The organism is Pedobacter nutrimenti, assembly GCF_032678445.1.
Classification (GTDB): domain Bacteria; phylum Bacteroidota; class Bacteroidia; order Sphingobacteriales; family Sphingobacteriaceae; genus Pedobacter; species Pedobacter nutrimenti_A.
Window position 1 is genome coordinate 461371 of the sequence record NZ_JAVTSQ010000001.1, and the last position, 115343, is coordinate 576713.

The following is a 115343-nucleotide window of genomic DNA, read 5'->3' on the forward strand; positions in this document are numbered from 1 at the left end:
CCTCCTCCTTTGCAGGCTTAAAAGAACGTAGAGTTGATTTAAGCGGAGAAGGATATTTCGAGGTATCGCATAATGCAAAACAACCCTTTATTGTAAAGAGCCGACAGCAAGAGGTCCTTGTTCTGGGTACTCATTTTAATATTACCAGTTACACCGGCGAAACAACAATTACCACTTTGCTTAAAGGGGCTGTAATGGTTCGTCGTTCAGGAAAAATTGCAAATCCCCTGGAGGGGGAGGACTTCGCAGTTTTAAAACCGGGGGAACAATCTGAGCTGAAAGAAAGGATAACCATAAGTCCTGCTGATCTGGAAATGGCTACTGCATGGAAAGATGGATTGTTTATTTTCAATAAAACAAAACTCCAGAATATTTTAATGCAGTTGTCGAGATGGTATAATGTACATGTTGATTATAGTGATGTTCCTAAAGATAGAGCACTTTCCGGGGCTATAAAACGGGAGTCAAATTTGTCCAGTGTATTAAAAATGCTTTATGAAACGAGTCGTATTAACTTTATAATTGAAGACAACACTATAAAAATTAAGAAGTAAACATATGAAGAAGACCATTTTAAGTTTGGCTGTAATGCTAATGGCATTCATGGCATCTGCACAGATCAGTAATCCTGTAACCTGGAGTTATGGAGTGAAAAAAATTAATCCGAAGGAAGTTGTCGTGATGTTTAAGGCTGTTATGGATAAGGACTGGCATATTTATTCAACAAACCAGCAAGCAGGTGGACCTCAGAAAACAACTTTTGCTTTTGCGGCTTCTAAAAATTATCAGCTTTTGGGTAAGATTGCTGAGCCTAAACCTATTGTAGAATATAGTGATGTTTATAAGTTTGATCTGCTTTATTTTAAGAATGCTGTAGTTTTTCAGCAAAAGATTAAGCTGGTTAAAAAGACGGTTCTTAAGGCAACGGTTACTTATATGGTGTGCACCGATAAAGAGTGCAAACAAGCAACTGAAGTAAGTTTTAATGTTCCGGTTGGGTAAAAACCGTAAAGATATTTGCAAACATAAATTTAAGCCTATGTAACATGTATACAAAGCCGAAAAAAAATAAACCAGGTGCGCTGGAACGCAACTGGTTTTATTAAGGCACATCAGTAATTAAACGAATCAATCAACCGACCACAACCTTAACTTAACAAATGTATGAATTTCAAGATTCTATACAAGGAATGTCATTGCTTTAAAAAACGCAATATTCGTTCCTCCGATTTAAAATCTAAACTGATTTTAATTATGAAATTAACCACAATTATGATGATCATCTGCTGCATCCATGTTTCTGCGGCAGGTTTTTCTCAACAGATCACCTTGTCCGAAAAAAACGCATCTTTGGAAAAGGTCTTGATCAAAATCAAGAAGCAAAGTGGGTATCAATTGCTTTATGATGCACAATTGATAGAAAAATCGAATCCGGTTACTCTAAACCTAACCAGTGTACCTATTGGTACCGCACTGGAACAGATTTTCGATCATCAGCCTTTTACATATAGCATTTTTGACAAGACCATCCTGGTGAAAATAAAGGAATTTAAACCAGCATCCAGCGTGTCTAAAAATGTGATCAGAGTTATTGATGGGATTGTTCGGGATGTAAACGGAAATCCTCTTAACCTGATCAGTGTGAAGATAAAAGGAAGTAATAAAGTAACTGCAACAAATGCAGAGGGGCGCTTTTCTATCAATGCTCCTGATGAAGATGCAGTTCTTGTTTTCTCCTGTGTTGGTTTTATAACCAAAGAATTGCCTGCTAAACAAGGGATGACTGTTGTTATGGAGCCTGAACTGAATAAACTCAACGAGATGGTGGTTGTAGGATACGGCAGTACCAGAAGAAAAGATCTGACCGGTTCTGTGTCTTCAGTGAACGTAAGTGAAATTAAAGATGTTCCCTTTATGAGTGTAGATAATGCACTTGCCGGAAAAGCACCTGGTGTACAAGTGACTAAGGCCGATGGTTCTCCGGGTGGAGCGATTCGTATCCGGATCAGAGGCGGAGCGTCTTTGTTGGGAACAAATGATCCTTTATATGTTATTGATGGGATTCCAACAGTAGTTAGCAATAGTTTTATGAATGCACAGTCTGATATTGTGAATCCTATTGAGGCGGCGAATTATGGGGAAGATTTCAATAATAGTGTGTCTGGTTCATTTTCTCGTGGATTGAATAACCTGGCCGGTTTAAATATTGGAGATATTGAAAGCATTGATATTTTGAAAGATGCTTCTGCAACGGCGATCTATGGCTCTAAGGCTGCAAATGGCGTCGTAATTATCACGACTAAAAAGGGGAAATTAAATACTAAACCTCAGTTAAATGCCAACTATTATGTTGGTTTTAATAACCCTGTTAAAGAAAAGGTATTGAACGCGGATCAGTATAAGGCTGGATTAAAAGAGGCTGCAACAAATTATATTAATGAGCGCAAACGGTTAAATTTAAGTTTAACAACCAGTGCGGCAAAACAGGCTTTAAGTATTATAAACGATCCGTCTTTCTTTGGGAATGCGAATACAGATTGGCTGGGCCTGGTCTTAAAAACGGGAGCAACCCAGAATGCTGATGTGTCTGTTAGTGGAGGTGGTTTAGGTTCCCGTTACTATACGTCTTTAAACTATACCAAGCAAGATGGAACTTTAATAGGGACTGATTTTTCGCGGATATCGGGTAAGACGAATCTGGACAACGAAATTAGTAAACGTTTTAGGGTAATCACCAATCTGAACTATGGTTTTACCAAAACGAATATTACCGAGGGGGTATATGGACAGGCTTTAACCGCTCCTCCTACTTTTTCGCCTTATAATGCTGATGGATCTTATACTACTTTGGGGGTGCTTAATGATGACTACAGGGGTTTTCAAAATCCTCTGGCAGTAGCTTCCGGTACCAACAGGGCAAAAGATTATACTTTGATGGGGTCTTTATCTGCAGAATATGATATTTTAAAAGACTTGAAATTTAAAAGTACAGTGTCTGCTAATTATAGTTCTTATAACCAGTTGAACTATGTGCCGAGTTACGTAGAAATCGGAGGTTTTTACGGAAGAGAAAACTCTCAGGGAGGATTGGGTTCTCAGTCTCATTCCAGTTCACTCAGTACGTTTATTGAGAATACGCTAACCTGGAACAAGGAATTTAATGAAGAGAACCGGTTAAATGTCCTTGCGGGAACATCGTGGGAAAACAATACCAGCGACTTCTTTTCTGCAACAGGAAGAGGCTATCCTGATGATAATTATTTGAATAATCTGAGTTCGGCTGCTTATGCCGTTTCGGTAAAAGGAGCTAGTCCTGCAAGCCAAAGCTCATTGCTTTCGTTTTATCTTCGTGCAAATTATGTTTTCAAGGACAAATACCTTTTAACTTTTACAGGAAGGTCTGATGCTTCATCCAAATTTTCGCCTTCTAACCAGATAGGATATTTTCCTTCCGGGGCTATTGGATGGCGGATTTCTCAGGAGAATTTCCTTAAAGAGGTTAAGTGGATTGACGAGATTAAAATCAGGGTGAGTGCCGGTAAAACAGGAACTCAAAGTATTGGAGATCATCTCTGGCGTACGCTTTATTCTCCGGACTCTTATGCCGATAAAAATGCTCTGGTCCCAAATCAACTTGGTAATTCGAATATTAAATGGGAGTCTACCACCCAGCAGGATCTTGGATTGGACTTTGCTTTTTTTAAAGGCCGTTTAGGAGGTACTTTTGGCTATTACAATAAAGTAACTGATGGTGCATTGTTAAATCTTACACCTGCACCAAGCTCATCTTACAGCAGCGTAATTTACAACATTGCCAAGATCAGGAACCGCGGACTTGAACTGGATATCCATGGTGATATTATCCGGAGTAAGAATTTTAACTGGACTGGTGCTTTTAACATCTCAAAAAACACTTCGAGAGTACTCAATATAGATGGCGGGCCTTTTTCTAATCCGAATGATCGGAACTCCCTTAATTTAGGGACCAGTATTGTGAAAGAAGGTGAGCCATTAGGTTTATTGTATGGAAGAGTTGCTACCGGTGTTATAAAAACACAGGAACAACTAGATGCTTATAAAAAGGCTTTTCCTTACTGGAGCATTTTTAGCCAGTACCTCAATATTGGTGATATGTCTTATGAAATAGAAGATGGCTTTTGGAAACAAGACATTATTGGTCATGCAGCACCGAAGTTTTTTGGTGGTTACACGAATACCTTTTCTTATAAGAACTGGAGCTTGATCTCTTTATTTACTTTCTCTCATGGTGGTCAGCTGATTTATCAAAAGGATGTGAGTGATATGGGATTTAGTGGCTTGCCTAATGAGGGTATCAGGAGTCTGGATCACTACAGTTCATCCAACACCGGGTCAGACAGACCCCGGTATTTATTGAATGACACACAGTTCCTGACCAATTTGAATGTATATGATGCTTCTTATATTAAATTAAAATCGATAACCCTGTCTTATAGCTTGCCGGCAAGCTTACTGCAAAAACTGAGGATCAATACCCTTACAGTATATGCTACAGGCACAAACATCTTTACGATTACCCATTATCCTGGACCGGATCCAGAGGTCAGTGATGATCCGCGGAGTGTCATTGGTGGTGGCAGGGATGTGAGTACTTATCCAACTGTGAAATCATATACTTTGGGCGTTCGTCTGGGATTTTAATTACTTCATAACCTTAAAAAAAAAATATATTCTGATGAAACCATCATAAGCATACCGCTTACAAACAGCAATGAATATGCTTATGATAGCTTCATAACAATTAAAAATCAAATTATATACTAATGAAACCATCATGAGCAAACGCTCACAAACAGCAATGAATATGCTCATGATAGCTTCATAACCTTTAAAAAAAAAATATATTCTGATGAAAAAGCTAATTATATATAGTATGTTTTTTGCGGCATCGGTTTTTCTGATCGCTTGTAAAAAGGAATTGAATGCTTTGCCTACACAATCTAAAGTAGAAGGAAATGCAATTATTGATCAGAAAAGCGCGGAGATCGCTTTGAACGGAGTTTATCTTCGTTTTGCCCAAGGTGGTGATGATCGGGGAACACCCAGTATTATCTGGTCTAGCGATCATGAGATCTTACCCACTACGCTTGCAGGCTATGCTACTTACCCATATGGGGGGTCGTCATTTGATGAAAATGCACTGATTAATTCTACAGATTACTCAGTGGCCAATCTATGGTCTGCACCCTATGGTCTTATTAACGCAGCTAATGGTATAATAGAGCAGGTCTCAGCCCTTGCCGATAATAAATTCACGGGAACCAGAAAGGCAGAGATTATTGGAGAGGCTCGTTTAATGAGGGCGTATGGGCATCAGTACCTGCTCAGGTATTTTGCACAATTCTATGACCTCAACAGCAATTATGGTGTGATGTTAAGGAAAGAGTTTATAACCACAAACAATATTGCTCAGAAACGTAGTACGGTAAAGGACAGCTATGATTTTATTCTTTCTGATCTGGATGCGGCCATTGCCAATGCACCTTTGACTAGTGCAAATTATTATGGCAATAAGTGGGTAGCTAAAGGTTTAAAAGCTAGAATATTGATGCTACGAGGACAGGCGGCAGATTATGCACAGGTAATTTCTATCACAAAAGACATTATTCAAAATGGCCCTTATCAATTGGAACCCAATTTGCATGATCTCTTTAGTACCAAAGGTTTAGATAGTAAAGAAGTTATGATTGGACTCTATCCTAAACCCAATCAAGTCAACAAGTCGGATGTTTATTTTTATCGGGATGAGCCGGGCTATCTGGCTACAGCATCTCTCAAATCTCTTTTTCAAAATGATCCCAGACAATCCTGGATGATCGGTGATGTGGGTACAACCCCGGACGGTATCCTGAAGTACCAGGGATCAAAGGTTGAAGTATGCTACCCAATGCGTCTTACGGAGATGTATTTGTTGGAGGCAGAAGCCATTGTGCGTGCAGGTGGTTCATTGAATGACGCTAAAGCTTTATTGAAAACCGTATTGCAACATGCAGGAATAAATGATTTTTCCAGCCTGGACAATGTAACTGGCCCGGATGCAATGTTGATCCAGATCTACAATGAAACAGCGAAAAACTTATCTTTTGAAGATGGACAAGAATGGTCGGCTTTGTTAAGAATGCCTTTGAGTTTTGTATTGCAGGTTAAGCCGGCTGTAAAAGATAAAGACCATTATATTTTACCTATTCCAAAAGATGAATTTGATAGAAATCCTGCAATAGGAGACCAGAATCCAAGCTATAGTAAAAATTAAATATCCACCTAACATTAAGAAAAAATGAGAACTAAGAATTTTTTAGGGCTGTTGTTATTGCTCTTTCCATATTGCCATTCTTTTGCCCAGACCGGGCAAATTAAAAAACAGTTTGTACTTAACTGTACAATTAAAAGTGCCGATTCTGTTTTGTTATATTACACGGACGCATCGGGAAAATACATCCATCTTGCAAAACCAATTTTGAACCACCGGGTTTCGCTGAAAGGATTTATAAATGAGCCTGTGAATGCAAGGGTCTTGTTTAAAAATAAAGGAGAGGTTATTCCGGAACGTAAGTTTTGGGAAAGGATGACGGAAATTTATCTCGAGCCGGGACAGATGACGCTGTCAGGTTCGGCTTCTGATCTGAAATCTTTAAAAATCACAGGTTCTAAAAGTCAGAAGGAACTTGAAGATTTGAATGCGCGTATTGCGCCTGTGAGGAAAGAAATGCAACCGGTTTTAGAGGCATTGGATAAAGAGAAGGATCATGAAAAAGCTGCTGAAATCCGCGATCAGCTGGAGCCTTATAACGACCGTATCAAAAAAATAACTTATGATTTTTTTATCGGGCATCCAAACTCCTATGTAACGATGGACATGATGAGGTTTTACATCAGCAGGATGAAACTGGACTCTGCCAAAAGAGTCTATAATAGTTTTAATGCCCAAATGAAAAATAAGCCTGCAGCCAGAGAACTCTCTAAAGAAATCAATAAAATTGAGTTGGGGATGCCAGGCAATATGGCTGCTGGTTTTAGTAAAACTGACATTAATGATAAGCCATTGTCGCTTGGAGATTTTAAAGGTAAATATGTGATCGTTGACTTTTGGGCCAGTTGGTGTGTGCCTTGCCGTAAGGGAAACCCTCATTTGATTGGTCTTTATAATACTTACAACAGTAAAGGGCTGGAGATTATTGGCGTATCTGATGATGACAGTAATCATGGCGCCTGGAAAAAGGCAGTAGAGCAGGATAAAATAGGGATATGGCATCATGTGTTAAGGGGACTGAATATGGACCTCAGAATGAAAAATCTGCCCAATCCAGAAGATATTTCAGAGAAATACGGAATCAGCTCCTTGCCGACTAAGATACTTATTGATCCAGCCGGAAAAATTATTGGCCGCTATGGCGACAATAATGGTGGATCAGATCAGGATCTGGACAAAAAATTAGAAGAACTACTTAAATAACCTCTAAAAACTTGATCATGTTAAAAAAGCTAAAATTAATTCTGCCGGTTTTGATCGGTTGCAGCGTTGGGTCCTTATATGGACAGACCGCTAAGGTTTCAGGAAATCTCACTGGATTGAAAGATGCCCAAATTGTTATTTATTACTATAAAGGAGATAAATCTGTTTCAGATACAGTAAAAGTAAATGGGGGTAAATTTAAATGGGTGGCGCAAATTTCAGAGCCGCAAAAAGTTGGAACGATGTTGTTTGGAAGGTATTACCAATTTTTTGTAGAACCTGGAAATATAGAAATTAAGGGAACTGACAAGTCAGAAGAAATAAAAATTACAGGCTCAAAATCCCAGGATGAATATGAAGCTTATGATAAGACTTTAAAAGATCTGGAGGATCAGGAATCTCCGCTTTATCAAAAATGGGGAAAGGTAAGTAAAGAAGAACAGGTTAAATTAGAGGAAAAAGTAGAGGATTTAAGAAAACAAAGAAGAGCGCGAAACAATCAATACATTGCTGCACATCCTAAAAGCCCATTGAGTATCAGCATGGTTTCGGATAAAGCAATGATGGGAAGTTATGACGAGGTAAAAGAAGCTTTTGAAAAACTTGATGCCGCCGCTCAGCAAAGTACGGAAGGAAAGCGGATCACCGACCGACTGGTTATTTTAAAAAGAAGCGCAGTAGGAGAGCCGATGCTTAATTTTACCCAGAACGATATGGAAGGTAAGCCCGTTCAGTTTTCGAATTTTAAGGGTAAATATGTATTGGTTGATTTCTGGGCAAGCTGGTGTGGACCTTGCAGGGCCGAAAATCCAAATGTATTAAAAGCTTATCAGCAATATAAGGACAAAAACTTCACCGTTGTAGGTGTCTCGCTTGATGATAAAGGAGAGAATTGGAAAAAGGCTATCAAAGATGATCAGATGCCCTGGACACAGGTTTCAGATTTAAAGGGCTGGAAAAATGAGGTTTCTACTTATTATGGCATTATGGGGATTCCGAGTACTTTGCTGATTGATCCACAGGGAAATATCATAGCGAAAGATTTGAGAGGAGAAACTCTTAATAAGAAACTTGCAGAATTGTTCAATTGATTCACCTGATCGACTTAAGGAAATGAAAAATAAACTAAATAATCGCTATTTGATTTTGGGTATCTCGGTTTTATTAATGAACGCAAGTTGTACACCATCTGGTCAAAAGAGTTTCAGTATTAAGGGGACTATAAAAGGTATAGATAGCGGAACGGTATTGTTGCGTAAATTCAATGAGGCTGATAGGACAACGAAAACACTGGATAGCGTTGTGGTTCATCAGGGACATTTTGAACTTACAGGGAAACTGGAGTCTCCGGAGATGCTTACGTTAATTGCCAGACCTGGAAATTGGGGGACAAATATTTTTGTTGAGAATAGTGAAATAGTTCTGGATGCAGATACTTCTGGTGCTGAACATTATGATTATACACCGTATGGTGGTGATAAAGGAGCAAATCTGAAAAAAGTGAAAATTTCCGGCTCAGGGAACCAGGATATCTATGACCGTTTTGAGAATGATCCTGAGCAGCTTCGTTTTAAGAAAGTATTTGCGGAAATGAACAAGCAATATGAAGTAGAGAAGAATCCGGAGTTAAAGGAGAAAATGAGATCTAAGTTTGATTCTGTAGGGAAGTTGAGCAGTGCGTGGCAAATCAAATGGATTAATGCATTTCTGCAGAAGGATTCCGGATCAAGTGCTGGCGTTTATATTTTTAACAATTATTACCGATCTAATACAAGTATGCCCCTGACTGACATGGATGCTTTACTTCGTAAATTTACTGGTGATGCAAAGAAATCTGTCTATTATGCCAGTTTAATAAAAGAGGCCAATTTAAGGAGGGCACTTTTGCCAGGAAAACCAGCTCCTGATTTTACATTGCTGAAAAGGGATAGTACGTCTTTTACGCTTTCTTCAACACGAGGGAAATACATTATGCTGGATTTCTGGGCGAGCTGGTGTAAACCTTGCAGAGAAGCAATTCCACATTGGAAAGAAGTATATGCGAAATATAGGGATAAAGGTTTCGAAATCATAAGTGTTTCTGATGACAACAGGAAGGCAGATTGGATTAAAGCTATGGATCAGGAAAAAATGCCATGGACGCAGGTCGTAGATGAGTTCCCGGTAAAGAATATGCCTGCAAGGGTGGGAACCTTATATCAAACTCATTTTATTCCTTTTTATGTATTACTGGATAAAGAAGGAAAGATTTTGGTTTATTCCGGAAATGAAAAAGATATTGATGCAAAACTTAAAGACCTTTTGATGTAAATCCGCTCACCGTGTTATAAATCGAGGTATTTGTAACACGGTTTTTTAGATATTGTGTATTTAATTGTAACCATAGACTGAAAAAAAGTCTATTTTTAGGCCCCGGTCTAGATAACGGCATAATACATGAAACAAACGAATTTCCTCTTCCTCTTTTTTCTTGCTTTCCTTTTTATTCCCGAGCTGTTTGCACAGCAAAAATATACTTTAAGTGGTACTGTCCGAGATGCTTCTACTGGAGAAACCCTGATTGGGGCTACGGTAAAACTACAAAATGCAGACCACAGTTTTGGCAAGGCGGCCAATGACTATGGTTTTTATTCTTTAAGCGGCGAAGGAGGTGAGTATACCATGACAGTTAGTTATGCGGGCTACCTGACGTATCGCAAACAGATCAGTTTAATTGGAGATTTAAAAATAAATGTAGGGCTTGATCCTGCAAATTCCCTACAGGAGGTGGTCATCAGTGCTAAAGACCGCAGAAATGACAATGTGAAGAGTGCACAGATGGGCTTGGAAAAACTGAATATGAGAGACCTGGATAATGTGCCAGTTTTGTTTGGGGAAAAGGACGTGTTGAAGACTATACAACTTATGCCAGGGGTAAAGTCGGGCGGGGAAGGAAATACAGGTTTTTTTGTTCGTGGAGGAGCTGCTGATCAGAACCTGATCCTTTTGGATGAGGCAACAGTTTACAATTCTTCTCACCTGCTGGGTTTCTTTTCTACGTTCAATTCGGATGCTATAAAGGATGTGAGTTTGTATAAAGGGGGAATGCCCGCTCAATTTGGAGGAAGACTGTCTTCTGTACTGGATGTAAAAATGCAGGATGGGAACAGTAAGGAATTTGGTGTAGAGGGAGGAATTGGGCTTATTGCATCGAGGATCAAGGTAGAGGGGCCTATTATAAAAGACAAAGCATCTTTCATGGTGAGTGCAAGAAGGACATATATTGATCTGCTTTTAAAGGCTTCATCCGATTCTTCTATAAACAGCAACACCTTAAATTTTTATGACATTAACGCCAAAGTAAATTATAGGTTTGACGATAAAAATACACTGTTTCTTTCGGGATATTTTGGGCAGGATAATATCGGCATTAAAGACCTTTTTGCAAATGACTGGGGGAATACAACAGCAACTGTACGTTTAAATCATGTTTTCAGCAGTAAGCTGTTCTCCAATACTTCGTTTATTTTTAACAAATATCATTACGCTATTGAGTTACTGGACAAGGATAACAATGCAAGGGTTACTTCCCTTATCCGTGATTTTAACTTGAAAGAGGACCTTCAGTATTTTACCAATCAGCATATTTTTAGGTTTGGTGCGCAGGCAACACATCATCGCATTGCGCCTTCAGATATTACAACAACAGGTAATTCCAGTATCAACCCGCTTTCAGTTGAAAACCGTTATGGTCTGGAATTGGCCGGTTATGTGTCTGATGAGTGGAAATTGAATGATAAACTGGAGTTACTATATGGTTTAAGGATCAGTAGCTTCTCTTTGCTGGGCCCGGGTACGATACGTACTTATGATGCGGCCGGTGATATTGTGGACAGTTACGATGCAAAAAGGGGGAGTTTTGTGAAAACTTATGTATATGCGGAACCTCGTTTTTCGGTAAGCTATAGTTTGAGTGAGCAAAATTCGATCAAAGCTTCCTACAATAGAAATACACAGAATATACATATTCTGACCAATGCCAATACCAGTTCGCCAACTGATCAGTATGTAATGAGCAGCAACAATATAAAACCAGAGATTTCTGATCAGGTGGCCATGGGCTATTTCAGAAATGCGAAAGACAATACGTATGAATTTTCTGCTGAGGTCTATTACAAATGGCTTCAAAACCAAATTGACTATAAAAATGGAGCCGAGCTTATTGCTAATGCAGAGGTGGAATCTGAGTTGCTGTATGGAAAGGGAAGGGCTTATGGTTTGGAACTCTATGCGAAAAAAACGAAAGGAAAGTTAACAGGATGGATCAGTTATACGCTGGCGAAAACGGAAAGGCAGTTTGATGCTTTAAATGGTGGTAATTACTTCCCTGCAAGACAAGACCGCACCCACGACCTTTCACTGGTTGGTATATATAATTTCAGTTCGAGGTGGACTTTTTCGGCTAATTACGTGTATAGTACTGGTAATGCCGTAACCTATCCGGCAGGTAAATATAGTACCGGTGGTTTAACCACTTATTATTATACGGAAAGAAATGCAAACAGAATGCCTTACACTTCAAGACTGGATCTCAGTGCGACACTTAAAGCCAAAGAAACGAAGAAATACCAGTCCAGTTGGAGTTTCGGTCTGTATAATGCACTGAACCGTAAAAATCCATATGCCATTACCTTTAGAGATAACAAACAAGACCCTACACGTACAGAGGCTGTTCAAACAAGTTTGTTTGGTGTTATTCCTTCGGTAACCTATAATTTTAAATTTTAATGATGATGAAGAGATTTATATCTATAAGTGTATTATTGGTGGGTGCCCTGGTATGGTCTTCCTGCGAGAAAGTAATTGATGTGAAGCTGGATAATGCGCCGAATCAGATGGTTATAGAAGGGAATATTACCGACCAGAACGAGGCTCAGCTGATCAAGATCAGTCAATCTGTTCCTTATACTAACCAGAATGTGTTTCCGGCAGTTAAAGGGGCAAAGGTTACCGTAACAGATGATATTGGCCATCTTTGGACCTTTGAGGAGCGTGAGCCCGGAAGTTATAGCTCTGCACCTTTCAAAGGGATTTCAGGAAGAACGTATTCACTTAAGGTGAATGTGAGCAGTACGGAATATATAGCCAGTTCAACTATGCCGGAGCGGGTACATATGGATTCATTGAGTTTAAAAGTTTTTACTTTTGGAGGTAACGATGTTAAACAGTTGCAGGTCCACTATAATGATCCGGCAGCAGAAGTAAATCAGTACCGTTGGATAATGAAGATCGATAATGTACAAACCAAACGGGTATTTGTTGGTAATGATCGTTTTACCAATGGGAATAATGTTGCTGAATTGCTTTATTACAGTAAAGATGATGATAATAAAGAGCTTTTAGGTGGCGATGAAGTGCAGGTGGAAATGCAGTGTATTGACAAAGCCGTCTATAATTACTGGTTTACATTGAGTGAACAGACAAAGAATGGTCCAGGTGGTGGGGTAACACCCGGTAATCCACCTTCTAATATCAATCATAATGCATTGGGCTATTTTAGTGCCCATACGACCGAAAAGGTCTCTTATAAAGTGAAATAGAAAGATTTTTTGTTGTGATTGGGCGGATTGTTAAGGGGAATTTGTAGTTAATCTAAACATGCGCTGAGCCAGACCATCTGACGCTGGAAGGGAATTATAAGGATCACGAGGATGTGGATAAGAAATATCCCTATTTAACAGCTTCTTTCAGATATAATGTTAATCTTTAAAATTATATAAATTCTATTTGATTAGCTTATGGTGTATTGAACAGGCACCTGGATTAAAATGTATGAAAAGATTAGTTTGTGTGTTATTATTGGGAACAATAACTTTTTTTGTCAGGGCTCAAAATGTGGGTGATCAATTGGTTGTTGATAAATTTTCGCGTTATTACAATTCAAGTCATGCCGATAGTCTTTATACGCTATTTGATCCGCAAATGCAGACGATCTTAAATGTAGAGAAAACAAAGGCCATGATCAGTCAGATCAAAGGCAAGCTTGGCCAAATTGTAAAAAGTCATTATGAAGGTAGTCCGGCATCGGAGATCTATGAATACCGCATGAGTTTTGAAAAGCGATTGGTTGATTTAGCGCTGATACTTAAAGGAGGTATGATTGCGGGCATTCAACAGAAAAAAATTGAAATGGCAGCAGACAGTGCAATCCGTTTGAAAAGCCCGGATAATTTTGTGATTAAAGTACCACTTGCAAGACTTGCTGGTACACTGACAATGCCTAAAGCATCTGGTAAGGTACCGGTGGTTCTTTTGATCTCTGGATCCGGGCCCACCGACAGGAATATGAACCAGGAGGGTGGCCTAACAAGCAATTCGTTTTTAATGTTGGCAAAGGGGCTCGCAGATCATGGAATTGCTTCTGTACGTTATGATAAAAGAGGTGTGGGCAAAAGTGTTTTTTCAGGAAATCCGGAAGACCTGGTCTTTGATGATTTCATTGGCGATGCTGTGATTTTAGTAGATTCTTTAAAAAAGGACTCCAGATTTTCTAAAGTGATTATTGCTGGTCATAGTGAAGGTGTTGCCATTGGTCTGGTTGCTGCATTAAACAGGAAACCTGCCGCATTTATATCTCTTTCGGGTTATGCTACAGATCTGGTCTCATTACTTGGAAAGCAGTTAAAAACCGATTTAAGCCCAGCTGATTATAAAGTTGCAGCAGAGGCAATGGATAGTTTGAAAGCAGGTAAGCCCTTTAATAAATCCCTTCCTGGTATGTTGTCTACCTTGTTTTCACCCGCTATTCAACCTTTTCTGATTTCGAATGTGAAATACAATGCACAGCTAGAGATCGCAAAACTGAAGGTTCCAATCTTAATCATTGCTGGAACCCATGATCTTCAAATTGGCGTAGAAGATGCACAGAAATTGCACACTGCTGCACCGGGATCGAAATTGAAGCTGATTCCCGAGATGAATCATGTATTGAAAAATGCGCCGGCAGAAAAAGTTGCTAATTTTGCTACATATAATAAGCCTGATCTCCCGCTTCATCCCGATTTAATACCAATATTAACGCAATTTATTCTTCAGCTTCGTTAGAAGAATTCTTTTTTTGTCTTTTAGTTTTTCGGGTAGGGGCTTGTTATCCAGTTTGATAGCGTGATGGGTGTGCTTTTGATGCATTTAAGGCGATTAAAATTCGAATAAATGTTTTGTAGAAATGAAAAATCTTTATAGTTTTGCGGCCGTTGAAAGGAAATACTTTTAACTAAGATTGTCCGATAGTATAAGGGTAGTACAACGGTTTTTGGTACCGTTTGTCTTGGTTCGAATCCAGGTCGGACAACAAAAAGGGTAAAACAGATTTGTTTTACCCTTTTTTATTTGGTGCCGGTTTTATACTATGGTGAAGCTATAGGTTGCTTATTGTCTCATAGGATATATCCATATAATCATTGATGTATAAGCTGCAAGGAGGTAACTCTACGGCTGTATGCGAAGTCAGTACGCCAACCACTTTCATTCCTGCGTTCAAGGCAGCAGTTACACCTGAATAAGAGTCTTCAAATACGATACAACGTTCAGGTGGCACCCCTAGATTATGGGCAGATTTAAGGTATACTTCGGGATTTGGTTTGTGTTTTTTTACATCTTCACTGGCCAGTATAGAGCTCATCTTATCTCTCAGTGGAAGTTTTTTTAGAATTAAATCCAGATTTTCGAAGGGAGCGGAAGTGGCTACGCCCAGTTTTACATGATGCTCTTTAAGCTCATTTATAAAATCAATAAGACCAGCTATGGGTTCTATATACGGTTCATATATCTTGCGAAAAAGAGCCTCCTTTTCATTCTCAAGTACAGTAAGTTCTTCACCGCTTACAGGTCTGTTGAAGAAATGGCTTAAGATATAACTGTTGCTTTTGCCAAACATATGTTCGGCAAATTCCTCTTCGGTGGGCGAAAGATTCCATTTAGCAAAAAACTCCCGGAAGGCAAGAGAGTGGTAGGGGTTGGTATGGCATATCACACCATCCATATCAAAGATAACGGCAGTTTCCTTATTCATGCGATAAAATTAGTGAATTAATGTCCAGATTGTTTTAAAGACTTTCGGTAGGTTTTTGCCATTTGACCTATAATAAACTTTTTAGGCAGCAATTTCATAAGTCTACTTCCCGCACGATTCATAAATCCAGGAATATAATTGTATTTCCTGGTAGTTAAGGCATGTATGCCTTCTTTTGCAGCTTGTTCTACGGGCATTAACCAGCCTTTTAGGTCGTTGAATTTCTCTCCTTGCGTCATCTCCGTTGCTATCCCACCGGGCGCATATACCGTTAAAGAAAATTTTGTGTTTTTTAATTCAAACGATAACGCATTAAAAAAATTCATGATAAAAGCCTTTGTGCCAGAATATATTGCCTGATAAGGAACAGGGAATAGAGCAGCCATACTGGATACAACCATTAAGCCTCCTTCTTTTTCAGTCGCTTCAAAATGGTTTACAAGCTGGCTTGTAATACGTACTATACTGGTGACGTTGGTTTGCAAAAGTTTTTGAAATTCAGAAGACTGCATTTCGCTGTGAGATCCAAAATAGGTTATTCCTGCATTTAGTATAGCAGCATAAAGTGGCTGTTTTTCTATACTGTCTTTAATCAAAAGTTCAACATCTTCAGGAACAGAAAGGTCGGCTACTATAATTTTTACCTGTATACCAGTTTGTTCCAGTTCTGTCTTCAATTGTTCTAGTTTGTCCTTCCTCCGGGCAGAAATAATCAAATTGGCTTTATGCCGATGAGCGAGTTGAAGGGCCATTTCATGCCCTAAACCAGACGAAGCTCCGGTTATTAAAACCCATTTGTTCTTAAAATCAAGTCTTTTCACAGGATCAAATCTAGATAATTTACCGGAGATTCCTCTCTTAAACTAGGTTCATCTTCTATTGTTAATAGATCCTTATCTGTTTGTTTTTGATGGATATTTTCTTTTATATTATTGTTTATTTCTTGTTTTGTCATTATGATTTCTTAAATGTGTTTTTTTATTGAATTTATTGATGTATTTTAAAATAAATATTTCTACATTAGTATTAATGTTTATTTTATAATTAATGTATTTATTTTTTAACCTCTTGCTGAATGTTATGGAATGAGATATAGACTTATCATTTGTCCACCGGATTGATTCCATTCTTTGAATTCGATCAAAATTTCTTAACCAAATAAAATAATCATGTATAAAAAAACGGTATTTTCTATCGTAATGGCTTTGCTTTGCCTAAGCTTTACGAGTTATAGTCAAAAGTGGACGGCAGACTTGCGGCCGGTTGAATTGGGCGAAGTAGTTTCAGATAGCTTGTTAGACAAGCCATTGAAAGTCATAAATGATCCCAACGGAAGAAAAACAACTACGCTGAGAAGCCATAAGGGTAAATTAATTATTCTGGACTTTTGGGCTACCTGGTGCGGGGCTTGTGTTTCAGCCTTTCCAAAACTGGATTCTTTGCAAAAGCTGTTTCCCGAAAGTTTAAGGATCCTCCTGGTTAACAGTAAGAATACAGGGGATAGTCCTGAAAAAGTAAAGACATTGCTGGAGCGGAGTGGAAATTCAGGATATGAATTATCTTCTTTCGTTAATGACACCGTGTTGACTAGACTGTTCAGGCATCAAATGATTCCGCATTATGTCTGGCTCAGAAATGACACAGTCCTCGCTACGACGTCTTCTTCAGAGCTTTCTGCTGAGCATATTAGGAGTGTTCTGAATTTTGGGGTTTTTAAACCAAATATTAAAAAGGATGTTTTGGATTTTGATCTTGATAAGCCATTGTTTTTTGGAGGCAATGGGGGTATGGGAGATCAGATCCTGTACCGGTCTCAAATATCGGGCGCTATTTCGGGAATTGCGTCTCAAACACTGGCAACCAAAAATAAATCTGGAATGATACAGCGTTATTGTTGTTTGAATGCCTCCAGGATTGATCTGTTTCGACTGGCCTATAATGCAATGTCTATTCCCAGGAACCGTATTTATGTTATGTCCGACTCCCTGAATATATTGCAGCGAAAAACGGAGGATCCCCGTAACTTCTGTTTCGAACTGATATGTCCGCCTTCAAGTATAGATATAGTGAAAGCCAGGATGCGAACGCAACTGGAACAATACTTCGGCTGGAGTGTGGCGCAGGAAGAAAAAAGGGTTGTCTGTCTTGTGCTTAAAGATGCCGGATATAGAAAATCCGATTCCGGATTGCCTGTCGGATATCTTTTTAATAGCCTGGAATCACCAAATTATATTCGTGGGCAGCAACTATCACTATTGATTAATTATCTAAATCAAAAATTGTCACTGCCCTTGCTGGATGAAAGCGGCAGTTCCACTCCAGTCAACCTGGATTTACCACAGGACCTCACTAATTTGCCGGCACTTAAAGCTTGTTTAGAAAAGCAAGGCTTGAGTCTTACAGAGCAATTCAGAACGCTCACTGTCCTGGTATTTAGGCCTCTAAATAAATTACAAGTGTCATTTTAAACTAAATCGTATGAAATATTATAATTTGTTATGGTGTATTCTGATCCCGTTCTTTTTAATGGCCCAAAACAATGGCGGGCAGAAAATAGTGAAGGGAAGAATTGTTGATGCAGCAACGGGCAAGTTGATGGTTGGAGCAAGCCTGCAAATGAAATTATCCGGCAGGCATAGTTACTCGGGATATGACGGTCTGTTTTCGGTTTCTGCCAGTTATCTGCCAGATTCGCTTATAGTTACTTTTGTAGGCTATCAGAAACTTACAATACCCATCTCGGAGACTACGGTTTTCCTTGAGTTACAAATGCGGGCTGAGGCCGGTATGCTTCAGGAAGTTAATGTATATACAGGTTATCAGGTTATTCCGAAAGAACGGGCTACCGGTTCCTTTAGTACGGTCGATCTTAAAACTTTCAACGAGCAGGTCAGCAGAAATGTTCTTGATCGTCTGGAGGCGGTTACTAACGGATTTTCTATTGACAAATATACCGGCGTAAGTTCAGGAACACAGAATATGATGGTGCGTGGTCAAACCACTATCCTTGGTGTTAAAGGGCCACTTATTGTTGTGGATAATTTTCCTTATAACGGTGACCTTAAAAATATTAATCCAAATGATGTAGAGAATATAACCATTCTCAGAGATGCCGCTGCTGCATCTATTTGGGGTACAAAAGCTGGAAATGGAGTCATCGTAATTACGACAAAAAAAGGACGCTTTAATCAGCCGGTGCGTGTAGACTTTAATTCCAGTATTTCTTTCACTGCAAAGCCTGATCTTTTTAGTTTGCCGCAAATGTCCTCGGGTGACTATATTGATCTGGAACAAAATTTATTCGATAAGAAGTATAAAGTGGGAGATGTTTCCAATATCAATCAGCCTCCTTTTTCACCTGTGTATGAAATTTTATTCAATAAGCTGAACGGTGTAATTAGTAAAGAAACTGCTCAGATGCAAATTGATAGCTACCGTGGAAATGACTATCGGAATGATTTGAATAAGTATTTTTATCAAACAGCAATTGGTCAGCAATATGCATTGAGTGCCAGAGGTGGTTCTGCTGCTTATTCCTGGTTATTTTCTGCGGGCTACGACCAAAATATCAGTGCGTTGGCAGCAAAAGATAACCGGCTAACTTTACAGTTAGACAACACCTGGAAGGCATCAGATCGCTTGCAGATCAATGCATCTTTATACTTAACCAAGAGCACAGCTGGTAATGGAAAACCTGGGTATTTTGATCTTAAAACTGCAAATGGAAATTTGCCTCCTTATACCAGGCTGGCAGATGGGGTCGGGCAAAAACTAGCTGTCATCAAAGATTACAGGCAATCCTTCCTGGATGGAATTTCAAGCAATAAACTTTTGGATTGGAATTATTATCCATTGGATGATTACACACACAATGTCGTAGAAAATAAATTGTTTGATGTTACAGGTAACCTTGGTTTAACCTATAAGGTCAGCTCCTTTTTAGGTGTTGATTTAAAGTACCAATATGAAAGACAGCAAAATGATGGGAAAACTGTTTATGATATAGATAGTTATTTTACAAGGAATCTGGTGAACAGGTTTACTTATGCGGATCCGTTAACCAATGATGTAAATTATAGAGTGCCAAGGGGAGCGATCGCTGACTTCTCTAATAATTTATTGCAATCTCAACAATTGCGTGCACAGATCAATTACAATCAAAGCATAGGTAAACATGGAATAACGGCTATTTTGGGAAGTGAGATCCGACAAATCGAACGTCCTGAAGCTAATTTCAGAGCCTATGGCTATAATCCACTTACTTTAAGTTCAGGCAATGTAGATTATGTGAGTTTTTATCCAACAATATTGCCCCAAGGTCAGGTAGATCAAATTCCGAATCCGATGTACTTTAATAAAAGTATGAACAGGTTCATTTCCTTTTATGGAAACGCCGCCTATACCTACGATGAAAAGTATACTTTTTCCTTAAGTGGGAGGAGAGATGCTTCTAACCTTTTTGGAGTGAATACAAATGAAAAATGGACGCCATTATGGTCGGCAGGTCTAGCCTATCACCTTTCAAAGGCGGCCTTTTATTCCATTGAGGCAGTTCCTTATTTGAAACTGAGAGGTTCTTACGGTTTTAGCGGAAACGCCGACCCATCCCGGGTTGCTTTAACCACAATTACCTATTCTCCCTGGACAAACGAAAATACCCAAACACAATATGCCTATGTCAGCAGATACGGCAATCCGGAATTGAAGTGGGAAAAGATCCGTACGATTAATTTTGGACTTGACTTTGAAACCAGGAACAGCACATTAAGAGGAAGTGTAGAATATTACCAAAAAAAGGGAACAGATCTTTTTGGGGCAGCAAGGATTGATTATACTACAGGAATTACCAGTGGTCTGACAAAGAATGTGGCCAGTATGAGCGGTAGTGGTATTGACATAAATTTGAATTCTCAAAACCTGAAAGGGAGTATTCGATGGAATACTGTGCTAAACTTTAGTACAAATACCGGGAAGGTGACTTCTTATGACCAAAAGGTACAGAAGGGAAGTGATTATATTTCAAGTTCACCTTTGATCTCTGCGCTTGTGGGTAAGCCGGTATATGCTATGTTTTCTTTCAAATGGAAGGGGCTTGATCCAGCAACTGGAGATCCGCTTGGGTATATAAACGGTCATGTAAGTAAGAATTATGCAGCTATATATGGTGATTCTACTAAGCTGACTGATCTGGTTTATCATGGCTCAGTGATGCCAACGCTGTTTGGATCTATAGGAAATGATTTTTCCTGGAGGGGTATCTCCTTGTCGGTAAGGCTAATGTATAAATTTGGTTATTATTTTAGGAGGCCTTCCTTGAACTATAGCAGGTTGTTTGAACTGAGACAGGGAGATCCTGAGTTTGCAAGCCGCTGGCAGAAGCCAGGGGATGAGCGCTTTACGAATGTGCCTTCATTAATTTATCCGGCTGACAACAACAGAGACTTGTTTTATAATGGTGCGGAGATTAATGTTGAAAAGGGAGACCATATCCGACTGCAGTATATTACTGCGGGATACGAGTTTGAAGAGCATATACTTAAGAAGCTGGCTTTTAAAAGTCTTCAATTGTATGCTAGTTTAAGCAATATAGGAGTGCTTTGGCGGGCAAATAAAAAAGGACTCGATCCGGATTATGAGTCTGGTCAGAATTTAGTCCCATCTAAAACGATTTCATTTGGCTTGCGTGTTGGTTTGTAGATCTTTAAAATTCAAAAACATGAAAAAATATATAATGTGTATTTTATTGGTACTGGGTGTCTTTTCGGGATGTAAAAAGTTCCTTGACCCAAAACCACTACAGTCGCTGACTGTGCCCTCCAATCTTGAAGATCTTCAGGCTTTACTGGATGATGAAGGAGTTATTAATTCATTGGATATTTCGGCAGGAGAGATCAGTTCTGATGACTATTATCTTACCCGTTCGGATTTGGAATCCCTTCCGTATGAAGAGTATAGAAGAATGTATACCTGGCAAAATGATCGTATTTTTAGACCTGCAACCAATGATTGGAGCTCCACTTACAGAATTGTTTTCAGTACGAACGTCGTATTGGATAATTTAAGTAAAATAGAAAGAACCTCATCTAATCAAACGCAATGGGAAAATATAAAAGGCCAGGCTTTATTTATCCGGGCTAAGCAGTTCTTTTGCGCAACGCTAACCTGGGCCCCAGCTTACGATCCGGCTACTGCAGACCGGGATCCTGGAGTCCCTTTGAGGTCGACCCAGGATTTTAATGTTCCTTCCCTTCGTGCTACTGTTTCGGATTGTTACAAGCGAATTACTGAAGATCTGATTTTAGCTGGATCCCTGCTCTCTGATGAGCCATTAGCGAAAACAAGAGCCTCTAAAGCAGCGGCCTGGGGCCTTTTAGCACGAGTTTATCTTTCTATGGGAGATTATGAGAATTGCCTTAAGTATGCGGATTTGTATTTGCAGGAACGCAATGGATTAATGGATTATAACAAGGATATTAATGTAGATTTAAGAACACCTTTTCCACGATTTAATAAAGAAGTTTGCTTTGATAGTTTTCAGAATCATATGATGTTGTCTCAAAGCAGGGCAAAAGTTGATTATAATTTATATAGTTCATATGATGACAATGACCTTCGTAAATCAGCATTTTTTAGAAAAATAGCAGAAAATACATTTTGCTTTAAAGGAAATTATAGCCTGGGTATCTTTGGAGGAATTGCGACGGATGAAGTCTATTTGATGCGCGCAGAGTGTCGGGTCAGAAAGGGGGATGCAAAGGGAGCTTTATCCGATTTGAATGCTTTGTTATTTAAGAGATGGAAAACTGGTACGCTGAAGCTTATTGCCAACGAAAACCCTAAGGAACTCTTAGGAATTATTTTAATTGAACGCAGAAAGGAATTAATCATGCGGGGGCTGAGGTGGATGGATGTGAAACGCTTAAATAAACAGGGGGCCGGGATTGTCCTTAAACGCAGTGTTGACGGGAAGAATTATGAGTTACCTGCTAATGATCATCGTTATGCTTTGAGTATACCAGAAGATGTTCTGGTGTATTCTGGCATGGCCCAGAACGAAAGGTAATAGATCATTAAGGCCATACAGAACACATTCTGTATGGCCTTAACTTTAAGTATGGTTTGATATGTAATTGCAGCTTGGTCCAAATAAAGAAAGCCGAAAAGTAAAACCGAGGAATAATGGCGTTCATTATGAAGATGTTGTGTAAAATAGTTGTTGATAAATAGTTTTGAATATGTAATTTTACGTTCAGTTGGCCTGACTTGCGATTTAGTAAGATAAGTAGCCTATTGTTAAAATTAGATTTAATGCTCTATGTTGAATACAACCATAACTATTAACGAACAAATTGTAAAAAAACACATTGCTGAAATTGAACCGACAGACCGGATTGTAAATTTGGGTGAAGTTCTGGAAATAGAAAGTGACGACTATGGATTCTCCTGTGTTATTTTTCGTTTAAACCAAAAACAGGTCGTTCGCTTTTTAAGCGATGAGGTATTGTGGTGTTATAAGTCTTAAGATTCTGTCGTTGATTATCAATAGTCTTCTTTGTAATAAGTTGCGATAATCGTCTTTTTTGTTTGTTTTCTGTGATTGTGCTCTTTGAATGGCATAATCATATGTTTGAATTTCATAAACTACTATGGTGATTAAAATCGTAGTTTTGCGGTGTTTATGAAAGAAAAAAATAGAGGTGTAGCAACCGTTTTGGCCTTTGCACTACTTCCGTTATCAGGTTTTGCAACAGATATCTATATTCCCTCTCTTCCAACTATGGCTGCTAAAATGCAGGTAAGTAGCATTGAGGTCCAACTTACTTTAAGTTTGTTTTTAATAAGTTATGGAATTTCTCAATTGTTTATTGGCAGTGTACTGGATAGTTTCGGGAGGTACCGGGTAAGCCTGGTTTCACTGGTTATTTTTGCTTTAGCAAGTATTGTTGTCGCAACAACACATCATATTTATTTAATTTATTTGATGAGAATTATTCATGGGCTAACAGTAGGGGCTATTGTTGTGGCTAAGCGGGCGTACTTTGTGGATTTGTTTACCGGCGATCAACTCAAGCATTATTTAAGCCTTTTCTCTATTATCTGGTCAACAGGTCCAATTGTAGCTCCTTTTATAGGAGGCTATTTACAGAATCTGTTTGGCTGGGAATCCAATTTCTATTTCCTTGCGGGACTCGCAGCTATATTTGCTGTGTTGGAATTGCTCTATAGCGGAGAAACACTGGTGCATTTTACGGAGTTTAACTTCAAAAAAATTGTAAATATTTATAGTACAATGATCACAACAGCCAGTTTTACTCTTGGCATTGTTATGCTGGGCCTTGCGTATTGTATGGTGATGATTTACAATATGACAGGTCCATTTATTATAGAACATCATCTCCATCTTTCACCGGTTATAGCAGGATATAGCTCTCTTGTGCTTGGTTTTGCCTGGATGGTTGGGGGTTTTATCGGCAAAGCCACCATCAACCGCCCATTTTTCAAACGACTTGTAGTAAATCTGGTGTTGCAGGTTATTTTTGTTTGTGCAATGATATTTAGCCTACAGTTTGTTACAAATTTGTTTTCACTGATATTTTTTGCTTTTATTATTCATATTGGAGCAGGATATACCTTTAATAATTACTTTACTTTTTGTCTTGGAAAGTTTCCAAAAAATGCAGGGATAGCAGGCGGCCTGACTGGTGGTATTACTTATGTTATTGTTTCTTTCTTAAGCTACGGAATTGTAAATATTGTTCCTGCTAAAGATGAAAGAAACCTAAGTTTAAGTTACCTGATCCTGATCCTGCTTTCTGTATTCATTATGCTGATAATTTTCAGGTTGAGGTCTAAATCTCTTCCTGAGACAGAACTCTCGTAGCAACTTTTCCTCTCAGTATAATTCCATGAAGTAACGGCTATTAAGTAAAAAAATAATCGATTATTGGCAAAATACTAAAACTGGAAGATATTGTTATCTTGCCTTTTTATTTAAGGAGAATGATTATAACCATACAATGCAAAGATCAGCTTGGTCTTGTTGCTGATATTTCCATGATTTTATCTCAAAATCAGCTGAATATTATTTCTATGCGCGAACATGTGGACAAGGTAGAATGCCGTTTTTTTATGCGATTGGAGGTGGATGGATATTCTGATGAAGTCTTACTGAAAAAGCAGCTGCTGGAGATTTTGCCTCCTGAGTCGGGCATACAGGTTAATCCTGCGCCAGACAAAAAGATTGTTGTTCTGGTTACCAAAGAGTATCATTGCCTGGCGGATATACTCATAAGAAACAGTTTTGGAACATTAGGTGCTTCAGTTCTATGTGTAATTGGGAATCATGACCTGTTGAAAGGGATCTGTGAACGTTTTGATATTCCTTTTTTCCTGGTTCCTTATACCAATGGCAAAGAGTGGGCCGAAGCAGAGACCATCCATAAAATTGCTTCATATCAACCAGATTATATTGTTTTAGCAAAATTCATGCGGGTCCTTTCACCCGGGTTCATCGCCCGTTTCAGGGATAAAATCATCAATATTCATCATTCTTTTTTACCCGCCTTTGCAGGTGCTAACCCATACAAGCAAGCTTTCGAAAGAGGGGTTAAACTTATTGGTGCAACAGCTCATTTTGTAACCAATGAATTGGATGAGGGCCCAATTATTGCTCAACAGATAGTTCCTGTAAATCACTCATTTACGGCACTCGATATGGTGAGGTCGGGGAAGGAAATTGAGACGGCAGTACTGGCGAAGGCTATGCGGCTTGTTTTTGATGATCGCGTCTTTGTTGTTCATAACAAAACGGTTGTCTTTGAACATTAGTGAGTAGCTCTGATTTTCATTGAATTGTAACTCTTTTATTCTTTTATTGCTATTTAAACAGATTAGACGCATATTTAATAAAGAATTAGCCATTATACTATGTTAGGAGAATTAATAGAAAAGGAATCAATAGAGGTAAGTGAGATTATACCAGCAGAACAAAATCACACAGAAGAATTAAGAGATAAACTAAACGGAGCACAACGACTTGGAAATGAGTTTAAGTCAAAAGCAGAAATTACATTTAACACTAAAGATGGTCCAAAGACCGTGAATACAACAGTTTGGTCAGTAACAGAGAAATATATTCAGCTCAAAAACGGAATTCATATTCCTTTAACGAGTTTGATTGATATAGATTTTTAAAATATTTGTAAAATTAAAGGGCATCGGTTAGATTGCCCTTTAATTTTATACATCTATTGTGCATTTTTCATTTCTTCCAATGCGTCTAATATACCGTCAGCTCCTGGATTAATGCCGTCAGGAGACAAATAGCTCCATTGAATGATTGCATGTTCGTCTATTACAAATAAAGCCCTGTGGCTTTCTCCTTCTTTTGCATCGTAAATCCCATATTTTTTGGACACTTCGCCTTTGGGTTCGAAATCTGCAAGTAAGGGAAAGTGAATTTTTCTTTCCTGAGCAAAAGCCATATGACACCATTTGCTATCCACCGAAATACCAAGGATTTCTGCATTATATTCATGAAATATTTTTAATGTGGCGCTATATAAGCTCATCTGATCGCTGCAAACAGGACTCCAGTCTGCAGGGTAAAAGGCTAAGATAAGGCGTTTCCCCCGAAAGTCAGCGAGGCTTAATTTTTGGTCGGGTGTTGCATAAAGGTCAAAATCCGGAGCAGAATCTCCTTTTTTCAGAATCATAATAATAGATTTCAAAGGTTAAAAGATAGGAAATGAAATATACATAAATTTTGAACAAGAAAATAATGACCAGGAATCTCATTAGAAATTATAGTTGTTCTCGCCAATATGATGATTGAACAAGTGAGGAATAGAAGCATTGTCGCCAAAACCTAGAAAGGGTAAATAACCAATCCATTCTTATAGCCGGCTATTTATTCGACCTTAAATTGTTTAAAAGGAGCGATGTACCACTACCTAAAATTGCACCTGAAGCCACATCAGTGGGATAATGAACACCGAGATACATTCTGGAATAGCCTACCGATCCAGCCCACAAAAAAGCTGGTGCAATGACATACCACTTAGGATAAGCCATGGATAATGCAGTGGCTGAAGCAAAAGTTGTAGAGGTATGACCAGAAGGAAAAGAAGAACTGGCAGGCCGGTAAACTGGTACTATATTGATGTTTTGGACAAAAGGACGTGGTCTTTTAACCAGTTGTTTTATAAGTAGTGTTAGTCCATAGGAAATTGCGGTGCTGCTGGCAACATATAAAGAGTTCTGTCTCATCTCTTTATTGTTTCCTATAACTCCACCAATCAATAAACCTGCAGGAATTCCAATTTCCCCATATTTGAAAGTATTGGAAAGAAACATCATGGTCTCTGTCTCTTCCGGACTGCGGTGATCTGCCAGATGGATCATGATTCGATCATCGATTTGCGGCGTTTTTATTTGTGCATTAGATATAAAAGAAATAAGGCTGAAACTGATTAAGCAAAAGGTTAGGTACTTGTTCTTTAATTTTAGCCGCATCATGATTGTTTTATGAATTACTGTTAAATATAACTACTCTTTTTTATTAAAAACGTAATAAAGAGTAGTCGACAGCCGTTTTTAGAGTGTGTCAGAATATCATTGAAATGTTAAATTTCTGTTAAATTTAATAGTGTAACTTGTACACTATGTAAAAGAGTTATATATTTGTGTCATTAATTCGTTGATCAGTCTTCTGATCAGATTTGAAATAGAGATAAAAATTCTGCCTCATTTAGAATGATTGTTATTAAATCATTTCATAAAAGGAGAATTCAAGAAAAACCCGTTCATACAGGTTTATATTTGGTTAGAATAGGGGAGTGTCTGGATGGAACAACCCTTTCTTTTTTTATAGCCAATTTTCTCTTTGTATTCTTCCTGCAATTTTCTGGGTATTTTTCTGAATTGATTGTCTTTATGCTGTTTAGCTTTGTTTTCTTTAGCTGGATTTCTGTTTTATGTTAGTCTTTATTTAGTATTTTCTGGTTTTATTTTGTTTTTTTTCTTCTTTTTTATGTTTTAGTTGGTTTTGCCTTGATTTTGAAAGGTTTTTAATGCTTTTGTTTTGTTTTTTATCCTGTTTTTTGGTAAAATTTATTGTTTTTATTGTGTTTTTTTAATTCCTGTTGCTATATTTGTGTTGTTGATCTGATGATCACGTCTAAAAAAAAGAAGAATTATGTTATCTGAGCTTTAAATATCTCAAAATTACTGAGATTTAAGTTTTAGAAAACTCTAAGAAAAACCCGTTCATACAGGTTTATATTTGGTTAGAATAGGGGAGTGTCTGGATGGAACAACCCTTTCTTTTTTTATAGCCAGCTTCAGTTAAATACCTAAGTTATCCTATGTTTTTCTAACTCTCCAGAGTTGACCTGATAAAATGATATGTAATTACATAATCGAGTGCTTGAATGCCTAAGGCTTTAACTCAGGGGCCTGATTTGTAATTGTACTCCTGCCTCTGACAGCACTTTTTTCGTGTCAATCATGGCTGTAGAGCGCATAGAACCAGCTACGCCCAGGTCTGCAACCCAGAATAAAATCCTGATGCTGATGGCATATTCTCCAAAGTCCTGAACAATAATTACCGGAGCAGGTGTCTGCAGAATATTTTCATTCAGTTTAAGCTTTTCTGCGATGAGATTTTTAGCCCAGTCCAGGTCGGTATCGTAAGGAACCCCAATCATAAATTCCACCCTTTTGCTGCGGTCCTGCATGGTCCAGTTGATGAGGTGTTGAGAAAGGAGATCTCCATTGGGAACAATGATATCTGCACCTTCTGCATTGTGAATTTTACTGGACCGTACCCCGATTTCTTTAACCATACCTGATTTATTGCCGATTTCAATCTGGTCACCAATCTGTATAGGCCGTTCAAAGGCAAGTATAACCCCCGAAACCAGGTTGTTTACAATGTTCTGCAAACCAAAACCAATACCTACCCCCAGTGCACCAAGCATAATGGATAACCTGTCGATAGGAATACCTGCGGCGGCTACAGCAATCAAAAAGCCAATTGTCCAGATAGCAAGCCGAACGAGCAGCATCATAGAATTCAGACTGTTCCGTTTGCCCCCGGCTGTGGCCTTTTCATGTCCAAAAAAGAAACTGATGAAACTTGAAATTAAGGAAGACACCCATATAATGCAGAAGAATATAGCAATACTGGCAAAGGTGAACTGATAACTGCCAATACTTCTTTGTGTATAAAAGAAAGACGATGATACTTTAACCAGGACATCATAAAGGGTTAGATTCCGGATAAATCCAATGGTCCATATAATGGAAGCAATAATCCATAAATTCCGTTGAAAACGATGCTGAAGTTCTTTGTAATTGATAAAATCAGAAAATCTACTGTCGTGATAAGCTTCTGTTTGCAGGTAAATGGCCTCCAATACCATGGTACAGAAAACCTTAAGTGAAATTCCAAGCATCAGACATTGAATGGCACTTACCCCAAATATTTTAGCCAGCGTCAATCGCCCTGTAAGGTTAAACAGAACGGATAAGGTCACCTGTGCCAATGTGAAAATAAGAAGTGCTTTGGTTGCCGGAGACTCTTCGATCTTTATAAAAAAAGCATTGTTGGAACGGATCATTTTGATGCAAATGACTATGAGCAGCACGCCTGCGAGGAATAAGCCCCAGCGTTCGCCAAATGCCGCATCCAGCAAAATATCGTCAATGGCATAGAAAACCCATAAGCAAACAAGACCAATCCATAAAGCTCCTGAACCTTTATTTAAAAAGGGCCAGATCAACACGCATATACATGCCAAACGAATGGCTTCAAGCGCATGTAATAAAGACATGGTTGGATTTCCAAAAAGAAGAGGTGCATAAGTGAAAAGTGCCATTAAAGACCCAATTAAAAAACTTCTTCTTAGAAAATTAATCTGCTCAAATACGCTTTTGGCATCTTCTTGTTTTTTTATCCTTCTCCTGTTGGACAGTAACCAGGAGGTAGTTAGAATAAATATTAACAAGGAAAGTGTCACAATATGCATTTTTCCCGCAAGATAAATGCTGATTATTTTCACTGAACGCTGAAATCCATTGGCGATAACCTCCACAAAACTCTGCTGGTACTGGCTGGTCCGTGCACTAAACAGGGGAGACTCCTCACGGGAAAACATATTGATCTTTTTAGAAATCGACAGATAGTTCATATCTGAAGAAAGATCGTTCAACTGGAGAAGATTAACCGATAAACGATTTCTCAACAGGTTTACCTTAGACAGCATCCTTCTCTGTAAAGTATCCAGTGATCTGCCTTCTGAAAGAAGATCACCCAGCTGCTCGTTTAATACTGAATCGGGTATAACGACATTTAGATCGGGATCAACCAATATTTTTTTTACTTCGATATTGCTCTTGGTGAGTTGTTCATTATACTCGGTGAGTAATGCTTTATAAGCACTAAGGTTATCTGCCTGTTCTTTTAAAAGAATAACTGCACTGTTCAAGCTCCGAAGATTCATTTTTCCGCCCTGTACGTCAAACTTAGTCTTGAATGCTTTTATCTTTTTTTCTATATCCGGCAGCGTGTTTTCTATTGCACTGAAATCAAAGCCCTTTTTGAGTTGAAAATTGTTTTTATCGACTGTAAATGTATAGTTCTCTACCTTGTTGACCAGCAATGGGATTTCCGTCTCCGTAACCACATGTTTTCGCTTCTTTTGAGCAAAAGAAGCATGGAAAGTGACCAGTAAACAAAGGGACAGCAAAGCTGTCCTGAGGTATATCTTACAATGAGTCTTTAAAGACATGATATGAAATAAATTAAATAGAATAACAGAAGCCGATAAGCAGTATTTGTGCCAAATTTTAAATGCGGTCATTTAAAGGAATATTTTAGCTAAAATATGCATACATATCGAGCTTTGCTGTTCTATTTTTTATTAAAAGAAAACCTTCTGGAAATACTAAATCCCCATCGGTATTGTCCTTTTAGCCAGGAGCTTGTCGTTTGTGGGATAAACTGCATTTCTTCAATGGCGGCAGCATTGGTGAAATTGAGGTGAAAAATATGGCCACCCGTTTCCATTTCCAGGCCAACACCCAGCGGGTTATAGAATTTAGTTTCATTAACACCCTCCAGATAGGCTTTATCCGCGCTGTTTCTAAAGGGAATAAAATAATCAACCACCACAGCCATTCTTTTGCTGATCTTTGCACGCGCACCTGCACCAAGTGCAAAAAGATCATTTTGATCCCTGAAAGCGGTTAGATTTCGGTGTATGTAACTAGGGGTCAGGGTAAAAGAAATCCCTTCCGTAAATTTCCTGGCAATGATCAGCTGACTGACGTAATTCATCCTGTCTTTAAAACTATGGTAAGCAGCTGCAGAAGCTGGGTCTTCACTTGCACTCACTGCTGCTATGGTATTGCTGCCAAATAAGGTAAGCGCAACCGGAATATAATCATCTGTAGTTTGTTCCAGCAGCCGGTATTTTATACTTCCTTCGTATAGCTGCTGTACATTGGTCGCACCCTTTGCCCGGGCAAGGCCAATACTCAGTCGATCGCTGATTCCATATTCAAAGCCGATGCGGATATCGGTCGAATTGTCCAGCCCAAAGAATTGCTTAATACCACCCTGACTTCCGGCAATATCTCCAAAACGATGATCAACTTTAAAATCCAGTTCATTTTTATAGATGGTTTCATTCGTATGTCCATTGATCAGTTTGGTCGATTTAAAGGTTGCACTGACTTTCTGGTGTCCGGGAGATGGGACGGTAGATAAAGCTTTTTCCAGATCATCCTGACCGAAGCTTGATAATGTAACTGTTGCAAACAAAGGGAGCAACAGGATTTTTAGATATAAAGGAGTTAATCTCATATGGTTTTAGGTTGATAAACAGCTGATACACGTACGTCTACCGATTCAGCTATGTTTTTAAATACGATGGAAGGAACTTTGATTTTGTAGTCTGCAATCTTTATCCGGAATACAGATTTAGCAGAAATGATCCCCTTGTCTATAACCAGGTTTACCTTACTTTGACAGGGTTTTATTACACCGTGGATATTTAAAGTTCCTTCTACAGATAGGCTGTAATTGCCATCTTTGCTAAAATCAACAGGATCGATGATCTTTCCTTTGAATTCTGAAAAAGGATAGGTGGTACTCTCCATGTAGTTTTCATTAAAGTGTTCCTGCATAAGTTTCTTTTTAAACTGAAAAGAGGTATTCATTACTTTAAAGATGATGTTGCCCGTTTTAAGATCGAGTGCGGAATTGGCTGTACTGCTTTTTCCTTCTATGTCTTCAACCACAGTGCTGGAAAAAAAAGAAACAGCGGCATTTTTGCTCACTACAATACTTTGTGCCTGTACCGACAGACCGGCAAAGGAGATCAGCAGGATAAAATAAATGGTTTTCATCGGTCAGATTATTTTAGATTGTTATTAAAGATTATTCTGGCATTCCCTGGTTAAACCAGCTCGTTAAAGACTGCAGTTCTGTGGCCGATAGACTTCCGCCCAATGGCATGGTTTTGCTGACCAATGCAGCTTGTTTAATGCGGTCTGAGTTTGCCACAACAGAAGCGTAACCCGTAAAACTAAAAATGGCTGCTGCCGAGCGGCCGGGTGCATGGCAGCCAGAACATTTATTTTGGAATAGTGCTTGTGCAAAGTTGCTGTAGGTAAGCCCTGCACCGGGATTTTCCGGTGCAGAAGGTAGATCTGGCTTAATCTCTGCCGCTTGTTTTTTAGAACAGCTCAATACAATCATATAGATGATTACAAGAACAAAAGTGATTACAGAATATTTAGACATGATGCTGATGAATTTAATTGGCTAATGCTGTTGTGTTTATGGTCATGATCGGCCATACGCCAGGAACAGGTACACTTACGCCTTTGGTATCACCACGCTTTGCATCAGAACCAAAATAATACAAGGGATGCCCTTTATAAGTCAACTGTTTCTTACCAACGGAGGTGATTTGAACGGTCATATCTTTAGCCAGTACCGAAGGGACATTTAAAACATCCGATTCATAAATTGGCCAGATTCCATTGTTGCTGAGGTCTGCTTTGGTATAGGTGTTCTTATTAAAGGTATCGGGTGTATAAGCGTATAGCGTTCTGCCGGCAGCATCTGTAAAATATTGAGTTGTACCCGTTCCTTCTTTAGCGCCGTCAAGGTAGTTTTTACCATCCAGACCAACCAGTTGATAGCTGGCCAGCATAATAGAATAATCAGGCTTGGCTACAAACCAGGTACCACCGGAACCATCGCCACCCACGTCACCTAGTTTGCTGTCTGCAGCATAATAATATAAAGGCCATCCTTTATAGGTTGTTTGCTTTTTTCCATCGGCGCGGGTAATGGTTTTTATATCCGTGGCTACAATTCCAGTTGGTGCAGTTTCGTTTCCGGCATAGTAAACAGGCCAGGCGACCTCACATCCTCCGCTGCAACCTGATGTTCCATTGGCATCAATAGAAAAGAAATACAGCGTCCTGCCTTTGGAGTCGGTCAGTATATTTCCAAATTTCGTATTGGAAGTCAGCTGAAGATCGGAATTTGCAGCCGGTGGATTTGTGGCCGGAGGATTACCATAAGGATCAGTTCCGTTAGGAGACATCCCGTCGCCTCCTTTAGAACATGACGATAAGAAAATCACCGAGGACAGGCCCAAAAGGACAAATGTTTTTGTTAAGTTCGTTTTCATAAATTCTATCAGTTAAATAATTGTTTTAGTACTACATAGATTACGGACTGGGTTTTATAAAGGTTGCCGGGTTTGTTTAAAATATTAATGTATTGTTTATCAGTATTTTATAAAAAATTGTTAAATTTATTCTAAAGGTTGGCAACCTTTAGTACGCAGGCCTCGTATTGGGTTAAATGGCTCGGGTTAAAAACTTAAAGTATATCATATAGGTGCAGAGAATTATCAACGGTTGTATCCGAAGGGAAAGATCCAGTCAGTATGTGCTCTATAAAGAATTTTACAGTTATTGCATGGCAATATGCAGGCGGTATATCATGAACGATTATGATGCTGCCGACGTGTTGAATGATGGCTTTATGAAGGTATTTACACATATTGATAAATACGATGCATCTAAACCCTTCAAGTCCTGGATAGGGAAAATTATTACGAACACGGCTATAGATCATTACCGCGCTAACCTGAAATTTGCAGATCACGAGGATGTGAATGAATATGAGGGAGTTGGTTATGAGGCTGTGGTCTATGATCAGCTTGCTTACAAGGATTTGCTGGTGTTGATCCAGGGATTGTCCCCAGCTTATCGGACTGTATTTAATTTATACGCGATAGATGGTTATTCTCATGAGGAAATAGCCGAAATTCTAAAAATATCAATAGGGACTTCAAAATCCAATTTATTTAAAGCGAGGCAAAAACTACAGGAAAAGCTTGCTGTCCTCAATCAAAATCATGAAATGCTAATCAAAAAAACAGATACTGATGGAAGACAATAATCATATAGATCAGTTCTTTAAACGTGGACTTAGTGATCCCGATATTCCATTTAATGAAATGGATTGGGAGAAAATGGAGCGTAAACTTGATCTGCAGGAAAAGAGGAGAGGAATTCCATTATGGCTCTTTACTGCTTCAGGCATTGCAGCAACAGTACTGATTTTTATATTCTGGTTTTTCTCAGGACCACAACATACAGATAAAAAAAGTAAGGAGAATACTGCAGCAGTAGAGCAGACACCGAAACCTTCGGTACAAAAAAACATCAATCAGGATACAATACAATCCGTAGTTGCAGTTAACGAAGCAAAAAAAGAAAAACAGCTTCCTTCAAAAAAAGCAATTCTACCAATTTATGTTTCCGATACAATTGCGCCAGGAAATGAAAAGCATCAAGCTCCGATTCAGACCGTAACTTCTATTGCTGAAAGCTCCAAAGAAAAAAAAGATAGCATTGGCCCAAAACAAAAGGCAATTGCCTCCATAAAAAACAAAAAAGTGGCAAACGATGGAGAATGGGAAGAGGTTCAGAGAAGTGTGAGAAAGAAAATGGAAGCCGGGCTTGGACAAAACAACGGACTTGTTTTAAGTCTGATGGCAGCACCCGACGTTTCCACCGCAAAACAAAATATGTCTTCTAAACTGAGTTCTAATGTCGGTCTGTTGGCAACCTATAGCCTGACAAAAAAAATCAGCTTTACCTCAGGTGCAATATATTCCAGAAAACTATATAATTCTGGCGGTACTGCACCCTCTGGAAATGGATATGCCACTCCAGGAACGGCATGGCAGGTAGATGCAGATTGTAATGTACTGGATATTCCGATCAATGCAAATTACAAGGTGTATAACAAGAAGAAACTTTCTGTTAGTGTCAATGCCGGACTTTCAAGCTATTTTATGCTAAAAGAGAAATATCAGTTTATCACCGGAAATGCAGGACCAAATCAGAAGATATCTAATTTAGAAATTAACAATCAGAACCAGCATTTATTTGGCATTGCCAATGTATCGGTGAGCTTTGACCGGGAAGTTAGCCGGGGGGTTAGTATTGGCGTAGCGCCTTTTATGAAGTTACCGCTTACGGGAATTGGCTATGGCGATGCAAGTCTTAAATCCATGGGTGTATCCTTTTCTTTGAATATTGGTTTGTTTGGAGGAAAAAAAGAGGAAAAAGCAACCTATTCCTATCAACAAAATAATAAATGATAGTTAAGCTGTCGTAAAACGTCAATATACTCTTCGGAGACTAACGCTTTTTCGCGCCGCTACGCGTCTTGCTTCAAAGCTGAGGTTTAAAATAATAGTTAAGCTGTCGAAAAACGTCAATATACTCTTCGGAGACTAACGCTTTTTCGCGTCGCTGCGCGTCTTGCTTCAAAGCTGAGGTCTCCTCTGAGTAATATTGACGTTTTCATGGCGCTTAAGTTGGGAGGAGAGTCCGGGTATGGCGTAGAGGAGTTTATGGATGATGTCTTTGTGAATTTTGTTCATCATAAGTGTTTTCGCTTAAACTGGAAAAAAGATTCTGATGGAGAGGGGGAAACCTGTTATACGAAAAGCTATTATACACCATGCATGGCTCACCTCCTTCCTCTGCAATTTGCTAAGAAAAATTCTCGTACTCTGCGGAAAGGCCTCAGAGATCTGCGGGCCTCTTCGGCCCGCCTGATATCGTTAGCCTTGAAGCAGATGTACAGAATTTTTCTACCAATTCAGCGCCCTAAAGGTTTTAGCGATGGACACCACGATGAACTGGAAAGAGATAGACTGTATATTTTCATTACCCTGATCGTACTGTGTGTGATTCTCTTTAGCATATTCGGAGGGATCAAAGGCTAAAAATTTTAAGATTTGGACAGACTGAGGGTTTGCGGTTGAATGATCACGAATTCAACCAATTGATATTCTCGTTTAATCGCCGCCCTTATCCTGTCAATAGAATCCGTAATATCTTCCGTATCAAGATCCTCTTTAAAATAAATGATCAGCATCAACATGATTTCCTCCGGAGACTGATAGGTAGACAGCACATTGGCCACTTTAATCACGGCTTTATCACTCTCCGCAATGGCAATGATCTTTTTCTGAGTCTCTGGTGAAATGCCTTCACCCATTAGAAGACTTCTGCTTTCCCTGGCCAAAATTAAAGAAACAAAGACCAGCAGTAAACCGACAAGAACAGAAGCGACCCCATCCAGAACAGGCAAATTATAGGCATGATTGAGTTGCATCATCACAAATACAATAGCCAGACCAGTTACTGCAGCGCCATCTTCAAACAAGACCAGAAAGCTGGTTGGATCTTTGCTTTTGACCACGGCTTTCCAAAAAGAAAGCTCACCACGGGTGCGGTTAAAAGCTTTAATGGCAATAATTAAAGAAGTTCCCTCGAAGATTGCAGAAAAAATCAATACAGCGTAATTCCATCCCGGATCGCCGGGTGGTTCAGGATTCAGGATGTGTAATATACCCTGATAAATGGATAGCCCACCCCCCAAACCAAAAATAAGTATAGATACAATAAAAGACCAGAAATACAATTCCTTGCCATATCCAAATGGCCTGAGTTTATCCGGAGGTTTCTGACTCCTTTTTAATCCGTATAAAAGCAATATTTCATTGATCGTATCTACAACAGAGTGAATACCTTCAGAGATCATGGACGAACTATTTGTTCTTGCACCGGCTATAAACTTAACTATGGCAATGAGTAGGTTTGCCAATAGGGCACTGTAAATAGAAACTCGGTTTTTTGTCATGGATGCATAGGCTGCTTAGCCATTTAAGAACAGTTAATGGAATACATTGTTTTCAAAACAAACAGGAAGAAAAAAAGAAAGTCCAATAAGACTAGTCAATAATATCTTCTTTTTCCGGTGGTACTGGTCCCAGTTGCTGCCCATTTATTTCCAGCAGGGTGTTCTCTATCATTTTAGACATGGCGTTTAAAGCCAGGTCATTCGATTCCAGACCAAATGGTTCCTCGATCTCATCTGCAATGGCTTCCAGCGCTACAAAAGTATAAGCAATGAAGACCACGATCAACGGCGTAAACCAGCCTAAACTCGCCACAAAACCAAAAGGCAGGAGGAAACAATAAATATAAACTGTCCGGTGCAAAAGAATGCTGTATGTAAATGGAATCGGTGTTCCGGCAATTCTTTCGCATCCGCCAACAATATCAGAAAGCTTATTGAAATTCTCTTCAAAGGCCAGCTGAAGGATGGGGTCAAGTTTCTGTTGTTCACGGCTGGCCTGAACCCAGGCAGCCATTTCTTTAAGCAACAGAATAGGTTTGTAACGCACGGTAGCGAGTTCCGTTGAAAGTTTGGCAGGCAGGAGCCTATCCATGTCGACTCTTGCATCTGTATGCCGGAGCTGATGTTTTAATGCATAAGTAAAAGCAATGAGATAGTTAATGAACAGACCAGGCGCAGCAGCCCCCTTTTCATAACTGCATAAGGTCAGCGCTTGTCTGGCCAGGGAACGTGTATCATTAAGCAAAGCACCCCAAAGTTTTCTGGCTTCCCAGAAGCGGTCATAGCTGGCATTGTTTCTGAAACCTAAAAATAAGGCAAGTGCAATTCCGAAAAGGGTAAAAGGAGCAGGGTTCAGCTCGGCCTTAAACTCCGATAAATAGGGGCGGCATAACACCACCGCAATAGAGAACAACAGGAGTAATACCAGTCTTGGAAGCAAAGCCGGCAATACCGAACGCCTCCATATAAAAAGCATTAAAAACCAATGTTCCTTTTTCTTAATAATCATATCAATTTAAAACCCAATAGCCTAAAACCAACCACAATAAACCTTTCACAAGAAAAAAAAGAAATCCCCAAATCCCGATTTTCTTTAACCAGCTCCATAGTTTATCTTTCCTATTCGATGGTGGGGCTTCTTGTTGCATCAGATTAAGATTTATAAGAGATGGAGAAAATCTCTCAATTCTTTTGGATTTAAAGGTTTCATGAACATTTTGGCCACATAGGTATTGGCTTCCGCTTTTTTGATGTCACCAAAATCCAGAGTTGAGGATAAAATAGTGATGGTACAATTGTCAATGAAAGACTTTGGCAACCTTTTATAGTAATCCAGAAATTCAAATCCATTCATATCCGGCATTTGTATGTCCAGTAAAATAAGATCAGGTAATTCTTCAGGATGATGAATGTTTTTCTTTAAATAGGTTAAACCTGATTCTCCGGATTTAAAATAATTAATATGTTCAAATAGGTTAGAAATTGATAATACTTTGGCGTTTATTTTTAAGTCAACTTCATTATCATCAATTAGCATCACTCTATTTAGTCTCTTTGTCGAATTTTGCATTTGGTATGGTGATTTTAAATGTTGTGCCATCAATTACGTTCGAACTGACTTCTATTTTTCCGTGGATCTTTGTGAGTGCTTCTTTCACAATAAATAATCCAAGCCCACTGCCGTGTTGATTTTTGCCTTTAAAGAACTGGGTAAAGATTTTCTCCAGATGTTCATTCAGTATGCCTACACCATTGTCATTTATGGAAAGATCAGCTCCATAACTGGTTACGGAAATATTAATACTGACCCGTTTGTTTTCCTCATTAACATTTTGGTATTTGATGGCGTTGGAGATCAGGTTTCCAAGAATGACTTCTATTCTGAATGCATCGCCAATAAATTCTTCATTTTGCTCTATGTTGATGATGAAATTTGTAGACTTGTCTGTATAGGTATAGAGTTCAATCAGTTCTGTAATCAATTTTTTAAAATTGATAGAGGATAGATCTGTGGCTGTCTTATTGTTCTTATAATACTGAAGGGTTTTTTGTATATAATAATCCAGCTTGTTGGAACAAGTTTCAATGAGGCTCCAGTATTCGCCGCTTGAATCATACAGGTCTTCCATTTTAACCAGATTTACGATACCCAGAACAGAAACCAGCGGAGCCCTGAGCTCGTGAGATATACTGTAAATGAACCGGTTTAATTCATCGTTTGTTTTCTCCAGTTCCGCTATTTTATTTCGAAGATCGATCTTTGCTTTATAGGCATCGTAAGCATTTTTAATGGAATTATGCAACTCAAGATCGTTCCAGGGTTTGGTAATATATCTGTAGATATCACCGTGATTAATCGCATCAGCAAGCGCTTCAATATCTGTATAACCAGTCAGCAGAATTCGTATAGGATCAGGGTAGGTATTGATGATGCTCTTAAAGAATTCTACGCCTGTCATTCCAGGCATTTTTTGATCTGCAATAATCACATTTACAGGAACATTCTCCAGAATTTTCAAGCCTTCAGCGGCCGAAATAGCCGTATAAATCTCGTATTGTCTTCGAAAGCTTGCTTTAAATGCGTGCAAATTGTTCTCTTCATCATCAATATACAGAACTCTGACTGTTGTTGTATTCATAATAAAGTGGTTATTTTGAGTTTATCGGCAATGTAATAATAAATTCTGTACCTTGATTCAGATTAGTGATAACATCTATAGCGCCATGATGGTTTTCAATGATCCTGAATACAATAGATAAGCCAAGGCCTGTTCCTTCGCCCACATCTTTTGTGGTGAAGAAAGGTTCAAATATTTTTTGTTTCACTTCTTCCGGCATACCTGTTCCGGAATCCTTTATACTGATCTTCACCTGTTCTCCTTCCTGCCAGGTATGAATCCTGACGAATTCTTCTTCATTAGGCTGAGCTTTGGATTTAATGGCTTGTACAGCATTGGTAATCAGGTTCATGAATACCTGGTTTATTTTTCCTGGCAAACACTCTACCAGAGGAAGGGCTCCATAATCTTTTTCGATCTTCAGGTAAGAAGGGAAATTGTTTTTAATAAGAATCAAAGTAGAATCCAGACCTTCATTCAAGTCCACAGGTTTGGTGTCATTTTCATCAAGACGACTGAAGTTTTTCAGGCTTCTGATGATTTCAGCAGTCCTTCTGGCGCCCTCACCAATTCCGGAGAGGAGTGAAGTAATTTCTTCTCTCACATAATTGATGTCAATTTGTTTCTTAAAGGCTTCTATTTTAGCGATTTGTGGCGCCAGATCTTCCTCAATATTGAGCTTTTCATATTGGTTGATCACTGAATTCAAATCATTGATGTCAAGTTCCAGCGGCTTGATATTAGACGTAACGAAATTGATCGGATTATTAATTTCATGTGCGATACCAGCAGTCAACTGACCTAAAGAGGCCATTTTTTCCGAATCGACCAATTGAGACTGCGCTTCTTTCAGATCGTTTAAGGTTACCTCAAGGGTATGATTAGATTCCTGTAATGCGAGTGTCCTTTCGTTGACCTTTTGTTCCAATTCAATATTTTGTTCCCGGATCAATCTTTCATTTTCCTGCGAGATACGAAGTGCTTCAGCCTGAGAGTATTCTTTTTCCTTTCTGTAGGTATTGATCTTGTCTGCAAGTGCAAAAGACAGCAGGGTAACCTCTAATGCCGAACCAAAAGGCATGGTGTAATACGTCAGGTCATTATAAGGCAAGACGCCAAAGTCCTTCAAAGTATAAATAATGATGCCGATCAGAAAAACAGACCAGGATAATAAAAAGAAAGTAGCTGGTCTGTAACCCTTTGAACTTATTTTTATAGCCATGTAAAACATGTACATGGATACCGTAGAGGCTGTAAATTCAATGAGCTTAAATGCAAGGGCGTATTGTGAAAAAAGCGATAGTACGATGGAACTGATGTACAACACAATAAATACCGAAGCATAACGGTCCGTTTTGGGTAACCATTCTTTCGTTTTCAGGAAATAACGCTCAAACTGGAGAGCCGTTATTCCAACCAGGGGAGGGAAAATAAAAGAACTATAGATCGCAAGCCAGCTTACCCCAGGCCATAAATATTTAAAGGTGAATCCCTGTATACTGGCCTGGGTTAAGATCACCATGATCAGGTAAACAACATAATAAAGATAACTCTTGTCCCTTACTGTAAAATAGATAAAGAGATTATACAATAGCATGGAGAGCATAATGCCCAGATACAATCCGGAAATCAGATATTTGCTTTTTGTAGATTCTATAATATTTCTTTCTTTCCCAATGAAAATGGGAAGCTGGATATTATCGCTGCTTTCTATTCTCATATAGTATACCTTTTCCTGCGCTTTTGGAACATTCAGCTGGAAAATAAAAGAAGGGTCGTTGTAGATTCTATGATTAAATGGGTAGGCTTCACCCAATTTCTTTACGGTAATTTTGTTGTCCTGTTCTGAATATAATTCAATGTTGTCCAATACCGGGTGATCGATTTGCAAGGTCAGATTGGACTCGTCACTTTGATTTAATACAGAAAATCTGATCCATATGGTGTAATCTTCCACGCCAAAATTAGGAACAGACTTATTACTCCGAATAAAATCCGTCCTTTTCAGGATATCCTGAATATCAAGTTTCCGGGACTTGTCTACATAAACGAAAATGTCCTTTCCAATACTCTTTCTGGTATCACTGTTTTTGATCACTATATCAGCACCTGCTGCGTTAAAAATATAGGCGAAGGAAAGAAAGATAATTAAGAGCCAGTTCTTCATACCGAAGGATTAACGTTAGGTGGAATGATCAGGTTATAATGAACATCGAGATCGCCAACTTTTGACTGCTCAACAAATTCCTGCACCGGATTGTATCTCAAACTTAACATGCGCTCTCTGTCGTAATCTTCTGCAGTTTCCAGTTCTTTTGCATTTAAGATACCCAGTACCCAGGCTATATAATTTTCGTTCGGATAGACAAATTCTCCGCCATTTCCAAGTGTGTTGTCAATAACAAAGCCTACTTTTTTAAACATTTTGAGTGTATATCCAGCACAAATTCCCATCAATGTTTTGCACTTGACCTGGTTTGTGATCGATATCCCGGCACGGGTAAGTAAGATGCTAATCCCAAGCCCGGCCACAGATTTCGCATTCCATAGCGCGCAGAGTTCACCTACACCTTCCGGGATATACTCCCGAACTAACTCATATAGAGTAGGATCCATATATCCAACTGCTTTTTCAACAGGTAAGGGGTAAACGCCATCGGCAAGCTGTATACGGATACCGCCAACCATTTCGCCATCTTCCGTTTCTGCAACTACACCATACACACAATCCATATGCATCCACTGGTTGTTATTGGTGGTAATGTTGGTAATTCCGTAATCTTCCAATACACTCACATGTCCTTTCAGGAAACGCTGACAGGTATCGGGATCCTCGGTTGCTTTAAAGGCTCTGAATTTAATCAAGGTCATAATCTAATTAAACTGAAGTACGTTCGACAAAGGCTTTCTGAATGACCTTACGGACGCTTCGTCTGCATAGGACAACCTAAACATAAATATACCTTGCTCTTTTTGCAAGATAGGAAATACTTCAAACAGAGACTCCTGTAAGATCGTAAGCTCTTCAATCATTTTGGAAGGCATTTCTGTTCCATTGCCCTGACGAAGACGTGCGAACAGGAATAATGGCGCTGAAATAGGATGGAAGGAGAGTCCCTTCAGATTGGCATCCAGCCAAACCCGTTGAACAGCCTCACCACCAAGAATAAAGTTTTCTGCACTGTATTCCGGCATGCTGATCAAACCAATTCCCGAAGAACTGATGATGGCATTTTTTGACAGTTTTTCGAAGGCAGCACCGCCACCCCATTTGTTCAAAAGTTTAATAACTTCCGGATTCTTAGCCACGTTCAAACCTGCCTTGTCACTTTCTGAAAGCTCAAGACTCCTGATGTCCAGGCCTGTTCTGGTTTCCAGAACTTCTTTCTCTGTCCACCTCATTTCCTGGGTATAGAAATCATGGTGACCCTGAGGGTACAGGAAGCGAATTCTTTCTACCTTTGAAACCACCTCAGAGATCTGTTTGATCTGATCTTTATCCTCCGTAATATGGAGTGTTGCAGGCGTTCCATGGCTGGCTGAGGCTTTCAGGGAGGACAGCGTCTCAAGGCTGATCTTTTGTCCGTTACCTGTTTTACGGTTGGTTAACCTCATCTGGATTCCAGGTTCAAGTTCCTGGCCATATGGCTTTTCTTTGTCTTCTGAAAAGGTAAAAGCAGCCACCAGTCTCTTATTCTGTGCATTAGGAAAGAGGTCATAACTAACTTTTAATCCCAGTTTTCCAGCTGCAATTTTTAAATTTTCTATAGCCGCACCAAAAGAGATATTGGAGGTAATGTTGTCAAAATCCCCCCAGGAAACGGAATGCTTTTCATCATGAAAAAGAAAGAGCCTTCCCTGTTTGGAAAACCATTTCCAGGGTTGATTATTTCCGGCAGAAGGGGCCTGGATGGCTGTTGTAACCAATTGCTCCAGTTGCGATTGCTCCAGTGTTTGACCGCTCAAAGCAAGCCCTTGAACAGCGGTATCCATTTCTTCTGCTGAAAGCGCATCGGCTGTATAATTTTTGACCACATAATCTGTATCCGAAGCCGGTTCTTTATCGCCAATAAGTTCTTCCAGATCAATAAAGTACCTTCCAGATTCATGATATTGGTCTAGAATGATTCTTCGCGAAACATCTGCACAAAGAGCACCTCCAAGGGTAACTCCCGAAGCCAGTTGCGGCCAGGTTGTAATGGATTGCCCCACTTCGCACATGGAAGCCTGGAGTCTGTTTGACAGGGTTTCCACACCAATCATGGCCAGCAGGAACGGGATTTTTTCTTCGTTGGTTTTTAAGTGTTTAATTCTGGAAGGATCAAGATGATCGATCATTCCGTGAAGTATTGGCCGGTCTGGTTCAAGATCAAATCTCTCCACATCCAGTGTTCCCCTGTCGCTCATGTCCATTACTACCGGAATACGTAAGGCTTTGGCTTTATGACGGAGCCAAATCTTAATATCCAGACCATCGCATTCATCGACAACAAGATCTAAATTACCTCCTTCACTAAAGAAGCGGTCCATGTTTTCTTCGGTAAGACCATCGGCAAAACAAGTTACCTTTAAAAAAGGATCAATTTCTTTAATCTCTCTGGCTACAATAATAACTTTAGGCAATCCAAGGTTCTGAACACCTGTTCTGATCCGGTTGATATTAGTGAGTTCCAGGACATCAAAGTCTGCCAGCCGGATCTCGCCAAAACTTCTTTCCATGGCCATGGTCACGGAAACAGATTGTCCAACAGAAAGTCCTACAACACCAATTTTTTGTTTGCCGAGCAGATCACGTTCCGCTCTGGTTATTTTATAAATATTTCTATTGGTCCTGACCTCAATAAATTCTTCCTCATCCAGCAAATGGACCAGTCTGTCAGACCAGGGGTAATAGACCCATACACCATATTCCTGTTTGCTCCGGGCGCCTATATGTTCCAGTTTAAGTACCTCAAGAACATCAGGTTCCGGCTTCTTTTTAGGGTGCTTGGACTTAATCAGATCATCCAGCTGCGTTTCGATTTCATCATGTATTTTTAAGTGCGGTTTGGCCTTTAATAAAGCTTCCAGTTCACTCTTTTCTGAAGTATTATAAATTCTAAAGAATTTTGGTTCGAAAGAAAGATCGTTTGCCTGTAATTGATTGCTGAATAATAACATGTAAAATATCTAAAATTTGCCTTAGTTTATGTGTATTCACTTTATACAAAAATAGCTATATTTAACAGATTATTAGCATTTGCACCTGCAATTAATCTGTTTTGCTTAATTTTGACTTACAATGGGGGAAGAAGTAATTAATATTTTATACGTAGATGACGAGGTCCATAATCTGAATGCATTTAAAGCTTCTTTTAGAAGGAACTTTAATGTGTTTACTGCGGAGTCGGCTAAGGATGCTATTGCTATATTAAGCCAGCAGGAAATTAATATTATCATTACGGATCAGCGGATGCCGGTGATGACCGGTATTGAATTTTTGGAGTCCATCATTCCAAATTATCCAGACCCGATGAGGATCCTTCTTACCGGATATGCAGATATCAATGCGGTCATTGATGCCATCAACAAAGGGCAGGTCTATTTGTATATTACCAAACCCTGGCTTGATGAAGAATTGAAAATTAACATTGAAAGGGCTTTTGAAGTTTATTCTTTACGAAGAAAGAACAAAGCACTTAATGAACAGCTTTTGCTTGTTAACGGGCAACTTGAGTTTATGTTAAGACAAAAATTATTGTCTTAAAACCTTCTCTGATCATTGGTCTGACTTAAATCATTTTATTGATTTCTATAATAAAATAAGTTATAAAATATATAAAAACAGGTATATTTAAAAAAATTTTCATTAAACACAATGAGCCCCGATACATCTATAAATGTTTTATATATAGACGATGAAATACATAATCTGAATTCTTTTAAAGCAGGATTCAGGAGGTTATTCAATGTCTTTACAGCAGAATCTGCTGCAGAGGGGCTGAAAGTACTGCAAAGCGAGGATATTCACGTAATTATTACCGATCAGCGGATGCCGGTGATGACAGGCATTGAGTTTCTGGAGTCCATCATTCCGGACTATCCGGATCCGATCAGGATTTTATTGACCGGCTACGCAGATATTAATGCAGTGATTGATGCCATCAACAAAGGACAAGTATACCGATATATTCAGAAGCCCTGGATGGAAGACGATCTGAGGATACATATAATCAAAGCCTTCGAAATCTACGCCCTAAGGAAAGAAAATATTGAGTTAACAGATCAGCTCCTGGTGGCCAACCAGAAGCTTGAAGAGTTACTTAGTCAGAATTTAAAGCCTGAATAGCCTTTCTGAATTTTTTATTTAAAGTTCTTTTCTCAGTCTTGCCACAGGTATGTTCATTTGCTCTCTGTATTTAGCAACTGTTCTGCGGGCAATATTATAACCTTGTTCCTTAAGGATCTCTGTTAGTTTTTCATCTGCAAGCGGACGTCTTTTGTCTTCATTGCTGATGCAGTCTTCAAGAATCTTTTTGACTTCTTTATTGGAAACTTCCTCTCCGCTTTCGGTTTGTATCGCTTCTGAGAAGAAGGATTTTAAAAGAAATGTACCGAACTCTGTTTGAACATATTTGGAATTGGCAACCCTGGAAACGGTAGAGATGTCCATGTCAATTTTATCTGCAATATCTTTTAAGATCATGGGACGCATTTTACGTTCATCACCAGTAAGCAGATATTCGTACTGGTATTGCATGATGGCATTCATCGTTTTTAACAAGGTTTGCTGCCTTTGTTTAATGGCGTCAATAAACCACTTTGCCGAGTCCAGTTTTTGCTTTACAAATTGGACCGCTTCTTTTAACTTTTTATCCTTTTGAGATGCTTTATCATAGTGCTCAAACATGTCAATGTAAGAACGGCTCACCCGGAGTTCCGGAGCATTTTTTGAATTTAAAGTTAAGATCAGTACGCCATCGTTATTGGAGATATGAAAATCAGGAATGATCTGAAGCTGTTTAGTGGTCACCTGATTAGAGTCGCCAGGTTTAGGGTTGAGCCTCAGGATCTCATTGATGATCTCTTTTAACTCTTCGCTTTGCAGGTTAAGCGATTTTTCCAGCTTATCGTAATGTTTTCTGGTAAACTCATCTAAATGGTGTTCAACAACCTGAATCGCTTTTACGATAATTGGGTTAGAAAGATCTTTTCTTTTAAGCTGCAAAGTCAGACATTCCTGTAGGTCTCTTGCCGCAATTCCCGGAGGATCGAAACTCTGGATCACCTTAAGCATCTCCAGTACGTCTTCCTCTTCCACCATCACATTCTGAGAAAATGCCAGATCGTCGATCATTGAAGTGATAGGTCTTCTCAGATAGCCGTCGTCATCGAGACTGCCTATAATCTGTTTTCCAATAATAAAATCCTGATCAGATAAAGGAACCAGATCCAGTTGCTCCTGAAGACTTTCAAAGAAAGTACTTTCTATGGCAATTGGAGTTTCTTTCTTATCCTCGTCATCGTCACTGTTGTTATAGGAGGTGCTGTAATCATTTACATCGTCATCCTGTAAATAATCATCAACATTAAATTCGTCTGTATTTTCTTCTTTTGAAGAAGGGTCAAAATCGTCAGGACTGTCGTTTAAATCGTCATATTCTCCCTTTGGCTCTTCCGCAATCATCAGGCTGGGATCTTCCAAAGCTGGGTTTTCTTCCAGCTCTTCTTTTATTCGGGTATCTAATGAAACAGTCGGAACTTGCAGCAGTTTAATAAATTGTATTTGCTGAGGCGATAATTTTTGAAGAAGTTTTTGTTGTAGATGTTGTTTTAGCATGTTCTTAGGAATGTCAATTTACCCGTTCAAAAATAAGCATTTCGTTTAGATAAAATGTAATCGCGAAAATTATATTGCTTTAAATGCAGTATTAAAGCTGGAAATCAGGTCGGAAAACAAGTTTTGGCTATCCTTCTGTCGAAAAATCCATGGAATGCCAGTTTTTTGTGCTCTGCTGGTCCACTGTACCTTCGGCAATAAAAGGCCCCAATATAGCAACAGGGTTGAAGCTTTTTGTGTTGGCCAAAACCTGTCCAATAAAAGTGTTCCTGCAATATTGCATGGAAATTACTGTAATGCAAAGACAACCGGGTTCTATGTCAAAGCTTAGGGTTTGTTCTGGAATTACGTCTGGTGAATAATTGTATTTGATCTCTATGTTTTGAATAGGGTTTAATTTCATACGGCCATGAACGAGGTCAAATAAACCGACGGCAAAACTGAGCTTGCATAAAGATTCATCTTTCGGAAATTTCATCTCCTGGGGAAGGTGAAGTTCAGGAATCTTGATGTTCAGTGTGGTTTCTGTAACGGTAAGCTGAGGTTGTGCAAAGAAATTATCTCTTACCGGCGAATTGATGTTGAATTCAAAACCATTTAGCCGGTTAAAACTATCGGGTTTAAAATGGTATATTCCAGTTTGAGCATCCAGTGCCTGATTAAGGATATATATGACTTCCGAATTCATTCGGTTGACCATTTTTCCATCAAAAAAATCCGTCACAATCGAACCCAGGTTGCGGCGGATGTTCATGGACAATTTACTGGCTACCCCAAATTCTGCAGCGGCTCTTTTTGTTTCTTTAGTCTGGCTGCCCGGAGTAAATTCAGGGCGGCTTTGAACAACCTGAAGATCCCGGTATCTTTTGTAAACAACGGAACCTGCAGTTCCTTTAATGAATTTTCCATCGATTCTTGCCATATGATCTGATTTTAGGAATAGATAAGCCCTTACTATAGACTAGTTAACTATGAATACGCAAAAAATATGCCAATAAAAGACATCTACTCCGCATATTAATTGAAAAATGCGGATTAGATGCGGACTATATGCGGAGTATATGCGGATTCATATACTCTTAGCCCTCTTTAAGATATTAGCTTAGGTGAACGGTTGGGGAGGAGGTGGTGTGGCGGGATTAAATGTGCTAAATGAAATTAATCCTTTGATTTTGGAATAATCTTTGATAAATTTAAGTACATCATTAACGAACTATATATGGGATTTGTAAAAGAATTTAAAGAATTTGCCGTAAAAGGTAATGTCATGGATCTTGCTGTCGGTGTGATCATCGGTGGAGCATTTGGTAAGATTATCGACAGTGTGGTTAAGGATTTAATCATGCCCTTGATTTCTGCAGTGATCGGCTCAGTGGATTTCAGTAATATGTACGTCGTTCTCAAGGGCGAGGTAGCAGGAAATCTGGCCCTGGAAGAAGCCAGGAAAGTACCGCACGCAGTGGTTTTTGCTTATGGTAATTTTATTACCGTAGCCATCAATTTCCTTTTGCTGGCTTTTGCTGTATTTCTGTTGGTTAAAGGCATTAATGCAATGAAACGTAAGGAAGAGGCTGCTCCGGTAGTAGCACCAGAACCTACTAAAGAAGAAATTCTGCTGGCAGAGATCAGAGACTTACTGAAATCAAAATAGAGATCAAAAGGTTCTTTTTGGGCCTGGGTCGGTTAGAATGATGTAATCGCCCAGGTCTTTGTATTTTGTCCAGTTCGGGTTGCTAAAATCTTCAGCGGAGAAGCAGGAAATGTTTCCTGTTGTTAATTTAGGGCTCATTATTTTGAGCTGAGCCACTGCGCCCAGTTTTTCGTCACTGTGAAAACGCCCGTTTAGCTGAAGCACTTTATATCCTTTGTTTTGTTTAAGGAACCTGGCAATTGACCAGGCCATCGTGGCATCCCAAAAATTTTGTGTCTGATAAATTTTCATATCTCCCATATGATGTCCGCCAAGGGTTTCTGTAAATTTTTCGTAGTAGCGGCCTGTGGCCGTATCTATGGGTAAAGGTGGAAGGAAAGTGATGGAGCCTGCAGGTAAGGATTTTAAGGCCTCAAGCCCGCCCCGGGTAACCATATTACTGTACCTGGCTGCTGCATTTCCTCCAATTACGTTCAGCTTATTTGCTTTGGCGTATTCTATAAGTGGTTTATAATCATCGTAATTGTTCCAGGCACGGGCTTCTTTAATGAAGTTCTTTTCAGAAATGCAGCCGGCCAGATATTCGTTTATAACAGGTTGTACGTCTGTATGGAACATTTCCATAGCTAAGGCTGTTTTGGGATAGGACTCCTGCATTTTCCTGAATATCATCATTTCTAAAATGTGCCCCGTTGAATCATTATGTTCTTCTCCGAAGAATAAAACATCCACATTTTTCAATTCATTAACGATCTCTTCAATGGAGATGGTCTTCTGTTTTTTAGTGTCGTATAGCTTATAATGTTGCTCCATGTTTTGGGCAATTAACAAGGCCGGAAGACAGGTGGTCAAAATCAGTACGAACAATGCTTTCATTCTCAAAGGTAAAAGATTAACGGGGTAATTTTTAGCAGGAGATTTACAAAAATAGAATAGCTGTTTTTATAGGCAAAAGCAGCTGTCGGGATTTTTTTTTATTTTTTTTTCTAGAAATTAGGGGGAAAGATAGAGTTGGTTGTCTTACCGATGAAAACTGGTCATTCACCGACTTTTTTCGCAGATATAGAGTAAGGTACTTTTGCAGCTGAACGAATAGATATACATTTGGTTAGAATTTAGAAACAAATGGAGAACTACAAAATAAAAAACAGAAGCCATTCCAATAGTGCCTGGAGCGGATTGATCCTATTAATCATAGGGGTGGTATTCTTTTTAAGAAGTTTCGGGATTTATATTCCGGGATGGATACTCAGCTGGCCTATGCTTTTAGTGGCTATAGGTCTTTTTATTGGTTTCAAAAGAAACTTCAGAGGCGGCGGCTGGTTGGTTATGGTGCTAATCGGAGGGTATTTTACATTAGGGAATATCGTAGATTTTGACATCAGGAAATATTATTTTTCACTGGCTTTTATCGGCCTTGGCCTATATCTGATCTTTAAGCCTAAACGAAATCAGGACCGTTGGAAAAAGAAATTCGATGCGTCGCAGTTCTCGGAGCTTCATAAAGAAAAAGATGCCCAATTTGAGTACGGTTCGTCTTTTTCAGATCCTAAGGATGCTGCAACTGAAGGAAACGTAAGTGATTTTATTGATTCTGTAAATGCATTTGGTGGTACACACCATAAAGTATATTCAAAAAACTTTAAGGGAGGGGATGTAATTGCAATTTTTGGGGGTTGTGAAATCAATCTGGCCCAGGCAGATTTTGAGGGAACGGTAAGGATCGATGTGGTGGCTTTGTTTGGGGGTGTGAAAATTATAGTTCCTCCAACCTGGCTGGTAAAATCTGAAGCAACAGCCATTTTTGGGGGAATTGATGACAAGAGGGCAGTGGTGCCTTTTGAAGGTGAGGGTGCAAGGAAGATTTTAATTATTGAAGGCGTAGCCATATTTGGAGGCGTTGACATCAGAAACTTTTAATTTTAAATTATGAAATGGTTTGCAGTAAAGTATGTGTATCAAATTGTAAGCGGTGAAGGGAACCATTCACCGCAATTTGATGAACAGATCAGGTTGCTATTGTCAAGGAGTATCAGCGAAGCCCTGTTAAAGGCGCAGGGACTGGCCAGGCAATTCCAGGATTCCTTTAAGAACATCAGGGGGGAAGATGTATCCTGGAAATTTATCGGGATTTCTGGCCTGCATGAAATTGAGGCTCCGGAGGATGGGACAGAAGTGACCTCTTTTATTCATGAACCTACCGATGCAGAGGCTTTTAAGGACCATGTGGGGCGCTGCAGGGAGTATTTATTAGATGTATTAGAGACCGTTCCTGTAAACTAAGTTAAATTGACAACCAAACCTTTATCTCTGCCAAGAATACAGAAGATGGCCACAGGTATTTTTATAGCCTGTGTAGCTGTTCATGCGGCTTTGTTTTACTATGTGCTGGATTATAATTTACTGATTTCGGGACTGGACAGTCTGGTCACTAATATCCTGCTGGCCTTGTCCTGTATTATATTTAGTACTTTGCTGGGGTATTATCAGCCAAAGAACGAGCCGGTCATTTTTGTTTTTGTGCTCACCTTTATCCTGGCCCTGTTCATTACTTTCAGCAGTAAATTTATTCTTGGACTGGCTGTACCAGATGCAAATTATGAAACTTTTCTTCAGTCGAAACTTCCCTTTAGGCTGGTCATTAATTTTGTTTTCCTGGCCTGGTGTGCCCTTGCAAATATTCTTTGGTACAGGCTCGAAGAGCAGTCGGAAATGCAGGAAAGATTGTTTACCGCGCAGAACCTGGCAAAAGAGGCAGAACTGAATAAGCTGAGACACCAGCTACAGCCGCATTTTTTATTTAATAGTTTAAACTCTGTATATGCTTTAACCATTGTAAAACCAAAAGAAGCAGGTCCAATGATCACCAAACTGGCTTCCTTTTTAAGGGGGACTTTAAAAAGAGATGATGATATTTGGGTCAGTGTTGCTGAAGAAATGGAGTATATTCAGCTATATTTGGATATTGAAAAGGTCAGGTTTAGCCACAGACTGAGTATCGACATTCAAGTTGAAGAGGATACGATGGAATTGAAACTGCCTGGTACTTTATTGCAGCCGATCGTTGAGAATGCGATTAAATTTGGACTTTACAATACTTCAGCTGCCATTACGATTACCATTGAGGTAAAGGTAGAGCATAATGTACTGCAGATTACTGTTAAAAATCCATTTGATCCGGAAATGAAAGCAACCGGTGGAACGGGTTTTGGTCTGACAGCGATCAGACGGAGATTATATTTATTATTTGCGGATCATAATTTACTTAAAACCTCTGCAACAGATACAAATTTATTTATAACACAGCTTAAAATACCACAACATAATGATAAGAACACTACTCATTGACGATGAACCGCTGGCCAGGGATATTGTGAAATTCTATTTGGAGGATTATTCCGACATAGAGGTTGTTGCAGAATGTAGTGATGGTTTTGAAGGATTAAAGGCCATTTCGCAAATCAAGCCGGATTTTATTTTTCTGGATATCCAGATGCCTAAGATCAGTGGTTTTGAGATGCTGGAACTGGTAGAGCAGCCGCCTGCAGTTATATTTACCACAGCCTTTGATGAATATGCGATTAAAGCCTTTGAAGTGAATGCCGTTGATTATTTACTGAAACCTATAGAAAAGGACCGCTTTGACCTGGCTATGCAAAAACTGCCGGCAAAACTGAATGGAGGAGGTGCATTAACCAAAGAGTTGCTGGACACAGCTTCTTTAAACCCTGCGCACAACAACAGGGTTGTGGTTAAAAAGAATGGGGTCATCAAGATTCTGAATGTGATGGATATTCATTATTTTGAAGCAGATGATGACCAGGTGAAATTAAGTACAACAGAAGGAGTATACTATAAAAATAAAACCATGAGCTTTTTTGAGCAAAGCCTGGAACCCTCACAGTTTATCCGGATCCATCGTTCTTATATCATCAATTTGTCGCAGGTGACCAGGATAGAACTGAAAGAAAAGGAAAGTTATATTGTGCTGTTGAAGTCTGATATATGGCTTCCTGTGAGTAAAACGGGATATTTGAAGCTTAAAGCAGCCCTTGGTTTATAGTGATTTACCTAAAAAATGCTATACATCTCAAATGTATTTGCATTTGAATAAAAATCAAGCTATATTTGCACCTCTTATTTAAAAAATATATAGTTAAGATATAATACAGTTATGAAAAGAACATTCCAACCTTCGCAAAGAAAGAGAAGAAACAAACACGGCTTCCGCGAAAGAATGGCTACAGCAAACGGTAGAAGAGTATTAGCTTCCCGCCGTGCAAAAGGAAGAAAAAAATTATCAGTTTCTGACGAGCGTCGTCACAAAGCATAATTTTGATTGCAGCACACTAAGTGTTAGCAGATCAGCTTATCTGCAAAATTGCAATCAAAAACATGAAAACATTTTCTAAAGAAGAACGGTTATGTAGCAAGAAGTCATTAGACTTATTGTTTAAGAACGGTTCTTCTTTTTTATTGTACCCCTTCAGGATCACCTATATGCTGATACCTGAGGCTTCTCCTTATCCTGCCCAGGTGGTGATCAACGTTGCTAAAAAGAGATTTAAACGGGCGGTAGACCGAAATCTTTTGAAAAGACGTACCAGAGAGGTTTATCGTCATTACAAGCAAAGTCATTTGTACGCGTACCTGAAAGATCAGGACCAGTTATTGCTGCTTTCTATCCAGTATATTGGTAAGGAAAAGTATGAGTATGCTTTTATGGAAAAGAAAATGATTGCTGCTTTAAACAAGCTGGCGCCTAATCTGAAAACCCATGAGATTTCTTAAGCAAATTGTTGGCTGGCTGTTTTTAGGCTTGATTAAGCTGTACCAATGGTTGCTGTCGCCTTTGCTCGGGGCAAGTTGTCGGTTTACACCTACTTGTTCTCAGTATGGAATTGAAGCAATCAAGAAATACGGTCCCTTTAAAGGTGGCTGGCTTACGCTGAAAAGAATAGGAAGGTGCCATCCCTGGGGCGCACATGGACATGATCCTGTACCTTAAATTAAAAATCTGCTATATTTGTACCAATGGCCAAGATACTCCAAATTGAAACTGCGACGCAGACCTGCTCTGTTGCCCTGTCTGTTGATGGTAAAACAATTGCTTTAAAAGAAGAGACTGCTCAGAATATACATGCTGGTCATTTGACGCTGTTTATTGAGGAGGTGATGAAACAGGCTTCTATGGAATATCATGAACTGGACGCGGTTGCGGTGAGTAAAGGGCCTGGTTCTTATACCGGGCTCAGGATCGGTGTTTCTACGGCTAAGGGCCTTTGTTTCGCATTGGATAAACCACTGATCGCATTGGATACCCTGAAGATGATGGCAAATGGCTTTATAGAGGCTCAGCCGGAGGATAAGGGACTGGTATGTGCGATGATTGATGCCAGGAGGATGGAAGTGTATACCGCAATTTTTGATCATTCGCTGAATACCATCAGCGAAACTGAGGCGAAGATCATAGATGAAAGTTCTTTTGAACAGGAACTTCTTCAGCATCAGATGACCTTTATTGGTGACGGTGCGTTTAAATGTAAGGATGTTCTGAAAAATGATCATGCATTGTTCTTAGATCTGAACTTCAATTCTGCGGCACATCTCAGTAAACTGGCAGAACAAGCTTATCAGGCTGGAGATTTTGAAGATGTGGCTTATTTTGAACCACATTACTTAAAAGATTTCGTACTTACCCAGCCTAAAAAGAAAGTATAAATTAGTTTTTTTCTTCAAAAAGGTGGAATAGTTTTTTAAAGAAACTTTTTTCTTCTGGTTCATCTCCTACACCAGGCATATGGCTGCTGTTTAATGGGTGTTCTACTGTTCCCCCGAATTTAATGCCGATTCCCATGTAAAAGGATGCGCCATAATAGCCTGAACCTGAATTGCTTTTGAGGTAGATGGTTTTGATCAGGTTATCTGTGCCCAGGAAAGCCTCGAAATTAGGTGTTTTGTACATTCCCTGCAGTCCGGTCATAAAGAAGCCGTTAAAGTTGTAATCAGGAGTCAGGCTCGCCGAGAATTCGTTGTATTTAAAGGTATTGACAAAGGCAGCGTCGCCACCTTTGAAGAACAGGTTTTTAGATAAGATCAGCATTGGGGTGTAAGCACCGAAGGATTTGGAGGCAGTGATATCTGCTTTTGCATTGGTTAGGCTATAAAAGCCGCTTTTCGCATCCCGAAGTGTTACAATATCTGTGATTTTCTTTTTGAAATCGTGGGAGGACAGGGCATCTGGGTCCTCGATCACAGCATGGCCATTAAATGGAATGTTGTGGCTGTCATTGTTCCATTTGATGAAACCAAGGTCTTTAATATTGGCCATTAGGAAATAACCGGATTTAGACGTGTAGGTTGTGCCGAAGCCAATAGAAGCGCCGGGGTTTCTAAAGCTTGGCATAAATGTATTGGCGCTCAATTCATCGGAATTTAGAAAAGTTGCTCTGTAGGTACCGCGGAGTCCAAGATCAAATACATCCTGGTTTGCAGCGTTTTTATACGCAGAAAACGATGAGCCATTGATGTCTAATTTATTATAGCTGATGCCGCTGAGCAGACTCAGCTTTACACCAAAGGCCAGTTTCTTCGTGTAGTTCTCCCGATAGGTGATGCTGAACTGATGGTAAGATTGTCCATACCCGTTATTGTTGAACAAATTGTTGTCTGCAGGGATATTGCTGAAGCGTTGGTAATCATTGAGGATGGCCAGGGTTTCATTGGTGTAAGTTGCGATTCCATCTGTTCTAACCTGCCAGGAGAAGCCTAATTCTTTCTGGTATTTGTAAGATTGGAAAATTCTGAAGGTGAGCAGATAAATATTGGAGTTCTGGTAAACATGATTGAGTGCATTATTGCCAATTGGCAAATCAGAAGTTTTAAAAATATTATCCGAAAGGGCTCTTCTGAAAACCTTATTGGCATCACCGGTATTGGTGGCATTCAAACTCAGATAGGGCAGGAGAAAGTTAGAGGCGAATTTTCTGGAGGAGTCTAAAACAAATGCTTTTTGCGCCGGATTTTCAAAAGCATCGAATAATGTTCTTGTGTTGAACAAACCATACTGCTGAGCTTCAGTTTTCAAAACCAGGGATAACAGCACACAAATAATTAGGAACCTTCTCATAAAAATTAAAGATATTTTAAATCTAAAGATTTTTCGCTAAGGATTTTATCTGTGTCACGATTTTATGGTGTGTTATTGTTAAAAAGAAGCGTATTGGTTTGAAAGTTCTTATGGTCGGCACTGAGTTGATAGATAAAGGTGCCAAACCGCTCCGTGTTTTCCTGTTTTTTCTTGCCCAGGTAAAAAAGAATAGTAGAGGTATTTGGAAGCTGGTCGAGGGCATTGATATAGGTTTTGTTGTTGATCAGCAAATGGTTACCTGAATAGTTGCTTAAAAAGTCCTGTAGGGTGCTGGCGTTGTTTGCGAAAATCATCGCATTATCTATAATGATATAATAAGGCTTTTTAAAGCCTTTAAACGGATCTCCAAAATAGTAATACAGCAAATCTTGTTCTTTGAAGGATTTGATTTCTGTTTGGTAATCGCTACTGATGTCCAACAGCAACTGGCTGAGTTTGTCTCCGTTTTTAAGGTTAATTACACCGAGTTTTTCTCCGCTCGAAAGTTGGAATGTAACCAGTTGATCCTTAAAGTATTCCGGGATGGTACGTTGAAGTTCCAGGTGGTATTTGGTGTCGATGCGGCCAAGTGCGGTTTGAATTTCCTTTTCCTTATTCAATTCGGTAAATCTCTTATGGAGTTGCTGGCTCCATTCTGTGTAATTGCTAATGGTGTAGATGGTGTAATTTGCTGTGTTTTCAGGTAAAAGGGCATCGATGGTTATTTTTCCTGCCTTACTTTCGGTAAAAAGTTTCAAATAGTTTTGGTCACTTTTTACAAATGTGTTTCCGGTGAAAAGGATCTTTTCTTTACTGTAATTGTAGCTCAGGCAGGCAAAGGCATCCTGTTGCTGAAAGAGCATCAGTGATTCATCCAGTGCTGAAGGGCTGATTTGCTGGAGTAAATTTTGCTGGAAATTAAAGTTGAGGTATACACTGGCCACACTGTTGCTGGTCAGTTTGAGATTGGTTTTGATATAGTCTAAAAATTCCTGATCGGTTTTGCCGGCCTCTGCTTTTAAATTGTTGCTGATGGTTTTAAAAGAGGTGGAAAGCAGCAGCAGGTTGTCTTTTTGTTTAAGGTAAAAAGTCAGACTGTCTTTTGTGGTTAACCTGGAAACATCTGCTGTATCCGTTAAGGAAATTACTTTTGATTTTAACAGTGGTTTTAAGGTTGCCGGATCATTCTGTTCATTGATCTGAGTGCTGATCAACAGGTCTGTGTTTTTATTTTTGGCAGCAATAAAGCTGATATAAAGGTTTTGTCCATTCAGGTATTTGTTCAGATCGGGGTCGTTCAGGAATTGGCTTTGCAAAGACAACAGTGTTTTTTGTTTGTCCTTACTGAGTAAACGTTGAAGAAGATCCTGGCTGGACAGGAGATCTGTGACACTTTTATTGTTCTGAACGCAGAAAACAAGACCGGATTGTGCCGTAGCGGCAGACAAACTCAGGTCGGTAATATGGGTGTCTTTATTAAGTTTAGAGAAATAGAGATAAGTGAGCGCGCTAAGCACTGCGAGCAAAATAATGACGATAAAGTAAATTCTTTTCATTTGATCTACAGGCAAATTTAATTTATATTTTGGATTACTAATAAAATGCACTCATTTTGTTATTTTTAGCGCTTATAAAAATGCCAATCTGAAATGAACAAGAGAATAATTCTAACAGCTTCTTTTTTTGGTGCCCTGGCTGTAGTGCTGGGTGCATTTGGAGCACATGGTTTGAAGAGTGTTGTAGGTGCTGAATCATTAAGCATTTGGGCGAAAGGCGTAGAATATCAGTTTTATCACGTTTTTGCGTTGTTATTTTTATCTACCTTCGGTAGGTTCAGGAATAAACTGGTAGATCTGGCTTATTTCTGTTTTACGGCCGGGATCATTTTGTTTTCCGGGTCTTTATATTTATTAGCTACCAGAGAGTTGCTTCATCTTTCTTTCGTACAGTTTATCGGTCCGGTAACGCCCCTTGGAGGCTTGTTCTTTATTGCAGGCTGGATACTCTTGTTTTTTGCTGCACTAAGGCATAAATAATGGGGGGAATCAGCGAGTTTAAGTTTGAAGAGCGGGAAACACTCTTCGTGGAGGTCGTTTTACCTTTATCTCTTGCTAAAAATTACATTTACCGGATTCCGTTTGACCTGAATGATCAGATTGAAGTGGGTAAAAGGGTGATTGTTCAGTTTGGAAAGAACAAAATCTATACCGCTTTAATTAAAAGCATCAGTACAACTGCGCCTGAAATTTACGAGGCGAAGTATATCATTGATGTGGTAGACAGGCACCCTGTAGTGAACCCTCTGCAATTGAAGTTCTGGGACTGGATGATGGATTATTACGTTTGTAATGAGGGGGATGTAATGTCGGCAGCGCTTCCAACCGGGTTAAAGCTGACCAGTGAAACCATTATTGTGTTTAGGGAAGATGCGGAACTGGATATAGAGCTGCTGAGTGAAAAGGAGTATGTTATTGTAACTGCTTTAAGTACACAGCACCGCTTGTCTGTGGATGACATCATGAAGCTTCTGGGGCAAAAAACTGTTTTTCCAATCATTAAATCTCTTATCGATAAGGAAATTGTCTATATCGCCGAAGAAGTTGTAGAAAAGTACAAGCCTTTGCTGAAGTCGTTTATATCTCTGAACGATTTCTATAAGGAAGAGGAAAATTTAAAGGAATTGTTTGCGATTTTGGATCGGGCACCAAAACAAATGGATGCTTTGCTGGCTTACATCAGTTTATCTAAGAACAGATCTGAAATCTCCAAGCAAGAATTGCTGGAATACAGCAATTGCGGGGCAGCTGCTATCAAAGCTATGGTAGACAAAGAGATTTTTGTTCAGAAGAAAAGACCGGTGAGCCGTTTAAATGATGATCCGGATGATGTAGTGTTGAATTTTAAGCTCAGTGAGGCACAGCAGGTTGCTTTAGATCAGATTGATGAGCAGCTGAAAGAAAAGGAAGTGGTATTGCTGCATGGTGTTACGGCTTCGGGAAAGACCCAGATCTATATCAAGCTGATCGAGAAGGCTATTGCGCAGGGAGGACAGGCATTGTTCCTTTTGCCAGAGATTGCATTGACCACGCAGATTGTAGAGCGGATTAAAAAGTACTTTGGTGATGCTATTGGGGTTTATCATTCGAAGTTTAATGATTTTGAGCGGGTAGAGATCTGGAACAAAGTGCTGAACGGTACTTATAAAATTGTATTGGGTGCCCGGTCTGCGATATTTCTGCCCTTTAAGGAATTGAAGTTTATCGTGGTGGATGAGGAGCATGAGTCGTCTTATAAACAGCATGATCCTGCTCCGAGGTACCAGGCCAGAGATGCTGCGGTTTACCTGGCTTATCTGCATAAGGCAAAGGTTGTTTTGGGTTCTGCAACACCATCGATAGAGAGTTATTACAATGCATTGAACCAGAAATATGGATTGGTGTCTTTAACGGAACGTTTTGGGGGCGTACAGCTTCCCGCACACGAGGTGATCAGCATTTCTGAGGCGACCAAGAGAAAAAAGATGGTGGCTTACTTTTCTACGAACCTGATTGATGACATCAGTCTTTCACTCGAAAATAAAGAACAGGTCATTTTGTTCCAGAACAGAAGGGGCTATGCAACCATATTGATCTGTGCCACTTGCGGCTATACGCCTAAGTGTATCAATTGTGATGTCAGTTTAACTTTTCATAAGAGTAGTGGAAAATTGCATTGTCATTATTGCGGCTATCATGAAAACAGCTTAAAGGTCTGTCCGGCCTGTGGTTCGGTTCATGTGGAGCAAAAGGGATTCGGTACGGAAAGAATTGAGGAAGAACTGAGTTTGATTTTTCCGGAGGCCAAGATTGCCCGTTTGGATGTAGACAGCACCAGAACTAAAAATAGTCTTCAGACCATTATTACAGATTTTCAGGATAAAAAAACAAATATACTGATCGGCACGCAGATGGTGGCCAAAGGTTTAGACTTTGACAACGTTACCTTGATTGGTGTGATCAATGCCGATACTTTATTGAATTACCCGGATTTCCGTGCGTTTGAACGCAGTTATCAGTTGCTGGCACAGGTTTCTGGAAGAGCTGGAAGAAGGGAAAAGCAGGGGAAGGTGGTGATTCAGGCTTATGATGATGACCACCGTATCATTAAACAGGTGGTGGAGAACAATTACCTGGAAATGTATAATGATGAAATTGCCGAAAGGGCACAGTTTAATTATCCGCCTTTTTCCCGTTTGATCTTTATCAGCTTAAAGCATAAGGATGCCAATGTGCTGAATGTAGCTGCACAGCAGTTTGCAACGGCCTTAAGATCGAGATTGGGGGCTAGGGTGCTTGGACCCGAGCAGCCACTGATCTCCAGGATCAGAAGTTATTACATCAGGCAGGTGATCATTAAATCAGATCGTCATACGGCCATTCATAAGGTGAAAACTCTACTGAAAAGCGAGATCACCAGGTTCAATACCGAGAAGGCTTTTAAGGGGGTGTTGATTCAACTGGATGTAGATCCGTATTAAATAAAAGGCTTTAACATTTATTGATGTTGATCTTGTGGCGGTTAGGAGGATTTTGAAGGATTAAATCAGTTTAATGGCTCTGATTAAAATCAAACGAGTATTTTTGAAGAACAATGGCATATAAGTTTGTAGATAATTATCGGGAAAGAGGCGCTAGAAAGAAATTGGTGGAGCACCTGGCATCCAGGGGGATAGCTGATGCAAAAGTATTGAAAGCTATTGGCAAGGTTCCGCGGCATTTTTTCTTTGACGAAACGTTCTGGAATCAGGCCTATAAGGATATTGCTTTTCCTATAGGGGATGGGCAGACCATTTCCCAGCCCTATACTGTAGCTTATCAGACCGAGTTGCTGCACATCAAAAAGGGAGATAGGGTACTCGAAATCGGTACAGGTTCAGGTTACCAGACTTGTATTTTGATGGAGCTGGGGGCCGATGTATTTACTATAGAAAGGCAGGAGAGTATTTATAAGCATACCATCAGGGTATTGCCGGGGATGGGCTATCATGCGAATTTCTTTTTTGGAGATGGTTCGATGGGGATCGCGCAGCATGCGCCTTATCATAAGATCATTGTAACCGCTGGTGCGCCTTTTGTTCCCGAAGTACTGTTAAAGCAGCTCAAGGTTGGCGGAATACTGGTTATTCCGGTTGGAGATGAGCACTCGCAGAAAATGGTTACAGTGATAAGAGTAAGCGAAACGGACTATGAAAAAATAGAACTGGATACTTTTCGTTTCGTTCCGCTGGTGGGTGACCAGGCCTGGTAATTTAGAATTTCATGGCCCGGTCCAGTTCTCTTTTGGATTCTCTTTCTTTGATGCTATCGCGTTTGTCAAATTCTTTTTTACCCTGAGCGAGTGCGATTTCCATTTTTGCAAAGCCGCGTTCATTGGTGAAAATTCGCAGGGGTACAATTGTGTATCCTTTTTCTTCACTTTTTGCTTTAAGCTTTTTGAGCTCTTTTTTCTGTAAAAGCAGCACCCTGTCGCGTTTGATGTCGTGGTGGTAAAATGAACTGTGGCTGTATTCTGAGATGTGGAGGTTTCTTACGTATAAGGTATTGCCAATAAACATGCAGAATGCATCAGACATATTCGTTTTTCCTTGTCTTATGGCTTTAATTTCGGTACCCAGCAATGCAATCCCGGCGTTGAATTTCTCAACGATATGGTAATCAAAATAGGCTCTTTTATTCTTTATTTGGACGTCGTTCTTCATATGAATCTGCTAATATCCGAAAGAAATGCGGATTAAACATAGATTATGTAAATTTTTACCGTACAATTAATACTGGAATATTGACTTTGTGTCTAACGGACTCTACGGTGGTACCCAGGATGAGATCTTTAAGCCCCTTGTGTCCGTGAGCACCCATGACCAGCAATTGGATATGGTGTTCTTTACTCAGCTCTGCAATGGCTCTGGCTGGATTCCCGAATCCAATATGGGGACTGGCCTGGTAACCTAATTTTTCGAGGTTTTCACAATACTTTTTGAGGTTTTCTTCGTCACTTTGGGTTTCATGGTCTAAGGCAGACTGCCCATAATAACGTGCCGCTGCGGTTTCAACCACATGGATCAGGTAATATTGGGCATTTTTTCCGCCTTGTATGAGTGCATGGCGAATGGTGTTTCTGTCGTTCTTAGAGAAATCGACGGTAATTCCAATTTTGGTATAGTCAATATCGCCAACGGCTTCTATATTAAGTGCATCTCCGTGTGGTACATTGCTTTTTCTTAATTTCCTGGAGGTAAAGATGGGATGAAGAAAAACGTACAACAGGAGTAAACCAATCAGAAGGGCGACCGGGACAATAAGATAAGAAACATACCAGGCACCGGATTTTTCATTCCAGGAACTGATCTCTTCAATAACGAGTTTCACATTGAGCGCCACAATTAGAAGCGCACTGGTCCAGGCCAGGATTTTAACCCAGGTACCAATTGCAAATTCTTTCATTTCTTTTTTATCAGAGGTGAAATGGATTAGTGGAATTACAGCAAAGCCCAGTTGGAGGCTCAAAACGACCTGGCTTAAAATGAGGAGGCCGCTGAGGGCGTCATCACCGAAATACAGGATGGTAAAAAATGCGGGTATAATAGCGAGAAGGCGGGTAACTAGTCGTCTCAGCCAGGGTTGTATGCGAAGGTTAAGGTGGCCTTCCATAATGATCTGGCCGGCTAAGGTACCCGTAACCGTAGAACTTTGCCCGGCGGCAATCAGGGCGATGGCAAAAAGGGCAGGAGCAACGCCTCCAAAGATATGTTCCAGTAGTTTATAAGCGTCTTGTATTTCTGCCACTTCGTGCAGACCATTTTTATAAAAGGCGGCTGCAGCAAGAATCAGAATGGCTGCATTGACAAAAAAAGCCAGGTTTAAGGCTACGGCTGTATCAATCAGGTTAAATTTAATGGCCTCTTTTATGCCCTTGAAATCTCTTTTGATCTTCCTGGTTTGTACCAGGGAAGAGTGGAGGTAGAGGTTATGTGGCATAACCGTTGCCCCAATAATACCAATGGCAATATAGAGTGCTTCGCCAGAAAGCATGCTGGGTTTAAAGCCGGCAGCAATTTCTTTAAACGAGGGTTCAACAATGAACATTTCTACCAGAAAGGAAAGGCCAACGATAAATACCATGGAAACAATAAAAGCCTCCATCTTTCGCATGCCTTTATTCATCAGAAATAGCAATAGCACTGTGTCAAATATGGTTACACTGATGCCCCAGATCAGGGGAAGTTTAAACAACAGTTGCAGCCCGATTGCCATTCCAATGATCTCCGCAAGGTCGCAGGCCACAATAGCGGTTTGGGCCAGTATAAACAGGGGGATATTAGCCCATTTTGGATAAGTATTCCTGGAGGCCTGAGCTAGATCCAGTCCTCTAACGATGCCAAGTCTTGCACTGAGGGACTGCAGCAACAGCGCAATCAGATTGGACATGAGCAGGATCCAGATGAGCTGATAACCAAACTTGCTTCCTCCTGCCAGGTCAGTTGCCCAGTTCCCGGGATCCATATAACCTACACTGACCAGGTATGCCGGGCCTATAAAGGATAAAATTCTTTTCCATCCGGTGCGCTTACCGGTGTCTATACTTCCATGTACTTCACTTAAGGATTCGGGCTTATTCATATTGGTTTTAGGGCTAAGAGCTTAGGTTGTTCTCATTAAAATATGGCTGGCGACTTCCCGGCTGATGTTTTTTCTGATGTCTTCTATCAGTAAGTCTACCGAACCGTCAAATTCTATAACTTCGATCATTTCTACAGTTGTGCCCAGTGTGAGTTTGATTTTGTCGAGGTATTTAAGGAAGGAAGAAGAATGTTCACTTACACCAACAACGATTCCTTTTTCGGCAGGTTTTAGTTTGCTGAGTTTAATCAGGGCGGGGCTATCGAAGTTTCCGTTTTTATCTGGTATGGGGTCGCCGTGAGGGTCGCTTTTAGGATAACCCAGGTACTCGTCCAGTCTTTCGATGAGAAGCGGGGAATTAACATGCTCCAGTTCTTCTGCGATTTCATGTACCTCATCCCATTTGAAATGGAGTGTTTTAACCAGGAATAATTCCCATAAGCGGTGCTTGCGGACAATATTTACCGCAGTTGCTTTTCCCTTTTCGGTTAGGGTGACTCCCTGGTATTTTATATAGTTGATGAGCTGTTTTTCTGCCAGTTTCTTCATCATGTCGGTTACTGAAGCTGGCCTGGTTTGAATTTTATCGGCAATCGCATTGGTCTGCACTGTTCCGGTGGTCAGGTTGGACAAGTGATAGATGACCTTTAAATAATTTTCTTCAGTGTAAGATTCCATTTATAAATACCTAATAATAAAGTTAGATAAATCTAAATAAAATTTTAAAAAATTAATTGTAATATTTCAATGATTCTATAGAATTAAATTTGGTGTATTACCCTGTTTTGTTGTATATTTGGCTTAAATAAACAAAGTAATGGCAGCAGAAATTGACAAAATAGATTTTAAAATTTTAAAACTTTTACAGGAGAACGGAAGAATTACGAATTTGCTTTTATCTCAGGAGATTGGCTTATCTCCGGCACCTACACTGGAGCGGGTAAGGAAACTGGAAATGTCTGGCTTTATTAAAAGTTATCATGCATTGGTGGATGAAGAGAAGTTAGGTTTGGGTATTAAAACATTTATCCAGGTTCAACTGGATTTTCATAAAAATAACACCATTCAGATTTTTTTAGATGAAGTGAATCAAATCAAAGAAATTACTGAATGTCACCATGTTACAGGACAGGCAGACTTCCTTTTAAAAGTATATGTAAATGACATTAAGGCTTATGAGCGCCTGATTATGGACAAGATCAGCAAGATCTCTGTGGTAAAAACCTTTCAGACCATGATGATCATGTCCACAACGAAAAAGGAACCCATCGTTCCTTTGGAATATTAACCTGTTATTTGCCAGTCTATCGGCATTTCTCCTTGCTCAATGAGTTTTGTATTGGTTCTGGAGAAATGTCTGCAACCAAAAAATCCATTGTAAGCTGAAAATGGAGAGGGATGGGCGGCTTTAAATAAGGTATGCCTGGATTCATCAATCAGTATTGATTTATTCTGGGCATATTTTCCCCAAAGTAAAAAAATGACACCTTCTTTTTTTTCTGATAATTCACTGATCACTTTGTCCGTAAATATTTCCCATCCTTTACCCTGGTGAGAACCGGCTTCATGTGCTCTTACGGTAAGTGTTGCGTTGAGAAGAAGTACACCCCTGTCTGCCCATTCAGTTAGATTTCCATGATTGGGTGGAACGAAACCTTCAATATCTGTTTGCAGTTCCTTATAGATGTTTTTAAGAGAGGGAGGGATGGTCATTCCTTTTTGCACAGAAAAGGATAAGCCATGTGCCTGTCCTTGCCCGTGATAAGGGTCCTGGCCAAGGATCACCACCTTAACCTTGTCAAATGGGGTATGGTTAAAGGCATTAAAAATATCCGGTCCCTTTGGAAATACGGTAGATCCTTTTTGTTTTTCTTCCTGTAAGAACAGTTTTAAAGACTTCATGTAATCCTTCTCAAATTCCTGGCTCAATACACTTAGCCATCCTGGTTCTAAAGCTGCAGACATTATTTATTTTGTTAAAATGTTCAATATATCTTTTTCAAAGGTTTCATTGGGTTGTTCCACAATTCTTCCCATCTCCTTTTCATTCTGGAAGATAATAAAGGTGGGCACACGGTCGATCTCTAAATGGTCTATGAGCCCCCGGGCTGCTTTTTTTTCTCTGTTGACACCAATCAAATGGAGGTGTTCTTCTTTGAAACCAGCAGCATCCAGTACTTTAAGAAAATGGGGTACATATAATTTACTATCACCACACCAGGTGCCTAACACAATGGTAATCTTGCTTGTTGAAAGCGGGTGTTTTAAGGTTTGGATCAAGTCGTCGTTGAGTACATAATTTGAATACTCCAGATCATAACTTTCTTTAAACTCAGGCAAGGAGAGCAATTGTGCTTTACTGCACGGATTGATTAATCCTTCCTGATTGTTGTATTCTTCTTCCATCTTCCGGATGTTAAAATCTTGTTTATCATCACGATTTGTTTAATTTCTATGACAATAGGGCAAGAGCAGAGTAGTTCTGCAGTGTTTTCTGTTATTATTTTTTGCTGAAATTAGAATATTAAATCTAATTTCTAGTATTTAAACACGATATTTGCAGAAAAATTTAGAAAAATAATATGCCAAACATAGTTCGACTTATTGCAGCTTTTGCCATACTTGGAGCCGCCATTGCGCTCATGATCTTTGGATTCTGGGGCTGGGGTATTTTAGCCATTTTTATTAGCCTTTTAGTAGGGGTAACTTACTTTTTTAACGAAAACATGCTGCTCGCACAATGGTTTCTCCGCAAGGACAATATGCCTAAAGCAGAAACTTTTTTAAGAAGGATCACCAATTATGAAAAACAACTGATTCGTGTACAGCATGGTTACTATAATCTTTTGATTGGATTAATCGAATCGAGAAAGGCGCCGATGCAATCGGAGAAGTATTTCAAGAAAGCGCTTTCTCTGGGGATGCATATGGATCATAATGTTGCATTGGCTAAATTAAGCCTGGCAGGGATCGCCATGGGAAAAAGGAATAAAAGAGAAGCGCAGATGTATTTGACAGAAGCGAAAAAAGCAGATAAAAATAAATTACTGGCAGATCAGATTAAGCAAATGAAAGATCAGCTGGGAATGCTGGACAAGCAACAACAGATCAGATACAGATAAATAAAAAGAGCCACAGAAATGTGGCTCTTTTTATTTATCACTTAATCTGTCAAAATTTTCTTCATCCAGCGAGTTCGTAGTCCGGCTGATGATGTCTTCTTCATAGCATTCTTTAGATCGGCTGAAGAACAGCTGCTCTGACTGGATTCGCTTAATCAGCTGACGAATCAGCGACAAGTCAAATGCTTCTTTCTTGAGCTTAATGCAATATTCATTTTCTGTAATTTCCAGACTTGAGTTGTTCATAATGTCAACAAATTTATTTCGTCTAAAATTAAAAAAGGCTTGCTATAGTTTAGTATAGCAAGCCTTTAAGTTTTTGTTATCTCTTTGTTAAGAGAACCAGGCGTTTACCTCGTCTTTTGTGGGCATCACCAAATCCAGTTTTAACTTCTTGCGCATACCGCCAAGATCATTAAATACTTTATTTGGATTGGCTGCTTTCAATTCCTCTATGGTATTGATTCCCATTTTTCTGATCACCTGAACCCATTCTGCAGCAACTCCTGCTTCTACGAAGTCCTCATCGGTAGTTACTTTTGCTTTTTTCTCTGGTCTCATTTGTGGGAAAAACAGTACTTCCTGGATGGTAGACTGGTTGGTCATTAACATCACTAATCTGTCTATTCCAATACCCAAACCAGATGTTGGTGGCATACCGTATTCCAATGCACGTACAAAATCGTCATCCATAGCCATCGCCTCATCATCACCTCTTGCAGCCAGTTTTAGCTGGTCTTCAAAACGCTCGCGCTGGTCTATCGGGTCATTTAATTCTGAATAAGCGTTTCCAATTTCTTTACCCATTACAAAAAGTTCAAACCGCTCTACCAGACCGTCCTTGCTTCTGTGTTTTTTGGCAAGTGGCGTCATTTCGATAGGGTAGTCGGTGATGTAAGTTGGCTGAATCAGATTGGCCTCTACTTTTTCACTGAAAATTTCATCTACAAGTTTACCTCTGCCCATAGTAGCATCGATTTCAATGTTCAGGCTCTTGCAGGTATCTTTAAGTTGTTCTTCAGTCATTTGAGATACATCGATACCGGTGTATTTCTGAATAGATTCATACATGCTCAGTTTTTCGTATGGACCTTCAAAATTAATCTCCTGATCACCTACTTTAACCACTGGTGCACCGTGGATAGCGACTGCGATTTTTTCCAGGCATTCCTCTACCATAGACATCATCCAGATATAATCTTTATAGGCTACATAGATTTCCATGGAAGTGAATTCTGGATTATGGGTACGGTCCATCCCTTCATTTCTGAACATCTTTCCGAATTCATATACGCCATCAAAACCAGCGACGATCAGACGTTTCAGATAGAGTTCATTTGCAATACGCAAATACAAAGGCATATCCAGGGTATTGTGGTGCGTCGCAAAAGGACGTGCAGCAGCACCACCATGAATGGGTTGCAGTATTGGTGTTTCTACTTCCATCCAGCCTTGCTCATCAAAGTAATTCCTCATGGTATTGATCACCTTGGAGCGGTTGATGAAGATCTTCTTGAAGTCGGGATTAACGGTTAAGTCAACATAACGTTGTCTGTAACGCAATTCAGGATTTGTAAATCCATCATATACATTTCCATCATCGTCACGTTTTACGATAGGCAACGGGCGTAGAGATTTAGATAATACGGTGAACTGGGTAACATGTATGGATATTTCCCCGGTTTGTGTAGTGAAAACGTAACCTTTAACACCAATGAAATCACCAATATCCAATAATTTCTTGAAAACAGTATTGTAAAGGGTTTTGTCTTCACCAGGGCAAAGTTCATCTCTTTTCAGATAGACCTGAATACGTCCGGTGGAGTCTTGCAGTTCTGCAAAAGATGCAGCACCCATGATATTACGACCCATGATACGGCCTGCAATGCTCACGGTCTTGTATGCGGTTTTATCCTTTTCGTAGTTGGCTAAAATATCTGCTGCATTGGCATTGATTTCAAATGCTTCGGCAGGGTAGGGATTGATTCCTAATTCGCGTAATTGCGATAACGAATTGCGACGCAACAATTCTTGTTCTGATAGTCCTGTACTCATATATGTCTTATATCCGGCACATTGCCGTATAGCTTGTTGGTATATTAATTCAATAAGATGCAAAAGTAAGAATTATGTTGCCAATTCCATTCGGAATAGAAACATAAAATAAAGGCTGGGAATTGTTATTCAGAATCCACGGCTTCGGTATACATTTCATTAATAATGTCTGCATACTTTTTCTCAATCACCTTTCTTTTGGGTTTCATGGTTGGTGTAATTTCACCATCTTCCATACTGAAGGGATTTCTTTTAACTTTGAAATTCTTGATGCGCTCAAATTTAGCAAGTTCAGTAGCGTATTTGCGAATGTCTTGATTTATCCAGTCTATGATCTCTTTTTCTTCGATAAAGACTTCGGGTTTTAAAAAGAAGGAATCAGGTAATTTGAATGCCTCCTGAAGATTCTCCCGGTTAGGGATTACAATAGCGGTAAGGTATTCCCGCTTATCGCCGATTAAGAAGAGCTGTTCAATTTTTAAGCTTTTTAAATAGATGTTTTCAACGGGCGTAGGATAAACATTTTTACCATAAGCATTCACAATCATGTTTTTAATCCGGTCTGTAATCTGAAGGTTCCCTTTGTAGAAACGACCAACGTCACCGGTATGGAACCAATCGTCTTTGTCAATGGCTTCGGCAGTTTCAGCAGGTTTATTGAAGTAACCCTGCATTACACAATGACCCCTGACAATAATTTCTCCTTCTTCGCATTCAAAATCCTCCTTAAAAGATTCATGGGTTTGAATAGTGATCATTTCCTTGGTTTCTACATTCTGTATGCCGACTTCAATACCCGGGATAACCCTTCCTACAGTACCGTAAATTTGCCTGTCGTATTCCGTAACTGCCATCACTGGTGAAGTTTCGGTCAGTCCAAAGCCTTCCAGGATTTTGATGCCCAGGTTTCCAAAGAATTCGCCAACATTTTTAGGTAGAGCAGCACCTCCGGAAATCATAAACTTTAAACGACCACCTGTTTTTTCTTTGATCTTGCTGAATACCAGTTTTTCGGCAATGGCCTTTTCTGCAGAAAGAATAAGACCTGGATTTTTACCAGCTTCTTTTTTTCTGCGGTAGTTTTGTCCGGTTTCCAGTGCCCACATAAAGATCTTTGCTTTGAGGCCACCTTCTGCTGTACCGCTTTTGATGGCTTTGTCATGTATCCTTTCTAATAACCTGGGTACGCAGCTCATCACCGTAGGTCTGATCTCAGCCATGTTTTTGGCCAGCAGCTCAAGGCTCTGGGCATAGGCAATTTTACAGCCTTGTGCACAGCAGACATGATAGGTGGCTGTTCTTTCAAATACGTGAGACAGGGGCAGGAAAGACAGGAAAGTTTCTGTTTCGTCAATTACAGGGATTTGCTGGAGACAAACTTTGACGTTTTCTACAAAATTGCCATGCGACAACATAACGCCTTTTGGCGTTCCCGTAGTTCCTGATGTATAAATTAATGAGGAAAGATCAGAAGGTCTTAAAGAAAGGCGTATGGTGGTAATCTGTATTTTTTGTTCAGGGCTGATGGTTTCCTGGGTCTGCAGGATTTGGTCAAAGCTAACGACTTCTGCTTTTAATCCTTCAGGTATATTGATCTTAGTATACTCAGGAAAGGAAGGAATGATGTATTTAAGCTGCCTGCAGTTCTCTGAAATTTTCAGTATTTTCTTAAATAGAAAGGGATTGCCTATCAATATGGCTTTAATGCCTGAGTCGTTAACAATATATTCTACTTCCTGTTCTGAGAGGGTAGGGTATATAGAAACGTTCACTGCTCCGATTTGCTGGATACCCTGGTCGTAATAAACGTATTCTGGTCCATTTTCGATCATCAGCCCCATCCGGTCACCTTTTTTTATGCCTTTCGAAAGGAAGAAAGCCGATACTGCATCTGCACAATCCAGAGTCTGTTGGTAAGATATTTCTTCCCATTCTGTATTCTTTTTGTGGATCAGAAAAGTTTCCGTGGGTTTGTGGATATTCTCTACTACGTTTCTTAATAAACTTGGGATAGTAGAAAACTCATTGAATGATACCATATGATGTGCTGTTTAGCTTGATTCGGCAATGATAAACTTTTACATTTAAAAATGCAAAAAGGGCACCTAAGTGCCCTTTGCAAATATAAGTAATGTATCTTAAACCGAGAAACTCTCTCCACAGCCGCAAGAACGGCTTGCATTAGGATTATTGAAGTTAAATCCTTTTCCGTTCAGTCCGTCGGTAAAATCAAGCTCAGTACCAGCAAGGTAAAGGAATGATTTCATGTCAAGCGCGATCCTGATTCCTCTGTCTTCAAAGAATTGATCTCCGGTTTTCTCTTCGTTATCAAAATCTAAATTATATGATAAACCAGAGCAGCCGCCTCCTTTTACAGAAACACGCAGGAAATAATCAGATCCAAGATGAGAATCCTGCATCAAGTGATCTATTTTGCTTTTTGCTTTATCAGTGATTGTGATCATTGTATTAAAACTTAGTGATGGGATTTGGCCAGTTCAATTGGCTCCATGCCATTTTTTACTCTGTAATCATTGATTGCAGATTTGATGGCATCTTCAGCTAAAACTGAGCAGTGGATTTTTACAGGAGGTAAAGCCAGTTCTTCAACAATATCCATATTGTCAATAGTTAAAGCCTCATCTACTGTTTTTCCTTTCAGCCATTCTGTAGCCAAAGAAGAAGATGCGATTGCAGAACCGCAACCAAATGTTTTGAATTTAGCGTCAGTAATTACATTGTTTTCGTCAACTTCGATCTGCAGACGCATAACGTCTCCACATTCAGGTGCGCCAACAAGGCCTGTACCAACTGATTTGCTATCTTTATTTAAAGTACCAACATTGCGCGGGTTGGTATAATGTTCCATTACTTTTTCTGAATACGCCATTTTGTTTTCCTCCAGGCCTTAGGCCTATTAATATGTTATAAATTTTGTAGGGTTACACCAATTAGTGTTCTGCCCATTCAATTTTACTTAAATCAATTCCTTCTTTAAACATTTCCCAAAGCGGAGAAAGGTCTCTTAAGTGATTCACTGCTTTTTTAGTGTTTTCGATTGCATAATCAATCTCCTCTTCAGTGGTGAAACGGCCCAGTCCAAAACGGATGGATGAATGTGCCAGGTCATCAGAAAGTCCAAGGTTCTTTAATACATAAGAAGGTTCTAAAGAAGCAGAAGTACAAGCTGATCCTGAAGATACAGCCAGATCTTTCATGGCCATCATTAATCCTTCTCCTTCTACATATTTAAAAGAGATATTGGCTACATGCGGTAAACGATGTTGAGTATTTCCGTTTACATAACTTTCTTCCAGTTGTGTCAAGGCGCTTTCCAGTTTATCTCTTAATGCAGATAAACGTTTAGCTTCTTCGTCCATTTCCAGACGGCACAACTCGCAGGCTTTACCTAAGCCAACAATACCAGGTACATTCAGTGTTCCTGAACGCATTCCACGCTCATGACCACCGCCGTCCATTTGTGCAGTTACTTTAACCCTTGGATTTTTACGGCGTACATATAATACACCAACACCTTTAGGTCCGTACATTTTATGAGCTGAAAAAGCCATCAGGTCAATTCCGTCTGTGTTTACATCAACAGGAATTTTACCTACAGCTTGTGTAGCATCACTCATAAACAATGCACCATATTTATGGGCGATTGCGGAGATTTCTTTGATAGGCTGTACCACTCCGATTTCATTGTTTCCATACATGATGGTCACTAAAATGGTTTGCTCTGTCATGGCAGCTTCAAGTTCCTGCAGGTCAATCAGACCATCAGATTTTACCTGAAGATAAGTTACTTTTGCGCCTAATTTCTCCAGGTGTTTACAAGTGTCCAGAACAGCTTTATGTTCTGTAGTTGCAGTAATGATATGGTTACCCTTATCTTTATACATTTCAAATACACCTTTGATACCAAGGTTATCAGCTTCTGTAGCACCTGATGTGAAAATGATTTCTTTTTCAGTACAACCAATTAGTTTTCCAACTTGTTCACGTGCATAATCTACCGCTTCTTCGGCAACCCAGCCAAAAGCATGGTTACGACTTGCTGCATTACCGAATTTATTGGTAAAATAAGGCAGCATAGCCTCCAAAACCCTCGGATCCAGAGGTGTTGTTGCATTGTTATCTAGATAAATAGGAAGTTCCATTATATATTTAATTATTCTTAATTACATACAAAGATACAAAAAAAGATTGCCAACAATTATAAATAATAGCTATGAAGCTATAGTTAAAACCTGCATTTTTACATTTGTTTAACGTTTTGGAGATAAGAAACTTTGATGTAGGGTGCCTTTCTAAACCTGAATGAAGAGATTTTTGCAAGATAAGGGTTGGCAACATGGAACAACATTAAGGTATAAGTAATATATTGATGAGGGCTTCATCAGCATAAAAACGGAATGATATACGATGAAACCATCATAAGCATACCGCTTACAAACAGCAATGAATATGCTCATGATAGCTTCATCTCCATTAAAAAACAAATTATATACTGATGAAAAAAATAGAGCATATTGGAATTGCGGTAAATGATCTTCAGCAAGCAAGTAACTTATACGAGGTTTTATTAGGTACGAGTTGCTATAAAACAGAGGAGGTTGCTTCAGAAGGTGTACGTACAGCCTTTTTTAAAACGGGTGAAAATAAAATTGAGTTGCTGGAAGCTACATTACCAGATAGTCCTATCGCGAAGTTTATTGCGAAAAAAGGAGAGGGGATACATCATATTGCATTTGATGTGGAAGATATCGTGCTGGAGATGGCACGTTTGAAGGAAGCAGGTTTTACGTTGCTGAATGAAGTGCCAAAGAAAGGTGCCGATCATAAGCTGGTGTGTTTTGTTCATCCAAAAGGAACGAATGGTGTTTTGGTAGAGCTTTGTCAGGAGATTAGATAGGCTATGGAGGAATTAAAATCGCTGTGCAAAATTGTGGGTACTGATTTTGAAATTGGGACGCCTTTGTCTGAAGAATCTTTAAGATCAGGTCTGGTTAGCGCCTTTTCTTACCTGATAGATCATGACCTTTCTAAAATGATGACTATATTATATCGGGCAGATGTAAATGAGGAGAAGTTAAAAATACTGCTCGCAGAAAGCGTTGAAATGCCTGCCGCAGAGGTTATTGCCGGGGCTTATTTGAGCAGGCAGAAGGAGAAAATAGAAACCTGGAAAAAGTATAGCAGATAATTTTTATACAATTCTTGCTATTGAGAAATATAATTGAGATATTTGCATCCTTAAAAATAAGCGACACATAAGTTATAATATAATAATATGAAAAAAGATCTGCATCCATCAAACTATAGATTCGTAGTATTTAAAGATATGTCTAACGAATACTCTTTTTTAACTAAATCTTGTGTAGATACTAAAGAGACTGTTAAATGGGAAGACGGAAACGAATATCCTCTATACAAATTGGAGATTTCACACACTTCTCACCCTTTTTATACTGGTAAAATGAAACTGGTAGATACTGCCGGCCGTATCGATAAATTCAAAACCCGTTACGCTAAAAAGTAATTCTGCCTTTTTTAGAAATTATTTTAAAGTCCCGATGCTGTTGCTTCGGGACTTTTTTTATTTTTGCTGCTTATGACAATCAATTTATTTGATGACGCCGCCTGGCAATCCTTGCGTCCGTTAACATTCACCAGGCCAGTGGCCGATCTGAGAATTGGTATTTTGACCATTGCAGAAAAATGGGCCGGACAGCTAAGCGCAGCATCAGGTTTCTCTACCCAAGCTTATCTTTCCGTTAAATTTCCCGAACATCCGGAGGCCGTTTTATTTATAAATGGTTCTGTTTGTCCCGATGAAGCTCTTCTGGAGGCTGTGACGGGTCTTGGGGAAGGAGAGGCCCTTAAAAAGGATGGACTCCTGCTAGCCTATAAGGCAGCAGAAATAAAAAAGCATAATGTCCAGCTGGCAGGAAGCTTATCTGCTAAAACTTATGCCGGAAATTTTATACGTATACAGTATCCTGAAGATATTTTCAGATTTAACGATGCGGAACTGAAAAAAGATTTTAATTTCCTGACCAAAGGCAGAACTTCGGGACAGCTTAGTGCTACAAATACACTTCTGGGGAATCAAATCTTTGTTGAAGAAGGTGCTACAGCAGAGTGTTCTACCTTTAATAGTCTTAATGGTCCAATATATTTGGGCCGTAACAGCCAGGTGTGGGAAGGAAGTCATATCCGTGGTTCTTTTGCTTTGGGAGCGGATTCTCAGGTGAAAATGGGAACCAAAATTTATGGCCAAACCACCATTGGGCCGTTTTGCAGGGTCGGGGGAGAGATCAATAACGCTGTTATTTGGGGATATTCTTCTAAGGGGCATGAAGGCTATCTTGGCAATTCAGTTTTGGGCCAATGGTGTAATATTGGCGCAGATACCAATAACTCTAATCTAAAGAATAATTACGCTGAAGTACGGCTATGGGATTATTCAAAAGAGAGTTTTCGTAAAACCGGATTGCAATTTTGCGGATTGATCATGGCGGATCATGCCAAGTGTGGTATCAACACCATGTTCAATACCGGTACGGTTGCAGGGGTAAGTGCCAATATCTTTGGTGCTGGTTTTCCGAGGAATTTTATTCCCGACTTCGCTTGGGGTGGTGCACAGGGCTTTGATGTATATGCCATTCATAAAATGTTTGAGACGGCTGAAAAAGTATACGAAAGAAGAGAAATAGATTTTGATCAAACGGAAAAGGATATTTTAACAGAGATATTTGAATTAACAAAAAGTTACAGACATTTTTAATAAAGCATTAATTAATGCTAGCTTAGGCATAATAACTATATATAAACACAATCAAGATGAGAAAAAAAATTGTAGCAGGAAACTGGAAGATGAACTTAGACTATGCTGAAGGCGTATCTTTATTTTCTGAAATTGTAAATATGGTAAGAGATGAGCAAAAAGGAGAACAGCTGGCTGTGATCTGCGCACCTTTTATACATTTAAACAGTTTATCTAAACTTGGCGGTACTACCGTTAAGATTGGCGCTCAGAACTGCCACCAGAATGAAAGCGGTGCATTTACAGGGGAGATTTCAGCGAAAATGATTAAATCCGTAGGATGTGAATATGTAATTATCGGGCATTCAGAACGCAGACAGTATTTTGCTGAATCTGACGAATTGCTTGCGGCAAAAACATCAGCAGCATTGAAGAATAACCTGATTCCAATCTTCTGTATTGGTGAAACACTAGATGAGCGGAATAACGGAAGTTATTTTGACGTCATCAAAACGCAGTTAACCGGGGGTGTATTTGGTTTGAGTGCAGAAGAATTTTCTAAAGTTGTACTTGCTTATGAACCGGTTTGGGCTATTGGCACCGGACTAACTGCTACCTCTGAGCAAGCACAGGAAGTACATGCTTATATCCGTAAGGAAATTGCTGCAAAATATGGAGAAGAGCTTGCTGAAAAGACAACTATATTATATGGCGGTAGCTGTAATCCTAAAAATGCCGCTGAATTATTTGCGCAGAAAGATATTGACGGTGGGCTTATTGGCGGTGCGTCTTTAAAATCACGTGATTTTGTAGACATCGTTAAAACATTCAATTCTTAATGCAGTATATTCAGGTTACCTTCACTTTCTCTGGCATAGAGGAATATCAGAAAGATTTGTTGATCAGTGAACTTGCAGAAGCCGGATTCAATACTTTTGAAGATACCGAAAGTGGTTTTGCTGCATTTATTGACTTTGACGACTATAATCAAAATAAGCTCTCCGAAGTGCTTTTGCAATTTGAAGACGAGTTTATTTACAATTATACCGTTACGGAAATAGCAGCGCAGAACTGGAATGAGGAATGGGAGAAAAATTTTGAACCTCTGATCATCAGTGACGAATGCTATATCAGAGCGACGTTCCATGAACCACAACCACAGTACGGTTACGAAATTGTTATAGACCCGAAAATGGCCTTTGGGACTGGACATCACCAAACCACTACGATGATGATGCAATATATTTTGTCTTCAGATCTGGAAGGAAAAAAAGTATTGGATATGGGTTGCGGTACGGGAATACTGGCTATTTTAGCGTCAAAAAAAGGAGCGAATACACTTTTGGCTATTGATAACGATGAAGTTTGCTATCAGAGTACTTTAGAAAATGCTTCTTTAAACCACGTCACTAATCTGGAGGCGGCCTGTGGAGGTAAGGAAATTATTCCTGAAAGTATATTTGATGTTATTTTAGCTAATATTAACCGTAATATTTTGCTTGATCAGATAAATACTTATGCCGGTGTCCTTATATCGGGAGGAAGTATTTTCTTTAGCGGGTTCTATGAGACACCTGATCTGGAGATGATTGAGCAAGAGTGTAAAAAATTTAATATCAGCTATAAGGATCATAAGAAAATGGGTGACTGGGTGGCTGCCCATTTTATAAAGGGTTAATTTATTTATAAAGAATTGTAAAGGATTATGCGTATTCATTTTATTGCAATAGGGGGCAGCGCAATGCACAACTTGGCCATTGCACTGCATAAGAAAGGTTTCCAGGTGACAGGCTCTGATGACGTGATCTTTGAACCATCAAGCAGCCGGTTGGCCAGATATGGAATTTTGCCTGAACACATGGGCTGGGATGAAGCGAATATAACAGCAGATCTGGATGCTGTCATTTTGGGTATGCATGCATTTGCGGATAATCCTGAGTTATTGAAGGCCAGGTCCCTTGGGCTTAAAATATATTCTTATCCGGAATATATTTATGAGCAAACGAAAAATAAGTTAAGGGTAGTTATCGGAGGAAGCCATGGTAAAACAACCATTACTTCTATGATCCTACATGTGTTGAATTATTATGAGCGGGATTTTGATTACCTGGTAGGTGCACAGCTTGAAGGATTTGATACTATGGTGAAAGTGACCGAAGAAGCTCCCTTGATTGTTATTGAAGGAGACGAATACCTTGCTTCAACCATTGATAGGCGGCCTAAGTTCCATTTATATAAAGCTAACATTGCTGTAATCAGCGGAATAGCGTGGGATCATATCAACGTATTTCCCACCTTTGAGGAATATATTCAACAGTTCGATTTATTCATTAATACCATTGAACCGCATGGGAAATTAATTTTTTGTCAGAATGATAAAATATTAAGCGACCTGGTCAGCAAGTCAGCAACTGATGCCGAGAAGATCGGATATGATATTCCTCCACACAAAGTTATAGATGGAATAACTTATATTTTGCCTGAGAATACGGCTTTAAATGTGTTTGGTGACCATAATTTAATGAATCTGAATGCTGCCCGACTGGTATGTGAGCAGCTTGAAATCTCTTCTGCCGAGTTTTATCAGGCCATTTCTTCTTTTAAAGGGGCTGCGAGACGTTTGGAATTGCTTCATAGGCAAAACAATACCAATGTCTATAAAGATTTTGCCCATTCGCCTTCTAAGTTAAAAGCGACCATTGAGGCGGTAAAGTCTCAATTTGAGGGCAGGAATTTGGTGGCTTGTATAGAGTTGCATACATTCAGCAGCTTAAATAAAGCCTTTTTAGCGCAATACGAGGGGACTATGGATGAGGCTGATCTGGCAATTGTTTACATAGACGAACAAACTTTTCGGCATAAAAAAATGGAACCTTTTACGAGTTTAGATGTTCAAACGGCATTTAAAAATAGTAATTTACAATTCTTTAATGATGCGACGACACTTAAATTGTATTTATCGAATATTAATTTTAAGAATACAAATTTACTTTTGATGAGCTCAGGCAATTTTGGAGGTATAGATTTGGTTAAACTGGCACGTGAGTTGAATACTTAAATTAATGCTCATTTAATACACACCTAATTTAAAAATATGAACGTCATAGGTAAAAACATCAGACAACTTCGTCAGAAAAATGGATGGAGTCAGGGGGAAGTAGCAAAACGATTAAATATTTCTATTCCTGCATTTTCGAAGATAGAGACTGGCATCACAGATATTAATATTTCCAGACTGGCCCAGATAGCTAATCTTTTTGAAGTTTCTACAATGGACATCATCTCTAAAGAAGGCGAAAATCCTCAATCTTTAAATTTTGAGGAAATTAATAGCCTTAAAGAAAAATTGTCACAGAGAGAAGAAGAGATCATTAAACTTCAAAAAAAGGTTATCGATCTGTATGAAGAAATCAGGCAGAAATAGGAAGCTGTTAAAAAATTATACGCAGGGTCAGGTGTCGCTTTCCAAAGGTGGCACCTGTTGCCTGATGTATGGATAGCATTTTGTCGTTAAAGTCTCCCACCCAGGATAGCTCCAGTTCATCGTATTGCTCCATAGGAAGTACATATTCTTTTAATTTAATGAAAAGAGCTGATTCCAGTCCGTGCTTTTGAAAGGCAGATTTTGTACCCATAACTATAGCACGCATTCTGTTGACCCCTTTCCAGCGCCTGTAAACAAATTTCAATTTCTCTACTAAGCCTAGTTTGCCATTGAAGTCTTTGATCATTTGGTTCGCATCTGGAATAATGACAACAAACGAAGCTGGTTCTCCATTGATGTAAGCGAACCAAATCAGTTTTTCATCCATAATCATTTCCATCTTCTTAAAACTCTCCAGAAGGGTCTCTTTTTTGATTGGAACGAAATTCTCAAAGTCCTTCCATGCATCATTATAGATTTCCATCAGGTCGTTTACATATTTTTCTGCTTTTTTCTTTGAAAAATGCTCAAAGGTATAGCCTGGCTTGCCGGCTACCCAGTTCGCAATTTTGGTAAAGCGTTCGGGAAAAGGCTTCCGTACCTCCAGATGATTTGTGATTTGCTCATAAGCCTTAATGAAGCCGTAGTTATTAAACAGATCTTTATAATAGGGTGGGTTATAATTCATTCCGTAAGAGGGAGGGGTAAAGCCTTCTACGAGTAATCCCCAAAAAGAATCGTTCTCTCCGAAATTTATTGGGCCATCCATAGCGCTCATGCCTTGTTCCTGAAGCCACTTTTTAGCGGCGTCAAACAACTTAAATGCAGCGGACTGATCATTGATACATTCAAAAAAACCGAGCCCTCCTGTGGGCTGTTCATATTGATGTGCTTTCTTCTCGTTTACAAAAGCTGCAACACGGCCAATGGTTACTCCATCTTTGTCTTTTAAGATCCACCTGATGCAAGTACCATGTTTAAAGAACGGATTTTTTTCCTTGTCAAATACAGCTTCTACATCATTATCCAGCGGACAAATCCAGTTACTGTCGTTTTTATAAATTGTTCTGGCAACATTTAAAAATTCTTTAACCGTTTTGGAATCTTGAACCGGGAGGACCTGCATGTATGAAATGTTTTAAAATAAAAAGCATCCCTTAAGGATGCTTAGAAATAAGTTATAATAGATTTTGATTAATAATCGTCTTCGTCATCACCAAAGTCATCAAATGCATCAAGATCATCTAATGGCATATCAAAGTCGTCATCATCATCATCAAACGATTTCTTATTTCTTGAATCGTCATTGATCATATCCCTGTCTTCAGACTCATCTAAAGGACCTTTTTTAATGGATTTTTTTGGAGTTGTCATTACAAAAAAAATAAAATGCAAAAAGTGTTGTTTGATAAATTAAAATTACAAAAAAGGAAGTACAACCTGGTTATATTTCTCATCTTTTTCTGTACATCAAAATTACTATAAAAAGATTTTTTCTAAAGAACTTTTTTTAAAAAAAAATATTGGAGATCAATCACTGGATAATGAGGCATGTATTCAAAAAAAAAGTGGTAAAGATTTTGGCTTTACCACTTTTAACACACAAATGAAACCTGAATTGAGATAGTTTTTTAGGTTAGGTTAAAATATCTTTGCCAATTCTATAAGAACGATTTTTACAAACTATGTTTGCATTAATATCTATAACAAGTTTAATGCTATTTCTGCCGTTATTTATATCCAAATTAGTAAGTGGTATGAATAATTGAGTAAACGGTAGCAAACTAGTAAAGCGGTATGGTAATTACTACAGAAGTGCCCGAAATTCCGTTCTGACGGACTAAAATCTGTATGGGATTTGCTTCAATCTTATTTAAAAGATTCACCCTTTCCTGGGTAAGACTCATGCCTTTGCTGACGTGTTCAGTTTTTTTGTTCTTTAACGAATTGTTTATGCCTACGCCATTATCGATGATACTGATGGTCAAACCGAGTTCTTCTTCCTGTTCAATGATAATTTTCAGTTCACCACCATTGTCCATTGGCATGATGCCATGCCAGATGGCATTTTCTATATAGGGCTGTAACAGCATAGAAGGAATAAACGTCTCATCTTTATCAATTAATGGGTCTACCTGTATCCGGTAGCTGAGCTTATCTCCAAATCTTTTCTTTTCCAGGCTCAGGTAAAGTTCCAGGTATTCCAGCTCCTCTTCCAGAGAAATAAAGCTTTTTGTACAGATTTCCAGGTTTTTCCGGATCAGCTTAGCAAAACCTGTTAAGACTTTATTTGCTGAAGAAGTATCTTTCGTATTAATATAATGCTGAATGGAGTTCATCACATTAAATACAAAGTGTGGGTTCATCATAGCCTGTAAAGCCCTTTGTTCCAACATCAGGATTTTATTTCTTAATAAAAGCTCTTGCTGTTCTTTGTTTTTCTGTCTTTTCGTAACAACAACAGCGATCCAGTAGAATGTAAAGCCGGCAATAATAAATAAAATCAACAGAAACCAGTAGGACTGCCAGAAGTGTGCTTTAAGTTCAAAGTCGACAGAGGCAGGAATGCCCCAGCTGCTGTTATTGGTTTTTGCACAGAGTTCAAAACTATATTTTCCTGGTTCTAAAGAAGAGAGTTCAATGCGCCTGTTTTTGGTTTCTGTCCATGCATCATTTGATTTTAAACGGTAGCGATAGGAAATGTCCTGGTTTTGGAAATCTATTGCTCCATAATAAAAAGTGATTTTATTATTAGATGGATCAAGAACAATTGGATCTTTTTTAGTGCTGAGTTTTACCTGACCAACAACAATGGCGGATATCAATGCTTTTGGTGCTTCGGAGAAATCGCGGTGTGGTCTGTTATGGAAAAATACAAGCCCTTTATTGGTTGCAAAATATGCCGTGTCTTTATCAATGTAAAGATCATTCACATCGTTTTTTAACAGGGGATTGGTATATTCAAAAGCTTCAACTAAAGGTGCACTTCCATCCAGACAGATCCGGTTGAGTCCATTATTGGTCACTACCCAGATGTGATTGTTCCGGATAAATATTTTTTTGCAAATATTACTGGAAAGGCCCTGCTTCTGAGTAAAACGATGGATGATTTTCTCTCCCCTGATTAAAATAAGTCCATAGCCGTCGGTTGCAAGCACCAATGTGCCGTCCTGCTGCTGCTGGATGTCATTGATCCTTCTTGTGAGCAATTCATTTTTATAATAAGTGAAGGAACCGGATGCGTTGACTTTCGAAAAACCGTTGATATTAGAAAACCAAAGGTTATCCTGACGGTCGTAATACGTACAATAAGAGCGGTTACTAAAAAACTCATGATTTTCTTTGAGCGCTGAGATACAAAAATCAAGGCCCTTATTTTTAAGGTTCAGAACGGCAACACCAGAAGATAAGGCGAGTGCAAGTTTACCCGTAGGACTAATGCTGAAATCTTTAATTACAAAAAAGGAATGGTTTGCTTCTCTTAGATAACGGATGTTTTTTTGTGGATTTTCGTTGTTGGTGATGCCCAGACCATAATCAGAAGCAAAATAAACCGAGCCGCTTGCCGAATCTATCAGTAGCTTTTTGATGCCGTTAAAAGTCTTTTTGTCCTGAAGATCAATGTGCTGTACCCGCATTGTCCTTTTATTCAGTACATCTATATGGCCATAATCCAGACCAAGCCAGAGGTTGTTTTTCTGATCTTTGGTAACGCTTTTTATACTGTTTCCCGTAACCCCAAAACTCTTGTCAACGGTAAACATCCTGTTTTCTTCTCTTGGTAACATGTAAATACCGTTACTTGTTGTAAACCAGGTATTGCTTTCCGTATCCTTCAGTACCTGTACTGTTGGGATACCTTTTAAATAGGTTGTTATGTTCTGATGATCATCTAAATGGTAAACACCTTCGTTGTTGCTTAACCAGAGGTCGGTATTGTGGATATAGAAATAGCCTAGGTTGTCGTTGATGATGCTTGGGGGGATCTTGAACAACAATTGTTTATCCCCACCGCTTTGTGCATTAAGGCCAGTTTTATCAATATACAGATTGAGGTTGTTTTTTAAATTGGTGATCGTCTTGTAGGAGAGGGGTCTTAGCGGAGGATAGCTGGTTCTTTTAAATACCCCGTTTTCAAAATACCGGATGCAATGTTCACTGTATACCCATATTCTGCCTTTTGCATCTTCATTGATATGAGCGGAGATCAGCTGGTTGGAGAAATCATCAGAGGTATAGGTTGTCAGCGAGCTGCCATCAAATCTGAACAGTATATTTTTGTTGGTTCCAAACCAAATTCTTCCCTGAGTGTCTTCAAAGATAGAAATGACAACAGCATTAAATTTGAGCAGTTTCAGGTTTTTGTCATTGAGGCTGTTGTAGATCTTTCCATCCTGGAAATAACTCATTTCCCCATTGAATGCCACAAACCAGATTCTTCCTTTTTTATCCTCTTTGATCTGGATAATCTGATTATCAGGTAAGCCATCGTCAATAGAGAAGTTTTCAAACCTGTTGCCATCAAAACGACAAACACCTGCATCTGTACCTATCCAGATATATCCTTTGGAGTCCTGAAGGGTATAATAGCAATTATTGCTTGGTAAACCATCTTTTGTTGTATAATGCTGTATATAGGCTGATTGAGCATAAGCCGAGGTGCTGAAAATAATCAGGAACACTGTAAGACATAAAAACAGTGAATGCCGTCTGTTTTTTTTATTTATCACCTCTATGATTTGTATATAATTTGATTTTTTCAGCAAATTCACTCGCTCTTCTACGTGAAACTGCAATTTTTACACCATTTTTAAGTGTTAACTCTACACCATTTTTGGAATTGTACTCTTTTAAAAAGTCAAGGTTGATGATGCTGGACTTATGAACGCGTACAAATTGGTTCTCAGGTAGTATTTCTTCATAATCTTTAAGAACTTTTGAAACGGTGATTTTGTCCTTTCCTGACAAGTAAAATACGGAATAATTGCTGTCTGCTTCAATATTGACGATGTCATTGATGTCTACAATGGTGTAACCGCTCTGCCCATTAGGAAGGCTAAGTTTACGGATTTCGTTTCGTTCACTCAGGTTTTCGGCGAGTTGATTTAAGCGGGCCGTATTATTTTGTTCATTCTGCCGGTTTAGGCTAATATGTTTTACCGCTTTTTTTACTGATTCTTTCAGTTCGTCGATATCAATGGGCTTCAGCAAATAATCAAGAGCGTTTGCTTTAATCGCTTTTAACGCATACTGATCGTAAGCCGTTGTAAATATCACATGAGCATGACGGTGCTGTGCACTTGATATCAGCTCGAAGCCATTTTCACCTGGCATGGCTATATCCAGGAAAATAAGATCTATTTCTTGTTCTGCAAGCAGCGTTCGGGCCTCAGCAACCGATTTTGCAATACCGGAGATGTGAATATTCTCACAGTTTTCCTGTAATAAAAAGTATAGGGAAGAACGGGCAAATTCCTCGTCATCGACAATAATGGTGTTTAGTAAAAGCATATATGGCATCAATTTATTAAAAAATAGTAGAAATGTAAAAACCGTATCATTTTTTCTCTCGTAAATGGGTATAGAAACTTAAAAAACTAATAATGAAACCTGCACACGCAAGTTTCAGGACCATTGAACTCTAAATAAAAGAAACTATGAAAACAGAACCAGGACAAGAGTTGGAAATGCTGCAAAAAGAAAACAGCATTCTTACCGCCAGCCTGCACCGCAGATCCTTTCTGCAATACGCAGGAGCAGGGGCAGCAGGGATTGCATTAATTGCTGCAGGATGTAAAAAAGACCATGGAAATGACATGCCGCCAGTTAATGGGGGGGTAACACTTGATTTTAAGGATGATTTTGGTGTGTTGAACTATGCGTATGCGCTGGAGCAATTGGAAGCCGCATTTTATATACAGGTAGCTTCTAATCCACCATCAGGATTTAGCGCTATTGAAAAACAGTATTTTCAGGACATTCAGTATCATGAGATTGCTCACCGTGAATTTTTTAAAAATGCATTAGGTGCCGCCGCAATTGGAAGTTTAGCGGTAGATTTTTCTACCATCAACTTTACTGACCGGTCAAGTGTGCTGAACGCGGCAAAAGCTTTTGAAGATTTAGGGGTAGCTGCTTACAATGGTGCCGGTGTTCGCATTAAAACAGATGCTTACCTTGTTCTTGCTGGAAAAATTGTATCAGTAGAAGCCAGACATGCAGCCTATATCCGGGATTTGATTTCTCCAGGTAGTTTTTCCGGACCAGATGTGGTTGACGCAACAACGGGTTTAGATCAGGCTTTAACACCTGACAAAGTACTTGCAGCTGCAGGAAAATACATCAAAACAAAAGTTAATGTGATTAACCTATAACCTTAAACACCAGAAAACATGAATATCGTAAATATAATTGAGGAAATTGAAAAAGTTGATGGTGAAATCTATGAGAGATTGAGCCCAAGACGTTCAGCAATGAAAGATTTTTATAATATGGGAAAGAAAGTAGCGATGGCAGCGATGCCAATGGCACTCGGATCCATGTTTACCAAGGCTTATGGACAATCTACGCCTTCTGACGTTACTGCTACACTAAATTTCGCATTAACTTTAGAGTATTTGGAGTATCATTTTTATAACCATGCAGTTGTAAATGCAAGTGCAATTGCTCTTTCCGGAGCCGCGCTCACCGCAATCACTACCATTCGTGACCATGAAAAGGCACACGTGGCTTTGCTTGCAGGTGCATTAGGCAGCGCTGCGATACCCGTAAAAGCCTATACTGATTTTGACTATACAGGGAAAGGTACATTCCCTAATGTTTTTTCAGATTATGGAACTTTTCTTGCAGTTGCCCAGGCTTTTGAAGACACCGGCGTAAGAGCCTACAAAGGACAGGCTACTGTGTTGAAAGGCAATGCTGTATTAACCACAGCTCTGCAAATCCATTCCGTTGAAGCGCGTCACGCTGCTCATATTCGTTATATGCGTGCTGCAAGTGGGGTAAGCATTAAGCCATGGATCAGTCTTGGGCCAGGTGGAAGTTCCAATGATTCAGGTGTGCCAGCTGCAGACCCGGTTTATGCAGGTGAAAACACCACCTCACAAGCCAATATCAACATTGTTGGGATTAATGGAAATACAGGTATAACCGCTGCGGCAGCAGCAGAGTGTTTTGATGAACCTTTAGCAAAAGCAGATGTATTGACTATCGCCGGTTTATTTATTAAATAGGAATTTTTGTTTAAGTTTTAAAATGGGGAAGAGGGCGGAAGCCCTCTTCCTTTTTTTATCACTAATAATTGATCACCTGTTCTTCCAGGTGTTCAGGAAGATCGCGGTAATTGTATTTTTGGCCTCTGAGCTGAGGCTCAAATCCAGCTTCCCGAATGGCATCCTGAATTCCTTTAGCCGTAAAACGATGTGGAGCACCTGCAGCAGAAACCACATTTTCCTCAATCATAATAGAACCAAAATCATTTGCGCCAGCGTGCAGGCATAATTGCGCTACCGCTTTTCCAACGGTTAACCACGAAGCCTGTATATTTTTAACATTAGGCAGCATGATCCTGCTTAAAGCCAGCATTCTTACGTATTCATCGCCGGACACATTATTACTGATTCCGCGGAGTCTCTTTAATAAAGTGCCGTCATCCTGGAAAGGCCATGGGATAAAGGCTAAAAAGCCATTTGCCTCTGCAGGTTTTTCACTTTGTACTTCTCTGATCCAAACCAGGTGCTCAAAACGCTCCTCGATGGTTTCCACATGACCAAACATCATGGTCGCAGAGGTTGTAATGTCGAGCTGATGGGCAGCGCGCATCACATCCAACCACTCCTGACCACCGCATTTTCCTTTGGAAATCAGTCTTCTAACCCGGTCGTTCAGGATTTCAGCACCTGCACCGGGTAGAGAATCCATTCCCGCCTCTTTCAGCGCTTTTAAAACTTCCGTATGCGACAATCCTTCCAGTTTGGCAACATGGGCAATTTCCGGTGGGCCTAAAGCATGAAGTTTAAGATCCGGATAAAGCTCTTTAAGTTGTTTGAACAGATTGGCATAGAACTCCAGGCCCAGATCAGGATGGTGTCCTCCCTGAAGAAGAAGCTGGTCTCCGCCTAAGCGAAAAGTTTCTTCTATTTTCTGCTTATAAGTCTCGATATCGGTAATATAGCTTTCGTCATGACCCGGTCTTCTGAAGAAATTACAAAATTTACAGTTTGCAATGCACACATTGGTGGTGTTCACGTTCCTGTCAATCTGCCAGGTCACTTTTCCACTGGGTACCTGCTTTTTTCTCAGTTCATTAGCTACATAAGCCAGTTCAGCAGTGGAGGCATGGTGGTACAAAAAGACACCCTCTTCTTTGCTCAAAAAGTCAAAATGCAGTGCCCTGTGTAATAAATCAGCAGTATTCATACTGCAAATATACCATAAGTTCTGTTCTTTTTATTTCACAAGATTATCACATTTAGCCTAATCATAAATTCCTATCTTTGGCAGAATTATTTTTCTAAATATGGTAGACTTTAACCGTTTTACATTAGCTAACGGATTACGTGTCCTGGTGCACGAAGATGATACGACGCCGATGGCGGTATTAAATATTTTATACGATGTAGGTGCCAGAGATGAAGAGGCGGATAAGACCGGCTTTGCACATTTATTTGAACACCTGATGTTTGGGGGGTCTGTAAATATCCCCGTTTATGATGAACCCCTGCAACGGGTAGGTGGAGAAAACAATGCCTTTACCAGCAATGACATCACCAATTATTACATCACTTTACCGGCAGTAAACCTGGAAACTGCATTCTGGCTGGAAAGCGACCGGATGCTGAGCCTGGCCTTTTCTGAAAAGAGTTTGGAAACCCAGCGCAATGTAGTTTGTGAAGAGTTTAAACAAAGATATCTTAACCAGCCCTACGGCGATGTATGGCTGAAGTTAAGACCATTGGCCTACACAACACACCCTTATCAATGGGCGACCATTGGTCAGGATTTGAAGCAGATTGAAGATGCCAAAATGGAAGATGTTAAAGCCTTCTTTAAAAAACATTATAATCCTCAAAATGCCATCATGGTTGTTGGAGGAAATGTAAAGACAGAAGATGTAAAGGCACTGGCAGAAAAATGGTTTGCGCCCATCCCAGCGGGAGAGAAGTACCTTCGGAATTTACCTCAAGAACCCCAGCAAACTGCAGAGCGTAAAGAAACAGTTTACGCCAAAGTTCCTTTGAATGCCATTTATATGGCTTTTAAAATGCCTGCCAGAGAGAGCAAAGATTATCAATGCTTTGACCTCATTTCTGACGTGCTTTCGCAGGGACAATCTTCCCGTTTGTATAACAGCTTACTCAAGGAACAACAATTGTTTAGTGATATTCATGCCTATATTACCAGCAGTATAGATGAAGGTCTGTTTGTGGTTGAAGGTAAACTGGTAGAAGGTGTTCAGCCTGAACAAGCAGAGCAAGCCATATGGGCAGAACTGGAAAAGTTGAAAGCAGAACCGGTCACGACTGATGAACTGACCAAAGTCAAAAACAAATCAGAGTCTATTATGGTCTTTGCAGAAATGAGTTTGCTGGATAAGGCTATGAATCTGGCCTATTATGAGCTTTTAGGAGATGCGGCACTGCTCAATACAGAGATAGACCGCTACCTTGCTGTTACTAAAGAGCAAATGCAGCAGGCTGCCCAACGGACTTTTGTCCCATCTCAATGTTCCACTTTATACTATTTAATCGCTAAAGATGCTTAATCGTACACTCGTACCTGAATCTAAACAGGTTAATGATATTAAATTTATAGCGCCTCAAGAGCAGGAATTAGACAATGGTATAAAGGTATATACCATTAATGCCGGTAAACAAGACCTGGTCAGGATAGAGTTCATATTTGAAAATGTGAACTGGCAAGCCTCAAAGCCCTTACAGGCGATTGGTGTTAACCACCTGGTCAATAATGGAACCGCTCAGCTCTCCGCCAGAGATATTGCAGACAAGGTAGATTATTATGGTGCTTTTCTGCAAACGGAGTACGGTGCCGATCAGTCTTGCATCAAGCTTTACACCCTGAATAAACACCTGAAATCAGTATTGCCTATCCTCAAATCGATTGTGGATGAGAGTATATTTCCTGAACAGGAGCTGGCCATTTTTATACAAAACCAGAAGCAATCCCTGCAGGTTAGTCTTCAAAAGAATGATTTTCTTGCCCGTAAGCATTTCGCGCATTCCATTTTCGGACAATCAAGTTATGGGGCAAGCATCGATCTTGCAGATTACGACGCCTTACAACGCCAGGACTTGCTGGACTATTATAACGCGACTTATAAGCCAGAGAACTGCTCTATATTTGTAGCTGGTAAATTTGAGCAAAAGGAATTTGAACTGCTGAATACTATTTTTGGTGGTGGATGGAATAACGATAAAGCCTCTGTTCAAAATCATATTGTATTTCCTGTTGCACCGAAAGGGGAGATTTTGATTGAGCGGCCCGATGCTATACAATCGGCTATTCGAATGGGAAGCAGGAGCATCAACAGAACCCACCCTGATTTTGCAGGATTTCAGGTTTTAAACTGTTTGCTTGGTGGTTATTTTGGCTCCAGACTCATGGCCAATATCCGCGAAGATAAAGGCTATACTTATGGAATAGGCTCTGCGGTGGTTTCCATGAAAGATGCCGGTTACTTTTTTATTGCCACTGAAGTTGGCGCAGAAGTTTGCAGCAGTGCACTGGAAGAAATTGAAAAGGAAATCAGCCTTTTAAAAACAGAGCTTGTGCCTGATCTGGAACTGGACCTTGTACGGAATTACATGCTGGGTTCCATGTTGGGAAGTCTTGAGAATGCATTTTCCCACGCCGACAAGTTTAAAAACATCCATTTTTCAGGATTAGGGTATGATTATTATGATAATTATATCCATACGGTTAAAACAATTGATGCTGCCCAGATTCAATTGTTAGCCAACAAATACCTCAATACCGAAGAATTCTCTAAAGTAATTGTTGGAAAAAAATAACAAGTATTGGCTAAGGTAACTTAGCCAATACTCCTTTTAATTTATCTGCCTGATAGACCTTCTTGTAAAAATCTACAAAAGCATTGTACTTTTCCGGACTGTATTTCTTGCTGTTCATCGTTTGGATCCTGGTGTACACAATGGTATTTTCCTTGACCACTGCTTTTGCGGTATACTGACCAAATTCTGATTCAATATGAATCTCTTTAGGTACAAATTCCACCGTATACCCCTTTGGAATAACAAAAGTAACCTCATCTTCGTCCTGATAACCATAAGGCACAGAAAAATATGTTTTTCTGTCCTCCACTTTAGCTGGAACGCTTTCTCTGCGGTTCAACAGATTTAGCGTAACGAACATTTTATCCGCTCCTTTGGTTAAAAGCTGGGGAACTTTTAAGCTGATGTTCTCTTTTAGCATAGGAACATCTTTGTCCGGCTGGGCATAACTAAAATTGTTCAGTTGCAGGTTTGGGATTTCCAGTTGATTAATGAGTCTTTTTCGCTGTTCTGTAGGCTCTCTCAATGTCATTGAAAAGTGATCGTCAAATTGCGCACAACCATATCTGGAATCAATGGTCACATCAGCAGCGCCTTGTTCATCCAGGTTTACTTTAACACTTCTCTTCTGATAGTTGTCGGCGGGAGAATATACAGGAGTCCGTACCAATTTGCCGCCATCTGCGGTAACCAACAAGACATTCTTGTCAGAACAGCCACTGGCCAGGTAACCTGCGGGCTTGTGCTGGCTGGTGCATTCCAGCCACACGGTGTCTTTTTGGAGAGGAACACAAAGGATCATATGATTGGCCTGGTTCAAGCTGGAAAAAGTCGGATTCATAGAAGGCATGTCATAGCCTATCACAACGAGGTTCGATGCAATACCAGCTTCATTCAGTAAGGTTTTCATATAATTGGACAAAGCCTTGCAATCTCCATAATTAACAGCGGCTACTTTATCTGCATTAATGGGTTTCAGCCCACCAATACCCAGCTGCACACTCACATACCTAGTGTTAGACTGTAAATAACTGTACAATCTTTTAATCTTTTCTCTGGGTGTTTTAGCATCGGTGATTAAAGACGCTACTTTTGCTTTAACAGCAGGGGGTAAAATCTGTGGCTCACTATTGAGTGTATAAAGCCAGCTTCCCACATTTTTCCAGGATTCAATATTGCCCTTTGAATTGTCATACTCAAAATCATTGGGTGCAAGAGATACCCAGGGCATAATATTTCTGAGACCGGATGCAAATGGCTCGTATTCTAATGCCTTGATGTTTTCACAAGTCCATTTATATTCTGTTTTATCCTTTATTTTAACAGAATCTGTTTTTAAACCAGAACTCTTAATGTATTTAAAGGTCATCCCTTCCGGGATTCTGAATATATAGTCAGATTTCTCGAGCGCATAACCGAAATCGCTAACCGGATACCAGGATGGATAGCTGGTCAGACCAGTATAATCTTTCGTATAGCTATATTCAATGGTATATGGAAAGTTCGAGTTCAGAAAGTCAAGTTCTTTCATTCGCCCATCGTCATAAATGGTCCCGTCAGAAGTTGCGCTTTTGTCTTTAAAATCAGAATTTTTATAATCCTTCAATTTATTTCCTTTTGCATCATACATCACTGCCTTTAAATTGTAAATGCTTGAAAATTTATCATAATACTCTTGCATAGAAGAGGCTTCCTCACCATTCTTATTGAGAATGGTAACCGCCGTTTTATAAGTCATTGTCGCATGACTAATGGTCTTCAAATCAAAGATCCGTTCTTCCATCCGAACAACAACAGAAGCATTTTTACTCAGCTCAGCTGGAATTTTGTCTACATCATAAGGAGATTGAGCATGGGCAGCAGCGCCAATGCCAATCAGAATGGAGAAAAGTAGTGTTTTCATTGAATTAGCTCTTTTTGAATACCAGTTGCTGAGCTTGTTTTTCAACAATACTCTTAAATAATTCTTTCAGATAACCATATTCTTCCGCCGTAAATACAGATTTGGAAATGTTTATTTTACTTACAATAGCCACTTTATTGCCTTCTGTAGAAAACAGGTAGGTAAAAGAGGCCTCATCATTTGGAAGTTTCACTTTACCATTGGCAGGTAGTTTATCAAGCGTATAGTTTTTTGGAAATTCAATGGTGATCCTGTAGTTTTCTTCAAGCGGATAGGCAAAATCTACAGGGTAATTCCGTTCCTCTTGTTTAAATGGATTTTCTTTAGTTCTCTCAAATAGCAAAGGGCTCAGTAATAATAAGTTTCCGGCTTCTTCAACATTGTCTTCAATATTGACCTCCATAGTTTCTGTTAACAATTCAGCGGGATTATTCAGATTCTCGATCTTGAAATTCTTAACCTCAATGCCCGGTTTATCTTTTTTGTAGCTTTTAATAAACTCTGCCTCGTTAACAGCCGATGTGAATTTATTTCGTTGTTTTAAGGCCGCATAATTACTGAAAGATAAATATAGGGTTCCAGAAAGCTTATTGTCTTCGCTCAGAACAAGGTTATAGTAGGTGTTGTTTTTACTGGTTGTACTTTGCTCCAGAGAGATCCACTCTCCAGAAGGTGCTTCAGTATCTAGATTTAATTTGAATCCCTGATGCGCCAGATTTTCATAGGAAATCAGGTCGCCTGTTAAATATTTATCTGTAGCATCCAACAGGTAGGTCTTATCTCCAAGTGCTACCTGTACAATAACATTATTGAATTTTTCAAGCAGGGGATGACCTGGATGCGCGCCGTTTTCCCTTGTGCTCACCAACACTGGCACCGCACTTATCTTCGCCTCGGTCAATAGATTCAGGAGAGACAAATTGACGTCCGCACTGTTGCCTGCCTTTTTCTCAAATATGGTTTTTGGATTGGTCTCCGACGTATACTTACCATGTCTGTCATTCCATTTGATGGAGTTTTTTACATAGTCAAAAATAAGCTGGGTTTTGATCTGAGGATCTGTTTCGTTTTTTATAATAGAAGGTAATGTGGCTTTTGCATATCCGTTTTTCTTTACAAAACGTCCAAAGTTATCGTCTTCAATCAGCATTTTAACAATATTTGGCCAGGTTGAGCTGTAGTCTTTATAGAGACTATTGGGGAATTTAGTTGAAGTGAGCTCAAAATCGATTTTTGAGATATAGTCGTCTAAAGTAGTAATGTAGCTTTCTTCTTTTATCGCCGGAACATTCTCTGCAATATACTTCATTTCTAAAGCCTTTGCCTGTACATTTCCTCCTCTTTCTTGCCCCGAAGAGGGGATGTTATAATTTTCATTGATCTCTTCGCGCTTTACAACATCCACTGGGACATAACCATTTCCAGATACTTTGTATCTCAAGTATTCTGGTATCCGGATGTCATATTCGGAATATATAGTAGGAACAGAACTTTGAAAGGTCCATTCTCGCAAATTAAAGATAAAATCAGATTTGATCCGGTATTTATACTCCACAATGGAACCTTCTTTTACATTGGCCAGGGTGAATTTTTTTATGGTCCAGTTTTTATCATGTTTTTCAGAAAACTTTGCATCTCTAGCCAGCTTGCTGGTAATGATTTGTTTATTCTCCAGGTTATATGTGGCCGCATCCATATAATCCAGTTGTTCTTCTGATCCACCTGATCCTCGGTAAAGCGGAATTTCGAAATCAGCAATGTCATATCCCGTCTTATTGAGAACCTTGAATCGTATATGTCTTTCGTATACATATACAAAGCTTCCTGTTTTTGCGCTGACTTCAAACCAGCATTTTCCAACGTCAAAAAGCTTTACTCCACGTGCAGCGGAGTCTATACCTGAAACTTTAGTTTCAAATTCAGTAGGATCTACCTTTCCGTATTTAAATGTTTTAGGAGTTGCTTTTTGTTGAGCATAGATAGTTATTGCACCAATAACCAAAAAAAAGGATAGAATGATCTTTCTTTTCATGAAGAGAGCGATTAAATAAATTTCACAATTATAGATAATTAATTCTCAATTTTGAAAATAAAATTGCAAATGATCAGCCGCTGATTCTAGACAAGGTTCCGGCAGTGCATATACCAAAACCACTTGGCCGGTCTTTCCAAATCCTTTGGCTTCAGATTCCTAAGGTAAAATTCATCAATAACGCTTTAAAAATAATCGGCACAGTTGCTTGGAATTCAATTAATCTGCATATTTGCCGCAATTAACTTATTTTACTTTTTAAAACTAAAATGTAACTCCAACGTTATATGGAAACAGCCCCTTTAACTATGCCGGAAGTATCTGTAAAAAGTTCAGCATTTACCAGTAAGATCAATCCAGATCTTTCCGCAATAGACTGGGTCTATGTTTGTGCGCTTTTTGATAAAGTGAACTGGCGCGTTCGCGTACCTGAAGAAATAGAAAAGGCATTTAGAACAAGCAGCTGGACAATCTTTATTTACAAAGATGAACAGCTTATTGGTTTTGGACGTACTATAGATGATGGCCGTTATTATGCCATGCTGGGAGACATTGTTGTTGATCCTGATTTTCAGGGAAATGGTCTTGGAAAAATGATGGTTACTACACTGAATGGTCTGTTGGAAAATTACCATTTTGTAACCCTGACGGCAGCACCCGGAAAAGGTGATTTTTATAAAAGCCTGGGCTGGAAAAAACAAACTACAGCCTTTATATGGCCTCAAGGACCAAAACAATTGCGCCAGCACACCGAACCGGAAGAATAAAACGAGAGCGTTAATTTTTATTTCACAGGTAAACCTCTGTATTTCAGCATAGGAGCGATGCTGGGATTATGGCCGCGGAAATCCCGGAACATTTTACCATAATCTTCTGTATTTCCCCTGGATAAAATCATATCTCTGAAACGCTGACCATTGGCCAGGGTCAGACCACCATTTTCTTCAAACCAGGAGAAGGCATCATGATCCAGCATTTCGGTCCATAAATAGGCATAGTATCCTGCTGCATAACCATTGCCCCATATGTGTAGGAAATAGCTGGAACGGTAACGGGGAGGTACATAAGAAAGATCAAGGTGTGTCTTTTTTAAGGCAGAGGTTTCAAATTGATCTGCATTCTGTAAGGGATCTTTCACGGTAAGTTTATGCCATTGCATATCCAGTGCAGCTGCCGCCAATACTTCTGTAAGTGCATAACCCTGGTTAAAACCACCTGCTTTTTTGATCTTATCTACCAGTATTTGTGGCATAGGCTCGCCAGTTTTATAATGAACTGCATAATTTTTGAAAACCTTAGGATTCATAGCCCAGTGTTCATTGAATTGCGAAGGGAATTCAACAAAATCTCTGGCTACATTGGCACCAGACAGACTTGGGTATTGCTGGCTGGCAAATAACCCATGTAAGGCGTGTCCAAATTCGTGAAACATAGTTGTCACATCGTCAAAGCTGATTAATGCCGGCTGGCCGGCGGCAGGCTTTGTGAAATTGCACACATTAAAGATCACGGGTTTAGTACCTAATAGTTTGGATTGTCCAACCATGTTATCCATCCAGGCACCGCCAGACTTATTGTCTCTCTTAAAATAGTCACAATAAAACAAACCTATCGTTGAATTGTCCTTATCAAAAACTTCAAAAACTTTTACATCTTTCTGGTAAACGGGAAAATCTGTCCGTTCTTTGAAAGTGATTCCATACAATTGTGTTGCTGCATAAAATACCCCGTTTTTAAGAACCTTGTTCAATTCAAAATAAGGTTTAACCTGTCCTTCGTCAAGATCATATTTTGCTTTACGTACCTGTTCTGCGTAATAATTCCAGTCATAAGGTTCCAGCTTAAAGCCAGCTTTTTGTTTGTCTATTTGTGTTTGAATCTCCACAGCCTCTGCCTTTGCCTTAGCTGTTGCAGAAGGTACCAGTTGATTAAAAAAAGCATCTACAGCCTCAGGGTTTTTAGCCATTTGGTCCTGCAATTTCCAGGTCGCATAATTAGGGAATCCCATTAGATTTGCCTTCTCAGCCCGTATTTTTGCAATTTCTACAATGGTTTTCCGAGTATCATTGCTGTCATTTTTCTCCGCCCTGTTCCAGGAAGCATCAAACAATTTCTGTCGTGTGGTACGGTTAGACAACTGTACAAAAGAGGGTTGTTGTGTGGTGTTTTGCAATGGCAATACCCAGTTGCCTTTTGCCTTATTAACTTTTGCCGCTTGTGATGCCGCTGCAAGCTCTCCTTCAGATAAGCCAGCAAGTTCTGTTTTGTCGTTCACCACCAAAGCACCTGCTTTTGCTGCAGCCAGCAGCTGGTTTGAAAATTTTGCACTTAGAGAGGCTTCTTGCTCATTCAGTTTTTTGAGTTTGGATTTGTCTTCGTCAGAAAGCTTAGCACCTGCGAGTACAAATTCCTGGTATTGAAATTCTACCAGGCGTAAAGATTCCGGATCCAGTTTTAACGTGGTTCTGGAATTGTATATGGTTTCTATGCGTTTAAATAAATTCGCATTTAAATAAATGGCATCCTCATGGGCAGACAGCTTGGGGGCCATCTCTTCCTGTAGCTTTTGAAGCTGATCATTCGTGTTGGCACTAGTAAGTAAACCAAACACCCGGTTTACCCGGGTCAGCATTTCACCGGATTTTTCCATAGCTACTAAAGTATTCTCAAAAGTAGGGGCCTGGGGATTATCTGCAATCTTCTGGATCTCTTCCAGATGTATTTTCATCCCTTCCTCAAATGCAGGTTTAAAATCACTGTCTTTGATCTGGTCAAATTCCGGTGCCTGGTAGGGCAGTTTGCTCTTTACAGAAAAGGGATTGCTTTTCTGATCACCTTTATTACAGGAGGCCATTATAGCCAGAAGTACAATGAATGGTAACTTAAAAGATGTTTTCATGAAGTTATCTGATTAAGCAACTAAGATAAGAAATCTTCGCAGATGATTTTTTACGCCTCAGTACTGCTGATGTTGTTGAGTGCTATTTGAAACTTTCCGTAAAATCAGGCATATAGGTCCCGACAGGTTCATTTCGCAAGTTAAGCGACCAGTGTACAATTTGCCTGATGGCTTTCCTGATCTCGTTTTTTCCCTCCTCTGTATTAATATCAATGCCGCAGGCTTTGCAATCATTTTTCTTGGAATGAAGGATCAGATAATAAATGCCACCCACCAATAAGGCGCTGATCGATCTGAAGTTTACATTGGAGTTTAAAAAGAATTTATCTGTTTCCGCAAAGAGCTTGTCGCCAAAATTCTCCTTTACCCTGCAAAGACTGTTCATCAGTTCAGTTTTCTCGGATATTTCCCAGAGGATGATCTTTTGCATCTCTTCCTCATCAAAGAAATACTCAAACTGCTTTTCGAATATGGTCGTAATGATCAAGGCCAGATCATCTTTACGGGTAATTTTTTCAATTGATTCTTCAATTTTTTTATTGAAGGACAACCAATAGTCTTTTTGGACCACATAGGTTTCAATTAAGGTGTCAACATTTCCAAAGTATCTGTAAATTAATTTTTTATCTACTCCTGCTTCTCGGGCTATGGCATTAACGCCTAAGCCATGATAACCCTTTGCTCTGATAATTGCACCAACACTGGATATCAATTTTTGTTTAGTCTGCTCCTTGTCTTTCATATTTGCCTGCAATATAGATTGTTAAATTCCTTATTTACATTTGTGTGTCTCAAAAATATAATTTTTAGCGTAAAATAAGGCAGGAGTGCAGCAGGAGGGTTGCAAATAAAAAAAGCCTTCCGGACCTGGAAAGCTTTAGTTGAGCAGCATAAATTTAAGGGACATTTCCTATTAACAACATTTGATTTGCAAAAAAAAACAAATAATTGCCCTTATGTCTGCAATAGTAAAACAAAGAAATCTTCAAAGTGGTGACATGCTCATTTTTTTAATTCAATTGTAAACTTTTCATCAAAACGATCTATATTCACATTGCTATTGCAGAATAGCAGATATAATCGTATTTTTGCCCGGCAAATAGTAACTCTTAATAATTATTTGCTATGCAACTCGATCCCCAAAAATTTGTAGCTGAAGGACTAACTTACGATGACGTATTATTAGTACCCGCATATTCTGAAGTTTTGCCACGCGATGTGGATACCGGAACTTATCTTACCAAAAAAATACGCTTAAATGTTCCTGTAGTTTCTGCCGCGATGGATACCGTTACGGAGGCTGGACTGGCCATTGCCATTGCTCAGGCGGGTGGAATTGGCATGCTTCATAAGAATATGAGCATCGAACGTCAGGCCGAAGAGGTTAGAAAGGTAAAACGTTCTGAAAGCGGAATGATCCAGGATCCCATCACCCTTCGTAAAGATGCCACGGTAGCAGATGCTTTCCAGATTATGAAAGAATTCAAAATCGGAGGTATTCCGGTGATCGATGCAGATAATAAATTGGTTGGAATCATTACCAACAGAGACTTACGTTTCCAAAAAGACATGAACCGCCCTGTTGCGGAAGTAATGACCCGCGAAAATCTGATCACTGCAGCAGAAGGAACAACTTTATTGCAGGCGGAAGAGATTTTGCAGGACTATAAAATCGAAAAACTTCCGGTAATCAGTAAAGATGGCCATCTGGCAGGTTTAATTACTTTTAAAGACATCCAGAAATATAAAAATTACCCTAAAGCCTGTAAAGACGAAAAAGGCCGTTTACGTGTAGGTGCTGCGGTAGGTGTAGCTGCAGACAATATTGACCGTGTAGCTGCATTGGTACAGGCTGGTGTAGATGTCGTGACCGTTGATACTGCCCATGGACATTCCAAAGGGGTAATTGATATGGTTATTGCCATCAAACAAAGGTTCCCGGATTTGCAGGTCATTGCCGGAAATATAGCAACAGCAGATGCAGCAAGAGCTTTAGCAGCTGCAGGTGCAGATGCCGTAAAAGTAGGTATTGGACCGGGTTCTATCTGTACCACAAGAATTATTGCTGGTGTAGGTGTTCCTCAACTTTATGCTGTTTTCGAATGTGCACAAGCCTTGATTGGTACAGGAATTCCGGTTATTGCTGATGGTGGGATTAAGCAAACCGGAGATATTGTTAAAGCCATTGCAGCAGGAGCAAGCTCTATTATGGCCGGTTCTTTATTTGCAGGTGTAGAGGAATCTCCAGGTGAAACCATTATCTATGAAGGACGTAAATTCAAATCTTACCGCGGAATGGGCTCAGTAGAGGCCATGCAGCAGGGATCTAAAGACCGTTACTTCCAGGATGAAGAAGATGTAGTAACCAAACTGGTACCGGAAGGTATCGTTGGCCGTGTTCCATACAAAGGAACTTTAGCAGAAGTTATTTACCAGTATGTAGGTGGACTGAGGGCTGGAATGCATTATTGCGGGGCAGCAACTATTGAAGATCTGCAGAAAGCTAAATTTGTAAGAATTACTGCGGCGGGAATGAGAGAAAGTCACCCACATGATATATCTATCACTAAAGAAGCTCCGAATTATTCGAGATAATTTATAAAACAAAACAAGAAACCCCTTATTGGCTCTGGTCGATAAGGGGTTTTTACATTCTCATAGTTTTTAAAAGCGCGGTTCTGTAGATAGATCCAATCGGAATATCTTCTTTATTGATCTCGACCATATTTCCCTTAACGGCATCGATTCTGGCCAGGTTAACCATAAAAGAACGATGGATCCGGACCAGGGAGGGATAAGTGTTCTGCTCTTCAAAATCTTTTAAAGAAACACTGGCGAAGATTTCTTTTTCCTGTACCTTAAACCAGGTAAAATCCCCGTCTGCCCTAAGATATAAGATGTCCTGATAATCAATCTTGATCAGTTTGCCGTTTGATTTGATAAACATATAGTGTGGTTTTTGAATTACTTCCTCCATTGTTTTGGGCTGTACTATTCTGGATCTTACTTTTTGAACTGCCTGTAAAAATCTTTCATAGGTAATTGGCTTCAGCAAATAATCTGCTACATTGAACTCGTATCCTTCCAATGCATAGTTTCTATAGGCCGTTGTAAATACCACCAATGGCGGATGTGCAAGAGATTTCAAAAAATCGATTCCCGTCAACAAAGGCATTTGGATATCCAGAAATACAAGGTCTATCTGGAATTCATGTAAGCCTTCATAAGCTTCTACAGCATGCATACAAGTCTTTACAAGCTGAAGCCCTTCCGTCGCCTGGATATGCTGACTTAGAATATCTCTGGCAATCGGTTCATCATCAACAATCATACATTTGATTAAATTCATAATTCAAGGATTAAGGTTGTAATATATTGTGTTGCAGTGACCACAACTTTATATTGATGTTGGTTCGGGAAGTAAAGTTCCAGTCTTTTTTTTAGATTTTGTAATCCGATCCCGCCATCCTCCTGAGCTGTTACATTGATTTTTGTAATGCTGTTGGTACATTTGAAGACCAGTTGTTTGCCGTCTATTTGAAAATTTATTTCAATCACCGATCCGGCTTGATCCGGGCAAAACTTAAAAGCATTTTCCACCAGGGGAATGAATAAAAGAGGCGGAATCAAAAGGATCATCTTACCCATATGAACCTGTAATTCAGTTTTCGTAAAATTTAACCGTATTTTTTCCAGTTCAATATAATCCTCTATAAGTTCAATCTCTCTTTGAACGGGCATTTTTTCCTGGTCTGCTTCATACAAGGTATAGCGCATAAATTCAGAAAGTTTTGCAATTAAAGCTGCTGATTTTTCTTTGTTATCCTGTAATACCAGGCCATAAATATTATTCAGTGTATTGAATAAAAAATGAGGGTTAATTTGTGCCTTTAAAAAGTTGTATTCCAGTTGAATGTTGTCCCGGGACATTTTTAAAGCCATGATGTTTTGCTTAAAGGTCTTTATTGCATACCGAAGACCAAGAGGAACACTAATGTTAAACAACAATCCGATAAGCATACCAAAACTCAATACCTTATTGAAAATTATATCAGAGAAATCCTTATGCAGGAATTCATAATAATCTGCATTGTGTTTTTGCATGATCTGTTTGCAGGTACTGCATGCAGAGATTATATACATTTCCAGATAAGTATCCAGTATTGTATAAGCGATAATCAGGAACAAAACGGCGAATAGTACTGGTACGAATTTTTTCTTTTTTACGTAAAAAGGGACAAGAAGATAAACCAACGTATAATAGAAAATGATTAAACAACCAACCGAAGCCAGGTTAAGCCATAAAATATTCTCTCCGGGCAAAACCCTGTACACATTAAAGGAAATGGTTGTTAAATACCAGCGAAGGAGCAGGAAGCACAACCAAAATACCACATGAGCCAGTATATGGAGTTTCCTGTTTTTGTATATCTGGTCCAGAATTACAGATGCGTTCATGGTCACTAATTTCCCTAATTGTATTCAACAATGCCAAAATATACGACAAACTCAGATAAAAATCCTTTAAAAGCGCATATTTCGTCGTTGTTCTGAAAGTATTCACCGGGAAAACAGGGGCTCTTGTCGGATTTATTTTTCCGTCTATTTCCGTGCTGCTTTATTTGCTTAAAAAAAAGAAAATGAAACATCCGTTGTTAAAAGTAGCCAGCTTCTTCATTGTTTTATGGGCCGCTACATTTGTCTCCACAACTTTTTATACTGTCCTGAATAATCTGTTTTTTTACCTTTTTATTTCTCTGGTCACTTCCTGGTTACTGCTTCGTACAGAAGGTAAAACCTTATCCTCTCTAAATTTCTATCCTCAAAAAAAAGAACATTATTTGCAGTTGTTCTTTGGCTTTTTAGCAGGTGCGATACTGTTGGTGGGTACTGCGTTGGTTACCAACAGACTAACCGGCCAGCACTGGGTACTGACCAAAAACATTGATCCTATTCAGATTTTAATAGCTTTTCTTTTCTGTGCAATTTCCGTATTTGTACAGGAATTTACTTACAGAGGTTATCCATTTCAAACTTTACTCCACAATTACGGAAAATGGGTGGCACAGGCTGTCGTGATTATCCCATTTGGAATCATGCACCTGCACTGGAATATGAGCATTGGAATAATGACATTTACCGTGCTTTCCACCGGTCTGGGATCTCTTCTGTTTGGCGAAGCTTATATCAGAACCAAATCACTGTGTCTGCCGATTGCACTTCATTTAGGCTGGAACTTTGCGCAGACCTATATTCCCAGACACATCAGTCAGAATGGTTCTGGCTTTCTGGAAGTAAAAGGAAGCTCGCTACAACCTGATGATAGCTTGTTTTTGCTTCCCTATTTTCCAGTTGTACTATCAGCCTATATCCTTTTACATTTTATGAAGAAAAGCTGGTTAAGCAACTCCGTTGAAAGTAAAGTCAACCAGGTTCAATAAACAAAGTATTTACTTGTTTTATTATAGCGAAGTGTTAGCTTTGCAGGTATGAAACCTGAGGAACAAGAAAAAGAGGGCTGGGCAGCTTTATTGTCTGGAAAAAATGGGTTAAAATCTATTGCTTTGGCCGGGGGCGTGATGTTACACGCCACAGATGTATATCTGGCAACAACCATCATGCCTTCTGTAACCAAAGATATCGGGGGGCTGTCCTTCTATTCCTGGGCGACCACCATGTATGTCGTGGCGGCGATCATTGGATCTGTAGTCTCTTCAGTAACGCTTGCAAAGATGGGACCGAGAAAAGCATACAGACTGGCGATTGTTCTCTTTGCTATAGGTGCCCTGATTTGTGCAACTGCACCAGTGATGTATGTACTCCTGGCCGGTCGCTTTATTCAGGGGATAGGAGGTGGTCTGCTGGTGGCTTTATCTTATGCTATGATCAGTATTGTATATGAAGAACGCTTTTGGTCAAGAGCGATGGCTCTGGTGTCTGCGATGTGGGGTGTTTCTGCTTTCTTAGGCCCGTTCTTTGGCGGCATTTTTGCTGAATACAGTCATTGGCGATATGCTTTTGTGACGCTGTTGATCATTGCTTTATCCTTGATCGTGTTAACAGAGACTGTACTGCCTAAGCAGCAAAAATCCTTAAGCACTGCAACCATACCTTTTTATAAACTACTTCTTATTCTGCTTGCAGCCCTGGCCATTTCTGCAGGGAGTGTTTCTGAGCACCTTAGCTTAAATGCGGCTGGGGTAATTGTTGCCATGATTTTACTGAGTATGGTGATCAGGGGAGAAAAAAGTTCTTCTGAACGATTGCTCCCGACTGGTGCCTATAAGATTTCGACATTACTTGGTGCAACCTATGCGGTGGTGGTGTTATTAACACTTTCAGGAACAGTGGAGATTTACATTCCTTATTTCCTGCAGCTGATTCATAATTTTTCTCCGCTGAAAGCAGGTTATCTTACCGTATTGATCGCTCTGGGCTGGTCACTTTGTTCCATTGCTTTTTCTGGATTAAATCTCCGCTATGTAAAAGCGGTCATCCTCACCGGGCCTGTCCTGGTATTTGCAGGTTTGGCAGGACTTTCCTGGATGGTGCCAGATCCGGCAAACGCTGGTGGTGCAGGTTTTATACTGATGTGTCTGCTGCTGGTATGTATTGGTGCAGGAATCGGTATGGGCTGGTCACATATTCTTACTCAGGTTTTATCCTCAGCACCTAAAGGTGAAGAGGAAAAAGCCTCCGCTTCCATATCTACAGTACAATTGTTGGGTACAACCTTTGGATCTGCCATTGCAGGTCTGATTGCCAATTTTTCAGGCATTACCAATCCTGGAGGCATGGCAGGTGCAGAACAGGCGGCCAGATGGCTCTTTGGGGCTTTTGCTTTAACCCCTGTACTGGCCTTGATCGTTATACTCTGGAAATTTAAAAAATAGTATTTTCATCACATGTGGTTTAATATGTTAAATTTGGATAGAAAGCCTGTTCAATACTGAAAATATTCGTCTATGTTTAACCGCAATCTCAAATCTGCCCTGTTATGTGTTATGATCTCCTTTCTAAACGCAGCAACAGTCCATGCTCAAAATCAATCAGAATCCACTAAAACAGATTCTTTAGTCGTTACTGAGGCACTCATAGTCAAAGATCATCAGCAGCAGCAAATTGATTCGCTGGTTAAAATCCAGCTGGAAAAGGAACTGAAAACCGTAGTTGGCGATAAAAAGAAAACCTTAGAGCTGGAGAAGCAGTTGCGTGAGATTGCAAGTAAAGATTCTATACGGAAAATAGAACAGGTCAAAAAAATACAGGCCCTGAAGAAAATAACCAAAGGTTTTCCGGTCGTATTGAAACTGGATACCCTGTTCTATATCTATACTGGGATAGGGTCATTTAATGCCCAGGAACGTGCAGAATCTATCACCAAAAGGATCGAGAACCTTTACGAAGATCCTTTCTATAATGCAGATTCTTTGGCGATCAACCAGAATGAAGAAACCTATGAACTTACCTATAAAAAAGCGAATATTATTCTATCTGTAGCCAATACGGATGGGCTGTGGCTCAATAAAACTAATGAAGCACTTGCCAAAGAATACCTCGGAAAAATAAAAGAGATCGTAGCGAAAGAAAGAAAAGAATACAGCCTGGTCAACTGGCTCAAAAGGATTGGTCTGGTATTAGTGATCATTATATTCCTGTGGTTTGTCATATATGGAATAAACCGGTTGTTCAGAAGATCTGCAGGATTGATTTCCAAATATCGATCTAAATATGTCAATGGGTTAAAACTGGGCACGATTAAGCTTTTCACGCCGCAACATCTGGAAAAAGTATTGCTCCAGTTAAATAACGTTGTACGCATTATAGTGATCATTCTGCTGGTCTATTTATCCTTACCCTTGTTGTTTAGTATTTTTCCTGAAACCGAACAATGGACAGGTACATTGCTGCAATGGATACTTAGCCCGCTTTCCAAAGCTTTTAATGCGGTGTTCAGTTATCTGCCAGATTTGGTTACGGTAATTGTGATCTATTATATTTTTAAATATGTCATCAGGGCAGTAAAATATTATTTCAATGAGATCAGAAGAGGTCATATTATAATCAATGGTTTTCATAAAGATTGGGCAATTCCAACATTCAATATTCTGAGGATTTTGCTGTATGCCTTTATGCTGGTGATTGTTTTTCCCTATTTGCCAGGCTCTAAATCTGCAGCCTTTCAAGGGGTCTCGGTCTTTCTGGGTATTCTAATATCCCTTGGATCATCCAGTGCCATTACCAATATTGTTGCAGGACTGGTGATTACGTATATGCGCCCTTTTAAAGTAGGAGACAGGGTCAAAATAGGTGATGTAGTAGGTGATGTGCTGGAGAAAACAATGCTGGTTACCCGCATCAAGACCATTAAAAATGAAGATATTACGGTACCCAATTCTACGGTCCTTTCCTCCAGTACGATAAACTATTCAACCAATACCAAAGAGGGAGGAGAGGGTTTAATTTTAAATTACACAATGACGTTGGGCTATGATATCCCCTGGACAACCATTCATAAACTGATGCTGGAGGCTGCCGATAGAACCGAAGATGTATTGAAAGAGCCTAAACCCTTTATTTTACAAACCGGACTGGACGATTTTTATGTCTCTTATCAGCTCAATACCTATATTAAAGAAGCCAATAAACAAGCCGTTATCTACAGCAACTTGTATCGAAATACGCTGGATGTGTTTAACGATGCAGGCGTTGAAATTCTTTCGCCTCACTACAGGGCAGTTCGTGACGGAAATCCACCAGCTATGCCGCCTAAAGAAGATTGATGTTTGAACGAATGGCTACTCGATTGGGTAACGAAATGAGTCTTTTTCGTCCGGACAGCGAATATTTCCAGATCCATTGATAAAAGATCTTATCTTTACTTATTGCAAACATGCAAAGAAGAAGCCTTGAACCTGCAAACCTATATAGAAAGTGGTATTTTGGAACTCTATGTTCTGAATCTGCTCCATGATTCAGAAAGGGCAGAGGTTCAGGATATGATTTCTAAATATCCTGAGCTTAATCAGGAAATAGAAACTATCGAAGTAGCTCTTGAATCGTATGCACAAGTACATGCCGTTGAACCCCCATTCGGACTACAGGAAAGAATTGAACGCAGCATACTGGAAACTGGTAGAACTCCATTTGAGTTGAGACCTGTTGACGAAAACTCAGATATTCAAAAATGGCTTCGCTTTGTTACAGATCGGTTTCCTGAAGCCCTGCATGCCGAAAACTTTTGCGAGCCTATAGGAGAGCAGCCCGGGTTAACACAAGTTCTGGTCGTTTCTTCTGTTGATATTGAAGATGAAACACACGAAGACGTATATGAGAGTTTTTTGATCCTTCAGGGGAAATGTAAATGCACTGTTGACGGCCATAGTTTTTACCTGGAAAAAGGAGGTTACACACAAATCCCCTTGCTCACCAATCATAAGGTAGAAATTGTTGAAGGTCCTGTAATGGCTATTGTTCAGTACCTGTCTGCTTAATACACGATGTTTCCACGGTGTACCAGAGATTTCACCGGAGAGACTCTTGATACAGCTTCTGCCGAACAACTGGCTTCCACCAATACAAAATCTGCTGTATCTCCAGCTTTCGGCCATTGCTGATTGCCCTTGTCATCTAAAGGAAGAATGTTGTGTGTCGCCAGTCTGAGGCTGCGGGAAAGTGCAAATTCATTGCGGTACCCATAAAGCTGGGCCGAAAGATTCACCTTTTGCAAAATACTTCCCGAACCAAATGTACTCCAATGGTCAACGATACAATCATTACCTGCCATCACATCTACGCCATATTTATACAGCGTAGGAATAGGCATAATGGTGCCTGCGAAAGGAATAGTAGAGGTAATGCCTACTTGCGCATTTCCCAGTTTTTCTGCAATTTCATCTGTTTTTTTCTGATCAAGATGGGCCAGGGCGAAGCTATGGCTAACAAAGGTTTTTCCCTTTAAAGCAGGATTTTCTATCACCTTATTGATCAGGTATTCAATTGTTTTCATTCCGGATTCTCCGGATTCATGCAAATGAATATCTATTCCTTTGTGGTTATCCAAAGCCAATTGTACAATGAAATCCATGTGTTTTTCTATACTGCCATCAATACTGTAAGGATCCAGGCCACCAATAAAATCCACATTCATTTTAGCAGCTTCTTTCATCAGGGGCTCTGTTTTAGTATAATAGATTCCATGCTGAGGAAAGGCAACCAGTTCCGCCTGGAAGGAATCTTTTTTATTGGCAAGAGCCTGCTCAAGGTGTCTTAAAGAGTCAAGGCCTGAAGTCGGTTCAATATTGACGTGCGATCTGGCATAATTGGTCCCTTTAGACTGTAAAAGTTCGATCAGCTTTTCTGTGCGGGGTATAGAAGTTTTCAGCAACTCCGGAATCACCTGTTGCTCATAAGCAATCATGTCTTTCACCGTTCTGCGTTTGCTGGAATTTGCCCTCCAGGGAAGACCATAATAAGTTTTATCCAGGTGGATGTGCATGTCCCTAAATGCAGGCAGCATCAATAATCCTTTTGCATCAACAGCATCTGCTTTAGGGTCGTTCGGCAAAACGGCTTTAATTTTTCCATGATCAATTTCAACCATGAACAGATCGGTTGTGGTATGGCTAACCTCATCATCTTTATATTCAAAACCAGTTTCCAACCTTACATTCTTTAGCTTAACTGCTTTACCTGTAGTGGCAGGTTTGACTTGTTCTGTGGCAAGAGCAGGAACTGAACTCAGCAAGCTGCCGCCTGCAGCAAGCAGAATAGAAGAGTTTTTAATAAAGTCTTTGCGCGAAATTGATTGAGGGGCCATAACTTATACGTTTTATGCAAAGTTATCTCCTGAGTAAGATTTAAAATAGTAAAATTCATTCCACTACTTGTATAATTTATAACTGCTCTCTGAATTCGCGTGGAGTTTTTCCAGATTGAAGCTTAAAGAATTTCGAAAAATAGGCCAGATCAAGAAAGCCAAGGTGATAAGCGATCTCTTTGATCGAATGCTTGGAAGTCAGCAACAATCTTTTGGCTTCCAGGATAACCCGGTTCTGGATCACGGAAGTCGCTGAGGTTTGGAAATGTTTTTTACAGAGTATATTGAGGTAGTTGGGCGTAATGTTCAGTTTTTCTGCATAAAAGGCAACCAGTTTTTGTTCTTTAAAATAAGCATCAATTAAAGAAAGGTATTTAAACAGGATGGGCTTTGCATGATAAACTTTTACATCTTCCACCACATGCTCTGCCTCCCGGCTCACCATTTGCGCAATAATTTCTATTCGTGATCTGATGATCTCCCACATGGTGGGGCTAAGAGAGAGTTCATATTGTATCGCCTTAAACTCGTAAAACAACCATTTGAAAGTTTCCGGTTTTAAACTCATCACCGGGTGGTGCTGGTAAAGAACAAAAGAAAAACGCAAAGCATTGGCAAAGGTTTCGAAAACAGCCTTGCTCACCATGATCTGATAAGCTCTGGTTTGCTCATCCAAAATCCAGTGGTGTACCTGATCGGGAAAGAGCAAATGTAATTGATGTTCTGCAACCTGGTGATCAGTAAAATCAATGGTATGAATTCCATTTCCCCTTTCAAACAGAAGAAAAACAAAGAAATCATGTTTGTGTGGTTTTTCGATCCGTTTTTTCCCATGAAGCTCATGGTATTGAAAATTGCTGTCTGACTGCATTTCATCCCGAAACTCAGTAATACCAAGAACAGGGAAATTCTCTTTTTCTTCCATAAAAAAGAAAATTACAAAATTTTCCCTGAAGTGTTATATTGGAGTGTCTTTTATCCAATGTATAGGAAGAGAATAATCCTGACACTGCTGATGCTTTTTCCCCTGTTTATATAGCTCAACTCAAGCAGACCGAACTGAACTTGGAAGGACAGGGCTCTAATAACAAATACAAATAAATACTACTCAATAGGTAGATATTATATATATTTGTCGAAACCAATCCAGCAATCATGAAAAAGAAACCATTTAGCCGTGTTTTAGCGGTATTCGACTGCTGATACAGCCTTTGCTGTTCTGCTGTATAAGTCTGCTTAAACATTTTATGATGGTCAATTTCTCCCATGGAAATTAGGGGAGCAGACTTGCTGTGCGCTGATTTTTTCAGGTGCACCAAGGGCATGAGCGGATCGGTTAAATAAATTAGAAAACCAGTTTGATGATAAAATAAATATGTATTGGAAAAATAAAACCCTGATCTCTATGTTCTGCCTCTCTGTTCTCTCGGGCTCTGCCTTGGCACAACAAGACACACAGCAAAATATAGAAACAAAATTTGACGGCCTGCTGAGCAAGGAAAATATAGGGAAAACAATCAAAGAATTATCGGCCAAACCTCACCATTTAGGCTCAGCAGCAGGAAAAGAAGTGGCCGAAAAAGTGTACAATCAGTTCAAGTCTTATGGATGGGATGCCAAAATTGAAACCTTCTATGTCTTATTTCCTACACCCGTAGAGCGCCAACTCGAGTTGATTGCCCCGGTTAAGTTTACCGCAGAACTGAAAGAACCGGCAGTGCCAGGCGACGCGACTTCGGGGCAGGAGGGACAGTTACCTACTTATAACGCCTGGGGTGCAGATGGCGATGTTACTGCGGCTCTGGTTTATGTAAATTATGGCCTGCCCGCCGATTATGAGGAACTGGAACGACAAGGTGTTGATGTCAAAGGCAAGATCGTCATTGCCAAATACGGCAACTCCTGGCGGGGAATCAAACCAAAAGTAGCCTATGAACACGGTGCAGTGGGCTGTATTATTTATTCAGATCCGATAGACGATGGTTACTACCAGGGAGATGGTTATCCGGAAGGCCCTTTCAAAAATGAACATACCGTGCAACGTGGATCTGTTATGGATATGGTCATCTATCCTGGTGATCCGCTGACCCCAGGTTATGCCTCTGTTAAAAATGCCAAACGACTGGACAGGAAAGATGCCGTTACCATTTTAAAAATTCCAGTACTGCCCATCAGCTATCATGATGCAAAACCCCTGTTGGCCGCTTTAGACGGGCCGGTGGCACCAGCATCCTGGCGTGGGGCACTGCCTTTTACCTACCGCATAGGTGGCAGCAGCAAAACACAGGTTCATTTGAAGATTAAACAGAATTGGGATATTGTGCCTGCCTATGATGTGATTGCCAAGATCAAAGGAAGTGAATACCCGGATGAATGGGTCATCAGAGGAAACCATCATGATGCCTGGGTAAATGGTGCTTCAGATCCGGTAAGCGGGCTGGCCTCCTTACTGGAAGAAGCTAAAGCCATTGGCCAGCTTGCTAAGGAAGGCTACCAGCCAAAAAGAACCCTGGTCTATTGCGCCTGGGATGGAGAAGAGCAATCTCTGCTGGGTTCTACAGAATGGGTTGAAATGCATGCCAAAGAGTTGAGTGATAAGGCAGTGGCTTATATCAATTCAGACGGAAACAGCAGTGGCTTTTTTAATGCAGGTGGTTCACATGCGTTAACGCAATTGGTTACAGATATTGCCAAAGAGGTAAAAGATCCATTCACACAAGCTTCTATATTTGACCGGAAGCGTGCAAGCGAAATCCTTAAAGCACCAGCCCAGAAACGTGCAGAGCTCCTGGATAATAACCAGTATACACTGGGCGCCTTAGGTACCGGATCAGATTATTCTGCTTTTTTACAACATTTGGGCATTCCAAGCCTGAATTTTGCTTTTGGAGGAGAAGCTGGCGGGGGTGAATACCATTCTATTTATGATTCTTATGACAACTATATTCGTTTTAAGGATCCGGATTTTAGCTATGGGGTATCGCTTTCGCAAGCTGCGGGAAGGGCCGTATTACGTTTAGCAGATACAGAAAAATTGCCTTTTGATTTTCAGGGCTTATCTGAAGCCATTAAGAGTTATGTAGATGAACTGGTGGCGCTGGCTGCCACTCAACGGAAAGCAAATGCCCTGCAGAACGAGCTCATTGACAAAGGAATTTACAGTCTTGCAGCAGTACCCAAGGAAAATTTCATTGCACCTAAACGGAAAATACCGGTTCCTGAAATAGATTTTTCACCTTTACTGGCCGCTGCCGATTCTTTACATTACGAAGCATCTAAATTGACAAGAAGACAGAATAATTTTAAAACTGATGCAGCCTCACTTCGTAAAAACAATGAAAAACTATTCCAGGCCGAAAAAATACTATTGCTGGAAACCGGATTACCAAGAAGACCCTGGTACAGCCATAGCATTTATGCTCCCGGATTCTATACAGGCTATGGGGTAAAAACCATTCCAGGTGTTAGGGAAGCATTGGAGGAAGGACATTATGAAGAAGCTGGCCAGGAAATTGAGCGGGTAACCAGCGCCATTAATAAATTAACAGATCACCTTAAAACCATATATTAGAATTGTAAAAATATGAAGAAATTTATTTTAAGCATCGCTATAGCGATAACAAGCCTTGCAGGTTTTAGCCAGGAACAGAAATTCGAAAACCCAAACAGCGATAGCCGGGGCTATCTGGTCAAAGTTGGAGATAAAGCACCCGACGATTTTGAACTGATCCTCCAGGATGGCAAAAAAACAACACTCAAAGAGCTGAGAGGAAAGATTGTTATCCTGCAGTTTACCGCTTCCTGGTGTATAGTTTGCCGAAAGGAAATGCCCTATCTGGAGCGTGACATCTGGCAGGCATACAAAGATAAAGGCGTGGTGCTCATCGGGGTTGACCGTGATGAACCCTTAGAAAAGGTGCAAAAATTTCACCAGGATATGAAAATCACTTATCCGCTGGCCCTCGATCCGGGCGCAGAAATCTTTCAGAAATTTGCAGACAAAAAAGCCGGCGTAACCAGGAACGTCGTGATTGACCGGGAGGGTAACATACAGTTCCTGACCCGTTTGTACGATAAGGAAGAATTTGGCAAGCTCGTTCACGTCATCGATCAGCTGAGTAAAAATTAGGGATCTGAAGGCTTTCCGCTTCTTTTACCTACTTTTACACAAAAATAGAGTACTATGCCTTTTATATCCCTGGGTTTATCATCTGCTTTGTCAAAAGCGCTGAAAGATCAGAATTTCACCATACCAACGCCCATTCAGGAAGCCGCAATACCGGCCATATTAAATAAAAAAGATGTTTTAGGGATTGCCAAAACAGGTTCCGGAAAAACAGCCAGTTATGTTTTACCCCTGTTAATGAATGTGCAAAAAAGCTTTGGAGTGAAAAACCGCCATGCGGATGTATTGGTTTTAGTACCCACACGTGAACTTGCGGTACAAGTCAAAGATGTATTCCAGACTTTTAGCCAGGCACTGCCAGAGTCGATTAAAACACTGGCGGTATATGGAGGGGTTTCTATTAACCCTCAAATGATGGCTTTGCAGGGTGTAAATATCCTGGTTGCTACACCAGGACGTTTATTGGAGCTGGTGGATATGAATGCAGTACACCTCTCCAGTATTGAAACCCTGGTATTGGATGAGGCAGATAAGATCCTCAATCTGGGCTTTAAAGAAGAGGTAGACAAGATTATCGCGCTTTTGCCTAAAAAGCGCCAAAATATACTTTTGTCTGCCACCCTGAATAAGGATATCCAGCATATTCATCAAATTCTGCTTCATGAACCCGTTGTGATTGAGGTAGAAGAGAAAGCAGATTCGATAGAACTGATCAACCAGGTTGCTTATATTGTCTCAGAGGAAAAGAAAGGGCCGTTTTTGCGCCATCTGATCGCTCATCATGAAATGAGGCAGGTACTGGTTTTTGCTTCCTCAGTGCACCAGGTAGATGCAATTGTGAATAAGCTCCGTAAAAATAACTTAGACGCAAAAGCCGTTCACAGTAAAAAAAGTCAGGGCGCAAGAACCGAGGCTTTGCATCAGTTTAAGTCAGGTAAGCTGCGGATATTGGTCGCCACAGATCTGATGGCAAGGGGAATTGATATTGATGATCTTCCCTTTGTGATTAATTACGAATTGCCGCGGTCGCCAAAAGACTACGTTCACCGCATAGGCAGAACCGGCCGGGCAAATACCGCGGGCGATGCCATTTCCCTGGTTAGCCAAAACGAGCTGCATCATTTTGAAGTGATCCAGAAAAAAATGGGGAAGCAGGTGAAATTGATAGACAGCGAAAACTTGTAACCAAAGGTTTTACCGCCAGCAGATGGGGAAATAACAAGAGCGCTTCCTTTTTTCAAAGGGAGCGCTCTTTGTTTATATAAAATCCGCAGGTTTTTGTTCCTCTTTATTTTGTCTACTTTTGCGGAAACACACAATTCATGACAAAAAAACTGTTTGCAGGTTTATGCTTTTGCATTATAAGCCTGAGCACTATTGCCCAACCAGCCCGGCAAAAAAGCAACCGGGAAATGGTGGAAAAGGTAGCATTGAAAAATGCAATCATACTCGATGGAATAGCGACAAATATCCCTTTTAAAGGCTCCATCATTATTCAAAATGGAGTGATCTCCAGGATCTGTAAAGAAGGTGAAGTTTTGCCGGAAGGTATCTCCAGAGAAATTGATTGTACAGGAAAATACATCACGCCAGGTTTATTTGATGCACATGTTCATCTGGCTACCGCAGGGATCCAAACGCCTGAACAAACCAGTGCCAGAATGGAACCCATGTTGTCTAATATGATCAAACACGGCATTACCACAGTAAGGGATATGGCGGGCGACGCACCAACTCTAGCTATTTACCAAAGAGCGAGTGAACTGCAGCAAATTCAGGCTCCTGCTATATTCTATGCAGCACAGTTTGCCGGGCAATCCTATTTTGATCTATATAAAAAAGGTGCAAAGGGCCCGGAAAAGCGCTATCTGGGTACAACGCCATGGTATCGCGCCATTACCCCAAATACGAATATTAAACTGGCCATCGCCGAGGCAAAGGGGGCAGGTGCTTCAGGTATAAAAATATATGCAAATCTAAGCGCAAAGCAAATCGCAGAAATTACAAAGGAAGCGCATTTACAGGGCTTACAGGCCTGGAGTCATGCAGCCGTTTTTCCAGCCAAACCTTCCGATGCGATCCGGGCCGGTGTAAATAGCATGTCCCACAGCCACGACTTTTCTTTTGACCAGCTGCCCGGTGATACGATCAATGTATCTAAAGCCTGGGCAAAGGCCTACAAAGGTATCAAGATAAGCATGCCTGTTCTGGATAAGCAACTTGTTGAAATGAAAAAGAAAGAGATCTTTTTAGACCCTACCGTATTTCATGCCAGTAATAACAAAATGAACAATGCATTTATTGTGACCAGAAGAGCACATGAACTGGGTGTAAAAATTGTTACTGGAACAGATTGGGTTTATCCGGAAAAAGAAGGCGATGTTCCTCTTTTAGGCGAAATGAAAGTACTGGCCGATAGCTGTGATATGAGTACTGCAGAAATTCTGCAAAGTGCTACTTATTACAGTGCCCTGGCCACCGGCCTGAAAGATCGTGGACTGATTAAAGAAGGGATGCGGGCAGATTTATTGGTGCTGGCCGCAGATCCACTTAAAGACTTTGCAAATTTATTTGCACCCTTAATGGTGATCAAAGAAGGAAAAGTGTTATCTGTAAAGGATATGAAATAAGGAAATAATTGCTGAATGCTGGTGAACATTTGGCTCTTCGCCGATGGTTACACGGCTGTTCAATAAACCTGAGCCCGGCGTCTGTAAAGATGGTCGGGCTCAGGTTTTTTAGAATTATGGCTTCTGTATGGTTTAAAGGCTGTTTTTCACTAAAAATCCCCCGTAAAAAATATTTTAAAATAATTCCAGAGTGCAGTGTGGTTGCACTGAGTTGTTTTACATTGGCCCAAAATTAATCGCAATTATTTTTATGAGGCAACGCAATTACATCCTTTTTCTACTGGTGTGTTTAACCGGGGTAGGCTGCAAAGAATTTATAGAACCTTCTATCGAAGACGGGAAGGTCATACTACTGGCACCGGCAAGCAATACAGAAACAAAAGACTACACCCAAACCTTTTGGTGGGAAACCACAGAAGATGCGCTCTACTACCGGCTCCAGGTGGTATCACCAGGTTTTGATCAGATCAATAAACTGATTATTGACACACTCATTAAAACCAATAAATATAAATACACGCTCGATCCCGGAACTTACCAATGGAGGGTCAGGGCAGAAAACGGCAGCAGTCAAACCAGCTATACAACAGCGAACCTGACCATTTATCCAACTTCCATAACAGAACAACAAGTTCAACTGGTTTCTCCGGCCAACAATACCGTAACCAACCAGGCCAATGCAGTATTCAATTGGTTGAAGCTTTTTAGCGCCGATAACTACAAAATCCAGATCGATACCACTGGGAACGGATTTGACAATGCCGCTTCCTTATTTTTGGATAAAACCACTCCAAATGTCAGTTACTCGGTTGCCTTACCTAAAGATAAAGTCTATCAATGGAGAATTAAAGCACTCAGTGGTAC

At 39.8% G+C, this 115343-nt stretch carries 105 protein-coding genes (2 of these 105 only partly in view); 59 read left to right on the plus strand and 46 right to left on the minus strand.

The window, feature by feature from the left end; all coding sequences use genetic code 11:
• The 10 genes from R2S08_RS02060 to R2S08_RS02105 form a co-directional block, all read left to right on the plus strand.
• Window positions 1-554, plus strand: the final stretch of a protein-coding gene (locus R2S08_RS02060; RefSeq protein ID WP_316833642.1) for a FecR domain-containing protein. Its footprint begins 589 nt before the window's first position; only the last 554 of its 1143 coding nucleotides appear in the window; its start codon lies beyond the left edge, outside the window; it ends in the stop codon at window positions 552-554.
• A 4-nt stretch (window positions 555-558) separates the two neighbouring features.
• On the plus strand, window positions 559-1002 hold the full coding sequence (locus tag R2S08_RS02065; RefSeq protein WP_316833643.1) for a protein-disulfide reductase DsbD domain-containing protein: 444 nt from the start codon (window positions 559-561) through the stop codon (window positions 1000-1002).
• Window positions 1003-1254: 252 nt separating this feature from the next.
• A complete protein-coding gene (locus R2S08_RS02070) occupies window positions 1255-4680 on the plus strand; it encodes a TonB-dependent receptor (protein ID WP_316833644.1) in 3426 nt (1141 codons plus the stop codon).
• Window positions 4681-4888: 208 nt separating this feature from the next.
• A complete protein-coding gene (locus tag R2S08_RS02075) occupies window positions 4889-6292 on the plus strand; it encodes a RagB/SusD family nutrient uptake outer membrane protein (protein WP_316833645.1) in 1404 nt (467 codons plus the stop codon).
• 24 nt (window positions 6293-6316) lie between these two features.
• Window positions 6317-7492 (plus strand): TlpA disulfide reductase family protein, encoded by a 1176-nt coding sequence (locus tag R2S08_RS02080; RefSeq protein WP_316833646.1) that lies wholly within the window; start codon window positions 6317-6319, stop codon window positions 7490-7492.
• A gap of 17 nt (window positions 7493-7509) precedes the next feature.
• Window positions 7510-8583 carry a redoxin domain-containing protein gene (locus R2S08_RS02085; RefSeq protein WP_316833647.1) on the plus strand — a complete coding sequence of 358 codons (1074 nt, stop codon included), beginning with the start codon at window positions 7510-7512 and terminating at the stop codon, window positions 8581-8583.
• A gap of 22 nt (window positions 8584-8605) precedes the next feature.
• Window positions 8606-9802, plus strand: coding sequence for a TlpA disulfide reductase family protein (locus R2S08_RS02090; RefSeq protein WP_316833648.1), 1197 nt, complete (start codon window positions 8606-8608; stop codon window positions 9800-9802).
• Window positions 9803-9928: 126 nt separating this feature from the next.
• Window positions 9929-12259, plus strand: a complete 2331-nt coding sequence (locus R2S08_RS02095; protein ID WP_316833649.1) for a TonB-dependent receptor — start codon at window positions 9929-9931, stop codon at window positions 12257-12259.
• Between the two features lie 5 nt (window positions 12260-12264).
• Entirely contained in the window at window positions 12265-13071 is an 807-nt protein-coding gene (locus R2S08_RS02100) for a DUF4249 domain-containing protein (protein ID WP_316833650.1), read from the plus strand.
• A 232-nt stretch (window positions 13072-13303) separates the two neighbouring features.
• A complete protein-coding gene (locus tag R2S08_RS02105; protein ID WP_316833651.1) occupies window positions 13304-14575 on the plus strand; it encodes a serine aminopeptidase domain-containing protein in 1272 nt (423 codons plus the stop codon).
• Window positions 14576-14888: 313 nt separating this feature from the next.
• Here R2S08_RS02105 and R2S08_RS02110 read toward each other — a convergent pair whose 3' ends face one another.
• Genes R2S08_RS02110 through R2S08_RS02120 form a run of 3 tightly spaced genes read right to left on the minus strand, consistent with a single transcriptional unit; the run spans window position 14889 to window position 16497 of the window.
• Window positions 14889-15542, minus strand: a complete 654-nt coding sequence (locus tag R2S08_RS02110) for an HAD family phosphatase (protein WP_316833652.1) — start codon at window positions 15540-15542, stop codon at window positions 14889-14891.
• A 17-nt stretch (window positions 15543-15559) separates the two neighbouring features.
• On the minus strand, window positions 15560-16363 hold the full coding sequence (locus R2S08_RS02115; protein ID WP_316833653.1) for an SDR family NAD(P)-dependent oxidoreductase: 804 nt from the start codon (window positions 16361-16363) through the stop codon (window positions 15560-15562).
• Window positions 16360-16497, minus strand: coding sequence for a hypothetical protein (locus R2S08_RS02120; RefSeq protein ID WP_316833654.1), 138 nt, complete (start codon window positions 16495-16497; stop codon window positions 16360-16362). Before R2S08_RS02120 ends, R2S08_RS02115 begins: the two co-directional genes overlap by 4 nt.
• 214 nt (window positions 16498-16711) lie before the next feature.
• Here R2S08_RS02120 and R2S08_RS02125 point away from each other — a divergent pair, with 214 nt between their 5' ends.
• The 7 genes from R2S08_RS02125 to R2S08_RS02155 all read left to right on the plus strand — a co-directional run bounded on the left by R2S08_RS02125 (window position 16712) and on the right by R2S08_RS02155 (window position 25736).
• Entirely contained in the window at window positions 16712-18010 is a 1299-nt protein-coding gene (locus R2S08_RS02125) for a TlpA disulfide reductase family protein (protein WP_316833655.1), read from the plus strand.
• A gap of 10 nt (window positions 18011-18020) precedes the next feature.
• Window positions 18021-21239 carry a SusC/RagA family TonB-linked outer membrane protein gene (locus R2S08_RS02130; protein ID WP_316833656.1) on the plus strand — a complete coding sequence of 1073 codons (3219 nt, stop codon included), beginning with the start codon at window positions 18021-18023 and terminating at the stop codon, window positions 21237-21239.
• Window positions 21240-21258: 19 nt separating this feature from the next.
• Window positions 21259-22605, plus strand: coding sequence for a RagB/SusD family nutrient uptake outer membrane protein (locus R2S08_RS02135; RefSeq protein WP_316833657.1), 1347 nt, complete (start codon window positions 21259-21261; stop codon window positions 22603-22605).
• A gap of 252 nt (window positions 22606-22857) precedes the next feature.
• Window positions 22858-23064, plus strand: coding sequence for a hypothetical protein (locus R2S08_RS02140; protein WP_316833658.1), 207 nt, complete (start codon window positions 22858-22860; stop codon window positions 23062-23064).
• Between the two features lie 156 nt (window positions 23065-23220).
• Complete coding sequence (locus R2S08_RS02145) at window positions 23221-24423, plus strand: MFS transporter (protein ID WP_316833659.1); 1203 nt, start codon at window positions 23221-23223, stop codon at window positions 24421-24423.
• Window positions 24424-24542: 119 nt separating this feature from the next.
• The gene (gene purU, locus R2S08_RS02150; protein ID WP_316833660.1) at window positions 24543-25370 is read left to right on the plus strand and encodes a formyltetrahydrofolate deformylase; all 828 of its coding nucleotides are present in this window, start codon (window positions 24543-24545) and stop codon (window positions 25368-25370) included.
• Window positions 25371-25469: 99 nt separating this feature from the next.
• Complete coding sequence (locus R2S08_RS02155; protein WP_108551438.1) at window positions 25470-25736, plus strand: hypothetical protein; 267 nt, start codon at window positions 25470-25472, stop codon at window positions 25734-25736.
• 53 nt (window positions 25737-25789) lie between these two features.
• Here R2S08_RS02155 and R2S08_RS02160 read toward each other — a convergent pair whose 3' ends face one another.
• The 7 genes from R2S08_RS02160 to R2S08_RS02190 form a co-directional block, all read right to left on the minus strand.
• Complete coding sequence (locus R2S08_RS02160) at window positions 25790-26257, minus strand: redoxin domain-containing protein (protein WP_316833661.1); 468 nt, start codon at window positions 26255-26257, stop codon at window positions 25790-25792.
• Window positions 26258-26447: 190 nt separating this feature from the next.
• Window positions 26448-27059, minus strand: coding sequence for a phosphatase PAP2 family protein (locus R2S08_RS02165; RefSeq protein ID WP_316833662.1), 612 nt, complete (start codon window positions 27057-27059; stop codon window positions 26448-26450).
• Between the two features lie 926 nt (window positions 27060-27985).
• Window positions 27986-30334, minus strand: a complete 2349-nt coding sequence (locus tag R2S08_RS02170; protein ID WP_316833663.1) for a mechanosensitive ion channel family protein — start codon at window positions 30332-30334, stop codon at window positions 27986-27988.
• Between the two features lie 122 nt (window positions 30335-30456).
• Entirely contained in the window at window positions 30457-31410 is a 954-nt protein-coding gene (locus R2S08_RS02175) for a DUF5777 family beta-barrel protein (RefSeq protein WP_316833664.1), read from the minus strand.
• On the minus strand, window positions 31407-31955 hold the full coding sequence (locus R2S08_RS02180) for a YceI family protein (protein ID WP_316833665.1): 549 nt from the start codon (window positions 31953-31955) through the stop codon (window positions 31407-31409). The genes R2S08_RS02175 and R2S08_RS02180 overlap by 4 nt, the downstream gene beginning before the upstream one ends.
• A 31-nt stretch (window positions 31956-31986) precedes the next feature.
• Window positions 31987-32352, minus strand: coding sequence for a hypothetical protein (locus tag R2S08_RS02185; protein ID WP_316833666.1), 366 nt, complete (start codon window positions 32350-32352; stop codon window positions 31987-31989).
• 13 nt (window positions 32353-32365) lie between these two features.
• Window positions 32366-33253: a hypothetical protein gene (locus R2S08_RS02190; RefSeq protein WP_316833667.1), complete on the minus strand. Its 888-nt coding sequence runs from the start codon at window positions 33251-33253 to the stop codon at window positions 32366-32368.
• A 263-nt stretch (window positions 33254-33516) separates the two neighbouring features.
• Between R2S08_RS02190 and R2S08_RS02195 the strand changes: the two genes are divergently transcribed.
• The 3 genes from R2S08_RS02195 (at window position 33517) to R2S08_RS02205 (ending at window position 35875) form a co-directional block, all read left to right on the plus strand.
• Window positions 33517-34032, plus strand: a complete 516-nt coding sequence (locus tag R2S08_RS02195; RefSeq protein ID WP_316833749.1) for a sigma-70 family RNA polymerase sigma factor — start codon at window positions 33517-33519, stop codon at window positions 34030-34032.
• Entirely contained in the window at window positions 34019-35242 is a 1224-nt protein-coding gene (locus R2S08_RS02200) for an outer membrane beta-barrel protein (RefSeq protein ID WP_316833668.1), read from the plus strand. The genes R2S08_RS02195 and R2S08_RS02200 overlap by 14 nt, the downstream gene beginning before the upstream one ends.
• Before the next feature lie 207 nt (window positions 35243-35449).
• On the plus strand, window positions 35450-35875 hold the full coding sequence (locus R2S08_RS02205; protein WP_316833669.1) for a DUF1634 domain-containing protein: 426 nt from the start codon (window positions 35450-35452) through the stop codon (window positions 35873-35875).
• Window positions 35876-35880: 5 nt separating this feature from the next.
• Here the strand turns inward: R2S08_RS02205 and R2S08_RS02210 are convergent, their stop codons facing one another.
• The 7 genes from R2S08_RS02210 to R2S08_RS02240 all read right to left on the minus strand — a co-directional run bounded on the left by R2S08_RS02210 (window position 35881) and on the right by R2S08_RS02240 (window position 44573).
• Window positions 35881-36795, minus strand: coding sequence for a cation diffusion facilitator family transporter (locus R2S08_RS02210; protein ID WP_316833670.1), 915 nt, complete (start codon window positions 36793-36795; stop codon window positions 35881-35883).
• A 91-nt stretch (window positions 36796-36886) separates the two neighbouring features.
• On the minus strand, window positions 36887-37804 hold the full coding sequence (locus tag R2S08_RS02215) for a bestrophin family protein (RefSeq protein WP_316833671.1): 918 nt from the start codon (window positions 37802-37804) through the stop codon (window positions 36887-36889).
• Window positions 37805-37954: 150 nt separating this feature from the next.
• Window positions 37955-38365 carry a response regulator gene (locus R2S08_RS02220; protein WP_316833672.1) on the minus strand — a complete coding sequence of 137 codons (411 nt, stop codon included), beginning with the start codon at window positions 38363-38365 and terminating at the stop codon, window positions 37955-37957.
• Window positions 38337-39434, minus strand: a complete 1098-nt coding sequence (locus R2S08_RS02225; RefSeq protein ID WP_316833673.1) for a hybrid sensor histidine kinase/response regulator — start codon at window positions 39432-39434, stop codon at window positions 38337-38339. Before R2S08_RS02225 ends, R2S08_RS02220 begins: the two co-directional genes overlap by 29 nt.
• A gap of 10 nt (window positions 39435-39444) precedes the next feature.
• The gene (locus tag R2S08_RS02230) at window positions 39445-41580 is read right to left on the minus strand and encodes a 7TM diverse intracellular signaling domain-containing protein (protein WP_316833674.1); all 2136 of its coding nucleotides are present in this window, start codon (window positions 41578-41580) and stop codon (window positions 39445-39447) included.
• Window positions 41577-42284 carry a hypothetical protein gene (locus tag R2S08_RS02235; RefSeq protein WP_133777369.1) on the minus strand — a complete coding sequence of 236 codons (708 nt, stop codon included), beginning with the start codon at window positions 42282-42284 and terminating at the stop codon, window positions 41577-41579. The genes R2S08_RS02230 and R2S08_RS02235 overlap by 4 nt, the downstream gene beginning before the upstream one ends.
• A gap of 3 nt (window positions 42285-42287) precedes the next feature.
• Window positions 42288-44573, minus strand: coding sequence for an Rv1355c family protein (locus R2S08_RS02240; RefSeq protein ID WP_316833675.1), 2286 nt, complete (start codon window positions 44571-44573; stop codon window positions 42288-42290).
• A gap of 121 nt (window positions 44574-44694) precedes the next feature.
• Here R2S08_RS02240 and R2S08_RS02245 point away from each other — a divergent pair, with 121 nt between their 5' ends.
• A complete protein-coding gene (locus R2S08_RS02245; RefSeq protein WP_316833676.1) occupies window positions 44695-45159 on the plus strand; it encodes a response regulator in 465 nt (154 codons plus the stop codon).
• A gap of 111 nt (window positions 45160-45270) precedes the next feature.
• Window positions 45271-45741: a response regulator gene (locus tag R2S08_RS02250; RefSeq protein ID WP_316833677.1), complete on the plus strand. Its 471-nt coding sequence runs from the start codon at window positions 45271-45273 to the stop codon at window positions 45739-45741.
• Window positions 45742-45759: 18 nt separating this feature from the next.
• On the opposite strand, the gene rpoN is transcribed toward R2S08_RS02250, so the two are convergent.
• Complete coding sequence (rpoN, locus tag R2S08_RS02255; RefSeq protein WP_133777361.1) at window positions 45760-47232, minus strand: RNA polymerase factor sigma-54; 1473 nt, start codon at window positions 47230-47232, stop codon at window positions 45760-45762.
• 127 nt (window positions 47233-47359) lie between these two features.
• The gene (locus R2S08_RS02260; RefSeq protein ID WP_316833678.1) at window positions 47360-48154 is read right to left on the minus strand and encodes a hypothetical protein; all 795 of its coding nucleotides are present in this window, start codon (window positions 48152-48154) and stop codon (window positions 47360-47362) included.
• A gap of 297 nt (window positions 48155-48451) precedes the next feature.
• Here R2S08_RS02260 and mscL point away from each other — a divergent pair, with 297 nt between their 5' ends.
• Window positions 48452-48883, plus strand: a complete 432-nt coding sequence (mscL, locus tag R2S08_RS02265) for a large conductance mechanosensitive channel protein MscL (RefSeq protein ID WP_316833679.1) — start codon at window positions 48452-48454, stop codon at window positions 48881-48883.
• A gap of 3 nt (window positions 48884-48886) precedes the next feature.
• On the opposite strand, the gene R2S08_RS02270 is transcribed toward mscL, so the two are convergent.
• A complete protein-coding gene (locus R2S08_RS02270; RefSeq protein ID WP_316833680.1) occupies window positions 48887-49759 on the minus strand; it encodes a ChaN family lipoprotein in 873 nt (290 codons plus the stop codon).
• 249 nt (window positions 49760-50008) lie between these two features.
• Between R2S08_RS02270 and R2S08_RS02275 the strand changes: the two genes are divergently transcribed.
• From R2S08_RS02275 to tsaB, 8 genes are all read left to right on the plus strand, one after another.
• Window positions 50009-50803, plus strand: a complete 795-nt coding sequence (locus R2S08_RS02275) for a LiaF transmembrane domain-containing protein (RefSeq protein WP_316833681.1) — start codon at window positions 50009-50011, stop codon at window positions 50801-50803.
• A 9-nt stretch (window positions 50804-50812) separates the two neighbouring features.
• Window positions 50813-51166 (plus strand): DUF4288 domain-containing protein, encoded by a 354-nt coding sequence (locus R2S08_RS02280; protein WP_316833682.1) that lies wholly within the window; start codon window positions 50813-50815, stop codon window positions 51164-51166.
• Window positions 51167-51172: 6 nt separating this feature from the next.
• A complete protein-coding gene (locus R2S08_RS02285; RefSeq protein WP_316833683.1) occupies window positions 51173-52231 on the plus strand; it encodes a sensor histidine kinase in 1059 nt (352 codons plus the stop codon).
• Window positions 52209-52946 (plus strand): LytR/AlgR family response regulator transcription factor, encoded by a 738-nt coding sequence (locus R2S08_RS02290; protein ID WP_133777348.1) that lies wholly within the window; start codon window positions 52209-52211, stop codon window positions 52944-52946. The genes R2S08_RS02285 and R2S08_RS02290 overlap by 23 nt, the downstream gene beginning before the upstream one ends.
• Before the next feature lie 111 nt (window positions 52947-53057).
• Complete coding sequence (gene rpmH / locus R2S08_RS02295; RefSeq protein WP_008241331.1) at window positions 53058-53216, plus strand: 50S ribosomal protein L34; 159 nt, start codon at window positions 53058-53060, stop codon at window positions 53214-53216.
• A gap of 62 nt (window positions 53217-53278) precedes the next feature.
• The gene (locus R2S08_RS02300) at window positions 53279-53674 is read left to right on the plus strand and encodes a ribonuclease P protein component (protein ID WP_316833684.1); all 396 of its coding nucleotides are present in this window, start codon (window positions 53279-53281) and stop codon (window positions 53672-53674) included.
• Window positions 53661-53891, plus strand: coding sequence for a membrane protein insertion efficiency factor YidD (yidD, locus tag R2S08_RS02305; protein WP_133777344.1), 231 nt, complete (start codon window positions 53661-53663; stop codon window positions 53889-53891). Before R2S08_RS02300 ends, yidD begins: the two co-directional genes overlap by 14 nt.
• Before the next feature lie 26 nt (window positions 53892-53917).
• Window positions 53918-54604 (plus strand): tRNA (adenosine(37)-N6)-threonylcarbamoyltransferase complex dimerization subunit type 1 TsaB, encoded by a 687-nt coding sequence (gene tsaB / locus R2S08_RS02310; RefSeq protein ID WP_316833685.1) that lies wholly within the window; start codon window positions 53918-53920, stop codon window positions 54602-54604.
• A gap of 1 nt (window position 54605) precedes the next feature.
• On the opposite strand, the gene R2S08_RS02315 is transcribed toward tsaB, so the two are convergent.
• Complete coding sequence (locus R2S08_RS02315) at window positions 54606-56012, minus strand: DUF5723 family protein (RefSeq protein WP_316833686.1); 1407 nt, start codon at window positions 56010-56012, stop codon at window positions 54606-54608.
• A 62-nt stretch (window positions 56013-56074) separates the two neighbouring features.
• Window positions 56075-57568 (minus strand): hypothetical protein, encoded by a 1494-nt coding sequence (locus tag R2S08_RS02320; RefSeq protein ID WP_316833687.1) that lies wholly within the window; start codon window positions 57566-57568, stop codon window positions 56075-56077.
• A 93-nt stretch (window positions 57569-57661) separates the two neighbouring features.
• On the opposite strand from R2S08_RS02320, the gene R2S08_RS02325 reads away from it, so the two are divergent.
• The 3 genes from R2S08_RS02325 (at window position 57662) to R2S08_RS02335 (ending at window position 61298) form a co-directional block, all read left to right on the plus strand.
• Complete coding sequence (locus R2S08_RS02325) at window positions 57662-58048, plus strand: DUF423 domain-containing protein (RefSeq protein ID WP_108551962.1); 387 nt, start codon at window positions 57662-57664, stop codon at window positions 58046-58048.
• Window positions 58048-60528: a primosomal protein N' gene (gene priA, locus R2S08_RS02330; protein WP_316833688.1), complete on the plus strand. Its 2481-nt coding sequence runs from the start codon at window positions 58048-58050 to the stop codon at window positions 60526-60528. The genes R2S08_RS02325 and priA overlap by 1 nt, the downstream gene beginning before the upstream one ends.
• A gap of 113 nt (window positions 60529-60641) precedes the next feature.
• Window positions 60642-61298, plus strand: a complete 657-nt coding sequence (locus R2S08_RS02335) for a protein-L-isoaspartate(D-aspartate) O-methyltransferase (protein ID WP_133777334.1) — start codon at window positions 60642-60644, stop codon at window positions 61296-61298.
• A gap of 1 nt (window position 61299) precedes the next feature.
• Here R2S08_RS02335 and smpB read toward each other — a convergent pair whose 3' ends face one another.
• The 3 genes from smpB to R2S08_RS02350 are packed head-to-tail and all read right to left on the minus strand — an operon-like array spanning window position 61300 to window position 64345.
• The gene (smpB, locus tag R2S08_RS02340) at window positions 61300-61749 is read right to left on the minus strand and encodes an SsrA-binding protein SmpB (RefSeq protein ID WP_199077687.1); all 450 of its coding nucleotides are present in this window, start codon (window positions 61747-61749) and stop codon (window positions 61300-61302) included.
• Between the two features lie 55 nt (window positions 61750-61804).
• Entirely contained in the window at window positions 61805-63667 is a 1863-nt protein-coding gene (locus R2S08_RS02345) for an Nramp family divalent metal transporter (protein ID WP_316833689.1), read from the minus strand.
• 21 nt (window positions 63668-63688) lie between these two features.
• Complete coding sequence (locus R2S08_RS02350; protein ID WP_316833690.1) at window positions 63689-64345, minus strand: metal-dependent transcriptional regulator; 657 nt, start codon at window positions 64343-64345, stop codon at window positions 63689-63691.
• A gap of 139 nt (window positions 64346-64484) precedes the next feature.
• On the opposite strand from R2S08_RS02350, the gene R2S08_RS02355 reads away from it, so the two are divergent.
• Window positions 64485-64955 carry an Lrp/AsnC family transcriptional regulator gene (locus tag R2S08_RS02355; RefSeq protein ID WP_133777326.1) on the plus strand — a complete coding sequence of 157 codons (471 nt, stop codon included), beginning with the start codon at window positions 64485-64487 and terminating at the stop codon, window positions 64953-64955.
• Here R2S08_RS02355 and ung read toward each other — a convergent pair.
• Both ung and R2S08_RS02365 read right to left on the minus strand, forming a co-directional pair.
• Entirely contained in the window at window positions 64952-65632 is a 681-nt protein-coding gene (ung, locus tag R2S08_RS02360; protein ID WP_316833691.1) for a uracil-DNA glycosylase, read from the minus strand. The genes R2S08_RS02355 and ung overlap by 4 nt on opposite strands.
• A gap of 3 nt (window positions 65633-65635) precedes the next feature.
• Window positions 65636-66073: a thioredoxin family protein gene (locus tag R2S08_RS02365; RefSeq protein WP_316833692.1), complete on the minus strand. Its 438-nt coding sequence runs from the start codon at window positions 66071-66073 to the stop codon at window positions 65636-65638.
• 176 nt (window positions 66074-66249) lie between these two features.
• Between R2S08_RS02365 and R2S08_RS02370 the strand changes: the two genes are divergently transcribed.
• A complete protein-coding gene (locus R2S08_RS02370) occupies window positions 66250-66789 on the plus strand; it encodes a DUF2892 domain-containing protein (RefSeq protein WP_316833693.1) in 540 nt (179 codons plus the stop codon).
• 30 nt (window positions 66790-66819) lie between these two features.
• On the opposite strand, the gene R2S08_RS02375 is transcribed toward R2S08_RS02370, so the two are convergent.
• The 6 genes from R2S08_RS02375 to R2S08_RS02400 form a co-directional block, all read right to left on the minus strand.
• Entirely contained in the window at window positions 66820-67035 is a 216-nt protein-coding gene (locus tag R2S08_RS02375; protein ID WP_316833694.1) for a hypothetical protein, read from the minus strand.
• Between the two features lie 87 nt (window positions 67036-67122).
• On the minus strand, window positions 67123-68844 hold the full coding sequence (gene lysS, locus R2S08_RS02380; protein WP_316833695.1) for a lysine--tRNA ligase: 1722 nt from the start codon (window positions 68842-68844) through the stop codon (window positions 67123-67125).
• A gap of 125 nt (window positions 68845-68969) precedes the next feature.
• Complete coding sequence (locus R2S08_RS02385) at window positions 68970-70883, minus strand: long-chain fatty acid--CoA ligase (protein ID WP_316833696.1); 1914 nt, start codon at window positions 70881-70883, stop codon at window positions 68970-68972.
• A 99-nt stretch (window positions 70884-70982) separates the two neighbouring features.
• The gene (locus R2S08_RS02390) at window positions 70983-71309 is read right to left on the minus strand and encodes a HesB/IscA family protein (RefSeq protein ID WP_108554101.1); all 327 of its coding nucleotides are present in this window, start codon (window positions 71307-71309) and stop codon (window positions 70983-70985) included.
• Between the two features lie 11 nt (window positions 71310-71320).
• Window positions 71321-71734 carry a Fe-S cluster assembly scaffold IscU gene (iscU, locus tag R2S08_RS02395; protein WP_108554100.1) on the minus strand — a complete coding sequence of 138 codons (414 nt, stop codon included), beginning with the start codon at window positions 71732-71734 and terminating at the stop codon, window positions 71321-71323.
• A 61-nt stretch (window positions 71735-71795) separates the two neighbouring features.
• Entirely contained in the window at window positions 71796-73007 is a 1212-nt protein-coding gene (locus R2S08_RS02400) for an IscS subfamily cysteine desulfurase (protein ID WP_316833697.1), read from the minus strand.
• A 353-nt stretch (window positions 73008-73360) separates the two neighbouring features.
• Between R2S08_RS02400 and mce the strand changes: the two genes are divergently transcribed.
• From mce to R2S08_RS02440, 8 genes are all read left to right on the plus strand, one after another.
• Complete coding sequence (mce, locus tag R2S08_RS02405) at window positions 73361-73762, plus strand: methylmalonyl-CoA epimerase (RefSeq protein ID WP_316833698.1); 402 nt, start codon at window positions 73361-73363, stop codon at window positions 73760-73762.
• Between the two features lie 3 nt (window positions 73763-73765).
• Window positions 73766-74053, plus strand: coding sequence for a hypothetical protein (locus tag R2S08_RS02410; RefSeq protein ID WP_133777311.1), 288 nt, complete (start codon window positions 73766-73768; stop codon window positions 74051-74053).
• Between the two features lie 87 nt (window positions 74054-74140).
• Window positions 74141-74389, plus strand: a complete 249-nt coding sequence (locus R2S08_RS02415; protein WP_133777309.1) for a type B 50S ribosomal protein L31 — start codon at window positions 74141-74143, stop codon at window positions 74387-74389.
• Window positions 74390-74461: 72 nt separating this feature from the next.
• Complete coding sequence (locus R2S08_RS02420; protein ID WP_316833699.1) at window positions 74462-75637, plus strand: putative sugar nucleotidyl transferase; 1176 nt, start codon at window positions 74462-74464, stop codon at window positions 75635-75637.
• Between the two features lie 56 nt (window positions 75638-75693).
• Window positions 75694-76455 carry a triose-phosphate isomerase gene (tpiA, locus tag R2S08_RS02425; protein WP_133777305.1) on the plus strand — a complete coding sequence of 254 codons (762 nt, stop codon included), beginning with the start codon at window positions 75694-75696 and terminating at the stop codon, window positions 76453-76455.
• Window positions 76455-77294: a 50S ribosomal protein L11 methyltransferase gene (gene prmA, locus R2S08_RS02430; RefSeq protein ID WP_316833700.1), complete on the plus strand. Its 840-nt coding sequence runs from the start codon at window positions 76455-76457 to the stop codon at window positions 77292-77294. The genes tpiA and prmA overlap by 1 nt, the downstream gene beginning before the upstream one ends.
• 27 nt (window positions 77295-77321) lie before the next feature.
• Window positions 77322-78674 (plus strand): UDP-N-acetylmuramate--L-alanine ligase, encoded by a 1353-nt coding sequence (locus R2S08_RS02435; RefSeq protein ID WP_316833701.1) that lies wholly within the window; start codon window positions 77322-77324, stop codon window positions 78672-78674.
• Between the two features lie 36 nt (window positions 78675-78710).
• The gene (locus R2S08_RS02440; protein WP_108555461.1) at window positions 78711-79040 is read left to right on the plus strand and encodes a helix-turn-helix domain-containing protein; all 330 of its coding nucleotides are present in this window, start codon (window positions 78711-78713) and stop codon (window positions 79038-79040) included.
• 7 nt (window positions 79041-79047) lie between these two features.
• On the opposite strand, the gene R2S08_RS02445 is transcribed toward R2S08_RS02440, so the two are convergent.
• The 4 genes from R2S08_RS02445 to R2S08_RS02460 form a co-directional block, all read right to left on the minus strand.
• On the minus strand, window positions 79048-80166 hold the full coding sequence (locus R2S08_RS02445; protein WP_316833702.1) for a GNAT family N-acetyltransferase: 1119 nt from the start codon (window positions 80164-80166) through the stop codon (window positions 79048-79050).
• Window positions 80167-80234: 68 nt separating this feature from the next.
• A complete protein-coding gene (locus tag R2S08_RS02450) occupies window positions 80235-80414 on the minus strand; it encodes a hypothetical protein (RefSeq protein WP_108550328.1) in 180 nt (59 codons plus the stop codon).
• Between the two features lie 410 nt (window positions 80415-80824).
• Window positions 80825-83722 (minus strand): two-component regulator propeller domain-containing protein, encoded by a 2898-nt coding sequence (locus R2S08_RS02455; RefSeq protein WP_316833703.1) that lies wholly within the window; start codon window positions 83720-83722, stop codon window positions 80825-80827.
• Between the two features lie 37 nt (window positions 83723-83759).
• Entirely contained in the window at window positions 83760-84551 is a 792-nt protein-coding gene (locus R2S08_RS02460) for a LytTR family DNA-binding domain-containing protein (protein WP_316833704.1), read from the minus strand.
• Between the two features lie 146 nt (window positions 84552-84697).
• On the opposite strand from R2S08_RS02460, the gene R2S08_RS02465 reads away from it, so the two are divergent.
• Together R2S08_RS02465 and R2S08_RS02470 are read left to right on the plus strand one after the other, a co-directional pair.
• A complete protein-coding gene (locus R2S08_RS02465; RefSeq protein ID WP_316833705.1) occupies window positions 84698-85414 on the plus strand; it encodes a ferritin-like domain-containing protein in 717 nt (238 codons plus the stop codon).
• Between the two features lie 18 nt (window positions 85415-85432).
• On the plus strand, window positions 85433-86272 hold the full coding sequence (locus R2S08_RS02470) for a ferritin-like domain-containing protein (protein WP_133777292.1): 840 nt from the start codon (window positions 85433-85435) through the stop codon (window positions 86270-86272).
• 61 nt (window positions 86273-86333) lie between these two features.
• Here R2S08_RS02470 and mqnC read toward each other — a convergent pair whose 3' ends face one another.
• Window positions 86334-87458: a cyclic dehypoxanthinyl futalosine synthase gene (gene mqnC, locus R2S08_RS02475; RefSeq protein ID WP_316833706.1), complete on the minus strand. Its 1125-nt coding sequence runs from the start codon at window positions 87456-87458 to the stop codon at window positions 86334-86336.
• Window positions 87459-87558: 100 nt separating this feature from the next.
• Between mqnC and R2S08_RS02480 the strand changes: the two genes are divergently transcribed.
• Both R2S08_RS02480 and R2S08_RS02485 read left to right on the plus strand, forming a co-directional pair.
• The gene (locus R2S08_RS02480) at window positions 87559-88803 is read left to right on the plus strand and encodes a pitrilysin family protein (RefSeq protein WP_316833707.1); all 1245 of its coding nucleotides are present in this window, start codon (window positions 87559-87561) and stop codon (window positions 88801-88803) included.
• Complete coding sequence (locus R2S08_RS02485; protein ID WP_316833708.1) at window positions 88796-90070, plus strand: pitrilysin family protein; 1275 nt, start codon at window positions 88796-88798, stop codon at window positions 90068-90070. The genes R2S08_RS02480 and R2S08_RS02485 overlap by 8 nt, the downstream gene beginning before the upstream one ends.
• A 10-nt stretch (window positions 90071-90080) precedes the next feature.
• On the opposite strand, the gene R2S08_RS02490 is transcribed toward R2S08_RS02485, so the two are convergent.
• Both R2S08_RS02490 and R2S08_RS02495 read right to left on the minus strand, forming a co-directional pair.
• Complete coding sequence (locus R2S08_RS02490) at window positions 90081-91973, minus strand: DUF3857 domain-containing protein (RefSeq protein WP_316833709.1); 1893 nt, start codon at window positions 91971-91973, stop codon at window positions 90081-90083.
• Window positions 91974-91977: 4 nt separating this feature from the next.
• Window positions 91978-94005, minus strand: a complete 2028-nt coding sequence (locus tag R2S08_RS02495; protein WP_316833710.1) for a DUF3858 domain-containing protein — start codon at window positions 94003-94005, stop codon at window positions 91978-91980.
• A 287-nt stretch (window positions 94006-94292) separates the two neighbouring features.
• On the opposite strand from R2S08_RS02495, the gene R2S08_RS02500 reads away from it, so the two are divergent.
• Window positions 94293-94772 carry a GNAT family N-acetyltransferase gene (locus R2S08_RS02500; protein ID WP_133777281.1) on the plus strand — a complete coding sequence of 160 codons (480 nt, stop codon included), beginning with the start codon at window positions 94293-94295 and terminating at the stop codon, window positions 94770-94772.
• A 17-nt stretch (window positions 94773-94789) separates the two neighbouring features.
• Here the strand turns inward: R2S08_RS02500 and dcp are convergent, their stop codons facing one another.
• Together dcp and R2S08_RS02510 are read right to left on the minus strand one after the other, a co-directional pair.
• A complete protein-coding gene (gene dcp, locus R2S08_RS02505) occupies window positions 94790-96904 on the minus strand; it encodes a peptidyl-dipeptidase Dcp (RefSeq protein ID WP_316833711.1) in 2115 nt (704 codons plus the stop codon).
• 82 nt (window positions 96905-96986) lie between these two features.
• Window positions 96987-97646: a TetR/AcrR family transcriptional regulator gene (locus R2S08_RS02510; RefSeq protein ID WP_133777277.1), complete on the minus strand. Its 660-nt coding sequence runs from the start codon at window positions 97644-97646 to the stop codon at window positions 96987-96989.
• Window positions 97647-98029: 383 nt separating this feature from the next.
• Between R2S08_RS02510 and guaB the strand changes: the two genes are divergently transcribed.
• Complete coding sequence (gene guaB / locus R2S08_RS02515; protein WP_108552218.1) at window positions 98030-99499, plus strand: IMP dehydrogenase; 1470 nt, start codon at window positions 98030-98032, stop codon at window positions 99497-99499.
• 52 nt (window positions 99500-99551) lie between these two features.
• Here guaB and R2S08_RS02520 read toward each other — a convergent pair whose 3' ends face one another.
• The gene (locus tag R2S08_RS02520; RefSeq protein WP_316833712.1) at window positions 99552-100253 is read right to left on the minus strand and encodes a response regulator transcription factor; all 702 of its coding nucleotides are present in this window, start codon (window positions 100251-100253) and stop codon (window positions 99552-99554) included.
• Complete coding sequence (locus tag R2S08_RS02525) at window positions 100250-101362, minus strand: sensor histidine kinase (RefSeq protein WP_316833713.1); 1113 nt, start codon at window positions 101360-101362, stop codon at window positions 100250-100252. The genes R2S08_RS02520 and R2S08_RS02525 overlap by 4 nt, the downstream gene beginning before the upstream one ends.
• A gap of 182 nt (window positions 101363-101544) precedes the next feature.
• Between R2S08_RS02525 and R2S08_RS02530 the strand changes: the two genes are divergently transcribed.
• The 4 genes from R2S08_RS02530 to R2S08_RS02545 all read left to right on the plus strand — a co-directional run bounded on the left by R2S08_RS02530 (window position 101545) and on the right by R2S08_RS02545 (window position 106398).
• Window positions 101545-102345: a type II CAAX endopeptidase family protein gene (locus R2S08_RS02530; RefSeq protein ID WP_316833714.1), complete on the plus strand. Its 801-nt coding sequence runs from the start codon at window positions 101545-101547 to the stop codon at window positions 102343-102345.
• Between the two features lie 48 nt (window positions 102346-102393).
• Window positions 102394-103797: an MFS transporter gene (locus R2S08_RS02535; protein WP_316833715.1), complete on the plus strand. Its 1404-nt coding sequence runs from the start codon at window positions 102394-102396 to the stop codon at window positions 103795-103797.
• A gap of 72 nt (window positions 103798-103869) precedes the next feature.
• On the plus strand, window positions 103870-105687 hold the full coding sequence (locus R2S08_RS02540; protein WP_316833716.1) for a mechanosensitive ion channel family protein: 1818 nt from the start codon (window positions 103870-103872) through the stop codon (window positions 105685-105687).
• A gap of 102 nt (window positions 105688-105789) precedes the next feature.
• Window positions 105790-106398, plus strand: a complete 609-nt coding sequence (locus R2S08_RS02545; protein ID WP_316833717.1) for a hypothetical protein — start codon at window positions 105790-105792, stop codon at window positions 106396-106398.
• Here the strand turns inward: R2S08_RS02545 and R2S08_RS02550 are convergent.
• Window positions 106395-107723 carry an amidohydrolase gene (locus R2S08_RS02550; protein ID WP_316833718.1) on the minus strand — a complete coding sequence of 443 codons (1329 nt, stop codon included), beginning with the start codon at window positions 107721-107723 and terminating at the stop codon, window positions 106395-106397. The genes R2S08_RS02545 and R2S08_RS02550 overlap by 4 nt on opposite strands.
• Before the next feature lie 76 nt (window positions 107724-107799).
• Window positions 107800-108648 (minus strand): helix-turn-helix transcriptional regulator, encoded by an 849-nt coding sequence (locus R2S08_RS02555; protein ID WP_316833719.1) that lies wholly within the window; start codon window positions 108646-108648, stop codon window positions 107800-107802.
• 450 nt (window positions 108649-109098) lie between these two features.
• Here R2S08_RS02555 and R2S08_RS02560 point away from each other — a divergent pair, with 450 nt between their 5' ends.
• The 5 genes from R2S08_RS02560 to R2S08_RS02580 all read left to right on the plus strand — a co-directional run.
• Window positions 109099-111294 carry a transferrin receptor-like dimerization domain-containing protein gene (locus R2S08_RS02560; protein WP_316833720.1) on the plus strand — a complete coding sequence of 732 codons (2196 nt, stop codon included), beginning with the start codon at window positions 109099-109101 and terminating at the stop codon, window positions 111292-111294.
• Between the two features lie 12 nt (window positions 111295-111306).
• Window positions 111307-111852, plus strand: a complete 546-nt coding sequence (locus R2S08_RS02565; protein WP_316833721.1) for a TlpA disulfide reductase family protein — start codon at window positions 111307-111309, stop codon at window positions 111850-111852.
• Window positions 111853-111906: 54 nt separating this feature from the next.
• Window positions 111907-113034: a DEAD/DEAH box helicase gene (locus tag R2S08_RS02570; protein ID WP_316833722.1), complete on the plus strand. Its 1128-nt coding sequence runs from the start codon at window positions 111907-111909 to the stop codon at window positions 113032-113034.
• Window positions 113035-113171: 137 nt separating this feature from the next.
• A complete protein-coding gene (locus tag R2S08_RS02575; protein ID WP_316833723.1) occupies window positions 113172-114479 on the plus strand; it encodes an amidohydrolase family protein in 1308 nt (435 codons plus the stop codon).
• A gap of 250 nt (window positions 114480-114729) precedes the next feature.
• Window positions 114730-115343 carry the 5' portion of a hypothetical protein gene (locus R2S08_RS02580; protein WP_316833724.1) on the plus strand. The gene runs 337 nt beyond the window's last position, so the window shows 614 of its 951 coding nt (coding positions 1-614); its start codon is at window positions 114730-114732; its stop codon lies off the right edge, out of view.

Excerpts from the sequence above, each read along its gene's own strand:
- R2S08_RS02065 (WP_316833643.1), top strand. The coding sequence starts at position 559 with ATGAAGAAGACCATTTTAAGTTTGGCTGTAATGCTAATGGCATTCATG.
- R2S08_RS02070 (WP_316833644.1), top strand. The coding sequence starts at position 1,255 with ATGAAATTAACCACAATTATGATGATCATCTGCTGCATCCATGTTTCT.
- R2S08_RS02075 (WP_316833645.1), top strand. The coding sequence starts at position 4,889 with ATGAAAAAGCTAATTATATATAGTATGTTTTTTGCGGCATCGGTTTTT.
- R2S08_RS02080 (WP_316833646.1), top strand. The coding sequence starts at position 6,317 with ATGAGAACTAAGAATTTTTTAGGGCTGTTGTTATTGCTCTTTCCATAT.
- R2S08_RS02085 (WP_316833647.1), top strand. The coding sequence starts at position 7,510 with ATGTTAAAAAAGCTAAAATTAATTCTGCCGGTTTTGATCGGTTGCAGC.
- R2S08_RS02090 (WP_316833648.1), top strand. The coding sequence starts at position 8,606 with ATGAAAAATAAACTAAATAATCGCTATTTGATTTTGGGTATCTCGGTT.
- R2S08_RS02095 (WP_316833649.1), top strand. The coding sequence starts at position 9,929 with ATGAAACAAACGAATTTCCTCTTCCTCTTTTTTCTTGCTTTCCTTTTT.
- R2S08_RS02100 (WP_316833650.1), top strand. The coding sequence starts at position 12,265 with ATGAAGAGATTTATATCTATAAGTGTATTATTGGTGGGTGCCCTGGTA.
- R2S08_RS02105 (WP_316833651.1), top strand. The coding sequence starts at position 13,304 with ATGAAAAGATTAGTTTGTGTGTTATTATTGGGAACAATAACTTTTTTT.
- R2S08_RS02110 (WP_316833652.1), bottom strand. The coding sequence starts at position 15,542 with ATGAATAAGGAAACTGCCGTTATCTTTGATATGGATGGTGTGATATGC.
- R2S08_RS02120 (WP_316833654.1), bottom strand. The coding sequence starts at position 16,497 with ATGACAAAACAAGAAATAAACAATAATATAAAAGAAAATATCCATCAA.
- R2S08_RS02125 (WP_316833655.1), top strand. The coding sequence starts at position 16,712 with ATGTATAAAAAAACGGTATTTTCTATCGTAATGGCTTTGCTTTGCCTA.
- R2S08_RS02130 (WP_316833656.1), top strand. The coding sequence starts at position 18,021 with ATGAAATATTATAATTTGTTATGGTGTATTCTGATCCCGTTCTTTTTA.
- R2S08_RS02135 (WP_316833657.1), top strand. The coding sequence starts at position 21,259 with ATGAAAAAATATATAATGTGTATTTTATTGGTACTGGGTGTCTTTTCG.
- R2S08_RS02140 (WP_316833658.1), top strand. The coding sequence starts at position 22,858 with ATGTTGAATACAACCATAACTATTAACGAACAAATTGTAAAAAAACAC.
- R2S08_RS02145 (WP_316833659.1), top strand. The coding sequence starts at position 23,221 with ATGAAAGAAAAAAATAGAGGTGTAGCAACCGTTTTGGCCTTTGCACTA.
- purU (WP_316833660.1), top strand. The coding sequence starts at position 24,543 with ATGATTATAACCATACAATGCAAAGATCAGCTTGGTCTTGTTGCTGAT.
- R2S08_RS02155 (WP_108551438.1), top strand. The coding sequence starts at position 25,470 with ATGTTAGGAGAATTAATAGAAAAGGAATCAATAGAGGTAAGTGAGATT.
- R2S08_RS02160 (WP_316833661.1), bottom strand. The coding sequence starts at position 26,257 with ATGATTCTGAAAAAAGGAGATTCTGCTCCGGATTTTGACCTTTATGCA.
- R2S08_RS02165 (WP_316833662.1), bottom strand. The coding sequence starts at position 27,059 with ATGATGCGGCTAAAATTAAAGAACAAGTACCTAACCTTTTGCTTAATC.
- R2S08_RS02170 (WP_316833663.1), bottom strand. The coding sequence starts at position 30,334 with ATGTCTTTAAAGACTCATTGTAAGATATACCTCAGGACAGCTTTGCTG.
- R2S08_RS02175 (WP_316833664.1), bottom strand. The coding sequence starts at position 31,410 with ATGAGATTAACTCCTTTATATCTAAAAATCCTGTTGCTCCCTTTGTTT.
- R2S08_RS02180 (WP_316833665.1), bottom strand. The coding sequence starts at position 31,955 with ATGAAAACCATTTATTTTATCCTGCTGATCTCCTTTGCCGGTCTGTCG.
- R2S08_RS02185 (WP_316833666.1), bottom strand. The coding sequence starts at position 32,352 with ATGTCTAAATATTCTGTAATCACTTTTGTTCTTGTAATCATCTATATG.
- R2S08_RS02190 (WP_316833667.1), bottom strand. The coding sequence starts at position 33,253 with ATGAAAACGAACTTAACAAAAACATTTGTCCTTTTGGGCCTGTCCTCG.
- R2S08_RS02200 (WP_316833668.1), top strand. The coding sequence starts at position 34,019 with ATGGAAGACAATAATCATATAGATCAGTTCTTTAAACGTGGACTTAGT.
- R2S08_RS02205 (WP_316833669.1), top strand. The coding sequence starts at position 35,450 with ATGGCGCTTAAGTTGGGAGGAGAGTCCGGGTATGGCGTAGAGGAGTTT.
- R2S08_RS02210 (WP_316833670.1), bottom strand. The coding sequence starts at position 36,795 with ATGACAAAAAACCGAGTTTCTATTTACAGTGCCCTATTGGCAAACCTA.
- R2S08_RS02215 (WP_316833671.1), bottom strand. The coding sequence starts at position 37,804 with ATGATTATTAAGAAAAAGGAACATTGGTTTTTAATGCTTTTTATATGG.
- R2S08_RS02220 (WP_316833672.1), bottom strand. The coding sequence starts at position 38,365 with ATGCAAAATTCGACAAAGAGACTAAATAGAGTGATGCTAATTGATGAT.
- R2S08_RS02225 (WP_316833673.1), bottom strand. The coding sequence starts at position 39,434 with ATGAATACAACAACAGTCAGAGTTCTGTATATTGATGATGAAGAGAAC.
- R2S08_RS02230 (WP_316833674.1), bottom strand. The coding sequence starts at position 41,580 with ATGAAGAACTGGCTCTTAATTATCTTTCTTTCCTTCGCCTATATTTTT.
- R2S08_RS02235 (WP_133777369.1), bottom strand. The coding sequence starts at position 42,284 with ATGACCTTGATTAAATTCAGAGCCTTTAAAGCAACCGAGGATCCCGAT.
- R2S08_RS02240 (WP_316833675.1), bottom strand. The coding sequence starts at position 44,573 with ATGTTATTATTCAGCAATCAATTACAGGCAAACGATCTTTCTTTCGAA.
- R2S08_RS02245 (WP_316833676.1), top strand. The coding sequence starts at position 44,695 with ATGGGGGAAGAAGTAATTAATATTTTATACGTAGATGACGAGGTCCAT.
- R2S08_RS02250 (WP_316833677.1), top strand. The coding sequence starts at position 45,271 with ATGAGCCCCGATACATCTATAAATGTTTTATATATAGACGATGAAATA.
- rpoN (WP_133777361.1), bottom strand. The coding sequence starts at position 47,232 with ATGCTAAAACAACATCTACAACAAAAACTTCTTCAAAAATTATCGCCT.
- R2S08_RS02260 (WP_316833678.1), bottom strand. The coding sequence starts at position 48,154 with ATGGCAAGAATCGATGGAAAATTCATTAAAGGAACTGCAGGTTCCGTT.
- mscL (WP_316833679.1), top strand. The coding sequence starts at position 48,452 with ATGGGATTTGTAAAAGAATTTAAAGAATTTGCCGTAAAAGGTAATGTC.
- R2S08_RS02270 (WP_316833680.1), bottom strand. The coding sequence starts at position 49,759 with ATGAAAGCATTGTTCGTACTGATTTTGACCACCTGTCTTCCGGCCTTG.
- R2S08_RS02275 (WP_316833681.1), top strand. The coding sequence starts at position 50,009 with ATGGAGAACTACAAAATAAAAAACAGAAGCCATTCCAATAGTGCCTGG.
- R2S08_RS02280 (WP_316833682.1), top strand. The coding sequence starts at position 50,813 with ATGAAATGGTTTGCAGTAAAGTATGTGTATCAAATTGTAAGCGGTGAA.
- R2S08_RS02290 (WP_133777348.1), top strand. The coding sequence starts at position 52,209 with ATGATAAGAACACTACTCATTGACGATGAACCGCTGGCCAGGGATATT.
- rpmH (WP_008241331.1), top strand. The coding sequence starts at position 53,058 with ATGAAAAGAACATTCCAACCTTCGCAAAGAAAGAGAAGAAACAAACAC.
- R2S08_RS02300 (WP_316833684.1), top strand. The coding sequence starts at position 53,279 with ATGAAAACATTTTCTAAAGAAGAACGGTTATGTAGCAAGAAGTCATTA.
- yidD (WP_133777344.1), top strand. The coding sequence starts at position 53,661 with ATGAGATTTCTTAAGCAAATTGTTGGCTGGCTGTTTTTAGGCTTGATT.
- tsaB (WP_316833685.1), top strand. The coding sequence starts at position 53,918 with ATGGCCAAGATACTCCAAATTGAAACTGCGACGCAGACCTGCTCTGTT.
- R2S08_RS02315 (WP_316833686.1), bottom strand. The coding sequence starts at position 56,012 with ATGAGAAGGTTCCTAATTATTTGTGTGCTGTTATCCCTGGTTTTGAAA.
- R2S08_RS02320 (WP_316833687.1), bottom strand. The coding sequence starts at position 57,568 with ATGAAAAGAATTTACTTTATCGTCATTATTTTGCTCGCAGTGCTTAGC.
- R2S08_RS02325 (WP_108551962.1), top strand. The coding sequence starts at position 57,662 with ATGAACAAGAGAATAATTCTAACAGCTTCTTTTTTTGGTGCCCTGGCT.
- priA (WP_316833688.1), top strand. The coding sequence starts at position 58,048 with ATGGGGGGAATCAGCGAGTTTAAGTTTGAAGAGCGGGAAACACTCTTC.
- R2S08_RS02335 (WP_133777334.1), top strand. The coding sequence starts at position 60,642 with ATGGCATATAAGTTTGTAGATAATTATCGGGAAAGAGGCGCTAGAAAG.
- smpB (WP_199077687.1), bottom strand. The coding sequence starts at position 61,749 with ATGAAGAACGACGTCCAAATAAAGAATAAAAGAGCCTATTTTGATTAC.
- R2S08_RS02345 (WP_316833689.1), bottom strand. The coding sequence starts at position 63,667 with ATGAATAAGCCCGAATCCTTAAGTGAAGTACATGGAAGTATAGACACC.
- R2S08_RS02350 (WP_316833690.1), bottom strand. The coding sequence starts at position 64,345 with ATGGAATCTTACACTGAAGAAAATTATTTAAAGGTCATCTATCACTTG.
- R2S08_RS02355 (WP_133777326.1), top strand. The coding sequence starts at position 64,485 with ATGGCAGCAGAAATTGACAAAATAGATTTTAAAATTTTAAAACTTTTA.
- ung (WP_316833691.1), bottom strand. The coding sequence starts at position 65,632 with ATGTCTGCAGCTTTAGAACCAGGATGGCTAAGTGTATTGAGCCAGGAA.
- R2S08_RS02365 (WP_316833692.1), bottom strand. The coding sequence starts at position 66,073 with ATGGAAGAAGAATACAACAATCAGGAAGGATTAATCAATCCGTGCAGT.
- R2S08_RS02370 (WP_316833693.1), top strand. The coding sequence starts at position 66,250 with ATGCCAAACATAGTTCGACTTATTGCAGCTTTTGCCATACTTGGAGCC.
- R2S08_RS02375 (WP_316833694.1), bottom strand. The coding sequence starts at position 67,035 with ATGAACAACTCAAGTCTGGAAATTACAGAAAATGAATATTGCATTAAG.
- lysS (WP_316833695.1), bottom strand. The coding sequence starts at position 68,844 with ATGAGTACAGGACTATCAGAACAAGAATTGTTGCGTCGCAATTCGTTA.
- R2S08_RS02385 (WP_316833696.1), bottom strand. The coding sequence starts at position 70,883 with ATGGTATCATTCAATGAGTTTTCTACTATCCCAAGTTTATTAAGAAAC.
- R2S08_RS02390 (WP_108554101.1), bottom strand. The coding sequence starts at position 71,309 with ATGATCACAATCACTGATAAAGCAAAAAGCAAAATAGATCACTTGATG.
- iscU (WP_108554100.1), bottom strand. The coding sequence starts at position 71,734 with ATGGCGTATTCAGAAAAAGTAATGGAACATTATACCAACCCGCGCAAT.
- R2S08_RS02400 (WP_316833697.1), bottom strand. The coding sequence starts at position 73,007 with ATGGAACTTCCTATTTATCTAGATAACAATGCAACAACACCTCTGGAT.
- mce (WP_316833698.1), top strand. The coding sequence starts at position 73,361 with ATGAAAAAAATAGAGCATATTGGAATTGCGGTAAATGATCTTCAGCAA.
- R2S08_RS02410 (WP_133777311.1), top strand. The coding sequence starts at position 73,766 with ATGGAGGAATTAAAATCGCTGTGCAAAATTGTGGGTACTGATTTTGAA.
- R2S08_RS02415 (WP_133777309.1), top strand. The coding sequence starts at position 74,141 with ATGAAAAAAGATCTGCATCCATCAAACTATAGATTCGTAGTATTTAAA.
- R2S08_RS02420 (WP_316833699.1), top strand. The coding sequence starts at position 74,462 with ATGACAATCAATTTATTTGATGACGCCGCCTGGCAATCCTTGCGTCCG.
- tpiA (WP_133777305.1), top strand. The coding sequence starts at position 75,694 with ATGAGAAAAAAAATTGTAGCAGGAAACTGGAAGATGAACTTAGACTAT.
- prmA (WP_316833700.1), top strand. The coding sequence starts at position 76,455 with ATGCAGTATATTCAGGTTACCTTCACTTTCTCTGGCATAGAGGAATAT.
- R2S08_RS02435 (WP_316833701.1), top strand. The coding sequence starts at position 77,322 with ATGCGTATTCATTTTATTGCAATAGGGGGCAGCGCAATGCACAACTTG.
- R2S08_RS02440 (WP_108555461.1), top strand. The coding sequence starts at position 78,711 with ATGAACGTCATAGGTAAAAACATCAGACAACTTCGTCAGAAAAATGGA.
- R2S08_RS02445 (WP_316833702.1), bottom strand. The coding sequence starts at position 80,166 with ATGCAGGTCCTCCCGGTTCAAGATTCCAAAACGGTTAAAGAATTTTTA.
- R2S08_RS02450 (WP_108550328.1), bottom strand. The coding sequence starts at position 80,414 with ATGACAACTCCAAAAAAATCCATTAAAAAAGGTCCTTTAGATGAGTCT.
- R2S08_RS02460 (WP_316833704.1), bottom strand. The coding sequence starts at position 84,551 with ATGCTTTTACTAAACACCATTATTGTCGATGACGAGGAATTTGCCCGT.
- R2S08_RS02465 (WP_316833705.1), top strand. The coding sequence starts at position 84,698 with ATGAAAACAGAACCAGGACAAGAGTTGGAAATGCTGCAAAAAGAAAAC.
- R2S08_RS02470 (WP_133777292.1), top strand. The coding sequence starts at position 85,433 with ATGAATATCGTAAATATAATTGAGGAAATTGAAAAAGTTGATGGTGAA.
- mqnC (WP_316833706.1), bottom strand. The coding sequence starts at position 87,458 with ATGAATACTGCTGATTTATTACACAGGGCACTGCATTTTGACTTTTTG.
- R2S08_RS02480 (WP_316833707.1), top strand. The coding sequence starts at position 87,559 with ATGGTAGACTTTAACCGTTTTACATTAGCTAACGGATTACGTGTCCTG.
- R2S08_RS02485 (WP_316833708.1), top strand. The coding sequence starts at position 88,796 with ATGCTTAATCGTACACTCGTACCTGAATCTAAACAGGTTAATGATATT.
- R2S08_RS02490 (WP_316833709.1), bottom strand. The coding sequence starts at position 91,973 with ATGAAAACACTACTTTTCTCCATTCTGATTGGCATTGGCGCTGCTGCC.
- R2S08_RS02495 (WP_316833710.1), bottom strand. The coding sequence starts at position 94,005 with ATGAAAAGAAAGATCATTCTATCCTTTTTTTTGGTTATTGGTGCAATA.
- R2S08_RS02500 (WP_133777281.1), top strand. The coding sequence starts at position 94,293 with ATGGAAACAGCCCCTTTAACTATGCCGGAAGTATCTGTAAAAAGTTCA.
- dcp (WP_316833711.1), bottom strand. The coding sequence starts at position 96,904 with ATGAAAACATCTTTTAAGTTACCATTCATTGTACTTCTGGCTATAATG.
- R2S08_RS02510 (WP_133777277.1), bottom strand. The coding sequence starts at position 97,646 with ATGAAAGACAAGGAGCAGACTAAACAAAAATTGATATCCAGTGTTGGT.
- guaB (WP_108552218.1), top strand. The coding sequence starts at position 98,030 with ATGCAACTCGATCCCCAAAAATTTGTAGCTGAAGGACTAACTTACGAT.
- R2S08_RS02520 (WP_316833712.1), bottom strand. The coding sequence starts at position 100,253 with ATGAATTTAATCAAATGTATGATTGTTGATGATGAACCGATTGCCAGA.
- R2S08_RS02525 (WP_316833713.1), bottom strand. The coding sequence starts at position 101,362 with ATGAACGCATCTGTAATTCTGGACCAGATATACAAAAACAGGAAACTC.
- R2S08_RS02530 (WP_316833714.1), top strand. The coding sequence starts at position 101,545 with ATGAAACATCCGTTGTTAAAAGTAGCCAGCTTCTTCATTGTTTTATGG.
- R2S08_RS02535 (WP_316833715.1), top strand. The coding sequence starts at position 102,394 with ATGAAACCTGAGGAACAAGAAAAAGAGGGCTGGGCAGCTTTATTGTCT.
- R2S08_RS02540 (WP_316833716.1), top strand. The coding sequence starts at position 103,870 with ATGTTTAACCGCAATCTCAAATCTGCCCTGTTATGTGTTATGATCTCC.
- R2S08_RS02550 (WP_316833718.1), bottom strand. The coding sequence starts at position 107,723 with ATGGCCCCTCAATCAATTTCGCGCAAAGACTTTATTAAAAACTCTTCT.
- R2S08_RS02555 (WP_316833719.1), bottom strand. The coding sequence starts at position 108,648 with ATGGAAGAAAAAGAGAATTTCCCTGTTCTTGGTATTACTGAGTTTCGG.
- R2S08_RS02560 (WP_316833720.1), top strand. The coding sequence starts at position 109,099 with ATGTATTGGAAAAATAAAACCCTGATCTCTATGTTCTGCCTCTCTGTT.
- R2S08_RS02565 (WP_316833721.1), top strand. The coding sequence starts at position 111,307 with ATGAAGAAATTTATTTTAAGCATCGCTATAGCGATAACAAGCCTTGCA.
- R2S08_RS02570 (WP_316833722.1), top strand. The coding sequence starts at position 111,907 with ATGCCTTTTATATCCCTGGGTTTATCATCTGCTTTGTCAAAAGCGCTG.
- R2S08_RS02575 (WP_316833723.1), top strand. The coding sequence starts at position 113,172 with ATGACAAAAAAACTGTTTGCAGGTTTATGCTTTTGCATTATAAGCCTG.